Origin of the sequence: Snuella sedimenti (assembly GCF_016428595.1) — a bacterium.
In the GTDB taxonomy this organism is placed as follows: domain Bacteria; phylum Bacteroidota; class Bacteroidia; order Flavobacteriales; family Flavobacteriaceae; genus Snuella; species Snuella sedimenti.
This window is the reverse complement of the sequence record NZ_JAELVQ010000008.1, coordinates 57,672-172,087: the sequence shown is the minus strand read 5'-3', so window position 1 is coordinate 172,087 and position 114,416 is coordinate 57,672. Positions and strand designations below refer to the sequence as shown.

The 114,416-nt window shown below is 35.7% G+C and carries 100 protein-coding genes (1 of these 100 only partly in view); 49 read left to right on the top strand and 51 right to left on the bottom strand.

Annotation, left to right across the window (positions count from 1 at the left end; translation table 11 throughout):
- Nucleotides 1–102: 102 nt before the first annotated feature.
- From JF259_RS08555 to JF259_RS08525, 7 genes are all read right to left on the bottom strand, one after another.
- Complete coding sequence (locus JF259_RS08555; protein ID WP_199114901.1) at nucleotides 103–870, bottom strand: tyrosine-type recombinase/integrase; 768 nt, start codon at nucleotides 868–870, stop codon at nucleotides 103–105.
- Between the two features lie 122 nt (nucleotides 871–992).
- On the bottom strand, nucleotides 993–2,813 hold the full coding sequence (locus JF259_RS08550; RefSeq protein WP_199114900.1) for an RNA-directed DNA polymerase: 1,821 nt from the start codon (nucleotides 2,811–2,813) through the stop codon (nucleotides 993–995).
- A 151-nt stretch (nucleotides 2,814–2,964) separates the two neighbouring features.
- Nucleotides 2,965–3,771, bottom strand: a complete 807-nt coding sequence (locus JF259_RS08545) for a hypothetical protein (RefSeq protein WP_199114899.1) — start codon at nucleotides 3,769–3,771, stop codon at nucleotides 2,965–2,967.
- A 152-nt stretch (nucleotides 3,772–3,923) separates the two neighbouring features.
- Nucleotides 3,924–4,778, bottom strand: a complete 855-nt coding sequence (locus JF259_RS08540) for a hypothetical protein (protein WP_199114898.1) — start codon at nucleotides 4,776–4,778, stop codon at nucleotides 3,924–3,926.
- Between the two features lie 263 nt (nucleotides 4,779–5,041).
- A complete protein-coding gene (gene lysS / locus JF259_RS08535) occupies nucleotides 5,042–6,730 on the bottom strand; it encodes a lysine--tRNA ligase (protein WP_199114897.1) in 1,689 nt (562 codons plus the stop codon).
- Between the two features lie 119 nt (nucleotides 6,731–6,849).
- Nucleotides 6,850–7,296 (bottom strand): DUF1573 domain-containing protein, encoded by a 447-nt coding sequence (locus JF259_RS08530; RefSeq protein WP_199114896.1) that lies wholly within the window; start codon nucleotides 7,294–7,296, stop codon nucleotides 6,850–6,852.
- Nucleotides 7,297–7,404: 108 nt separating this feature from the next.
- Nucleotides 7,405–8,442: a helix-turn-helix domain-containing protein gene (locus tag JF259_RS08525; protein ID WP_233164174.1), complete on the bottom strand. Its 1,038-nt coding sequence runs from the start codon at nucleotides 8,440–8,442 to the stop codon at nucleotides 7,405–7,407.
- 392 nt (nucleotides 8,443–8,834) lie between these two features.
- On the opposite strand from JF259_RS08525, the gene JF259_RS08520 reads away from it, so the two are divergent.
- On the top strand, nucleotides 8,835–8,993 hold the full coding sequence (locus JF259_RS08520; protein ID WP_119029747.1) for a YqaE/Pmp3 family membrane protein: 159 nt from the start codon (nucleotides 8,835–8,837) through the stop codon (nucleotides 8,991–8,993).
- Nucleotides 8,994–9,023: 30 nt separating this feature from the next.
- On the top strand, nucleotides 9,024–9,743 hold the full coding sequence (gene lipB, locus JF259_RS08515) for a lipoyl(octanoyl) transferase LipB (RefSeq protein ID WP_199114894.1): 720 nt from the start codon (nucleotides 9,024–9,026) through the stop codon (nucleotides 9,741–9,743).
- Between the two features lie 4 nt (nucleotides 9,744–9,747).
- Here the strand turns inward: lipB and JF259_RS08510 are convergent, their stop codons facing one another.
- The 7 genes from JF259_RS08510 to rsfS all read right to left on the bottom strand — a co-directional run bounded on the left by JF259_RS08510 (nucleotide 9,748) and on the right by rsfS (nucleotide 16,188).
- Nucleotides 9,748–11,346: a beta-N-acetylhexosaminidase gene (locus tag JF259_RS08510; protein WP_199114893.1), complete on the bottom strand. Its 1,599-nt coding sequence runs from the start codon at nucleotides 11,344–11,346 to the stop codon at nucleotides 9,748–9,750.
- Nucleotides 11,347–11,431: 85 nt separating this feature from the next.
- On the bottom strand, nucleotides 11,432–11,698 hold the full coding sequence (locus tag JF259_RS08505; protein ID WP_199114892.1) for an acyl-CoA-binding protein: 267 nt from the start codon (nucleotides 11,696–11,698) through the stop codon (nucleotides 11,432–11,434).
- The gene (locus tag JF259_RS08500) at nucleotides 11,691–12,347 is read right to left on the bottom strand and encodes a phosphatidylserine decarboxylase family protein (protein ID WP_199114891.1); all 657 of its coding nucleotides are present in this window, start codon (nucleotides 12,345–12,347) and stop codon (nucleotides 11,691–11,693) included. Before JF259_RS08500 ends, JF259_RS08505 begins: the two co-directional genes overlap by 8 nt.
- A complete protein-coding gene (locus tag JF259_RS08495; RefSeq protein WP_199114890.1) occupies nucleotides 12,337–13,158 on the bottom strand; it encodes a phosphatidate cytidylyltransferase in 822 nt (273 codons plus the stop codon). Before JF259_RS08495 ends, JF259_RS08500 begins: the two co-directional genes overlap by 11 nt.
- A gap of 1 nt (nucleotide 13,159) precedes the next feature.
- On the bottom strand, nucleotides 13,160–13,768 hold the full coding sequence (locus JF259_RS08490) for an LUD domain-containing protein (RefSeq protein WP_199114889.1): 609 nt from the start codon (nucleotides 13,766–13,768) through the stop codon (nucleotides 13,160–13,162).
- Nucleotides 13,769–13,884: 116 nt separating this feature from the next.
- The gene (ftsH, locus tag JF259_RS08485) at nucleotides 13,885–15,810 is read right to left on the bottom strand and encodes an ATP-dependent zinc metalloprotease FtsH (RefSeq protein ID WP_199114888.1); all 1,926 of its coding nucleotides are present in this window, start codon (nucleotides 15,808–15,810) and stop codon (nucleotides 13,885–13,887) included.
- Nucleotides 15,811–15,816: 6 nt separating this feature from the next.
- Complete coding sequence (gene rsfS / locus JF259_RS08480; protein ID WP_199114887.1) at nucleotides 15,817–16,188, bottom strand: ribosome silencing factor; 372 nt, start codon at nucleotides 16,186–16,188, stop codon at nucleotides 15,817–15,819.
- Between the two features lie 92 nt (nucleotides 16,189–16,280).
- Here rsfS and JF259_RS08475 point away from each other — a divergent pair, with 92 nt between their 5' ends.
- Nucleotides 16,281–17,012, top strand: coding sequence for a biotin--[acetyl-CoA-carboxylase] ligase (locus JF259_RS08475; RefSeq protein ID WP_199114886.1), 732 nt, complete (start codon nucleotides 16,281–16,283; stop codon nucleotides 17,010–17,012).
- On the opposite strand, the gene JF259_RS08470 is transcribed toward JF259_RS08475, so the two are convergent.
- Both JF259_RS08470 and pyrE read right to left on the bottom strand, forming a co-directional pair.
- Nucleotides 17,009–17,404, bottom strand: coding sequence for an SRPBCC family protein (locus JF259_RS08470; RefSeq protein ID WP_199114885.1), 396 nt, complete (start codon nucleotides 17,402–17,404; stop codon nucleotides 17,009–17,011). The two genes, JF259_RS08475 and JF259_RS08470, sit on opposite strands and share 4 nt — an antisense overlap.
- A gap of 21 nt (nucleotides 17,405–17,425) precedes the next feature.
- Nucleotides 17,426–18,070 carry an orotate phosphoribosyltransferase gene (pyrE, locus tag JF259_RS08465; protein WP_199114884.1) on the bottom strand — a complete coding sequence of 215 codons (645 nt, stop codon included), beginning with the start codon at nucleotides 18,068–18,070 and terminating at the stop codon, nucleotides 17,426–17,428.
- A gap of 130 nt (nucleotides 18,071–18,200) precedes the next feature.
- Here pyrE and JF259_RS08460 point away from each other — a divergent pair, with 130 nt between their 5' ends.
- The 3 genes from JF259_RS08460 to JF259_RS08450 all read left to right on the top strand — a co-directional run bounded on the left by JF259_RS08460 (nucleotide 18,201) and on the right by JF259_RS08450 (nucleotide 21,139).
- Nucleotides 18,201–18,782 carry an NUDIX hydrolase gene (locus JF259_RS08460; RefSeq protein WP_199114883.1) on the top strand — a complete coding sequence of 194 codons (582 nt, stop codon included), beginning with the start codon at nucleotides 18,201–18,203 and terminating at the stop codon, nucleotides 18,780–18,782.
- Nucleotides 18,783–18,977: 195 nt separating this feature from the next.
- On the top strand, nucleotides 18,978–19,346 hold the full coding sequence (locus JF259_RS08455; RefSeq protein WP_199114882.1) for a DUF7793 family protein: 369 nt from the start codon (nucleotides 18,978–18,980) through the stop codon (nucleotides 19,344–19,346).
- A 176-nt stretch (nucleotides 19,347–19,522) separates the two neighbouring features.
- A complete protein-coding gene (locus tag JF259_RS08450) occupies nucleotides 19,523–21,139 on the top strand; it encodes a SulP family inorganic anion transporter (protein WP_199114881.1) in 1,617 nt (538 codons plus the stop codon).
- A 524-nt stretch (nucleotides 21,140–21,663) separates the two neighbouring features.
- On the opposite strand, the gene JF259_RS08445 is transcribed toward JF259_RS08450, so the two are convergent.
- The 3 genes from JF259_RS08445 to JF259_RS08435 all read right to left on the bottom strand — a co-directional run bounded on the left by JF259_RS08445 (nucleotide 21,664) and on the right by JF259_RS08435 (nucleotide 23,689).
- Nucleotides 21,664–22,074: a VOC family protein gene (locus tag JF259_RS08445; RefSeq protein ID WP_199114880.1), complete on the bottom strand. Its 411-nt coding sequence runs from the start codon at nucleotides 22,072–22,074 to the stop codon at nucleotides 21,664–21,666.
- Nucleotides 22,074–22,529, bottom strand: a complete 456-nt coding sequence (gene coaD, locus JF259_RS08440; RefSeq protein ID WP_199114879.1) for a pantetheine-phosphate adenylyltransferase — start codon at nucleotides 22,527–22,529, stop codon at nucleotides 22,074–22,076. The genes JF259_RS08445 and coaD overlap by 1 nt, the downstream gene beginning before the upstream one ends.
- A gap of 152 nt (nucleotides 22,530–22,681) precedes the next feature.
- Nucleotides 22,682–23,689 (bottom strand): D-alanine--D-alanine ligase, encoded by a 1,008-nt coding sequence (locus JF259_RS08435; protein WP_199114878.1) that lies wholly within the window; start codon nucleotides 23,687–23,689, stop codon nucleotides 22,682–22,684.
- A 222-nt stretch (nucleotides 23,690–23,911) separates the two neighbouring features.
- On the opposite strand from JF259_RS08435, the gene JF259_RS08430 reads away from it, so the two are divergent.
- The 5 genes from JF259_RS08430 to JF259_RS08410 all read left to right on the top strand — a co-directional run bounded on the left by JF259_RS08430 (nucleotide 23,912) and on the right by JF259_RS08410 (nucleotide 28,039).
- The gene (locus tag JF259_RS08430; RefSeq protein WP_199114877.1) at nucleotides 23,912–24,466 is read left to right on the top strand and encodes a PASTA domain-containing protein; all 555 of its coding nucleotides are present in this window, start codon (nucleotides 23,912–23,914) and stop codon (nucleotides 24,464–24,466) included.
- A 66-nt stretch (nucleotides 24,467–24,532) separates the two neighbouring features.
- The gene (locus JF259_RS08425; RefSeq protein WP_199114876.1) at nucleotides 24,533–25,570 is read left to right on the top strand and encodes an RluA family pseudouridine synthase; all 1,038 of its coding nucleotides are present in this window, start codon (nucleotides 24,533–24,535) and stop codon (nucleotides 25,568–25,570) included.
- 212 nt (nucleotides 25,571–25,782) lie between these two features.
- A complete protein-coding gene (locus tag JF259_RS08420) occupies nucleotides 25,783–26,436 on the top strand; it encodes a VOC family protein (RefSeq protein WP_199114875.1) in 654 nt (217 codons plus the stop codon).
- A 98-nt stretch (nucleotides 26,437–26,534) separates the two neighbouring features.
- A complete protein-coding gene (gene yaaA, locus JF259_RS08415) occupies nucleotides 26,535–27,293 on the top strand; it encodes a peroxide stress protein YaaA (protein ID WP_199114874.1) in 759 nt (252 codons plus the stop codon).
- Between the two features lie 14 nt (nucleotides 27,294–27,307).
- The gene (locus JF259_RS08410) at nucleotides 27,308–28,039 is read left to right on the top strand and encodes a hypothetical protein (RefSeq protein ID WP_199114873.1); all 732 of its coding nucleotides are present in this window, start codon (nucleotides 27,308–27,310) and stop codon (nucleotides 28,037–28,039) included.
- A gap of 232 nt (nucleotides 28,040–28,271) precedes the next feature.
- On the opposite strand, the gene JF259_RS08405 is transcribed toward JF259_RS08410, so the two are convergent.
- Nucleotides 28,272–28,406, bottom strand: coding sequence for a 30S ribosomal protein THX (locus JF259_RS08405; RefSeq protein WP_199114872.1), 135 nt, complete (start codon nucleotides 28,404–28,406; stop codon nucleotides 28,272–28,274).
- Nucleotides 28,407–28,471: 65 nt separating this feature from the next.
- Between JF259_RS08405 and JF259_RS08400 the strand changes: the two genes are divergently transcribed.
- Complete coding sequence (locus tag JF259_RS08400; RefSeq protein WP_199114871.1) at nucleotides 28,472–29,161, top strand: uracil-DNA glycosylase family protein; 690 nt, start codon at nucleotides 28,472–28,474, stop codon at nucleotides 29,159–29,161.
- Nucleotides 29,162–29,336: 175 nt separating this feature from the next.
- On the opposite strand, the gene JF259_RS08395 is transcribed toward JF259_RS08400, so the two are convergent.
- Both JF259_RS08395 and JF259_RS08390 read right to left on the bottom strand, forming a co-directional pair.
- Entirely contained in the window at nucleotides 29,337–29,765 is a 429-nt protein-coding gene (locus JF259_RS08395; RefSeq protein WP_199114870.1) for a PH domain-containing protein, read from the bottom strand.
- A gap of 25 nt (nucleotides 29,766–29,790) precedes the next feature.
- On the bottom strand, nucleotides 29,791–31,497 hold the full coding sequence (locus JF259_RS08390) for a Na/Pi cotransporter family protein (protein WP_233164173.1): 1,707 nt from the start codon (nucleotides 31,495–31,497) through the stop codon (nucleotides 29,791–29,793).
- A gap of 385 nt (nucleotides 31,498–31,882) precedes the next feature.
- Here JF259_RS08390 and JF259_RS08385 point away from each other — a divergent pair, with 385 nt between their 5' ends.
- The 3 genes from JF259_RS08385 to JF259_RS08375 are packed head-to-tail and all read left to right on the top strand — an operon-like array spanning nucleotide 31,883 to nucleotide 33,617.
- Nucleotides 31,883–33,160, top strand: a complete 1,278-nt coding sequence (locus tag JF259_RS08385) for a DEAD/DEAH box helicase (protein ID WP_199114868.1) — start codon at nucleotides 31,883–31,885, stop codon at nucleotides 33,158–33,160.
- A gap of 5 nt (nucleotides 33,161–33,165) precedes the next feature.
- Nucleotides 33,166–33,381 (top strand): DUF6500 family protein, encoded by a 216-nt coding sequence (locus JF259_RS08380; RefSeq protein WP_199114867.1) that lies wholly within the window; start codon nucleotides 33,166–33,168, stop codon nucleotides 33,379–33,381.
- Nucleotides 33,381–33,617, top strand: coding sequence for a VF530 family protein (locus JF259_RS08375; protein WP_199114866.1), 237 nt, complete (start codon nucleotides 33,381–33,383; stop codon nucleotides 33,615–33,617). The genes JF259_RS08380 and JF259_RS08375 overlap by 1 nt, the downstream gene beginning before the upstream one ends.
- Nucleotides 33,618–33,660: 43 nt before the next feature.
- Here the strand turns inward: JF259_RS08375 and JF259_RS08370 are convergent, their stop codons facing one another.
- From JF259_RS08370 to JF259_RS08315, 12 genes are all read right to left on the bottom strand, one after another.
- Nucleotides 33,661–33,966: an EF-hand domain-containing protein gene (locus JF259_RS08370; RefSeq protein ID WP_199114865.1), complete on the bottom strand. Its 306-nt coding sequence runs from the start codon at nucleotides 33,964–33,966 to the stop codon at nucleotides 33,661–33,663.
- 264 nt (nucleotides 33,967–34,230) lie between these two features.
- Nucleotides 34,231–34,692: a tRNA (cytidine(34)-2'-O)-methyltransferase gene (locus tag JF259_RS08365; RefSeq protein ID WP_199114864.1), complete on the bottom strand. Its 462-nt coding sequence runs from the start codon at nucleotides 34,690–34,692 to the stop codon at nucleotides 34,231–34,233.
- 83 nt (nucleotides 34,693–34,775) lie between these two features.
- Nucleotides 34,776–35,189: a DUF805 domain-containing protein gene (locus JF259_RS08360; protein ID WP_199114863.1), complete on the bottom strand. Its 414-nt coding sequence runs from the start codon at nucleotides 35,187–35,189 to the stop codon at nucleotides 34,776–34,778.
- 174 nt (nucleotides 35,190–35,363) lie between these two features.
- Nucleotides 35,364–36,128 carry a tryptophan synthase subunit alpha gene (trpA, locus tag JF259_RS08355; protein ID WP_199114862.1) on the bottom strand — a complete coding sequence of 255 codons (765 nt, stop codon included), beginning with the start codon at nucleotides 36,126–36,128 and terminating at the stop codon, nucleotides 35,364–35,366.
- An 84-nt stretch (nucleotides 36,129–36,212) separates the two neighbouring features.
- Entirely contained in the window at nucleotides 36,213–37,394 is a 1,182-nt protein-coding gene (gene trpB, locus JF259_RS08350; protein ID WP_199114861.1) for a tryptophan synthase subunit beta, read from the bottom strand.
- Nucleotides 37,395–37,490: 96 nt separating this feature from the next.
- Entirely contained in the window at nucleotides 37,491–38,132 is a 642-nt protein-coding gene (locus JF259_RS08345; RefSeq protein ID WP_199114860.1) for a phosphoribosylanthranilate isomerase, read from the bottom strand.
- Nucleotides 38,129–38,914, bottom strand: coding sequence for an indole-3-glycerol phosphate synthase TrpC (gene trpC / locus JF259_RS08340; RefSeq protein WP_199114859.1), 786 nt, complete (start codon nucleotides 38,912–38,914; stop codon nucleotides 38,129–38,131). The genes JF259_RS08345 and trpC overlap by 4 nt, the downstream gene beginning before the upstream one ends.
- Nucleotides 38,915–39,907 carry an anthranilate phosphoribosyltransferase gene (gene trpD / locus JF259_RS08335; protein ID WP_199114858.1) on the bottom strand — a complete coding sequence of 331 codons (993 nt, stop codon included), beginning with the start codon at nucleotides 39,905–39,907 and terminating at the stop codon, nucleotides 38,915–38,917. It abuts the gene before it with no gap.
- A 59-nt stretch (nucleotides 39,908–39,966) separates the two neighbouring features.
- Nucleotides 39,967–40,287 carry a four helix bundle protein gene (locus JF259_RS08330; protein WP_233164172.1) on the bottom strand — a complete coding sequence of 107 codons (321 nt, stop codon included), beginning with the start codon at nucleotides 40,285–40,287 and terminating at the stop codon, nucleotides 39,967–39,969.
- Between the two features lie 18 nt (nucleotides 40,288–40,305).
- Nucleotides 40,306–40,872, bottom strand: coding sequence for an anthranilate synthase component II (locus JF259_RS08325; RefSeq protein WP_199114857.1), 567 nt, complete (start codon nucleotides 40,870–40,872; stop codon nucleotides 40,306–40,308).
- A 2-nt stretch (nucleotides 40,873–40,874) separates the two neighbouring features.
- Complete coding sequence (locus JF259_RS08320; protein WP_199114856.1) at nucleotides 40,875–42,278, bottom strand: anthranilate synthase component I family protein; 1,404 nt, start codon at nucleotides 42,276–42,278, stop codon at nucleotides 40,875–40,877.
- A 368-nt stretch (nucleotides 42,279–42,646) separates the two neighbouring features.
- On the bottom strand, nucleotides 42,647–43,105 hold the full coding sequence (locus tag JF259_RS08315; protein ID WP_199114855.1) for a MarR family winged helix-turn-helix transcriptional regulator: 459 nt from the start codon (nucleotides 43,103–43,105) through the stop codon (nucleotides 42,647–42,649).
- 167 nt (nucleotides 43,106–43,272) lie between these two features.
- Between JF259_RS08315 and JF259_RS08310 the strand changes: the two genes are divergently transcribed.
- From JF259_RS08310 to JF259_RS08275, 8 genes are all read left to right on the top strand, one after another.
- The gene (locus JF259_RS08310; RefSeq protein ID WP_199114854.1) at nucleotides 43,273–43,818 is read left to right on the top strand and encodes a TlpA disulfide reductase family protein; all 546 of its coding nucleotides are present in this window, start codon (nucleotides 43,273–43,275) and stop codon (nucleotides 43,816–43,818) included.
- A 76-nt stretch (nucleotides 43,819–43,894) separates the two neighbouring features.
- On the top strand, nucleotides 43,895–44,506 hold the full coding sequence (locus JF259_RS08305; RefSeq protein ID WP_199114853.1) for a thioredoxin family protein: 612 nt from the start codon (nucleotides 43,895–43,897) through the stop codon (nucleotides 44,504–44,506).
- Nucleotides 44,507–44,865: 359 nt separating this feature from the next.
- A complete protein-coding gene (locus tag JF259_RS08300) occupies nucleotides 44,866–45,183 on the top strand; it encodes a rhodanese-like domain-containing protein (protein ID WP_199114852.1) in 318 nt (105 codons plus the stop codon).
- A gap of 7 nt (nucleotides 45,184–45,190) precedes the next feature.
- On the top strand, nucleotides 45,191–45,586 hold the full coding sequence (locus JF259_RS08295) for a rhodanese-like domain-containing protein (RefSeq protein WP_199114851.1): 396 nt from the start codon (nucleotides 45,191–45,193) through the stop codon (nucleotides 45,584–45,586).
- A gap of 248 nt (nucleotides 45,587–45,834) precedes the next feature.
- Nucleotides 45,835–46,608: a hypothetical protein gene (locus tag JF259_RS08290; RefSeq protein WP_199114850.1), complete on the top strand. Its 774-nt coding sequence runs from the start codon at nucleotides 45,835–45,837 to the stop codon at nucleotides 46,606–46,608.
- 228 nt (nucleotides 46,609–46,836) lie between these two features.
- Nucleotides 46,837–47,118, top strand: a complete 282-nt coding sequence (locus JF259_RS08285) for a hypothetical protein (protein ID WP_199114849.1) — start codon at nucleotides 46,837–46,839, stop codon at nucleotides 47,116–47,118.
- 374 nt (nucleotides 47,119–47,492) lie between these two features.
- On the top strand, nucleotides 47,493–48,725 hold the full coding sequence (locus JF259_RS08280) for a right-handed parallel beta-helix repeat-containing protein (protein WP_199114848.1): 1,233 nt from the start codon (nucleotides 47,493–47,495) through the stop codon (nucleotides 48,723–48,725).
- A 151-nt stretch (nucleotides 48,726–48,876) separates the two neighbouring features.
- The gene (locus JF259_RS08275) at nucleotides 48,877–50,775 is read left to right on the top strand and encodes a DUF4955 domain-containing protein (RefSeq protein WP_199114847.1); all 1,899 of its coding nucleotides are present in this window, start codon (nucleotides 48,877–48,879) and stop codon (nucleotides 50,773–50,775) included.
- Nucleotides 50,776–50,930: 155 nt separating this feature from the next.
- Here the strand turns inward: JF259_RS08275 and JF259_RS08270 are convergent, their stop codons facing one another.
- Genes JF259_RS08270 through kduI form a run of 3 tightly spaced genes read right to left on the bottom strand, consistent with a single transcriptional unit; the run spans nucleotide 50,931 to nucleotide 53,777 of the window.
- A complete protein-coding gene (locus JF259_RS08270; protein WP_199114846.1) occupies nucleotides 50,931–52,103 on the bottom strand; it encodes a DUF4861 family protein in 1,173 nt (390 codons plus the stop codon).
- Between the two features lie 20 nt (nucleotides 52,104–52,123).
- The gene (locus JF259_RS08265) at nucleotides 52,124–52,915 is read right to left on the bottom strand and encodes a gluconate 5-dehydrogenase (protein WP_199114845.1); all 792 of its coding nucleotides are present in this window, start codon (nucleotides 52,913–52,915) and stop codon (nucleotides 52,124–52,126) included.
- A gap of 19 nt (nucleotides 52,916–52,934) precedes the next feature.
- Entirely contained in the window at nucleotides 52,935–53,777 is an 843-nt protein-coding gene (gene kduI / locus JF259_RS08260) for a 5-dehydro-4-deoxy-D-glucuronate isomerase (RefSeq protein WP_199114844.1), read from the bottom strand.
- Between the two features lie 385 nt (nucleotides 53,778–54,162).
- Between kduI and JF259_RS08255 the strand changes: the two genes are divergently transcribed.
- From JF259_RS08255 to JF259_RS08175, 17 genes are all read left to right on the top strand, one after another.
- Complete coding sequence (locus tag JF259_RS08255; protein ID WP_199114843.1) at nucleotides 54,163–58,269, top strand: hybrid sensor histidine kinase/response regulator transcription factor; 4,107 nt, start codon at nucleotides 54,163–54,165, stop codon at nucleotides 58,267–58,269.
- Nucleotides 58,270–58,482: 213 nt separating this feature from the next.
- Complete coding sequence (locus tag JF259_RS08250; RefSeq protein WP_199114842.1) at nucleotides 58,483–61,659, top strand: SusC/RagA family TonB-linked outer membrane protein; 3,177 nt, start codon at nucleotides 58,483–58,485, stop codon at nucleotides 61,657–61,659.
- A 9-nt stretch (nucleotides 61,660–61,668) separates the two neighbouring features.
- Nucleotides 61,669–63,252, top strand: coding sequence for a RagB/SusD family nutrient uptake outer membrane protein (locus tag JF259_RS08245; protein ID WP_199114841.1), 1,584 nt, complete (start codon nucleotides 61,669–61,671; stop codon nucleotides 63,250–63,252).
- A gap of 33 nt (nucleotides 63,253–63,285) precedes the next feature.
- Nucleotides 63,286–64,227: a DUF5017 domain-containing protein gene (locus tag JF259_RS08240; protein WP_199114840.1), complete on the top strand. Its 942-nt coding sequence runs from the start codon at nucleotides 63,286–63,288 to the stop codon at nucleotides 64,225–64,227.
- 237 nt (nucleotides 64,228–64,464) lie between these two features.
- Entirely contained in the window at nucleotides 64,465–65,925 is a 1,461-nt protein-coding gene (locus JF259_RS08235; RefSeq protein WP_199114839.1) for a T9SS type A sorting domain-containing protein, read from the top strand.
- A 241-nt stretch (nucleotides 65,926–66,166) separates the two neighbouring features.
- Nucleotides 66,167–66,697 (top strand): RNA polymerase sigma factor, encoded by a 531-nt coding sequence (locus JF259_RS08230; protein WP_233164171.1) that lies wholly within the window; start codon nucleotides 66,167–66,169, stop codon nucleotides 66,695–66,697.
- A 233-nt stretch (nucleotides 66,698–66,930) separates the two neighbouring features.
- A complete protein-coding gene (locus JF259_RS08225) occupies nucleotides 66,931–67,137 on the top strand; it encodes a hypothetical protein (protein ID WP_199114837.1) in 207 nt (68 codons plus the stop codon).
- A gap of 271 nt (nucleotides 67,138–67,408) precedes the next feature.
- Nucleotides 67,409–68,572 carry a FecR family protein gene (locus JF259_RS08220; protein ID WP_199114836.1) on the top strand — a complete coding sequence of 388 codons (1,164 nt, stop codon included), beginning with the start codon at nucleotides 67,409–67,411 and terminating at the stop codon, nucleotides 68,570–68,572.
- 149 nt (nucleotides 68,573–68,721) lie between these two features.
- Complete coding sequence (locus tag JF259_RS08215) at nucleotides 68,722–72,036, top strand: SusC/RagA family TonB-linked outer membrane protein (protein ID WP_199114835.1); 3,315 nt, start codon at nucleotides 68,722–68,724, stop codon at nucleotides 72,034–72,036.
- A gap of 10 nt (nucleotides 72,037–72,046) precedes the next feature.
- Nucleotides 72,047–73,678, top strand: a complete 1,632-nt coding sequence (locus JF259_RS08210) for a RagB/SusD family nutrient uptake outer membrane protein (protein WP_199114834.1) — start codon at nucleotides 72,047–72,049, stop codon at nucleotides 73,676–73,678.
- 444 nt (nucleotides 73,679–74,122) lie between these two features.
- Complete coding sequence (locus JF259_RS08205; protein WP_199114833.1) at nucleotides 74,123–75,403, top strand: glycoside hydrolase family protein; 1,281 nt, start codon at nucleotides 74,123–74,125, stop codon at nucleotides 75,401–75,403.
- A complete protein-coding gene (locus JF259_RS08200; protein WP_199114832.1) occupies nucleotides 75,396–76,898 on the top strand; it encodes a sulfatase family protein in 1,503 nt (500 codons plus the stop codon). Before JF259_RS08205 ends, JF259_RS08200 begins: the two co-directional genes overlap by 8 nt.
- Before the next feature lie 21 nt (nucleotides 76,899–76,919).
- Complete coding sequence (locus tag JF259_RS08195; protein WP_199114831.1) at nucleotides 76,920–77,681, top strand: hypothetical protein; 762 nt, start codon at nucleotides 76,920–76,922, stop codon at nucleotides 77,679–77,681.
- Nucleotides 77,682–77,920: 239 nt separating this feature from the next.
- On the top strand, nucleotides 77,921–81,016 hold the full coding sequence (locus JF259_RS08190) for a chondroitinase family polysaccharide lyase (protein ID WP_199114830.1): 3,096 nt from the start codon (nucleotides 77,921–77,923) through the stop codon (nucleotides 81,014–81,016).
- A 236-nt stretch (nucleotides 81,017–81,252) separates the two neighbouring features.
- Nucleotides 81,253–82,836, top strand: a complete 1,584-nt coding sequence (locus JF259_RS08185; RefSeq protein WP_199114829.1) for a beta-N-acetylhexosaminidase — start codon at nucleotides 81,253–81,255, stop codon at nucleotides 82,834–82,836.
- A 53-nt stretch (nucleotides 82,837–82,889) separates the two neighbouring features.
- Nucleotides 82,890–84,467 (top strand): sulfatase family protein, encoded by a 1,578-nt coding sequence (locus tag JF259_RS08180; RefSeq protein WP_199114828.1) that lies wholly within the window; start codon nucleotides 82,890–82,892, stop codon nucleotides 84,465–84,467.
- Between the two features lie 60 nt (nucleotides 84,468–84,527).
- Nucleotides 84,528–85,223 (top strand): DUF6250 domain-containing protein, encoded by a 696-nt coding sequence (locus JF259_RS08175; protein ID WP_199114827.1) that lies wholly within the window; start codon nucleotides 84,528–84,530, stop codon nucleotides 85,221–85,223.
- A 50-nt stretch (nucleotides 85,224–85,273) separates the two neighbouring features.
- Here JF259_RS08175 and JF259_RS08170 read toward each other — a convergent pair whose 3' ends face one another.
- The 6 genes from JF259_RS08170 to JF259_RS17760 form a co-directional block, all read right to left on the bottom strand.
- Complete coding sequence (locus JF259_RS08170; protein WP_199114826.1) at nucleotides 85,274–86,926, bottom strand: alkaline phosphatase family protein; 1,653 nt, start codon at nucleotides 86,924–86,926, stop codon at nucleotides 85,274–85,276.
- A 44-nt stretch (nucleotides 86,927–86,970) separates the two neighbouring features.
- A complete protein-coding gene (locus tag JF259_RS08165) occupies nucleotides 86,971–87,633 on the bottom strand; it encodes an MORN repeat-containing protein (protein WP_199114825.1) in 663 nt (220 codons plus the stop codon).
- 216 nt (nucleotides 87,634–87,849) lie between these two features.
- On the bottom strand, nucleotides 87,850–89,571 hold the full coding sequence (locus JF259_RS08160; RefSeq protein WP_199114824.1) for a LamG domain-containing protein: 1,722 nt from the start codon (nucleotides 89,569–89,571) through the stop codon (nucleotides 87,850–87,852).
- A 23-nt stretch (nucleotides 89,572–89,594) separates the two neighbouring features.
- Nucleotides 89,595–91,112, bottom strand: a complete 1,518-nt coding sequence (locus JF259_RS08155) for a SusD/RagB family nutrient-binding outer membrane lipoprotein (RefSeq protein WP_199114823.1) — start codon at nucleotides 91,110–91,112, stop codon at nucleotides 89,595–89,597.
- 11 nt (nucleotides 91,113–91,123) lie between these two features.
- On the bottom strand, nucleotides 91,124–94,585 hold the full coding sequence (locus tag JF259_RS08150; protein ID WP_199114822.1) for a SusC/RagA family TonB-linked outer membrane protein: 3,462 nt from the start codon (nucleotides 94,583–94,585) through the stop codon (nucleotides 91,124–91,126).
- A gap of 175 nt (nucleotides 94,586–94,760) precedes the next feature.
- A complete protein-coding gene (locus tag JF259_RS17760; RefSeq protein WP_199114821.1) occupies nucleotides 94,761–95,930 on the bottom strand; it encodes a FecR family protein in 1,170 nt (389 codons plus the stop codon).
- Nucleotides 95,931–96,027: 97 nt separating this feature from the next.
- Between JF259_RS17760 and JF259_RS08140 the strand changes: the two genes are divergently transcribed.
- The gene (locus tag JF259_RS08140; RefSeq protein WP_199114820.1) at nucleotides 96,028–96,624 is read left to right on the top strand and encodes an RNA polymerase sigma factor; all 597 of its coding nucleotides are present in this window, start codon (nucleotides 96,028–96,030) and stop codon (nucleotides 96,622–96,624) included.
- Between the two features lie 131 nt (nucleotides 96,625–96,755).
- Here JF259_RS08140 and groL read toward each other — a convergent pair whose 3' ends face one another.
- The 7 genes from groL to miaB form a co-directional block, all read right to left on the bottom strand.
- The gene (gene groL, locus JF259_RS08135; protein WP_199114819.1) at nucleotides 96,756–98,390 is read right to left on the bottom strand and encodes a chaperonin GroEL; all 1,635 of its coding nucleotides are present in this window, start codon (nucleotides 98,388–98,390) and stop codon (nucleotides 96,756–96,758) included.
- A gap of 105 nt (nucleotides 98,391–98,495) precedes the next feature.
- Nucleotides 98,496–98,771: a co-chaperone GroES gene (locus tag JF259_RS08130; RefSeq protein WP_199114818.1), complete on the bottom strand. Its 276-nt coding sequence runs from the start codon at nucleotides 98,769–98,771 to the stop codon at nucleotides 98,496–98,498.
- Nucleotides 98,772–98,922: 151 nt separating this feature from the next.
- A complete protein-coding gene (gene secG, locus JF259_RS08125) occupies nucleotides 98,923–99,276 on the bottom strand; it encodes a preprotein translocase subunit SecG (protein ID WP_199114817.1) in 354 nt (117 codons plus the stop codon).
- On the bottom strand, nucleotides 99,273–100,208 hold the full coding sequence (locus JF259_RS08120; protein ID WP_199114816.1) for a hypothetical protein: 936 nt from the start codon (nucleotides 100,206–100,208) through the stop codon (nucleotides 99,273–99,275). The genes secG and JF259_RS08120 overlap by 4 nt, the downstream gene beginning before the upstream one ends.
- Nucleotides 100,209–100,294: 86 nt before the next feature.
- The gene (lptE, locus tag JF259_RS08115) at nucleotides 100,295–100,801 is read right to left on the bottom strand and encodes an LPS assembly lipoprotein LptE (protein ID WP_199114815.1); all 507 of its coding nucleotides are present in this window, start codon (nucleotides 100,799–100,801) and stop codon (nucleotides 100,295–100,297) included.
- 145 nt (nucleotides 100,802–100,946) lie between these two features.
- Nucleotides 100,947–102,215: a sigma-54 interaction domain-containing protein gene (locus JF259_RS08110; protein WP_199114814.1), complete on the bottom strand. Its 1,269-nt coding sequence runs from the start codon at nucleotides 102,213–102,215 to the stop codon at nucleotides 100,947–100,949.
- Nucleotides 102,216–102,260: 45 nt separating this feature from the next.
- Nucleotides 102,261–103,706, bottom strand: a complete 1,446-nt coding sequence (gene miaB, locus JF259_RS08105; RefSeq protein ID WP_199114813.1) for a tRNA (N6-isopentenyl adenosine(37)-C2)-methylthiotransferase MiaB — start codon at nucleotides 103,704–103,706, stop codon at nucleotides 102,261–102,263.
- A 361-nt stretch (nucleotides 103,707–104,067) separates the two neighbouring features.
- Between miaB and topA the strand changes: the two genes are divergently transcribed.
- The 7 genes from topA (at nucleotide 104,068) to JF259_RS08070 (ending at nucleotide 113,675) form a co-directional block, all read left to right on the top strand.
- A complete protein-coding gene (topA, locus tag JF259_RS08100; RefSeq protein WP_199114812.1) occupies nucleotides 104,068–106,554 on the top strand; it encodes a type I DNA topoisomerase in 2,487 nt (828 codons plus the stop codon).
- Between the two features lie 6 nt (nucleotides 106,555–106,560).
- Nucleotides 106,561–107,727 (top strand): formimidoylglutamase, encoded by a 1,167-nt coding sequence (locus JF259_RS08095; protein WP_199114811.1) that lies wholly within the window; start codon nucleotides 106,561–106,563, stop codon nucleotides 107,725–107,727.
- Nucleotides 107,728–107,888: 161 nt separating this feature from the next.
- Nucleotides 107,889–109,250 (top strand): T9SS ring complex lipoprotein PorK/GldK, encoded by a 1,362-nt coding sequence (gene porK, locus JF259_RS08090; protein WP_199114904.1) that lies wholly within the window; start codon nucleotides 107,889–107,891, stop codon nucleotides 109,248–109,250.
- A gap of 73 nt (nucleotides 109,251–109,323) precedes the next feature.
- Nucleotides 109,324–109,959, top strand: coding sequence for a type IX secretion system motor protein PorL/GldL (gene porL, locus JF259_RS08085; RefSeq protein WP_199114810.1), 636 nt, complete (start codon nucleotides 109,324–109,326; stop codon nucleotides 109,957–109,959).
- A 40-nt stretch (nucleotides 109,960–109,999) separates the two neighbouring features.
- Entirely contained in the window at nucleotides 110,000–111,559 is a 1,560-nt protein-coding gene (gene porM, locus JF259_RS08080; RefSeq protein WP_199114809.1) for a type IX secretion system motor protein PorM/GldM, read from the top strand.
- Nucleotides 111,560–111,613: 54 nt separating this feature from the next.
- A complete protein-coding gene (porN, locus tag JF259_RS08075; protein WP_199114808.1) occupies nucleotides 111,614–112,504 on the top strand; it encodes a type IX secretion system ring subunit PorN/GldN in 891 nt (296 codons plus the stop codon).
- A gap of 133 nt (nucleotides 112,505–112,637) precedes the next feature.
- The gene (locus JF259_RS08070; RefSeq protein ID WP_199114807.1) at nucleotides 112,638–113,675 is read left to right on the top strand and encodes an NAD(P)/FAD-dependent oxidoreductase; all 1,038 of its coding nucleotides are present in this window, start codon (nucleotides 112,638–112,640) and stop codon (nucleotides 113,673–113,675) included.
- 60 nt (nucleotides 113,676–113,735) lie between these two features.
- Here JF259_RS08070 and JF259_RS08065 read toward each other — a convergent pair whose 3' ends face one another.
- A complete protein-coding gene (locus JF259_RS08065) occupies nucleotides 113,736–114,122 on the bottom strand; it encodes a DUF983 domain-containing protein (protein WP_199114806.1) in 387 nt (128 codons plus the stop codon).
- Between the two features lie 85 nt (nucleotides 114,123–114,207).
- On the opposite strand from JF259_RS08065, the gene JF259_RS08060 reads away from it, so the two are divergent.
- Nucleotides 114,208–114,416, top strand: partial view of an ABC-F family ATP-binding cassette domain-containing protein gene (locus tag JF259_RS08060; protein ID WP_199114805.1) — the 5' portion only. 1,702 nt of this gene lie beyond the right edge of the window; only the first 209 of its 1,911 coding nucleotides appear in the window; its start codon is at nucleotides 114,208–114,210; the stop codon falls past the right edge of the window.

Genomic DNA, 114,416 nt, shown 5'->3' with positions numbered 1-114,416 from the left:
AGAAAAAAATTAAAAAAGAATCACTAATTTTAACACTCAAATAAAACGATTTTTGGCACTTCATTTACACTGCTCACTTTCATCCGGCACGGGTGGTTCACTTTAACCGAATTTTCCAATATAAACGGCACCTTTGGTTTTGGTCTGTGTTATTTGGATTTTCCCATCTTTGATATTGGACCATTTAAGTCGTTTAATATCCGAGAATCTTAACCCTGTGTAACATCCAAACAAGAATGAATTCTTGACCTCATCATCAAAAAAATCTGTGTTTATAATCTCTTGTACTTCTTCCTTGATTAGATAAACCATTTCGTTTTCTTCTTTCTTTAGTTTATCTATGTAATTGAATGGATTTACTAGTATTATTTTTTGCTTTACAGCTTGGTTTAAGGCCGTACTAACCTTTTGTAGATAAGTTCTAACAGAATTTTGAGAAAGGTCACTAGACAAGAGGTATTCACTGAATTTTTCCAACCAATTTTCGGTTACATCCTCAAACCTCAACTTTTTACCATGAAAGTCAATGATGTGTTTTAATGTATTATCCCAAGCAATTTTGGTATTAGGACTTTTCTTTTTTGCTTGTTCCTCAAAAAAGTTAATAAAACTAGCTTTTTTCAGTTCTCTAGATATTAATCCAGTGGACTTATTGGCTAACTCTATCTCCAAATCGGCCTTTATCTTATCTACAACCCTTTTCTTTTGTTCTCGTTGTTCTTTAGTGTCCGATGGTAAGAATTCAACATCTGAAATGGTTTCTCTAATTCTCTTACCGTTGTGATAAAAATCTAACTGGAATCTATACGAACTATTCTTTTTGGATGTCCCAGAGTTCTTTGAATACTTTTTACGAAGGTTTACTGCCATATATATTATCTTACAGATAAATATAATGGAAAATGTTGACTCTTGACAATATGGTGACTATAAACTTAGAGTAAGTTTTTAGAACATGGCTAGTGCTTTTCGTAGGATGCGTTGTTGAGCTGTTATCTTATATTATATTGTGCCTCAATCCATTTCTTTTGATAATCATCAACTATATATTCTTTTACTTTAGATTTAATAATTTCATTTGTTCTTATTTTTTCAGAATTTAATAAACTACATAAAACTAAAAACTTAGATAAAGGATACCTTTTTTGTTTGTGAGTTGGAAATAGATACAAATGAATTCTACTAGGTAAATTTTCAAAGCTTGAAAAACTGAGTAGCTGGCTTGAAAGTGAAACTATTTGAGGAATGCCTGTTGATATTTGTTGTTTTAAGATAGTCGTAACTTTTGAAGGGTTTATCATATAAGCTCGAGATAAGCTTGCTGTTACTTGTCTTCTCAAAAAAGGTTCAGATTTCCAAATATTTTCATAATCTTTAATAAATCTCAAAAGTGAATCTGGATGTTCGTATTTTGATTTAAACCAAATTAAACAATAAAAATCAAAAGGATTTTTTCTTCTTTGGCTTATAGATTTTATTTCTATTTCAAATGTTCTTAAAAACTCAAGTGAACTTTCATTGTCAGGGATGTCCCAGTCAGTAACTAACTTACAAACTTGGAATAAAGAAATGTCATCATAAACATTTAAGTTTTTAATAATATTAATAACAGTATCGGATGTTTTCTTTTTGTAACCTAATTCCGAAAGGTAAATCAGCAAATTACCTCTAATTCCAGGTCTTTCATTATATAGTAAAGCAACTTCGGATAGCAATTTTTCAGATTTAAATTTTCCAAAAGCTGTAACATACCTTTTTGTAATTTTTTCTGAGTATTTAGCTTTTGTCTCTTTTAAGTGTTTCTTAAATTCTCTTTTTAATTCACTTGTTTTTAAATTGTATTTTGAAGTTCTTGGTTTTATATTGTAATCAATAGAGTCCAAGTATTTATTCTGATCTATTTGAAAATGAAATTCAGCTTTCTCAGAGTCATAGATATCTGTTTTTGCTAAGTTTAAAGCTAAACCTCTACTTTTAAGAACATCTGAAGATGAGCTAAGCATTTCAATGGCTTCTTGTCTTGAATTTACACCTATTACTACATCATCCATCCAACGAGTAAATGAATTATTTGTTTTCTCCTTTAAAATGGCATCAAACTCAAACAAGAATGAATGAGCCAGTAATCTAATACCTTCTAGGTTTGACGTTGGTAAACCTCTTCCAGTGTATTTTAGATAATCGGGATTCCATGAAATATTTTCAATTATTTTAAATAATAAATCTAGAAGAACTTCTTTATCATCAACAATATTAGAGATTTGATTTCTTAATACTGAAATATCAATTGAATCAAAGTAGTTAGACAAATCAGTTACAACCAGTAATTCTTTGCTTTCACTAAATTGGTAAATCAATTTTTGAAGTTTCTTCCATTGTTTTTGCCAATTAACTCCATATTCAGTATCTAAATCATGAGGATACTTCATATTATGTTTGTCCTGTGAGTAAAATGAGTTCTCAGACGGCATTTTACCTATAATTTCAGAGTTTAATTGTTCAGTTAAAACCTGTAAAACTAAAGCGTCTTGAGGTTGCGGAATAACAATATGTCTGCAAATCCCAAGTTTTTTTTCTAACCGATAAATTATAGGTTTAATTACTTGGTAGTTTCCATTGAGAATTTCAGTTCTAATTGCTAATGCACGTTCATCAATGTTGTAATTAAAATCATAAAAATCGTATAAATCTTGAATGTCTAATTTTCGTAATTGGTTCTTAACTATACTTCTCCAAATATTTATAATTTCAAGTTTCCCAAAGACTTTGTCAAGTTCTGTTTTTCGTAGTTTATTAAATCTGTCTGTTAACATTAATTATTCTTTTCCTAATGTAAACCAGCGGCTCGTATATCCGTCAGTTGTCGGTTCGGTTTATTTTATTTTTTTGTTAATAATTGACCTTTATTTTGATTTTCTCTTTAGTTTAAGAATTTATTTTTTGTTGCGTTGTTGGCAACGTTTTTTAATCGATTAATTTTTCTCTATGTTTTTCTATCATATTTGCAATAGCATTATCCTCTTCTTCAATTAGTTTTAAATATTCAGGGAGATGCTTTTCGGTAATTACATCAATGTCAAAATACTTGCCACCATTATCTGTTATTGCAACTTGAAATTTTATATGATTACGATTTTTAATTTCTAATTCTTTTTTCTGTTTAACTGATAATAATTCTCCTTGTAATATTATTAAAGGGCGATAATAAAACCCTTTTATAAATTCATTCGTGTTTTTCTTGTCTTTATGTTCAGTCCTTTTAAATTGAATATATTGAAATAAGGAATTTATGCTATCGTGTTTTATGTCAGGATGCAAAGCAATCCATCCATTATTAAATTCTTTAATTAGTTTTTGAACTTTGGTAAAACTGCAATATTGAGAGGAATACACAAATGTTTTTTTAGATTTTAACTCACTTTGTGTCCAAGATAGGATACTCCAAAAATTCTCATTAAGTATAGTGAAATTAAGAGCCGCAATTCGGCTGGGTAAAGGTCTTATATTCTCAAAAAATACGATGGGTTCTTTATTATTCATACACTCGATAAGTAGAGTAGAATCAATATTATCCACTTGCGGAGAATAATAATTGAGATACTTATATCCAACAACATCGATTTCTCTTTCTATATCGGTTTTTAAATCTTTAAATCTTGAATTAGGAATTGTTGACCAATTGTTTTCTATCAAAATTTGATTAACTCTATCTTCAAGGAGGTACCCTGAATTTAAAAGAGCTTTTTTTATCTGTTCTTTTGTTATTCCCATTGAGTTTTAATGTTGATTAACGTCTCGATTGTGAGTAGTTGCTTGTTTCAGAAGTTGACTTTGTAAGTCACATCAAACTGAAAATGTACTTGGATTTTCTGAAGTTGGTAAAAGTAAGGCAATTTCTTATTGTCTTTATTGGCATAAGTTTATTATAAATTCTTTTTTATATTAAATCTTTCTCTGTTTTCAGGAAATTTATCAATCATAAAGAATATTTTACTATGTTTTTGATAATAATCATTTTTAGTAGCCAATACCCTCTTTTTAAAATCTTTCTCAAATCTTCGTTTATCGGGTCTAGAATTAAACTTTAATTTTTCATCCACCTGAACTTGTTTTACACGTTTCTTTAGACCTTCCTGTGATGTGTTCTCCTTTAAGTAGTTGGTATATACCTCTTTAAAGGTAGTTTCAGAATTGATAAACCTGTACGTTGATGGAAATTGACTATTTGCATTTTGTAATTTGTAAAATGCTTTGCTGATATTAAAAGAATCTAAAAACTCTTTGTAAAATTCGTTATATCGGATTAATATATCTTCTGAATTAATTTTATCAAATGAACCGATAAAACCCCAGAAGGGGGCTGGATTAGCTAATTTGATTAATTCCATTAAATATGCTCCTTTACATACAGCTAATGTTAAAAATAAGTTATTTCCAATAATAGAATTAATAGTGATGAGATTTTTATATAACTCAATCCATTCGATAAATTCATTTGATACTAAACTTAGTCCACTCTTATTACCATGAATTTCAAAATGAATAATAGGGTAAACACTATTGTTTTTACATTCATTTTTAATTTTTTTTAACGATTCAAAGAATTGAATTCTGTTTTTAACCTGAATTAGTTCAGCTTTAAATGGGGCTCCTAATTGTATTTCTTTCCATCTCAATAGATCATCATAAAGTTCTTTACCAGTTTCTTTCTCTTCGGTAGAATCAAGGGATTCAATTACAAATATTTTATTAAAATTTATTGAACTGATTTCTGTCATTAATTTATGTTAATTAGGGGGTACACGTAATTCTTTAATTTGTACTACATAGTTACATCCTCAAATATAAAGAAAATTCTTATTACGATTCAAAATTCCTACATTCAATTGAATAAGAAAATTAGGAGTGACCATTTCGTGACCAAAAAGTGACTATTATCTGCTACCATCTGCAAACAAAAAAGGATTCACCGTTAAGTAAATCCTTTTAATTTATAATGAGACACTGAAACAAGTTCAGTGTGACAGTTCTTTATTTGGTATTATAAAACCTCTACTAAAAGGCCTTCGTTATTTTTTAAAACCTGTGCTACCTTCTTGCTAGTCAATCCTTTAATGGTTTTGTCCCATTTCTTGTTGCTTAGTCCAGACTGTCCTTTAAGGGTGTTTAGTTCAATAGGAGAGTTGGCTTTAAGGAGGTTAAATACCGCTTTTTCGTCCTCGCTCAATTCTACTTGCTTTTTCTCTGGTCTCATTTGCGGGAAGAACAAAACTTCTTGAATGGATTGGTTGTTTGTTAAAAACATGATTAATCGATCCATTCCAATTCCCATACCAGAGGTAGGAGGCATACCGTATTCTAAGGCCCTTAAGAAGTCAAAATCTATAAATTCGGTTGCTTCGTCATCACCTTTCGCTGCTAGTTTAAGTTGGTGCTCAAAACGTTCGCGTTGGTCTATGGGGTCGTTAAGCTCGCTATAGGCATTGGCAATTTCTTTACCGCATACCATAAGTTCAAATCGCTCGGTTAACTCTGGATTGTCCCTGTGCTCTTTACAGAGGGGGCTCATCTCTTTAGGATAGTCGGTTATAAATGTAGGCTGGATGTAGTTGCCTTCACATTTTTCACCAAAGATTTCATCAATAAGCTTGCCTTTACCCATGGTGTTGTCTACTTCAATACCCATATCCTTAGCAGCTTGTCTAATTTCGTCTTCCGATTTGCCAGTAATATCAAAGCCTGTAAAATGCTTTATGGAATCGGTCATGGTTACCCGGGCGTAAGGTGCTTTAAAGTCTATTTCATTATCGCCAAAAGTAGCTTTTGTAGTTCCGTTTACTGCAATAGCACAATGCTCTAATAGCTTCTCACAAAAAGCCATCATCCAATTGTAATCTTTGTAAGCCACATATATTTCCATAGCGGTAAACTCTGGATTATGGGTGCGATCCATCCCTTCGTTTCGGAAGTTTTTAGAGAACTCGTATACACCGTCAAAACCACCAACGATTAAACGTTTTAAGTAAAGCTCGTTAGCTATTCGCATATACAAAGGAATGTCCAGCGAGTTGTGGTGTGTTATAAACGGACGAGCAGCAGCACCACCAGGAATGGGCTGTAAAACAGGGGTTTCTACTTCAAAATAGCCAGCATTGTTAAAAAAGCTGCGCATCGCGTTAAACAACTTGGTGCGCTTTACAAATACATCTTTAACATGGGGATTTACTACCAAATCGGCATAACGTTGTCTGTAACGTTGTTCTGGATCGGTAAAAGCATCGTAAACAATGCCGTCTTTTTCTTTGGGTAGGGGAAGGGGTTTTAAAGCCTTACTAAGTAAGGTAAAATCCTTAACCATAACGGTCTTTTCGCCAACCTTTGTAGTAAACAATTCGCCTTCAATACCAATAAAATCACCAAAATCGATCAGCTTTTTAAAGACGTCGTTGTATTTCGTTTTATCCTCTCCGGGACAAATTTCGTCACGGTTAAAATAAACTTGTATTTTTCCTTCGGCATCTTGTAACTGTGCAAACGACGCTTTTCCTTGCACTTTTATCATCATTAATCTACCGGCAATAACCACTTTTTTACCTTCTTCAAATCCTTCCTTAATTTGTTTTGAAGTATGGTTTACCGGGTATAAATCGGCCGGATAAGGGTTAATGCCTAATGCGCGTAGTTTTGATAACTTTTCTCTTCTTACTAATTCTTGTTCTGAAAGCTGCATGCTAATTAAATTTGAATACTGTCTTTTTTTGACAGATGTGTGCAAAATTACACTATTTTCAAAAAACCAGCATACAACTCTTTAGTAGATTTTTATTTTAAGGCAAAATCAGTTTTTAGTTAGCTTTTTGGTGCCTCTGGTTTTAAAACCTCACCTTTAATCCTTAATGTTTTACTGCTTTCGGAAGCATTGGAAATAATAGTTATCGTTTTTTTGAAAATACCAATTCGGTTGGTGGCATACTTAATTTTAATTTCACTGGAATCTCCCGGTAAAATAGGTGTTTTGGCATACGATGGTACGGTGCAGCCGCAAGAGGTTTTTACGTTGGTGATTACAATGGGTGCTTTACCTGTATTGGTGAATTTAAAGGTGCGTTCGCCATTGGCATTTTGCTGAATGGTGCCATAATCAATTTCTTCTGTTTCAAATGATAAAACCCCTGCTTTTATGTTTTTAGTAGTAGTGCTTGCTTGTTGCGAAAAGCTTGATGTGTAAACTAATAAGCAGAAAATTAATAAGAATTTGGATTGTAATGTTTTAAAATTGTACGTTGAAAAAGTCATAATGTTTCGTGTTATTGTTTATAATGAAACAAACATCATAAAAACATTAACATAAATTGAGCAATTGGAGGTTGAAATGGGTACTAGTACCTAGGTTGATTTTTCTTATTAACCATTAAACAGCGACTTTATTTCGCTTCTTGACTGTACATCCAGTTTTTTGTAGATATTATTAACATGTGTTTTTACAGTACTTAGACTAACAAAAAGGGTGTCGGCAATCTCTTTATTTGTTTTTTCTTCCAACAACAGGTTTAGGATGTTTTGTTCTTGTTTGGTTAGTTGCTTTTTCCCTGTTGTAATGTTATTGTTTTGGATTTTTTTACGGGATTGCCAAAGCCAGAAGTTAGCAGTAATAGAGGTAAACAATACAAGGTATATTAAATAGTTCCAATTAAAATAGGAAGGGTTTGCGCTGCTAATAATAAACTTATCAGAATTAAGTTCGGCATTGTATTGTTTTGTATAGGATGAATTGGGGTAGTGCCTGTTTAAATGGTCTAATAAATTATCGTAATACACATTCTTTTTAAGATCCTCCAGATAGTGCTCATGGAAGTCATTTCGCCTATCTGATAAAAACGAATAGATGTAAAGTTCAGCTAGGGGTTCGTTAAGCTGTTCGCCGTAGTCCTGTAATGTTTTAAACCATTTTTTATTGTTAAGCTTCCTGTTTGCCTCACTTCTAAACTCGCTAAAAGCAAATTTCATTTCTTCTTTAAGGGAATCTATTTTAATAAAAGCAGTCGATTTTTCGTTTGTAGATTTTATATCACAAAACATTTGTTGGTTAAAAGAAAACGGAAATTGAATGGAGTCATTGTTTTTTGCAATAAAAATAACCGCTTTGCTATTGTCGCAATGACCGTCAAAATGGTTTTGGTCTTCTTCAAAACAGTTGTCAACATGAATTCTGTAAATTCTGTTTTTAGTCTCTAATTGATCGCCGGTAAACTCAAAATAGCCAAGACTATCGGTTGTCACTTTTGCTATAATTTGCTCAAAATAGATACCCGAAACTTGTCTGTAATCTTTAATTATGGAGAGGTAAACATTATTGTGCCATTGCCTGTTGTCTACATGTCCTGAAAAGCTATATTGCGCCCTAGCGACGAATGAAATTAGTGTGAAAAATATTAAAAACAAAAATCGAATCATGTTACTAAACTACTATATTTTATTCTTTAGTAAAAGCTTAAAGTCTTGTAATTTTGGTTATTGGTTATTGGTTATTGGTTATTGGTTGTTGGTTGTTGGTTGTTGGTTGTTGGTTAATGGTTAATGGTTGTTGGTTAATGGTTGTTGGTTGGTTAATGATTAATTGTACCATGGTATAGAACTGTTAACTTTTAACAATTAACAAAAGCATGCCTGTACTGTTCGGGCGTGAAATGTCATTGCGATTCAGTGTAGTTTGGTTAAAAAATGATAGTGTCTAATATTGCAGATTATCTTTGTAACGAAAGTTGCGATTAAACGTCAAATAGCTACATCAATCATTAAACACACTGTTTTATAGTGTTGTAAAAAATCGTATTATGAGTTTTTGGAGAGTTTTATTATCCATTATTTGTCCGCCACTGGCTGTTATCGATAAGGGCTGTGGTTCTATATTTATTGTTTTTTTGTTATGGCTCTGTGGTTGGGTGCCAGGGGTTATTGCAGCACTGGTTATTCTCAACAACCCCAATAGGTAGGCTTTAAAAAAAGTCGTAATTTTGCAGTCTATGAATAAGCAAATAGCACTGCAAGATTTAGGGCTCAAAGACTATAAGGAGACTTGGGATTATCAGGAAACTTTGTTTAAGGGAATTGTTGATACCAAAATTAAGAACAGACGAGAAGAGGCCTGCTTAAAGACCAACAATTATTTTTTATTTGTAGAGCATCCGCATGTTTACACTTTGGGTAAGAGTGGCGATTTTTCCAATTTGCTTTTAAACGAAACACAGCTCACCGAAAAAGGAGCTACATTCTATAAGATTAACCGTGGAGGTGACATTACTTATCATGGCCCAGGTCAAGTTGTTGGGTATCCTATATTGGATTTAGAAAATTTTTTTACAGACATCCACAAGTACTTGCGTTTTTTAGAGGAGATGATCATTTTAACCTTGTTGGATTATGGGCTAAAAGCAGAAAGAAGTGATGGTGAGACGGGCGTATGGTTGGATGTAGGTACACCATTTGCACGTAAAATCTGTGCTATGGGTGTACGTGCCAGTCGTTGGGTTACAATGCATGGTTTTGCGCTTAACGTAAATGCCGATTTAGGGTACTTCGATAACATTATACCGTGTGGTATTAGAGGGAAAGCGGTAACCTCGTTAAATGTAGAGCTCGGTGTAAAGGAAGTTCCAGTACACGAAGTGAAGCAAAGGCTCTTAAAGCATTTCCAAACACTTTTTGAAGCTGAATTTTTTGATTATGCCGAATTAGCTAAGTAAAGGTTTATTCAGTATATAATTCTACCGGAGGTCTAAATTTAACCCCTTTACTTAATAGTTTAATAAGGTGTTTGTCCAATTTCTTTTTAAAACGTTCCCAAGACCAATTCGATTTTGTAGACCAAGCTTTTTCGGAAAGGGCCAATGCTCTAGGGTAGGTCATGTAAAAAGCGCGTTCGATATTGGGTACATATTCCCCCCAAACACAGCCTTGCACCCCTTTAATAAATTGATTGTCATTTTCTGCGAGTCCGCGAACCGGATCAAATTCGTAAGCCTTTTTTAAGTTTAATACAGACATCCATTTTACGTTTGGTATATCGCCTTTAGATTGTGGATAATCAAAGTAAGTATTGCGACCATAAGAATTAATCATTTGTAATCCCTTGGACTTAATCTCTTGCGTTTTAATATCGGGATCTTCATTACGCCATAAAAATACAGTGCTGTTTTTTGGGTAACTTTCTACATCACTTTCATACCAAAGAAGCGGGGCTTTGTTAAACTTAACGAGTATTTCGTTTATTTGGCTAAAAAAATGCGCCATTAATTTTTCTTCATTGTTTAAGTCGTTTTTTTGCATGGTAAGTTGGCAATGCGAACATTCTCTCCAGCGATCTAATGGTGCTTCATCACCTCCTAAATGTAGTTTTGAATTTGGAAAGATATTGGCAACTTCACTAATAACATCTTCATAGAATTGGTAAACTTCGGGTTTGCCCGCGCATAGTAATTCTTTTGAGACCCCAGGTATTGTGCTTACTTCAAACTTGCGAGGAAAACATGCTAAATCCGGATATGCTGAAAGAATGGACATGCCATGTCCTGGCATGTCTATTTCTGGAATAATTTCTACATGTTTGGATTTGGCGTAGGTAACTATGGCCTTTAAATCATTCTGGGTGTAAAAACCTCCGCGGGGTATGCCGTTGCCATTGGTCTCTTTTCTAACGGAACCTATTTTTGTTAATAAAGGATACTTTTTTATTTCTATGCGCCAACCATGATCGTCGGTAAGGTGTAGGTGTAAGTAATTGAACTTGTATGAAGCCATGGCATCAATATACTTTTTTATAGCTTCTACGGGTAAAAAATGACGGGCAGGATCAAGCATTAGTGCACGGTATTCGAACCTTGGACTGTCAACAATGGATAGAAAGGGTAAGTGGTTATTGGGTTTGTTTTCTATCGCAACAGGGAAAAGTTGGGCTAAGGTTTGTATGCCGTAAAATATGCCTGCCCTATTGGAGGCTTGTAAATGAATGCCTTCGTTGTTTATTTCCAGTTTATAACCTTCGCTGTTTCTTATGTTGCGATTTCGGCTAATAGTGATGCCGTTAGTTGCATTGGTTTTTGCTTTGCTAATAGAAACTTCAATATCGGTTTCTTTCTTTATTAGCTGTTTTAATAATTGTGCTTCTGGTTCTGCTTCTATAAAATTAGGATCTAAAGCGAGTGTATGGTCTTTTTGGATTATAAAATACCCATTTGTTGTTTCTAGCTGTAGTGGTTGTGGAATAATTTTAAGATCACTGGATTGTGCGTTTAATAAAGTGTAACCTAGCAAACATGCACTGTATACTAAGTATTTTAAAAGCTTCATAAGTTGTAAGATTTATTTTGTGGTTTGATGAGTAGCTAAACTATAAAATAAAATCTTATAAAATAAATATAGAGAAGAAGGAATGTTACTTTCTATATAAAAAGTAGTTGTTAACTAGCTCAATGTAGGTACGCTTAGCTTCGTCTTCGCTAATGTCTTTTACTTGAAATAAAGCATTGGTTTTAAAAGCATTAATGATTTTCTTTTTGCTACGGGGTTTACCGTAGTCGTTAGTGGCCTTTTTGTAATAGGCGTACAGTTTTAGAAGGGTATCGGCCGGAAAAGGATCCTTGTGGGCATTTACTCTGGCTACGGCTTCCTGAAATTTAATATCTAGGTCTGTATCACTCATTGGTCTCTGCAATAATACTCTCTCCACCACGAACTTTTTGGTTAAGCTGAACTTTTACATTCGTATCCAAAGGTAAAAATAAATCAACTCTCGATCCAAATTTTATAAAACCAGAATCAGTTCCTTGAATAACTTTGTCGTCCACTTTTGCATAGTTTACTATACGTTTGGCAAGTGCGCCTGCAATTTGTCGGTATAGTACTTTTCCATAGGTTTCGTTTTCTACAACAACAGTTGTCCGCTCGTTTTCTTCACTTGCTTTGGGGTGCCAGGCAACAAGATATTTGCCAGGATGGTATTTACTGAATATTACGTTGCCTCCAATGGGATAACGTGTTACATGAACATTTATAGGTGACATAAAAACGCTTATTTGAAGGCGCTTTTCATTAAAAAATTCTGATTCAAAAACTTCTTCAATAACAACAACTTTGCCGTCTACCGGTGCCATTACTTGTCGGTTGTTTATTGCGGTTTTACGCTTGGGATTTCTAAAAAACTGAAGGATAAGAACAAGAAAAACCAATAATGCGATCATTATTGTTGTTTGGAGCCATTTTATGGAAATAAAACTATCGACCAATAAAAAGGACGCTATAACAAAAATGAAAGTAATTAATATAATCTTATGGCCTTCTTTATGAAACATATTGTAGTATTCTTAAAAATAAATATATAAAAGGTGCTGCAAAGATAATGCTATCCAAACGATCCAGTAATCCGCCATGGCCAGGCATTATTACACCGCTATCTTTTACATTTGCTTGTCTTTTAAACTTCGATTCTATTAAATCGCCCAAGGTTCCAAATACACTAATAATAATACTTAAAACAAGCCAGGAAGTAAAGCTTAAAGTCTCCGTAAAGGTACTAATAAAATAGCTTGCAATACAGGAAAAAAACAAGCCTCCCAAAAAGCCTTCAACGGTTTTTTTAGGAGAGATCTTTGCAAAAAGTTTTTGCTTACCAAAGTTTTTACCAACTAAATAGGCAAAAGAGTCATTAACCCAAACTAAAACGAAAGATCCCAGTAATATATTAGGATTGTAAGTATTAGGGTAGTTTGCAATTAATATTAAAAATACAAAAGCACTTGACAGATAAAAAGTTGTTAGTAAAAAACGTTTTGAACTGAATAGTGGAATGGTTTTTTCTGAAAACAGGTCTTTTATCAAGAAAAGCTGAACAAAAATAGTCAGTACCATAAGTATTTGAGTGGCTTCATCTAACCCATTGGCCGTATTTAACACCAATTGCCAATATCCAAATACAGCATAAAGAATTATGAATATTATATAGGGAAAAAGACTTTTTAATTGGATAAGTTTTTTGAATTCGGCGATGCAAATCAGTCCGAAAACAAAAAAAAGGGCAATTAAGGCTTGTTCGTAATTAAGCGACAGTATTAATAACAAAACATATAATAGTCCTGAAATAGATCGTATAAGAATTTCTTTCATTCTATAGGTCTTCTAAAAGTAGCAGATAAAGGTTTTTAGCACTGCTTCCATAACTGAGAAAGTCTTTTTCGTCTTTCGATTTAAAATGCTTTATTGTTGTAATATTTGTGGGTATCTTTTCTTTGTTTTTAGATTTAATACCACGTAAGCCTTCTCCAATGTTTTCGACAATTTGGCTGGTAGTAGCAAATACTACAAAATTTACGGGGAGTTCGGTAAGTTTTTTTTCAAAAATCTGATTTGAGGAAATTAATAAGGATCCGTCGTTGGCAATTAGATTTTCACAGGTTGTTAAAAAAAAGACAGCCTCACTTGCCTTTTTGGTTATTTGTAAGTGCGCGTTTTTAAATTTGTCTTTTAAGTTACTGTCAATTAATAAGGCTTCCTTTTCTTCCCAGCTATTTTCGTTAAGTATGTTTTGTAAGTTTTGAAAGATTTCGTCTAAATTTTCACAATACAAAAATTTACCGCCATTAGCTTTAAAGTTTATGGTAAACCTTTCATCTATAGGTAGTTTTATTTCTGGCATGTATTTGCCCCTATCATCGGACTTTAGTTCTTCTTCTGAGCGCTCAGCTTTTGAACCGAAAATTTTTCTGAAAAGACTCATTTAATTAGCTGCTATTAACTCAATTCCCATTGGCGTTTATCAAATATAAAAAATCTTAAACTAACCAAGTGGTTAATTTAAGATTTTTACTAAAAGCTAGGCAAATATATTAAAATCTATTTATCTAGGGATTCTCTTTCTTCTTTTTCGAAAGCGCGCTTCCCAAATATCCGTTCCAGATTATCCTTGAAGATAACTTCTTTTTCAAGAAGTTCTTCTGCAAGTTCGGTGAGCTTATCTTTGTTTTCTTCCAGTAGTTTTATAGCCCTTTTATATTGCGTCTCAATAATATTAGAGATTTCCTTGTCTATTAACTCGGCTGTCTGCTCACTATAAGGTTTAGTAAAGCCATATTCACTTTGTCCGGAGTCGTAATAGGTTAGGTTTCCAATTTTATCGCTCAATCCATATATGGTAACCATAGCACGTGCTTGTTTTGTGACTTTTTCTAAGTCACTTAGGGCACCGGTAGATATCTTGTCGAAAATAACTTTTTCGGCAGCACGACCACCAAGGGCGGCACACATTTCGTCAAGCATTTGTTCCGGACGCACAATAAGGCGTTCTTCAGGCAGGTACCAAGCGGCACCTAAAGAGCGACCACGAGGCACGATAGTTACTTTTACTAGCGGCGCTGCATGTTCTAACATCCAACTAATTGTGGCATGTCCAGCTTCATGATAAGCAACTGCTTTTTTCTCGCTAGGGGTTATTATTTTATTTTTCTTTTCAAGCCCTCCAATAATTCTATCTACAGCGTCTAAGAAGTCTTGTTTGTCTACCTCTTTTTTACCGTTTCTAGCGGCAATTAGGGCTGCTTCATTACAAACATTAGCAATATCTGCTCCCGAAAAACCAGGGGTTTGTTTCGATAAGAAGTCGGTGTCTAGATCCTTAGACTTTTTAAGGGGTCTTAAATGCACTTCAAATATTTCCTTACGTTCTCTAATATCCGGTAAGTCAACATAAATCTGTCTGTCAAAACGACCGGCACGCATAAGTGCTTTGTCCAATATATCAGCTCTGTTGGTTGCAGCAAGAACAATAACATTGGCATTGGTGCCAAAACCATCCATTTCGGTTAATAACTGGTTTAAGGTGTTTTCACGTTCGTCGTTACTTCCAGACATGGCATTCTTTCCTCTCGCTCGTCCAATGGCATCAATTTCGTCTATGAAAATAATGGAAGGTGACTTTTCTTTGGCTTGTTTAAATAAATCGCGAACCCTTGAGGCACCAACGCCGACAAACATTTCCACAAAATCGGAACCTGATAAGGAGAAGAAGGGAACTTTAGCTTCGCCGGCAACAGCTCTGGCAAGCAAGGTTTTCCCCGTTCCTGGAGGACCTACCAACAAGGCGCCTTTAGGTATTTTACCTCCAAGTGTGGTGTATTTTTCAGGGAATTTAAGAAAGTCTACAATCTCTTGTACTTCTTCTTTAGCGCCTTCAAGTCCAGCTACATCCTTAAACGTAGTTTTAACTTCAGTATTTTGATCAAATAATTTTGCTTTCGATTTTCCAATATTGAATATTTGCCCTCCAGCACCTCCACCGGCTCCACCAGACATACGGCGCATAATGAAAATCCAAACACCAATTAGGAGTATAAAAGGTAATAAACCAATTAAAAAATCGCTTAACGTACTTTCTTCCCTGTCAAAGCTAAGTAGATCTTCTTTGCCTATAGCATCAAGATCATTTTCAAAATTTTGAAGATCTCCTATTTCGAAAGTGTAATTTGGTAACCTTGTAGCCGTAGGAATAAAGCTTGTTGGTTTCGATTTTTTATGAATTTCCTTTTCTTGGGCTTCACTGGTAAGATATACCTTCGCTAAATGCCTGTTTATCACAATAACTTTTTCTACATCACCGTCTTCAGCATATCTTAAAAATTCTGAAGGGGATATGGTATTGGCATCTTGATAGCTGCCACCCCCAAATAATTGAATTCCTAAGAAAAAAGCAATGAGTATACCGTAAATCCAGTATGGACTAAATTTAGGTTTCTTGTCTTTTATGTTCTTTTTGTCGTTTGCCATGTGTTTTTAGTAACTGGTTTCTATTGTTGTGGTTTTTGCATCACCCCAAAGACTTTCAATATCGTAATATTCCCTAACATGTTTTTGGAACACATGTACAACAACATTCACGTAGTCTATTAATACCCATTCGGCATTTTCCATGCCTTCGGTATGCCACGGGTTGTCCTTAAGTTCTTTGCTTACCTTTTTTTGAATTGAATTAACAATGGCGCTTACTTGCGTATTAGAAGTTCCTTCACAAATAATGAAATAGTCACAAACTGTATTGTCAATGCTTCTTAAATCTAATATGTTTATTTCTTTACCTTTTATATCTTCAATGCCACTAATAATTACAGATATTAGTGAATCTGCGTTTGTATTTTCTTTCGCCATTAAGTTTTTTTAATTTATGCAAAGTTATTATTTTTTTAGTTCTTTATACTTTAAAATAATCATAAGATTTTATACTGTTACAATAACACCATATGCATATCATCAAACTTAATGCCATCGACTCGACCAATAGCTATTTGCGGCAGCTTATTGTGACAGAGAATGTCGTGGATTTTACTGTGGTAATTGCCGAAAGTCAAACCAATGGTAGAGGGCAAATGGGAACCGTTTGGGAGTCGCAAGCAACTAAAAACCTTACTTTTAGTGTGTTTAAAGACCTAACGGGCCTGCAATTAGAGCATCCATTTTATATAAGTATTGTAACGTCGTTGGCTTTAATAAAAACGCTTAAATCGTTTTCTATTCCTAAGTTAAGCGTTAAATGGCCTAACGACATTTTGTCAGGGAATAAGAAAATTTGTGGTATTTTAATTGAAAATGTCATAAAACAAAATGTGTTATCAGCATCTGTCATCGGCATTGGATTAAATGTAAATCAAACGACATTCGATACCTTGCCTAATGCGTCATCCCTTAAAGAAATATCTGGGATTGTCTATGATCTCGATGAAGTGTCTTATGAAATTTTAAAGCATTTAAAGTATTATTTTAAAATACTAAAAAAGAAAAAATTTACAGTGTTGAAGAATGAATACGAGGCACATCTTTTTAGGAAAAATAAACCCTCAACGTTTAAAAATGCTGAGGGCTTGATGTTTTCTGGATTTATAAAGCATATTACCGATTCTGGAATGCTTCAAGTATTGTTGGAAGATGATATTGTAAAAGCCTTCGACTTAAAGGAAATTACATTAATGTATTAAATCACTTTTGGAATACCTGTAGCCAGTGTTTCGATGAACTTGGTGATGGGACCTTTTATCATCATGGCCATCATAGGGTTAAAATCGCCATTGAATTTGAGTTGCACTTCACTGGTTTTGGAATCTATTTCATTAATGGTTCCAGTAAGTGAAAAGTCTATTTTACCGCCTGCAGCACCCAATACAATTTTATTGGGAGGTATCACTTCTTTTCTCTTGAGTGTAATTTCGGGCATCCCTTTTAAGGCAAACAAAAAGGTGTCTTCACCAATAATTTCAAACTTACTAATGTTTTCGGGCATTAAGGATTCAAAATTTTTAACATCGGTTAAAAAATCAAAAACCTCTTGTGGCGATTTTGCAACGTTTACTTTTGGGGATTCTAAATTCATAATATATTTTGTAAAACAACATTAACTTATGTCCCATTCACTTGGGTTGGTATTCCACTCAGATAAAGCTTTTAATTCTTTTTCCGAAATGTAATTCGTTTCCAAAGCCTGTTCCAGCAAGTTTTCGTAATTACTTAATGTGTTTAAAATAATGTCTTCTTTTTTGAAGTTTTCGGTAGCAATATCAAAGCCATAGGTAAATATAGCTACCATGCCTTTTACATTTACGCCAGCTTCTTTTAGTGCTTTTACGGCATTAAGGCTACTTTTTCCTGTGCTAATTAAGTCTTCTACAACCACTACATTTTGTCCTTTCTCTACAAAACCTTCAATTTGGTTTTTACGACCGTGTCCTTTGGCTTCTGGTCTAACATAAATAAAAGGCAAGCCTAAGTATTCGGCAACCAACATGCCAATACCAATGGCTCCAGTAGCCACGCCGGCAATGACATCGGGTTTCCCAAATTGTTTTTCAATATGTTTACCCATGGCTTCGCGAACGTAATTGCGAATGGGAGGGAAAGACAAAATAATGCGGTTATCACAATAAATTGGGGATTTCCAGCCCGATGCCCAGGTAAAAGGATCTTTGGGGCTAAGTTTTATAGCATTAACTTGTAGTAAAACTTCAGCAGTTTTTTTGGCAGTATCTTTATTGAAAATCATAGGCGCAAAATTACATAAAAATAAATTTTTGAGCTGAACTTTCTACCAATAAAAATATTTTTTTCAAGAGTTGTCAAAATGAAGTGAAAAATGATATTTTTACCATAGCATAAATTTTGAAGTACGAAGAATGTATAAAGTTTTTGTAGGAGATAAACCCATAGTTTTGACTACTAAGGTTGAGAAAGAGTCTAATTTTAAAAACTATTTGCTCAATACGGTTAATATAGGGAAAGTGATAAAGGAACTCAATACAACGGGTTTAGAGGCTGTTAGACTTATTCATAAGAATGAAGATAAACTGCTTAAGAAATTCTTGAAAAAGTTGCCCAATGTAGTTGCAGGAGGAGGAAAGGTGTATAATGATGTTGGAGATATTTTGTTTATTTACCGTAATGATAAGTGGGATTTGCCAAAAGGGAAAGTGGAAGGCAATGAAACGATCGAAAAAACGGCCATTCGGGAAGTGACAGAAGAAACAGGGGTAGGTGGTTTGGAAATTACAAAACCCCTAGAAACAACGTATCATATTTTTAAACGTAATGGGCGTCACAAAATAAAGATTACCTATTGGTTTGAAATGAAGACCAGTTTTAAAGGCGATCTGTATGCACAAGAAGAAGAAGGCATAACGAAAGTTACCTGGTTAAATGGAAAGCAGACAGAAAAGGCTCTTGAAAATTCTTACGCTAACATAAAATTATTAGTATAAAATCTTGTGTTTTTACTTGTAAGCATAAGGTTTTTAGTGGGTTATGGTTTTGGTTGTTTTTGATGCAAAACTTATTAAAAAATACTACTTTTGATTTTGTAGTTTCACAATTACAACCAAATTGCTATACTTTAAACAACACCATGTTGTTTGTGAAAAAAATATCTCTCGCTTAATAATTTTAGATCGTTAGAAATGAAAAGTTATAAACTGTCATTTGGCTCTATTGCTATGCTTGATAATAACACGGTAGAGCTTATTATAGATGAGGGCGTTGAGGTAAATGAGGTCATGGTGGACGAATACCATGATTTTATAAGAACGTACATGGACAATCCGTGTTTTGTATTGGTAAACAAAGAGCATTCGTATAGCTTTAAGTTTGAGGCACAACGCATGATACACAACATTAAACAAATTAAGGCCATAGCCGTTTGTGTTAAAACCAGCGGAGCCTTAATGATGGTTGAAACAATAATCAATTTAAATAAGGGCAATGATTGGAATATTAAGGTGTTCCAAGATAGAACAGAGGCTATGGATTGGCTAGCCAGTCAACATTAACACTCTTCTTTACGCGATAGTCTATATCAAATATTTTTTCTTAGAGATGCCTCGTTGGATCGCTCTAATATGGTTGCTTTCTCAAACGTTTTAGTGGTTGGGTTTGCCAAATTAAGGGCATTATGGCTTGTTAATCTTTATATTAAGCTTAAATTTGCCGCTTCAAAATAAAGGGCATGACAGATTTTTTTAGAAAGCGCACAGCGAATGCAAAAAACGATATTTTAAGTGGAATAACCGTAGCATTGGCTTTGGTGCCCGAGGCTGTAGCCTTTGCATTTGTTGCAGGTGTCGATCCTTTGGTAGGGCTATACGCTGCGTTTATGATTGGTTTAATAACCTCTATCTTTGGAGGAAGACCGGGTATGATTAGTGGCGCAACCGGTGCCTTAGCCGTAGTGATGGTAAGTTTGGTGGCCGAAGGAAACGCTATGGGAGCAGGAGATGAGAATCTCGGACTTTATTACTTGTTTGCTACTGTTATTTTGATGGGGGCAATACAAATGCTGGCCGGAATCCTTAAACTTGGTAAGTTTGTACGACTGATACCCCACCCCGTAATGATGGGGTTTGTAAACGGTTTGGCAATTGTGATCTTTACTTCCCAGCTAGGGATGTTTAAAGATGTTGAAGGCAACTGGTTTACAGGATCGCAGCTTTGGATCATGGTTGCATTGGTAGGCTTAACCATGGGAATTATGTTCTTCTTGCCTAAAATAACCAAAAAACTCCCCGAAGCTTTAATCGGTATTTTGGTGGTATCGGCAATCGTTATTTTTGGGGACTTAGAAGTAGCTACCGTAGGTAGTTTTATCAGGGAACTTGGTGGTGAAGGCTTAAAAGGAGGCTTGCCCCAGTTTCAATTTGATATTTTTAATAAAGTACCGTTCAATTTACAAACCCTTAAGTTTATTTTTCCTTATGCCTTAATTTTGGCAGCTATTGGTTTGATAGAATCCTTAATGACCTTAAATTTGGTAGATGAGCTTACCGAAACCCGAGGTGATACCAACAGGGAGTGTATGGCCCAGGGTGGTGCCAATATCGTTACTGGTCTTTTTGGTGGTATGGGAGGTTGCGCCATGATAGGACAGTCGCTTATTAATATCAAATCGGGTGGACGTACACGTTTGTCGGGTATTGTTGCTGCCGTGCTATTATTGGTGTTTATTTTATTTGCATCCTCCTATATCGAGCAAATTCCTATTGCCGCTTTGGTAGGGGTTATGTTTATGGTTGTTATAGGGACTTTTGCCTGGAGTAGTTTTAGGATCCTTAATAAAATCCCTTTAAGCGATGTAGTTGTTTTGGTAGCGGTATCGGTGTTAACCGTTATTTTCGATCTGGCCATTGCTGTAATAGCAGGTGTTATTATTAGTGCTTTGGTGTTTTCTTGGGAAAATGCAAAACGCATTCGTGCCAGAAAGCGCATGCGCGAGGATGGTACTAAAGTATATGAAATTTGGGGGCCTTTGTTTTTTGGATCGATATTGGCCTTTAACGAAAAGTTTGATGTTAAGAACGACCCCGATCATGTGGAGATCGATTTTGTAGAGTCTCGTGTAAGCGATCATTCTGCCTTGGAAGCTATTTTTAATTTGGTGAACAAGTATGAAGCCGAAGGGAAATCCATTAAATTAAAGCATTTAAGCGAAGATTGTAAAGTGTTATTGTACAAGGCCAGTCCTAAATTTAGGGAGGTGGTTGTTGAGGCAGTAGACGATCCCCGATACCATTTGGCCGAAAATCCAGAAGCCTTTCCAAAGCCGCTTTCTACTTATAAGTTGTTGTAACTAACAAAAACTATTGTATATGTTTTTGTTATAAAGCATTGTGTTTAAGCACTGTTGTTGGTGCCAGGGGCGTGGTTTATCCTCCATGTTTTTCTTTAAAGTGGGGTATTTATGCTATAATCGCGCTATAACCACGCTATAACTATTGATTAAATGCCTTTTTGACCCGTCCTAAAAGTAACTATACTATGGAGTAAAGGTGAAGTATATATGAAGTAAAGGTGAAGGAGTAGCTTTTTAAAAAGTGGTTTAACCCGTTCTAAAATAAATTTACAGGTTAAATTAATATTAAGATTTTATTTTAAACAGACCTAATGAATTATAATTCTGTAGGTTTTTATAGGTATTTTGGTCTTCTTTATCTGCCAATATATGGGGAATAAATGTAATGTTGGGTTTACTTCTCATAATTGCTAAGTTAACAACTAGAAAACATTTTCTCTCAACTTTATGTCCTGTCTAAGTGTAGTAATTCCAGAGAAGTAAGTAAAGTAACCTTTTAAATGGGATATTTGTAAGGAGTATTACTTATAAAACGTATCCTCATCTACCAGGAGGGTTGTGAGCTCTACGGTATGGTTGTCGGGATCCTTTAGGTAGATGGAATGAAAGTAATGGTGGTCTTGGAATGTAAAGTCCTCACCTATAGTTTTAAAATGTTCCTGTGCTTTTTTAAAGTCGGTTTGCGATACGTTAAAAGCAAAATGATCGATCTTTACGTTTCTGGATAAAGGATTAAGCGGTTCGTGATCCAGGTTAGCTGGGAAAATGGCAAGCCCCGATTTGTTAGCCAGCATAAATACCGGATAGTCGCCCCACACTTCCAGCTGGTATTTTTTTAAACCCAGCACCTCGGAGTACCATGCCACCGACTTGTCCATGTCTTTAACACGAATAGCCACGTGATCCAGAAAATTAATATTAAAAGGTGTCATTATTTAATACGCACGCTTTTGGGGACTAACTTGGTGTAGTCGCCATGATTTCTAATAACATCACGAACAATAGACGAGGCAATATACGAGGTGTCTGCCGATGTTAATAAAAATACGGTTTCTATAGGTGCCAAATCTCGATTGGTGTGGGCAATGGCCTTTTCAAATTCAAAATCGGCCGGGTTCCTTAGTCCGCGTAATATAAAATCAACACCTATCTCTTTGCAATAGTCTACCGTTAGCCCTTGATAGGTGGCTACCTTTATTTTTGGTTCGTCCTTAAAAGCTTCTTTTATAAATCGTTTGCGCTCTTGAAGTGTAAACATGTATTTCTTATCGGAGTTCACTCCTATGGCGACAATAATTTCATCAAATAGGGTAACACCACGCTTAATAATATCGTAGTGCCCTAAGGTTAAGGGGTCAAAAGATCCTGGAAAGATGGCTCGCTTCATAGTGTTTTATTCGTTATAATAGGTTAACCCCAAAGGGTAGGGCAATGTGGGGCTTGTTTTATCGGTTATTACTGTTTAAAATTACGACTTTTATTGGTAAACTACCTCGGTACAAGCACACAAGGCATTTACAGGATATTATTTTTTGATTTCTAGGCAAGCTTCGGCGCATTCAAATTTCGATTATCGAGTAAAGCCTCTTCAATTGCATTGTTAAACAGCTCGTTTAGTGTAATGCCTGCAACGGCTGCCTGCTGGGGTAAAATGCTTTCTTTAGTTAAACCTGGAACGGTATTGATTTCAAGTAAGTGGGGCTCACCGTCCTTAAAGATGAATTCGCTTCTGGAAAAGCCTTTCATCTTTAGGATTTCATATATTTTTTTAGCCAACAAAGTAACTTTTTCTTCCTGCATTTTAGAAAGTCGGGCAGGGGTAATCTCTTTTGATTGGCCCAAGTATTTCGCTTTGTAGTCAAAAAAATCGTTGTCACTTACAATTTCGGTAATGGGTAATACTTTGGTTTCGCCTTTGTAGGTTATAACGCCAACCGATACTTCGGTGCCATCTAAAAACGATTCGATAATAATTTCATTGTCTTCCTTAAAAGCCGTGTCGACTGCTGCTTTTAGTTCTTCTTTTTTGTAGACTTTAGTTATACCAAAACTGCTTCCGGCTTTGTTAGCTTTTACAAAGCAAGGGAGGCCTACTTTGTTTACAATAGCTTCTTCATCAATTGTGTCACCAAGGTTAATATAGAACGATGTAGCCGTTTTAATGCCATAAGGTTTTAACACGCTTAGGCAGTCCCGTTTGTTAAAGGTTAAACAGGCTTGGTACATGCCACAACTGGTATGGGGTATGTTGAGCAGTTCAAAATAGCCTTGCATAAAGCCATCCTCCCCAGGTGAACCGTGTATGGCGTTGAATACACAGTGGAACGTTATTTTTTCGTTATCTAGTTGTACCGAAAAATCATCTTTATTAACAGGGTATTCCTTGTTGTTAGCATCTACGTATACCCACTTGTCCTTAAAAATATGAATACGATAGGCTTTGTACCTAGACCTGTCTAATGTTTCATAAACAACGTTTCCGCTTTTAAGGGAGATTTCATATTCGCTCGAATAGCCTCCCATGATGATGGCAATATTTTTTTTCACAGGCTTAAATTTTAATAATCACTTGATTAAACCACTTCAATTATAAAATTAAGAACGTGTTCAACCACTACGCTCTCCCATTAATACCTAATAATTAATTCCAAATTAGTCTAAAGTTTACAATAAAACGTATCTAATATTAGTTAAGCTAAAATATCATATAAATGGCAAAAGAAAAAGCAGTTCTGTTTTTATATATTTGCCTAATTGAAAATTCTATAGATGAGCATTATTAAATTTATTGTAAGCAAAACGTTCTTGAAACAAATTTTATTGGCCGTTGTTGCTGTGATCGTGTTGTGTTTCATTATGTTAAAATGGTTAAACGTATCGACAAACCATGGTAAGTTTGAAACTGTACCCGATTTAACCGGTAAGTCCATTGAGGTTGCCGAACTGGAGCTAAAGACAAATAAATTGGTAATGCAGATTCAGGATTCGGCAAATTATAATCCAGATTACCCTAAGTTTTCGGTGATAGAGCAAGAACCGATTGCCGGTACTAAAGTTAAGGAAAACCGAAAAATTTATATAACGCTTAACCCTTCTGGTTACCGTAAAGTGAAAGTCCCGAATTTATTGGAAAGTACCTTGCGCCAAGCAAGACCAACGTTAGAGGCTTTGGGCTTTAAGGTAGGGAAGCTAAGTTACGAGGACAATATAGGAAAGGATATAGTATTAAAGATGCAGCACAAGGGCAGATTAATACAGGAAGGTGATCTGTTACCAAAAACATCGGTAATCGATTTGGTACTTGGTAATGGCGTTAGGCCTTAATTTTTATAGAAACGATTACATTCTTAAAGCGGGTCGCACAAACACGTTTTTACAATTTAGCTTAACATGGAAGATAATACGCCACAATTGCCTGATGAAGATAACCTATACGAGCACCATGCATTTACTGTAGATAAAGGACAAGCCCCTTTGCGTATAGATAAGTACTTAATGAATTTTGTCGAGAACGCTACAAGAAATAAAATTCAGGCTGCGGCAAAGAACGGTAGCATTTTTGTAAATGATGTTCCCGTAAAATCAAGTTATAAAGTAAAACCTTTTGATTCTATTCGTGTGTTATTTACCCATCCGCCATACGAGAATTTGTTGGTGGGAGAGAACATAGATATTGATGTGGTTTATGAAGACGATGACTTACTTGTTGTTAACAAACCAGCAGGTATGGTTGTACATCCCGGTCATGGTAATTATTCAGGAACACTTATTAACGCGCTTATTTACAGGTTTGATAATTTGCCTAATAACTCCAGCGAACGTCCCGGACTGGTACACCGAATTGATAAGGATACTAGTGGCCTTTTGGTAATTGCGAAAACAGAACAAGCGATGACGCAATTGTCCTTGCAATTTGCAGAGAAAACAAGTGAACGGGAGTATGTGGCTATTGTTTGGGGCAACATGGAAGAGGATGAAGGAACGGTTGAAGGTAATATTGGACGTCACCCTAAAAACCGCCTTCAGAATACAGTGTTTTTAGACGATGAATCCGATAAGGGTAAGCCAGCCGTGACACACTATAAAGTATTGGAACGCTTAGGTTACGTTACCTTGGTGTCTTGTAAGTTGGAAACAGGACGTACCCACCAAATACGGGTACATATGAAGCACATAGGACATACCTTGTTTAATGACGAACGCTATGGTGGTGAAAAGATTTTAAAAGGAACTACTTTCACCAAATACAAGCAGTTTGTGGACAATTGTTTTAAAATATTACCCCGACAGGCTTTACATGCCAAAACATTGGGCTTTGTACATCCAACAACAGGAAAGTTTATGCAATTCGATACGCCTATTCCTGAGGATATGCAGCAATGTATTGAGAAATGGCGGGGCTATGCAAAGCATCAGGAAATGGAGTAGACTTAATTGGTTGTTGGTTATTGGTTGTTGGTTATTGGTAATTGGTGAAGAGTTATTAATCTGCATTCGATTGTTATTTTTTTAAAACATAGCGAGCTACGTTGTCAAAAATAGACGAAGAAATGCGGAAAAAGGGCGGAAAAGCCACTTTTGGGATTAGTGTTAAAAGGCCCTAGTTTAGCGGTTTATGTAATCTAAACTATATTTGGAGTATGTTAATAAAAGAAATCACACTTTTTACTAATAATATTCTAAGACAAAAAGAATTTTACCGGCATATTTTAGATTTCGAATTGGTCTTTGATTCTGCGGACAAAATAGCTTTCAATTCTGGGGATAGTGTATTGTCGTTCCAATACAAAGAAGCTGTAAAGCCTTCGCATTTGGCTTTCAATATTCCATCAAATAAAATTGAAGGTGCGTTACAATGGTTGCAAAGACGCGTTGAGATCTTACCTGATGGTGATAACTTGATTATAGACTTTAAGAACTGGAATGCAAAAGCTATCTATTTTTATGATGCCGATAAGAATATCATGGAGTTTATCGCTAGGAAAGACTTAGGGCTTAATAGTCGGGTTAATTTCTCGTCGGCATCTGTTTTATCTATTAGTGAAATTGGTATTGCGACAACAAATATCGAAGCAATCTATAATCAGATCAATGCCATTAAAGCCATTCCTGTTTTTGACGGTAATTTTCAACGTTTTTGCGCAGTGGGAAATGATATGGGCTTATTCATTTTAATTAACAAAACAGCTAAAAAATGGTTTCCAACACGGGAAGAAGCGTTCACATCGGAATTTATTATAAAAGGCGATTATAACTTTAGTTTTATAAACGGTGAAATAAAAGAAATATCGTAATTTAGTTTTTTTTTAATCTAAATGGAATAATGTGAGAGTGAACAGTTGCATTTGCTCTCAGATTTGAAATCGATATATTATCAACTAAAATTAAACGTGTGAAATTAGTACTGTCTCCAGCAAAATCACTTGACCTTGAAAGTAAAATACCGATAGCTTTAACCACCGAAGCTTGTTTTTTGGCCCAGGCCGAGCGTTTAAATAAACTGCTAAAAAAGAAATCGGCTAAGAGTTTATCGAAGCTCATGCATATTTCTGATGCTTTGGGGCAGTTAAATTATCAGCGTAACCAAGACTGGCATTTACCATTTACCACAGACAACGCAAGGCAAGCTGTTTATGCTTTTAGTGGTGATGTGTATAGGGGATTGGATGTTTATACCATTCCGCAAGAGAAGATAGAAATTATGCAAAATACCGTACGGATTATTTCGGGGTTATATGGTTTACTAAAGCCAACCGATCTCATCCAGCCGTACCGTCTGGAAATGGGAACCAAATTCCCAGTAGGTAAAAATAAAAACCTATACGAGTTTTGGAGAACAACCATTACAAAAGCTTTAAATGAAGAACTAGAGGATGATGAGCTGTTTTTAAATCTTGCTAGTAACGAGTATTTTAAAGCCATCGATAAGAAAGCCTTAAAAGTACCGGTTATAACTGCCAACTTTAAGGATTTTAAGAATGGTGAGTATAAAACCATTATGACCTTTGCTAAATTAGCGCGGGGGTATATGACCCGTTATGTAATTGATACCAATGCCCAGACCATTGACGATTTAAAAGGCTTTAATTACGAAGGCTATAATTTTAGTGAACCCATGTCTACAGACACCGAATTGGTTTTTATACGATAATCCAAAGCACAATTATGATCTTTTATTTGTCGGTTGCACTGCAAGCTTATTGCTTATATCACATGTACAAAAACAGGACGCCTTATTATTGGGCTTTTGTTATTTTATTTCTATCGGTCTTGGGGTGCTTAATTTATATCCTAACCCAAGTGTATAATAGGCGTGATGCAGAAAAGATCCAAGAAGGCATTATATCGGTTGTTAATCCAACCAAGCGTATAAAGGATCTGGAACATAAGCTTCAGTTTTCTGAAACCTATCAAAATAGGGTAAATCTGGCAGACGCTTATTTAGACATTCAAGACAACCAAAATGCCATTACACATTATTTGGAGGCTTTGGAGGACACCTCTCAAAACAATTTTTATGTTTATGGTAAGTTAATAGAGGCTTTTTATAACACACAAGATTACAAAAGTGTGATTGCGTATGCAGAAAAAATAAAGAACCAGCCGGAGTTCGGTAAGTCCAGAATACAGTTTTTGTATGGATTGGCACAAAGTGAATTGGGTAATTATGATGTGGCCGAAGCCAACCTGCGAGCCATCGACATACGTTATTCTTTTTATGAAGAACGATTAACGCTTGCTAAGTTTTTGTTGAACAGGCAAAAAAATGAGGATGCCAAGCTGTTGCTGGATGAGATCCATACAGAGTCACAAAATATGACGAAACCAAATAAAAAGCGTTTTAAGAGTGCCATAATTGAGGTGGAAAAGTTACTGCAAGACCTTAAATTGGTATAAAGGACGCTATTTTTTAGTTATTGGTTGTTAGGTATTGGTTATTAGTTGTTGGTTAATGGTTGTTAGTTAAAGGTTAAAGGTTAAAGGTTAATGGTTGTTGGTTAATTGTACCATGTAAGACTTATTAACTTTTAACAATTAACAAAAGCTAACCCAGTTGTCCAGGCGGTAATGTCCTTGCGTATCACAACTTATGGTTTTTCAATTCATAATGGTTTAGTTGGCTGTAGCGTTATTTAGCTTCAGCTTTACTGTCAATACTTATTTTGTTTTCAATGGATACCTTCTTTTTAATGCGTGGTCGCCTTACACCAAAAGTACCTCGGTAAATTTTGCCGCGTTTTGTTTTTTTGTCGCCTTTTCCCATAATTTAATGTATTTTGTGTTCAAACCAATAAAATACGAAAATTAGGCATTGCAGTCAAGGAAAATATGTTCTTTCATAAGCATCCATACAAACCATTTATAAACAGTGATACTACAAAATTAATTGTAGGCACATTGCCGCCACCACGTTTTAGTATGGGTGACCTTTTGGAGAAGGACGTCAATTTTTGTTATGGAAGCTATTACAATTCGTTATGGTTGTATATCGATGCCATACATGGTCTGAATTTACGTTATGATAATTCTAAAGAAGCGGTAGAACAGCGAAAACAATTTTTGTTACAGCATAAAATAGGCGTATGTGATATTGTTGAAAGCTGTAAGCGTGACAAAATAGATGCTTCCGATCTGGGTATGCAAAATATTAAGCTACGGGATGTTGTGGGCTATTTAAAACGTTATCCTAATGTCGATACCTTGTTGTTTACAGGCGGCAATAGTATAAACGGCCCAGAATACTTTTTTAGGAAGCATATTAAAGTGTATGGTATTCGATTGAAGGTAGTTTCTAATGAAATCCCGAGGATTCATCAATTTGAATTGCCTGTTATTGCTGACAGAGGGAAACAATCTGAAAGTTCTAAACGTATCATAAAAACAATATCTTTAACTTCGGCATCGGGAAGTGCCAACAGAGCCATAGGCAGTATGCCTTTATACAAGCAATTAAAAGCAAAGAACCCCAATTTTAGTACTTTCGATTTTAGGGTGATGCAGTATAGGGTGTTTTTTTAACTAGGGTCTGTTAACACTAATCCCAAAAGTGGCTTTTCCGCCCTTTTTTCCGCATTTCTTCGTCTATTTTTGACAACGTAGCCCGCTATGTTTTACAAAAATAACCTCGAAATCCGAAAAAATCATCAAAAAATCCATGCATTACGTTTAGTGTTAACAGACCCTAGAAAGTTATTTATTCGGTTATTTTAATATTACTATTAATTTCTAGTGTTTTTTCTATAAACAGCTCGTTCGTTTTAGGGCTAATGTAGATTTCGTTGTACGTATCATATTTAATAATCAAACCCTTTCGAGAAGTTGCAGGTTTTAATCCTACCCATAATGTTTTGCCTTTAATGATTTCTTTTATTCTGTCAGTGTGTATTTTACCACTAATAGGCCCACTTCTATAGGTCAGTTCGTTTTTGGACAGCTTATAATAGGTTCCGAATTGGATCCAAAATAATAATGCAACTACTGCTAGAATCAAAGTTATCCCCCAGTAATCAGTTTTTTTTATATGGTTCAAAGTCAATCTTGAAAATGCAACTCCAATAAGGAATAGGTTTAATCCTAATATCAAAGTAGTAAGCAAAGGGTCTTTTTTACTTTTAAATTTCATTTGTATGCCTTTTAATGAATGTAAATCAGTTGTCTTCTTCTAAATTTGCCAATAAAGAATCTTGTTTAATATATAGCAATTCGGCTGTTTCTATTAATTTTTTGGAGATATCGGCCACAATATCACTGTCGTTTGCTAAAGAGGTCGCCATCACACTACTTATTTTATTGTCTCTAATAAGCTTATCTAAAGTCCCATCTACCAAAGCATCATTTTTAACGGCTTTGCTTTTAAGTTTCTTTAGTTTTTTTGCATGCATTTCTGGATTGGAGTCTTGTCCGGTTATATATATTTCCCTTAGTACTTGCGATATTTTGTGTCTTAAACGGTTGTATTCTTTTCTTATATAAACGTTCTCGGAATTCATGTATTGGTTTACATTTTTTCTCAGTCCACGCACATTTTTTATGGTCTCTACAACATTGCGGTTGGCCAGTTTTATTAGGGTAAAGGCCTCCATGTTTTTGGGAGTTAACGAAAACTTACTTTGGGCCAGCGTTGCGTACTTTATTATTTTGCTGTAAATAATCTTAATTTTGTTGTAGTACTGCTCTTCTACATCAATTTCTAAACCTTCTTTTGATTTTGCCACGATCTTTTTTAATTTTTCTTGCCCTTTTATGTCTTCCCGATGTAAGTTAAGGCCATGTGAAACAATTTCGAAAGTAGCATTTTCAAACAAACGTCTGCTTTCATCCAAAAGCGCTTTGAGTGCTGTTTGCGGATAGGCTAAAATACTATCGTTAAGGTATACCGGATAGGCTATCGTGTCCTTGTTGCTTAATTTTTCAACAAAAAATCTATTTAATAGTTTAATTATAGAGGGTATGAATGGAATCATTATTAGCACCCCTAAAACATTAAAGATAGTATGAAAAATGGAAAGTTTAAAGATATAGTTAGTGTCCGATATCCCAATCAAAGCCGATATATCATCAACTAGTATGCTCAGTAAGTTGATAAAAGCCAAGGCAACGAGCCCCGTTACCAGATTGAAAATGAAATGTGCTCCGGCCAAACGTTTGCCGGAAACATTGGTACCTAAAGATCCCAGAATTGCAGTAATGGTTGTTCCTATATTTGCTCCAATAGCCAATGCTAATGAGTTGTTGTAGGTTATATGCCCAACGGCAAGTGCTGTAAGTATTAAGGCCATGGCGGCACTACTGGATTGTAAAATAAGCGTTACGAGTACGCCTATAAAAGTAAATACAATAAGCCCCCAAAACCCAGTCATGGCATAATCGGTTAAGTCAATACGATCCTGGTAAATGTCGAATCCTACTTTCATATAATCGATACCTAAGAAAAAGAATCCCAATCCAGCGAGTATATAACCAAAGCCTTTTAGATTCTTGGATTTTTGAAAAATGAACAAGACACCAAAGGCGATCATGGGTAATGCAAAGGCGGAGACCTTTATTTTTAATCCGAAAATGGATACGAGCCAAGCCGTTGCAGTAGTGCCTATATTGGCACCAAAAATAATGCCGATACCTGCATATAGTTCTATTAAACCAGCACTTAAAAAAGCAATGGTAATGACACTAATAAGCGAGCTGGACTGTAATAGTGCAGTGGTTACAAAACCTAAACCAATACTTTTGTATAGTTTGTTTGTGGCTCTTACCAGTAATTTTTGCAAAGGACCTTCCACAAAGGTGTTAAAACCTTGTTCCAACATCGTCATTCCTAAAAGTAAAATGGCTATACCCGCTGCAATATCTTTCATAGTGGGGTTTATGAATAATGCCCAAGCTAGTAGGCATAAAATAAGCGGAAAGAATAACTTTTTAAACATTTTGAGGCCTTCTGGTTAGTACCATTTCGACTTTAAATTTACACAGATAAAATGCGCCTTTTTGCACTATACATCATCACAAAAATAAACCGTAGCGACAGCTATGCTTGATTCTTCTTTTTCGTCTAGCACAAAAATCCATCATTTTCTTTTGAGCAAATTTGAATTCGAATTGGCAAAAAAGGGATTACCAATCTAATTTAGGCTATTTTTTTTATAAAGCCAAGCAGATGTCTTTAATCGAAGAAATAAGGTGTATCTTTGCATTTCAAAATAAATGACATTAGAATAGATTGTCATTTTGCAAACAATTTATATGTCATTTAATACACTAGGCCTATCTCAGGCCTTGCTAAAGGCGATTAGCAAAAAGGGATACACAACACCATCGCCGATTCAAAAAAAAGCCATACCAGTTATTTTAGAGCAAAAGGACGTTTTGGCATCAGCTCAAACCGGGACGGGAAAGACCGCTGGGTTTACTTTACCGTTATTGCAGAGGCTTGCAGAAACTCAAAAGGCAAAGTACAGGCCTATTCGGGCACTTATTTTAACGCCAACTCGTGAGTTGGCTGCACAAGTATATGCAAATGTTAGGGAATATAGTGAGTTTTTGAATTTACGAAGTACCGTAATTTTTGGAGGTGTTAATCAAAACCCACAGATAGCTACAATTAAACAAGGCGTGGATGTTTTGGTTGCAACTCCGGGGCGCTTATTAGATTTGCAAAATCAAGGTGTAATATCTTTAAAACGGGTTGAGGTTTTTGTATTGGATGAAGCTGATAGAATGTTGGATATGGGATTTTTGCGAGATATTGAGCGCATTATAAAATTAATGCCAGAACAAAGGCAGAACCTTATGTTTTCGGCAACATTCTCTCCCGATATTAAAAAATTAGCACGAGGTATTTTAACGAATCCTGTACAGGTTGAGGTGACCCCTGAAAATAGTACGGTTGATGCTATTGCCCAAAAAGTATATCGTGTGGCTAAAGGATTGAAAACCGATTTAATTATTAAATTGATTTCTGAAGGTAACTGGAAACAGGTACTTGTTTTTACCCGAACTAAACATGGGGCAAATAAGCTTTGTAAAAAAATGGTTGCTGCGGGTATTACAACTGCGGCAATACATGGCAATAAAAGCCAATCAGCTAGAACTAAAGCTTTATCGGGGTTTAAAAAAGGAAGTGTGCGCGTTTTAGTAGCAACCGATATTGCGGCAAGGGGGTTGGACATTCCGCTATTACCGCATGTAGTTAATTTTGAATTGCCAAACATTCCTGAAGATTATGTGCATAGAATAGGCAGAACTGGTAGGGCTGGAGCTAGTGGTGAAGCAATCTCTTTGGTTAGTGCGGATGAAACAACTTACTTACAAGCTATTGAAAAGCTTATTGGGATGACCTTGCCAATAGAAATAGTTGCCGGGTTTGAGCCAGACCCGAATGCTTCTACATTGCCAGAGAAAAGGCAGCAAGGACCAAGAAATTCTAATGCAAGGAGAACGCAAGGCAACAGACAAAATAATAGAAATGATAGGCGGCCTAAGCAGAATAATGCTAAACGTTCTAACAAAAGAAGTCATTGAACGCCATGAGAAGGAGTTTAAGGGATAAGATCATTGCGGTTTGCGATAAAAAAATACAGACCAAAGGTGAAGGTGTAGGGATTTCTTTCTATGCATTTTTTAAAAATAAAAATGACGACCCTGAATTGTTAATGGAAGCGGCTACTTGGTGGATTATAACCCACAAGTTGGATCATTTTGAAAAAGCTGTGAAAATTAAGGAATTAGTTGATAAAAAATAATGGAAACACAACCCAATAATCCTTTACATGGTGTAAAGCTTGAACAGATTATAAATGATTTGGTTACACACTACGGATGGGAGTATATGGGGCACATTATTAAAATAAAATGCTTTAACAGCAATCCATCAGTAAAATCAAGTTTAAAGTTTTTACGTAGAACGCCTTGGGCAAGAGCAAAAGTAGAGACAATGTATTTAAATATGTTGAAGCAAGTAGGTCAAACAAAATCATAACGCTCCAAAAAATATTTTTCAGAGCGTCTTTTTTTTGCAAAGGCTAATCTTCTTTTTTCTTTTTTTTGTTTTTGCCTCCTTGTAAACTCGCTTTGAATTCATCTATTGTAACTTTGCCGTCTGAGTTTGCGTCCATTTTAGCAAATCTTTTTTCCAATACTTCTGGCTTTATTTCATTTCGTCTCTTTTTAGCTTTAAATTCTTCTAGGTTAATAGATTTATCATTGTTAGAGTCGAATGAAGCAAACATTTTGTCAATATTGGGCTTCTTTTTTTCTTGGGCGTTAGCAAAGGAACAGATAGAGAGCCCTAAGATAAAAACACCGATTTTTAATTGTTTTGAAGTCATTATAGATATATTAAAGTTAATTAGCTCATAAGACTTTATTTTATTAAAAAGGTTTAATTGAACTCATCTTGACTTTTCCTATTTCCTAAAAAATGGCTCAAATTCGTTCATATTTCGTTACTTTTTTTATTCGTAGCGATGCTATGATTTTCAAAAAGTGCCTCATCTGAACGAATTTTTTCTCATTTTCGGTTAAAAAACAAAAAGTCAAGATGAGTTCTTGTAAAAAGAATGTATGTGGTTCTTTTTAGGGCACATTTTTATTTAGAAACTGTCTTTTAATTGCCTTAGGCCTTCATAAACAGTAATGCTTACAGCATTGGCTAGGTTGAGGCTTCTAATATGGTTGCTGTATAATGGGATTTTAAAAAGTTTATCTGTTTGTTGTTCGACGATTGTTTTGGGTAGGCCTACCGATTCTTTTCCGAAAACAAGAAATAGGTTGTCTTCAAAAGGAATCTCCCAATGTTGTTTTGTGCCGTGACTGGAAAGAAATACCATTTTTTCATTCTTGTTGCGTTTAAAGAAATCCTCACTGTTTTCGTAATATGTTATGTTTACATGTGGCCAGTAATCTAAACCAGCTCGTTTTAAACGGCTGTCGTTAATCTCAAACCCAAATGGTTTTACCAGATGTAAATTAGAACCAGAAGCTAAAGCTAATCGACCTATGTTTCCTGTATTGTTTGGTATTTCCGGTTCTATTAGAACAATGTTTAAAGGCATGTCTTTTTGTTTTGGAATGTAAAAAGCCCATTCAATTAACATGGAATAGGCTTATGTTCATTAAGTAATATTTGTACTGTTAATTAGTTTTGTATTTGAAATTTACCAATATCATTTATTTCGTCCATAGTTGGGGCTTTAGGGTCTGGACCATAACCGTTGGGACCAGTTTCGCCTTCAGTGACTAACAAAACAAAGAGCCATATGCCTCCAATAAAAGGGATAAGCCCGACTAAGTAATACCAACCACTTTTACCTATATCGTGTAATCGTCTAACGGTAACTGCTAGGCTAGGAATAATAATGCCCAGGATGTATACTAAATAAAGCAAAAAAAATAAGGGAGTATCAGTTGCTTGTCCAATAATTCCAGCTACTATTGCAGTCGCTATCATAAAGATTGCATTAAACAAAGTAAACATCCAGTATTCTTTGCGTCTTGCCCTACCTTGAAAATTTGCATAATTGTCTTTTACTACTTTTAAATACCATTTCATCTGTTTAAAATTTTATAGTTTTTTGAAAATGAAGAAACTAAAAATTTCTGCACATTCAGGAATTCGCATAAAAAATTTAATCATGTTGGTGGGTATGCAATGATGAAATTTGTTTATGCTCATTTCATAAGTTAAGTTTTGGGTGTTAATGATTTGTATTCGAAATCAAATATATTAATTTAAAATACCTTGAATAAATTTATCGATAGTGTTTACACCTTCATTGGACACATGTTTAACAAAGGCACTGCCTATAATGGCGCCCTTGGCATATTGTGTGGCTTGCGTAAACGTTTGATGGTTGCTTATACCAAAACCTACTATTTGGGGGTTTTTAAGGTTCATGTTTCCAATGCGCTCAAAATACGTTGTTTGTTCGTCTTGAAATCCTTCTTTAGCGCCTGTGGTACTGGCACTGCTAACCATATATATAAAACCGTTTGAGATGGAATCGATATACCGAATACGCTCTTCACTGGTTTGAGGTGTTATAAGGAATACGTTTATTAAACCATATTTTTCGAAAATGGCTTTGTAGTCTTCGTGATATACATCGACAGGGAGGTCGGGAATAATTAGGCCGTCAATACCAATTTCCTGGCATTGTTTGCAAAAGGCTTCTACGCCGTATTGTAATATCGGATTAAAATACCCCATAATGATTAAAGGGATATTTACTGTTTTACGAATGTCTTTTAACTGGTCGAATAAAATTTTAGTGGTCATGCCGTTTTTTAGTGCCTGTGTTGAACTGGCCTGAATGGTAGGGCCATCGGCTAATGGGTCGCTAAATGGCAAGCCTATTTCGATCATGTCTACGCCACTTTTTTCTAAATCTTGAATAATACTTACCGTATCATTTATGTTGGGATAACCAGCTGTAAAGTATATAGAGAGTAACTTCTTGTCTTCTTGCAGTTTTTGGTTTATTCTGTTCATTGTTAATGAATTGTTTTTATAGTCATTGCGAGGAATGCGTGGCAATCTGTTTAAAGAGATTCCTTCACTACGTTCGGAATGACGTTATATTTTAAAATAATCGATATAATTCTGTAAATCTTTATCACCGCGTCCAGATAAACTCAAAACGATTACGTCGTCTGGTTTAAACGTTTTATGTTCAAAAATTGCTAAGGCATGCGAACTTTCTATAGCTGGAATGATACCTTCCAGTTTACAAAGTTCTAAGCCTGCATTCATGGCATCGTTATCGGTAATAGCCATAAATTCGGCGCGACCTGTTTTACATAAATGGGCATGCATAGGACCAACTCCAGGATAATCAAGTCCAGCCGAAATAGAGTAAGGCTCTGTAATCTGACCATCTTCGGTTTGCATTAACATGGTTTTACAACCGTGGATAATACCTTCTTTGCCTAAAACTGAGGTGGCTGCACTTTCGCCAGAATCTACGCCCAAACCAGCGGCTTCAACAGCAATAATATTTACATTTTCTTCATGTAGGAAATGATAGTAGGTTCCTGCTGCGTTACTACCACCGCCAATACATGCTACTACGTAATCTGGGTTTTCTCGATCTTCGTGTTCAATTAGTTGCAATTTAATTTCTTCTGAAATAACCGATTGAAAGCGGGTTACCATATCTGGGTACGGATGTGGACCTATGGCCGAACCAATAATATAATGGGTGTTAACGGGGTTGTTTATCCAATCGCGAATGGCTTCGTTAGTGGCATCTTTTAGGGTACGGCTTCCAGACTTAGCAGGTACTACGGTAGCTCCTAGCATTTTCATTCTGGCTACGTTTGGTGCTTGGCGCGCAATATCTATTTCGCCCATATACACAATACATTCCAACCCCATTAAAGCACAAACGGTAGCCGTTGCTACACCGTGTTGTCCGGCTCCGGTTTCGGCAATGATTCGAGTTTTCCCTAAACGTTTTGCCATTAGTATTTGACCAATGGTATTGTTTATTTTGTGTGCTCCGGTATGGTTAAGGTCTTCGCGCTTTAAATAAATTTTGGTATTGTATTTGTCTGAAAGGCGCTTAGCAAAATAGAGGGGAGAAGGACGTCCCACGTAATCTTTTAAAAGCTGGTTGAACTCTTTTTTAAACTCGGGCTCTTCCATTACTTTTAGATAGTTCTGGCGTAATTCTTCTACGTTCGGATAGAGCATTTCAGGAATGAATGCACCTCCAAATTCACCATAGTAGCCTTTTTCGTTTACGTTGTAATTCATGTTATACTGATTTTGTCATGTCGCGTGAAATTATGGAAGTATTTAGAATTGAGACTTCTTTTGGACTTCTCGGCACAATTTTATTTCACAAGATCACTAGAAATGACATGATTTTTTAAATTGTTTTAATAGTTCTATATTTTTTAATCCGGGTTCTATTTCAAATTTACTGTTTACATCGATAGCATAGCAATATTTTGAAGCTTTGCTTGTCATGAAGCTTTGCAGTTTCTCTATTTCCTCTAATCCAATGCCTCCACTTAAGAAGAATGGCTTTGTTGAGGGATAGTTGTTTAACACGTTCCAATCGAAGGTGTAGCCATTACCGCCAGGTAGTTTGCCTTTGGTGTCGAATAAAAAGTAGTCGCATACGGCTTCGTAAGGTTTTAAAACTTCAAAATTGAAGTCATCTTTTATTGAAAACACTTTTATAATTTCTATTGGATGTGATGTTGAATCAAATTTGGAACGGTATAACTGTTCGCAATACTCAGGCGATTCTTTACCGTGAAGCTGTATAGCTTGCAATTGGTGTGTTTTTACGTTGTTGGTGACCACATCTAAATCAGCGTCAACAAAAACACCTGTTTTCTTAATGGTATTTGGTACTTGGGGTGAATCAGCATTAAAATACCGTGTAGACTTCTCATAAAAAATAAACCCAAGATAGTCAGGTCGCAGTGCAGCAACTTGATCGATATTATCTTGGTATTTCATTCCGCAAACTTTCAGTTTCATTGCTCTAATTTTTTAATGAACTGGGAGGCACTTTCACCTGGATTGTCAGTTTTCATAAAATTCTCTCCAATCAAAAATCCTTGATATCCGTATGGTTGTAAGGTTTTAATGGCTTCAATATTACTAATGCCACTTTCGGATACTTTAACAAAGTCATCGGGGATTAAAGCGCTTAATGTTTTACTGGTTTCCAAACTAACATCAAAAGTCTTAAGGTTTCTATTATTAACACCAAGCATGTCTAAGCTGGGCATAATCGATTTTTGTAACTCTTCTTCGTTGTGGACTTCTAATAACACATCTAAATTTAACCGTTTTGCGAATTGAGAAAGTTTCTTAATTTCATCTCGTGTTAGTATTGCGGCAATTAATAAAATAACATCGGCACCATAAGCTTTCGCTTCTAGTAGTTGGTATTCATCAATAATGAATTCTTTGCGAAGCAAAGGGAGATTGCAGCTAGCACGTGCTATTAATAGATCGTCTAGTGCACCACCAAAGTATTTGCCATCTGTTAAAACGGACATGCCACAAACGCCTGCGTTTTCGTACCCTTTGGCAACGTCTTGAACATTTAAGCTTTGGTTAATGATCGCTTTAGAGGGCGAACGTCGTTTGTGTTCGGCAATGATGCCTGATTTGCTGTTACGTAAATTGTTAGCAAGTGAAATAGTCGTTCTTTCAAATAAAACGGATTGTTCTAATTGTTTGTGTGGTATTAAACTTTTTCGAAGGTTAACCTCGTTACGTTTATCGGCAGTTATTTTATCTAATATGTTCATTTACTTACTTAACTCTATTAAGGTGTCTAAACTTGCTTTTGCTTTTCCAGATAGTAACGATTCTTTTGCAAGTTCGATTCCTTGTTTATGATCAATTTGTTTTGTCGTTGCGATAGCTAAACCTGCATTGGCACAAACCACATTATTTTGTGCTTCGGTACCTTTTCCTTGTATAACATTTATAAAAATCTTAGCGGCTTCTTCAACGGTACTACCCCCAAAAATTGCTTCTTGGTTAATTTGGGAAAGGGCTATGTCTTCAGGGGAAAACATGGTTTCAGAATTATTGGAAATCACTTTGGTTTTACCGGTCAATGATATTTCATCATAGCCATCTAAAGCATGTACAATGCTGTAGTTTTTATCTGTGTTTTGGTATAAGTAGCCGTATAGTCTTAATAATTCTAAATTGAAAACACCTACCATTTGGTTTTTAGGGAATGAAGGGTTTACCATAGGCCCCAGCATATTAAAAAAGGTTTTCACTCCTAGTTCACGGCGTATTGGGGCAACGTTTTTCATTGCTGGATGAAATAAAGGTGCATGTAAAACACAAATACCAGCTTTATCGATACAGTGTTTTAAAAAATCTTCGTCATTTGAAAATTTAATACCTAGATGTTCCATTACATTGGACGATCCGCAAGCCGAGGATACACCATAATTACCATGTTTGGCAACATTTACACCGGCTCCTGCTGTAACAAAAGAAGCCAAGGTAGAAATGTTGAAGGTATCTTTACCGTCTCCTCCTGTACCACATAGATCGATAGCATTAAAATCTTTCAGGTCAATAGCAATACAGAGTTCAAGTAAGGCATCCCTAAAGCCTCTTAACTCATCGAGCGTAATGCTGCGCATCATAAAAATAGTTAAGAATGAAGCGATCTGGCTTTGGTTGTACATCCCATTGGAGATATTAACCAATACGTGTTTGGCTTCTTCGCTGGAAATGTTTTCGTGATTTATAAGTCTGTTAAGTAGTTGTTTCATGATATAGATACTAGATGATAGCGGTTAGATGTTAGAGAATTTCTTAATTAATGTATAAGTCATTTTTTGATTTCCGTTAAATGTCCAAAAATGCCTTCTAATTCATTTTCTGAAACATAACCTATTCTAGCAGATATTTTTAATTGCGTTATTAATTCGTTTATTGAACCATTAGCTATTCCTAAAAAGTTTTTGAACTCTTTGTTTGAATTTCGTCCAGCTCCTTCAGCTATATTTGAAGGAATTGATACAACAGATTTTTGGATTTGATTTTTTAGCCCAAATTTATCTTCTTTAGGAAATGTAGAAGTTAGTTGATAAAAATTTTCAACTAAAGTCATTGATTTCTGCCAAACTTTTAATTCGCTAAAGTTGTTCATTTTATAATGTCAAAAGTCTTAATCTTCAACCCAGTTTTTGAGTATTTCCTTGCCATTTGGTGTTAACACCGATTCGGGATGGTATTGTACGCCTTTAACATCGTAAACTTTGTGTCGTAATGACATGATCTGTCCGTTCTCGTCAAACGAAGTAGCTTCTAAACTATCTGGTAAATTTGTATTGACAACCCACGAATGGTAGCGCCCAACTTCAATGGTTTTGTTTAGTCCTTTAAAGAGTGGTTCGTCATCAACACAAATAGTAACTTTGGTAGCTACCCCATGGTATACCTCATCTAGGTTTACTAAGGAACCGCCAAAAACTTCACCGATTGCTTGCTGTCCTAAGCAAACGCCCAATATACTTTTAGTTGGTGCGTATCTTTCAATAATAGGTTTTAATAAACCTGCTTCATCTGGAATACCAGGGCCGGGGGACAAAACGATTTTATGAAAAGGTTCAACATCTTCTAATGTTAACTTGTCATTTCTAACAACGGTTACATCGCAGTTTAAATCTTCCAAGTAATGTACAAGATTGTATGTAAAACTGTCGTAATTATCTATAACTAATACACGTGTCATTTTTAAATATTTTCGGCTAATTCAATAGCTTTTGTTAGTGCTCCTAATTTATTGTATACTTCCTGTAATTCGTGGTCTGGGTTCGATTTGGATACCAGTCCGGCACCAGCTTGCCAATGTAGTTTATGGTTTTTACTTAAAAAAGTTCGAATCATAATAGCGTGGTTAAAGTTGCCTTCAAAATCCATAAATCCAATGGCGCCACCATAAAACGAACGGCTTGTTTTTTCGTATTGTTCTATAAGCTGCATAGCTTTATGCTTAGGTGCGCCACTTAAAGTGCCTGCTGGAAAGGTGTCTGCTACTACTTGCATTGTAGAAGCTTCTTTATGCTTTTGTCCGGTAACCTTACTTACTAAGTGGATAACGTGCGAGAAAAATTGAACTTCACGATAGGTGTCTACGGTTACTTGGCTACCGTTGCGGCTTAGGTCGTTTCTAGCAAGATCTACCAGCATGACGTGTTCGGCATTTTCTTTATCATCTAAAGTTAGTTGTTGTGCTAGTTCGGCGTCTTTGGTGTCGTTTCCTGTACGCTTAAAAGTACCAGCAATAGGGTGTATTTCGGCCTTGCCATTACTAACTATCAGCTGTGCTTCTGGTGAGCTTCCAAAAATTTTAAAGTTACCGTAATCGAAGTAAAAAAGATAGGGTGATGGGTTTATACTTCTTAGGGCACGATATACGTTAAATTCGTCACCTTTAAACTGCTGGGAGAAGTTTTTCGATAAAACCAACTGGAACACATCGCCTCGGGCACAGTGCTTTTTGGCTAAAACAACATGTTCTTTGTATTCTTCGTCGGTTAGGTTTGAAGTAATATCACCGCTTGAAGAAAAGTTATAAGAAGCGAAATTCTTTGCGTCTATTAAGTGATTAATATCGTCGATATTGCTTTCTGAATTGTGACAGTGCGCAAATATGTAAGCTTCATTTTTAAAGTGATTAATTGCTATTATGTTTTGATAAACAGCATAGTAAATATCTGGAATTTCGACCGAATTCTTCTTTTTCGAGATAGCAATATCCTCAAAATACCTTACTGCATCGTAAGCGATATAACCAAAAATGCCATTATTTATAAATTTGAAATTTGTTTCTGAGCTTACCTCGAAACGTTTGGTAAACTGATGGATTTCTTCCGTAATATTTGTGGTTCCTGTTATTTGCTTACTGGTAGTGCTGCCATCGGGAAAGCTTTGGGTAACGATTTCGTTTTCAACTTTAATGGAGGCTATGGGATTAAAGCAAATATAAGAGAAACTATTGTCGTTTGCATGGTAGTCGCTACTTTCCAATAAGATGCTGTTTGGAAATTTATCCCTTATTTTTAGATAGATACTTACAGGTGTAATGGTATCTGCAAGGATTTTTTTGTAATGGGTATGTAAGCTGAATGTTTTCATGTTTCATTATTGGTTTTTAGTTGTTACATACAACATGCATATGAATTTTATAGGTAATTAATTTTGAATTTAAATGTTTCATCTTTCTAAATACTGTAAATGAAAAAGGCTCGTCGTGAATGACAAGCCTTTTGAATATTTTTAAATTTTAAATATACGAGGTTCTACTTCACGAAGTTAAGTTTCGAAAGCACCACCACCAAGTATTATTTAAAACTGTGTTCATTTTTAATCTATTGATGTGCCAAATATAGAAATGAAAATATAATTATACAATACTTTGGCAGGATTTTTTTAAAATAAAAGAGACTGCCTTTTTAGACAGCCTCTTTGTGACCATTAGGGTAATAAAGAGAATTAGTTTGCTATTAACCGTGTATCTTTCCTAATAGTCTAATAAATTCTTTTGTTTCGTCTTGCGACAAACTTTGTAAAATACTACTTTCTCTATTGTCAATTAATATATCAACTTGACTAAGTAACTCTAATCCCTTTTGAGTAATAACAATATTTACTTTTCTTCTATTTGTTTTATTCTTACTTTTTTCGACGTATTCTTTTTTAACTAGTTTGTCAATCAACCTAGTTGTATTGCTCATTTTGTTAATCATACGTTCTTGAACCATTTCTAAGGACATTGGATTTTTGTTTTGTCCACGTAATATCCTTAGTACATTAAACTGTTGTAAAGAGATATCATAAGGTTTAAGAGCATTGTTTAACTTTTGGCTAATATGTCCATAAGTATATAATAAATTTACAATGGCAGTTTTTGATAAGGAAAGATTTTTAGCTTTTAATATGTCTTCTATCTTTGCCAAGATCATTAACTGTTGTATATACAAATGTATAAAGAATAATTGGTAATATGCTAATTATTGGGTTATAATTTGTTAAAGGTTTATGAGTCAGACAATTATTATGTAAATTTATTGCAGTAATTGTATTTTAATAAAAAATTGTTTTTGGAAAATGTATGTTTAAAGAGCTAAAAATGAGAAAGTATGCTGTAATTGGTTTGGTAGCCGTATTAACGGCTTGTATTGGTAAAAATAGTAAAGTGCAATTTGCATCCAACGAGCTAACTGTATTGGAACAGTCGAAAACCAATTTAGATAGTATTAAGTTGGATGTTTTTGATTTTAATGGACTTAAACCTTTATTAAATAAAAAGGATGATGCCATTTATGTCATTAATTTTTGGGCTACTTGGTGTAGGCCTTGCGTAAAGGAATTGCTCTATTTTGAAAAACTTAACAGGGAGTATGCCGGTAAAAATGTTAAGGTTATTTTAGTGAGCTTGGATTTTCCGCATTTGTATGATTCAAAATTGAAACCGTTTATAAAAGATCGTAAGATTAAGTCGAAAGTGGTTGCATTGGATGATGCCGATATGAATTCATGGATACCCCAAGTGAATGAAGCTTGGTCTGGTGCCATTCCGGCAACCGTTATTTATAGAAATGATAAGCGTAAGTTTTTTGAAAAATCCTTTACTTATGAAGAATTAGAAAACGAGGTTGCCTTGTTTTTGAAATAATGAGAGTTTGGTTGCTTGAGCATGCCCTTAATTTTGTAATCAATTTAATATTAGTTAATCAATAAAATAGAAACAGATGAAAACAGCTATTAAATTAATTTTAGTAATGATACTAATTGTTTGTATGAGCTCATTTACTTACAATGTTGTTAACGAAGGCTATAAAATAGGCGATGTTGTAGACGATTTTTCGCTTAAGAATATTAATGGCGAAAAGGTGTCGTTGGCAGATTATAAGGACGCTAAGGGGTACATTGTAATTTTTACGTGCAATACGTGTCCGTATGCTGTTGCGTACGAGGATAGAATCAATCAACTCAATGAAATCTATGTAGGGAAAGGGTATCCAGTAATTGCTATTATGCCTAATAATCCTCAGATAAAACCGGGAGATAGTTTTAAGGCGATGCAAGAGAGAGCAAAGAAAAAAGGATTTACATTCCCTTATTTAATGGATGAAGGGCAAACAGTATATCCTAAGTTTGGTGCTACTAAAACACCGCATGTTTTTGTATTGCAAAAAGAAAAGAATGTACCTGTTGTAAAGTATATTGGCGCTATTGACGATAATTATAAAGATGCTAATGCCGTTAAGACAAGATACGTTGAAGATGCAGTAAATGCGCTATTAAAAGGAGCGAAGATTACGAATACTGAAACAAAGGCTATAGGTTGCACAATTAGGTAGTTTTGCTCGATAATAGAAGTTTAACCATTCCGAGAAGCGTATCTCGAAATTAGAATGTTTTCCTATCAATGTCTTATGGATATGTACAAAGGGATTTACTATTTAAAAGAAAGAAATCAATACTTAGAGACTGTTTAAATTTTATTTTTCGGTTTTGTTGTGTCCCTTTTTCCGTCACTTTTCGTTATGAAAATCTTCATTCAGCGCTGCTAAACTCTGGTTTTAATGCCTTAATAGAAAAAAATGACCTATAACTAATTTCAAAAACAAATTTTAAACAGTCTCTTATATTTTTTTCGCTTAAAATAAATTTAGATGTGTTAATTTTGTGTCGAATCCTTGATTAATTAATACAAAGTATGGAAGATTTAACACAAGAAGAATGGTTGTCACAATTAGAGAATGATGCTAATGCCGTAATATTGGATGTTCGGACAGACGACGAAGTTGCCGAAGGTATTATACCTAATGCTATTCATATAGATATATATAAAGGACAAGCTTTTATAGATGAAATAGATGCACTGGATAAAAGTAAAAACTATTATGTGTATTGTAGATCGGGCAATAGAAGTGGGCAAGCTTGCAATATTATGGAAGAGTTAGGTTTTGAAAATGCCTATAATTTATTAGGAGGTATTCTGGAATGGGAGGGAGACCTTGTAGACATGGATTAAAGTAATTATGAGAAGAGCAAAGGTGTTATTATTTGTACTGTGCATTACAGCTATAATGGGGTGTAAGGATGCTAAGGTTGAAGGTGCCCAGGTTATTTCACCTAAAGAAGCACATACGCTTTTACAAACTAATAATATTCTGCTAATAGATGTAAGAACACCCGAAGAATTTGATAGTGAGCATATTCAAAATGCCAAAAATTTTGATTTTAAATCAAATGCATTCAATGAGGCTATTAAAACCTTAGAAAAAGAAGTGCCCACAATTGTTTATTGCCGTTCTGGTAAACGCAGTACTAAAAGTATTAAAAACTTTAGGGACGCAGGTTTTACAAAGCTCTATATGTTAAAGGGTGGACTGATTAAATGGAAAGATAAAGGGTACAAGACAGTAACAGAATAATAATTAAAAGCGCCGCAACAAGGCGCTTTTTTATTAAAAACCGTTTATCTAATAAATACAGCTTTAATGTGTTAATTTTCGGATAATATATTTATTTGTGTATATTTGAGATACTCCAAATGATGAGCCTTCATCTTAAATGATTAAATTGTTTCAATCATTTATTATATAATTAAAATTCTCCTTAAACTCTGTTAATAGCAAACCATGCAAGGGCTGTGTGGATTAACTAACTAATAATTTTAATTATGATTAAAAAATTAATTTCAGCTACAATTATGGTTTCACTTATGTTTGGAGCCATTGTAACGGTTACAGCACAAGACAATTCTGAGGATTACAAAATGTGGGAAACTGTGATGCTTACCCCAGATAATTCAAAACTAAAAGTTTTGGGAGAACATATGAGAAAACATAATACTGCTTTTCATAAAGAAGGAGCATATAAGGCCACTGTATACAATATAAGTACAGGTCCTAATGCGGGAAGTATTATATGGGAAATGGGACCAATGAAGTTTTCTCATAACGACTCACGACCCGGCAAAGGTACCCATGATGATGATTGGCGTGATAATGTCATGCCATATATTAAAAAAGTACATACCATAGAATATTGGAAACAGGATGATGAGCTGTCCAATACAAGTATGTTGGATGGCGACAGTGCTAAATATCCAATTCTCTTTGTTAGGTATTCAGAAATTGCAAAAGGAGTAAGTATTTCTTCTGTAAAGGCATTTTACAAGCAAATAAGTGAAACAGTAAAAGCTATGGAAGGTATAAACCCTTGGGGGGTATACTATAATGAGTTTAGGCAAGGCGACTTAGGAAGGCATATAGCCACTGTAGGTTTTTTTAAAGAGTGGGCCGAGTTTGATGAAGACAATGATTTTAAGGAAACCTTTTTAAAAGTTCATGGAGAGGGTACTTGGGACGCTTTTTTGGATTTATCTGATCAGGTACTTACTAATTCCTGGGATGAAATATGGGTATACAACGCTTACTTAAGTGGGCGTTAAATATTTTGGTTTTTAGGCTCATTTACCTACATAATAAATTCCCCTGTCATGTTTAACATGACAGGGGAATTTATTTATTATAACGTTTATCTTCTTTTTGAGCACTTTAACTTTTTGTTTTCAAGGATATCATCTTTTTTTCTTAAATTTAAGAAGAGAACTTTATTAGTGACTGTTTTCCAAATATCGCTAAATGTTATTTGTATAATTTATTTAAAATACGGTACTATGATGAATGGATATGTTATATTGTCAATTGTAGCCTTGCTTTTTCTTAGTATGTATACATATGCTTATATTTTTGTGATTTTAGAAAAGCGAAAAGAATCTAAGCAAAAAAGAGAACAATTGCGTGATGAAGCTTTACGTAGAGAAGAAAAAGCACGAAGACAGCTTATGCGGCAAGAAAAGTTTGATAAGATTAAAGCGAGAAGCCAAGAAATTAAACAGGAGTTAATGCGTCTAAGGCAAATGAAAGAAGCGCGCTTAAACGGTCAAAATGCCAACTAATTTAGTTGGCATTTGTATTTTACAAACAGTCTATTGGTACATTCTAATATAGCTTATTATTGAATGTTATAATTTTATAATGTTCGTTTCATTTATTTAAATTTTTGTACTGACCTGTGATTAGTAATTTAATTATATGGTTGGTATTGGCCATTACTTGCCAAATGCCCATTATGGGCTTTCATAGTAGTATATTTAGAAACTTCTATTAGCTAACAAATAAAGACCCCTAATTTGTTAGTCCTTTTATATGTTCATTTTGTATTGCATTTTGGTCTGTAACCCCCTCTTATTTGATTAGTTATAGTTCCTAAGTTTTCTTTCAAAGAAAGTAAATTGAGAAATGAAATTAACTAACATAAAATCGATGTATTATGAAACATTTTAATTTTTTTGCTCCAATTGTATTTTTAGGATTTATCATGATTTGTTCCTGTGACTCTGAGCCAATGTCATTAGAGGATCAAAAACAAAAGAACCAAGAAATCATTTTAAGTAAAGGGAAACCTTCGAAGTTAAGTACACAAACCTATACAATTACTAATGGTATGACTTTTTCTGATATTAATGCTGTGCTGGATCAAACGGTTAGTGGCGATACGGTTGTTGTGGAAACAGGTACTTATATAATTAGTGGTCAGCTCCATCTAAAAGACGGTATTTTTATAAGAAAACAGAGTTCAACTACACCAATATTTGATGCGCAGGCTACTTCGTCATCACAAATGCTTCAGCAGTATTACACTTCAAATACCAGTGATATAGATATTTTTGGTATTCAGTTTCGTAACATAAGGTTTAACATCCAAAATGCCAGTAACACCAAGTTCCGTTATTGTATCTTCGACTATGGAGTGAGAAAATCTGGAACAGATAAGGGGTATACAGCAGATGCTTACCTTCAATTAAATAATTGCAGTAATATGCAGGTTAGGGGCTGCGTTTTTAAAAGAAGAAATGGTAATAGCGGAAGGGGGATATATTCGGTAGGCAATACAGGTACCGATATCTCTAATAATACATTTGGAAATGGAGGTGACACAGGGTATTTTGTTACAGCTATTAACGATAACAGTGATGGAACTACAATAAGTGGTAATACCATAATAAGGAATGTTGCGTGGGTCAATACAAGTGAAACAGATCATGGGATTTATGCGCATAGTTTTGATGGATTAAGTATTGTTGGAAATACAATTTCTGGTTGGCCTGCAAATTCATCGGGAGGAGCGATTAAAGCTCGTAATGGTCAGAACTTGACTATTACTGGAAATACCATGAACACATCAGGTGTTCTTTTATATGTATACAGTAATAACGCTGCAAATCCTTTTTTGAAGCATGTTGTTGTTGAAAATAACACCATCAATGTTGCAAGTGCAGATAATGATATATATCACGGTATTGGTTACTGGAGAAATACCAATGATCCAACATTTTACGAATATTCTATAAAAATAAATAACAACGACCTTCCTAATGGTAGGATTAAAATTGGCACTCCAGTGGATGCTTCAAATTTTAATGCCAACGGTGGAGGTGTATTTAATAATGATGTTGGTGCAATAACATTGCCTGCGGGTATTGCTAATTCAGGAAATTATTAATCTTTAGTAGGGAATAACAAGTAGTTATTGTCAATTGTTGTTGGTTTATTTCTGATTTATCCAAAATACCCCTAAGAATGGCATACTACCCCCTCCTTAAAAGTTACAAATTAGAATTAATTTGTTTCAAGTAATAAAAAGTGTCAATAATATGAAGCGTTTGTTTTTTTACTTGGTTGTTTTACTTGGGTTTTGGTCTATAGCTCAGAACCCAAGTACATTGTATCAAAATTGGGTTGATGCCCAAGTTAATAATACCGAGCCCATTTTACCAACGTTTAGCTATGTGGGATACCATAATGGAGAAGTTGAACTGCCTACATCATTTTCCCAACAAGTTTATGATGTGACAGATGCGCTCTACGGAGCTGTAGCCAATGATGGCAATTCAGATAAAGATGCAATAATGGCAGCTATAGCTGCTGCAGAAGCAAATCCAAATGGTGGTGTTGTATTTTTTCCACCGGGACGTTTTGTGGTAAATGATGCTAGTGTAGATGATCCAACGCAGGTGATACGTGTTTCAAAAAGTAACATTGTAATAAAGGGTAGCGGTTCTGGTTCTGGAGGTACTGAACTCTACCAAAAAGACAATACCACACATCCCGATATGGCAACCAAAGATTGGTTGTGCCCTTACCTATTTTTGTTTTGGAATGGTGAGGACTCTGCAAATAACTATATCACGGACGTCATAGGAAATGCCGATAGGGAATCTTTCTCGGTTGAGGTAGCAAACGCCTCTGGGATTTCTGAGGGGCAATGGGTAGAATTGTATATTAAAGACACATCATCAGCTTTATTAACAGAAGAACTTTCACCATATACAACAGCCGATCTTTACGCGCCTCAAAACCTCAAAATAGTAAACGATGGCGTTCAAGTTAGAGAGGTTCATAAAGTTGTTGGTAAAAATGGCAATGTTATTACATTTAAAGAGCCCATTCACAGGGCAATAGATGCTACTTATAATTGGAAAATCAATAATTTCAAGGTTCTTGAAGAAGTAGGGATTCAGGATTTAAAATATACAGGTGGTTTTATCTGGAACCATTTACACCATCAAGCACCTCAAGAATTGTATTCTGGAGAAGCTAAAAGTGGCCCTCACGCCTATTTAAGTTCATCTGGTTGGAGCGGTATTATGTTCAATCATGTTGTAAATGGTTGGATATCTAATGTGGAATTTTCAGATATGTCGCAGGTGGCGCAGTTCAAGTTTTCTGCCTATTGTACAGCGTTGAACAATACATACACGGGCAATCCGGGGCATAATTTTGTAACTACAAATTCGGCAACTGGTTGTTTTATAGGGAAGAATGTAGACCATACATCTGGCGTTTGGCATGGATGTGGTGTCAATGCGTTGTCTATAGGAAATGTGCTTTGGAGGAATGAGCACCCACAGAATGGCAATTCTGGTATGGAGATTCACGCCAGTCAACCCAGAGCAAATTTGTTTGATGTTTGTAAAGGTGGTTTCTTTTTTAATCAGGGTGGTTCAACAGGTGCATTACCCAATCATTTAAGGCATATGGTGCTTTGGAATTTTGAAGGTGTATCCTATCAAAGTTCGGATGTGAAATCATGGCGGCCTAATTCGGAGACTAAGTATGCCAAGTTTTTAATGCCTATAATTTCTGGTTTAAAAGGCTTTGCCATGTCTGCAGATGTTAATCAATATCAAGAGAATGAATCGCCAGGAACGCATGTGGATGAAGAATCGCTGTATGAGGCGCAATTAGCCTATCGCTTTGGGGAACTTCCAAGTTGGCTTAACGAAGTTTTAAGCACCACCAATAATGATTTTGAAGTAAAAAAAACAAAAGTCTATCCAAATCCGTTTTCATTAGAAATTAGGATTGATAATTTAGAGGGACAATTTAATAAGCTGTTACTTTTTGATATCGCAGGTAGGGAAATACTAACACAGCCTTTAAACGGATTAAGTAGTATTAAAATGCAACCTAGTTGTAACGCACCTGGGGTATATGTCCTTAAATTGATTGGAGACAATACTATTGAAACATATAAATTGATAAAAAAATAGTTTTCACCTCTTTCAATGTATTCGATAGGGTATGGAAGGTTTTAGCATTATAACACATTACGGATATAGAAAACAGTTTAAACGAGTTTCATTACAAAAAAAATGAAGCCCTCCTTAAAGAACTTCATTTAATGGTAATTGACTTAAATTAGGTTTTAACGGAGGCTAACTTCCAAAGGGGTGTTTATTCGTTTAGAAAAATCATTTAAATACGTTTCCCACTCTTGCTTGTTGTTAAACTGACCGCTTTTTTTCCATCCAAAACCAGCGTAATAAACTACTTGGTTGTTTTCTACCTTAAGATGGGCGTAAGCGTTACTTAAATCTTTTGTAACTGTATCGTACTTTTCAAATTCAAGAAAAGTGTTTTTAGGAGCTACAATGGCTGTTCCAAGCTCGGAATCACCATGAGGCTGCCAATAGCTAACCCAACCATTAGTGGTGTTGCCTGTTACTTCACCATCTTTTTCGTGTAAAGTTAAACCAGCGGCTATTTGATTTACCCCTTCAATAGTTGTCGTGAATTTTGATAGATTTGAACCCAAATCCAAACTTATTATTTTAGATTCTTTTACCGTATTGCCAGCAGCATCCCAATTGTCGTATTCTAAATAAAAACTGGTTCTAATTGGTCCAGTGGTAATGGTACGCCATTTAGCATAGTTTTTGGAATAATAATAAGTCGTATCAACTTTAGTTGCAATACCACCTACACCACGACTCACTCCAACATGGAAATTGTCTAAGCCTTCACCGTTGTCTTCATGGTAAGAGCCTTCAGTTTCTAATTCCTTTTTATACCATTTATTTATGATGGGATACTCCACTTTTTTTAACCAAGCATCCACACCACTAGATAGTGTACCGCCTGGAACACTATCTTCCACCATTTTCTGTGCTTTAGGTCCAAAAACACGAAAAGCAACTTTGTTGTTCTCCCAGGTATAATCATCGGTACGTTCTGGAACAAACCTAGAATAGCATAGTTCTGGGGCTTTGGGTTTTTCGGAGGCTGTTATCTTAACAATATTATAGGTTTTCTCAGAATTTGCAGCTAGTTGTGGTTGAAATAATATGTCATCCATAATACCATCACCATCGTTATCAACGGTTTGCGTAACCTGTAATTGTCCGGTTTCTACATCACGAATACCAATAACAGACAAATCATCAATATTTAAAAACTGTTTTGTTAACTCTACAGTCTCAAACGTTCGTGCAACATCCAGTGTGTTTTTTATTAAAATGGAAGGCTCCTTTGCTTTTTGTGAGCAAGAAAAGATTGTTATTAGGCCTAATAGATAAAAAGAATGTTTAACAGTATTCATAATGCTAAAGGTTAAAGATTTTAATTTTCGTTAGAAGGCTTTCCTATTGTAGCCAAGATACCACCATCAACATAAACTACGTGGCCATTAACAAAATCACTTGCTTTTGAACTTAAAAATATGGCTGCGCCCTGTAAATCTTCTGGATTTCCCCAACGTGCTGCTGGTGTTCTGCCAATAATGAATTCATTAAAAGGATGGCCATCTACTCTAATGGGAGCTGTTTGACTTGTGGCAAAGTATCCAGGGCCAATGCCATTGGTTTGGATATTGTATTTAGCCCACTCGGTAGCCATACTGCGTGTTAACATTTTTAAACCACCCTTGGCAGCAGCATAGGCACTAACAGAATCCCTACCAAGCTCACTCATCATTGAACAAATATTGATGATCTTTCCACCACCTCGTTTAATCATATTTTTGGCAACATATTTTGATACTATGAAAGGGCCAACCAAATCAACTTTTACTACCAATTCAAAATCTTTGGTTTCCATTTCAACAATTGGTGTTCTCTTAATAATACCTGCATTGTTTACTAGAATGTCGATAGGTCCCACTTCGGCTTCAATTTTAGCAATGGCTTCTTCAACCGCAGTATCATCAGTGACATCAAAAACATAACCATGGGCATGAAGGTCCTCAGCTTTATATTCTTCTAATGCTTTTTCTAAGGTATCACTTGTGTTATTGTTTATTACAAGTGTGGCTCCTGCATTACCCAATCCTTTAGCCATAGCCATTCCCAATCCGTGAACGCCACCAGTTACTAAAGCTATTTTTCCTGTTAAATCAAATAAGTTAACTGACATAATTTATTTATTTTATTAATTATTTTAATTCGTTTATTTTACAATGATCCATATCGCCATAATCTAAGTTTTCACCTGCCATACCCCAAATAAAAGTATAGCTACTGGTTCCAGATCCAGAATGGATGGACCAAGGAGGAGAAATAACAGCTTGTTTGTTGTTAATCCAAATATGTCTTGTTTCTTGGGGTTGCCCCATAAAATGACAAACGGCTTGGTCTTCTGGTACTTCAAAGTAGAAATAGACCTCCATACGCCTGTCATGTACATGTGCAGGCATGGTGTTCCATGAACTACCTGACTTTAAAGTGGTCATTCCCATTTGCAATTGGCACACGTCAACAACACTATTAACAATATATTTTCTTAACGTTCTTGCATTGGCTGTTTCTGGAGCCCCTAGTTCTATAACTTCAACATCGTTAGTGCCAATTTTTTTGTTAGGATAGGTTTTATGGGCCGGTGTTGAGTTTAAGTAAAACTGAGCCGGTGTGCTGCTTGATTTACTAGAAAAGATAATGTCCCGGTTTCCTTTCCCAATATAAAGAGCCTCTTTGTGTTCTAAAACAAAGGAAGAACCATCTACTGTTACCGTCCCTGTTGCTCCAATATTTATTATTCCCAGTTCTCTTCTTTCAAGAAAATAATCTGCCTTTAAAGGATCTATAGTGTCTAATTTTATTGAAGATTGTACAGGTACAATACCACCTGCAATAAATCTATCGTAATGAGAGTATACTAAGTTCACTGCGTCTGGCTCCAGTAAATCTTGTATTAAAAATTCATCTCTCAGTCTTGTTGTATCGTATGTTTTTACATCTTGGGGCGATGCTGCATATCTTACTTGGTATTTACTTTTCATTGTAATGAATTTATTGTGTTATTAGTTGAATATTAATGGTATAAGTCTAAAATTATGGGGTAAAGTTAATAAAAAAAAACAAAATACAATCGATTGTATTTTGTTTTTTTGATTACCTTTGTATACAAACCTTAAAAAAAGAGGCTTATAACCTTGTGATTAGTACTGACTTGGTTGTTTCGAAATTTTAAGGGATTGACGTTATTCTTGAAAGATAAACTGAGATCAATAAACATGTTTTTTGTAATTTAATGTATTTATAAATTGAATAAACAGGGAAGCTGTCTAGAGTAGTTTTTTAAGTATATAAAAAGAAGAATGTGTATCTTATTGAACAAACAGTTACATTGAATTAAAAAATAATACCACAGAATTCATCAAATTAATGAGTTTAAGAAAATACATAGTAAGGTTGTTTTTGTTTTTAGTAACCAGTTCTGTTTTTAGTCAGGGGCAGGAAAGTAACAATAAGAACATAAAATTTAAACATATTTCGTTAAATAAGGGGCTGTCGCAGAGCTCTGTGCTTTGCATTCTACAGGACAGTAAAGGGTTTCTGTGGTTTGGTACTAGAGATGGCTTAAATAAGTTTGATGGTAATGGGTTTACAATATTTAGGCATAATTCTCAAGACACGACCAGTTTAAGTCATAGTTTGATAAAAACGATATATGAAGATGAAAAAGGCGATTTATGGATAGGGACCATTGATGGATTAAACAAATACATTCCTGAATCCAATACATTTCAAAGATATTATTTTACTGAAGAAGATGTTTCCGGAAATAATGAGATTTGGAGCATCGTTGAGGCAGATGATACGCATTTATGGATAGGAACAAGCTCAGGCTTAAAAAAAATGAATATTAAAGAAGGCCATTTTGTACCCTATAATTATACAGATACTGATGCGTTATTATTTACTAACCCTACCAGAGCATTATTAAAAACTAATGACAATACATTATGGATTAAAACAACAGAAAATATTGGTGTGTACAATACCCATACGAATACTGTTAAGCACTACCTTTACCCCGAAAATTCACCAGTAGAACTTAATAAGAATAACGTTTCTACACTTTATCAAGATAAAGAGAAAAATATTTGGCTTGGATTTAAAAATGGTTTAGCGATCTTAAATACAGAAAGGGATGTTTTTGAGTTTTTTAGAATAAAATCTAAAGATGAAAATAAAATAGCCGTAGATGTTCGGAGCATTTGTGAAGATTATTTAGGGAATTTATGGGTAGGAACTTATAAAGGACTTTATATTATAAACCCATCAAAAAGTGCTGTTTCGTATTTTACTCATGATGAAAATAACCCTTATAGTTTAAGTCAGAATTCAATTTATAATGTTACAGAAGATACTAAAGGGGATATATGGATTGGAACCTATGCGGGGGGAGTAAATTACTATGATAGAAATTATGATTTATTCAAACATTTCTCTGCAGGGATAAATGATACTAAATTAAATTATAAGGTGGTAAGTTCCATTATTGAAGATACTAACGATAATTTATGGATAGGGACCGAAGGAGGAGGTATTAATTTGTATAATAAAAGAAAAGGTAGGTTTAAATACATTACCAATAGTGATTCCCCAAGTAGCTTAAGTACTAATAATGTAAAAGCTATGATAAAAGACCATGAGGGAAATTTTTGGATCGGAACACACGATGGAGGTCTTAATTTTTTAAATCCCCAAAAACAACCTTTTGCGTTTAAAAGATATGTCAATAACCCTAAGGATAGCAATAGTATTAGCGACAATAGGGTTATTGCGCTCTTAGAGGATAACCAGAATAACATATGGATTGGAACGTCTGGCGGCGGGATTAATATTTTAGATTATAAAACGAAGTCGATTGCTAGAGTCCAGGATAGTTTAGAAATTACAGGTAAGATTATTTATACCATTTCAAAAACATCCGATAATGACGTGCTGTTAATAGGAGGAAACAAAGGCTTAGCTAAAATTAATATCCATACTAAAAAGTTATCTTCAATTGATTATCTAGGAGATAATACGACCTCACATGCATCTAGGGCAGTCCTTTGTACTTATGAAGATAAAGATAACAATATATGGATAGGAACCGAGGGTGGTGGTCTGTATCATTATAATACGACCACAATGAAGGCTGTTAACTATGGAACATCACAAGGCTTGCCAAATAATATTGTGTATGGAATAGTGCCAGATGACGATAACAATATTTGGTTGAGTACCAACCATGGGTTAAGCAGAATTAATTTACAATCCTTTCAAATTAAGAATTTTAATGAACTTGATGGTTTACAAAGCAAGGAGTTTAATTATGGAGCCTATTTAAAAAATAAGAAAGGAGAACTATTATTTGGAGGGACTAATGGGTTTAATGTTTTTAATCCAAAGGCTATTAACGAAAATACCTTTGTTCCACCAGTTTCTATTACTTCCATTCAGGTAAATAATAAACCTTATCTTAACATTACAGATGCCATAGAAGAAGTGGTGCTAAAACACAATCAAGATGTTTTTAATTTTGATTTTGTAGCGTTAAGTTATTCGCAACCAAGTAAAAATCAATATGCTTATAAACTGGAGGGATTTGATGCAGACTGGAATTACATTGGAAATAAAACATCGGCAACCTATACAAACTTAGATGATGGCACATACCTTTTTAAAGTCAAGGCCTCTAACAATGATGGGCTTTGGAATGAAAAAGGAGATGCTATTAAGGTGACGATACTTCCTGCACCTTGGAGAACATGGTGGGCATATTTAATCTATACCTTAATAATTACAGGGATTATTCTGCAAATACGAAAATATAGTTTATTAAGGATAAAAGAGCGGAATGAATTAAAGCAAGAACGCCTTGAAAAAGAGCGTATTGAAGAAGTAAACAAGATGAAGCTTCAACTGTTTACCAATGTTTCACACGATTTTAGAACGCCACTAACACTTATTATTGGGCCTTTGGAGCGTTTGTTGAAAATGGAAAGTAAAAACGCTTTTGTTCGTAAACAGCATGAAATTATGTACAGAAACGCCAGTACATTGATGGAGTTAATTAATCAATTATTGGATTTTAGAAAAAACGAATCAGGGAAACTACAACTATCTGCTTCAAAAAATAATATTGTCCCGTTTGTAAACAATATAAAAATAGCATTTGATGAGCTAGCAAATACCAAGGATATTAATTTTACGTTTAGTGCTTCCAGCGAGGATATTAAGGTTTGGTTTGATAGTACTAAACTCAAGAAAGTTATCTTTAACTTATTATCTAACGCTTTCAAGTTTACCCCAAATAATGGGGAAATTTCATTAAAAATAACAACCTATAAGGATACGGCAGGAAAAGGATATGTTAAATTAAAAGTAAAAGACAATGGGAAAGGCATCCCTAAAAAAAATGTCAAATTTATATTTGATAGGTTCTATCAATTAGGTGAGCGTTCTGGAACAGGAATAGGCCTTGCTTTAACTAAAAGTTTGGTCGAATTGCATCAAGGTATCATTAATGTTAAAAGCAAAGAGAAAAAAGGAACAAGCTTTACGGTTCTATTACCTCTTGGAAATGCACACTTGAGCAAAGATCAAATGGTTGAAAATGATGTGAATGCCGTTGAAGATAGTTTGTTCAATCTTGAAAAATCTGTTTATGTCGATAAAGAGATCATCCAGTTAAAAGAAGAAGCCCTAGTAAACAATAATTTATTTGATGCATCACTTGCCTCTATATTGATTGTAGAAGATAATGATGAGGTAAGGGCATTTATTAAAAATATCTTTTTAAACACCTATAATATTTTTGAAGCTGCCAATGGTAAGAATGCTCTTGAAATAGCTAAGACGCACGATATAGATTTGATAATTAGTGATGTTATGATGCCAGTAATGGACGGCATGGAATTGTGCAACGAAATTAAAACGACTATCAATACAAGTCATATCCCAGTTATTCTATTAACTGCGAAAACATCTAAGGAATCACAGCATTCAGGATATCATCTTGGAGCCGATGCCTATGTTACAAAACCATTTGATTCTAATATTTTGGAGGTTAGGGTCGCTAATTTGTTGGCCTCCAGAAAACGTCTTATAGAAAAGTTTAAAAAAGACCTTATTCTGCAGCCAAAAGAGGTAACCGTTACATCGGCAGACGAACTATTCTTAAAAAAGGCAATCGATACCGTAGAGCAAAATTTGTCAAATTCAGAATTTACAATAGCAGAGTTTATTGATGAAATGGGAATGAGCCGTTCTGTATTGTACAGAAAACTTAAAGCATTAACAGGTCAGTCTATTTCAGAATTTATAAGGACCATAAAATTGAAACGCGCTGCCCAATTGATGAAGCAAACCCAAATGACCATTTCCGAAATTGCTTTTGATTTAGGGTTTAATGATTTAAAAAACTTTAGGAAATCGTTTCAAAAACTATTTAATGTACTTCCTTCCGAATATCGAAATACTGGATCACTTCAATAATTTTCCAGTAAAAGAGAGTATAAAAAAACGCTTCAGTTCATCTAATTCTAACCTAATTATACTTTCATCGCTTATATATAGTGTGTTATGGGGAGAATGAACAGTAACCCTCTGTCAATTGGACACTATACCCCCTTATGTAGAGAAATAGGGATCGTACATTTACCCTATGAATTAATTCAATAAAAAACTTAACTAAATAAAATTACCAAGATGAAAAATCAGTTGAAGCTGTTTTCAGCAAAATCTAAAGGTGGTAAATCCATTATTATAGCATTATTATTTATGATGTTATGTGGTTTGTCTACCAGTGCACAGGTTAAAACTGTGAAGGGGACCATAACGGATGAGATAGGGATGCCGCTTCCAGGAGCAAACATCCTTGAGAAAGGGACGCAAAATGGGGTCACTACCGATTTCGATGGTCAATATACAATCCAGGTTACTCCAAGTTCTATAATAGTGATTAGCTATTTAGGGTACAAACCCCAAGAAGTAGTGGTAGGAACGCAAACGAACATTGATGTAAGTTTAACGCCCGATCTTCAGCAGTTAGAAGAAACAGTTGTGATAGGATATGGTTCGGTAAGGAGAAAAGACCTTACGGGCTCGGTAGCATCCGTAAAAATGGATAAATTAATTGAGGCTCCAGTAGCCAATTTCGATCAAGCATTGGCGGGACGCGTTACAGGAGTGCAAGTTGGCTCTGGTAGTGGTGAACCGGGAGCAGGAATGGAATTAACTATTCGAGGAGGTAATACAATTAATGGAGATAATTCACCGCTTTATGTAATTGATGGGTTCATTGTAGAAGACTTTAACCCTGGAATCTTAAATTCTTCAGATATTCAAAGTATTGATATTTTAAAAGATGCATCGGCAACTGCTATTTATGGAGCTCGAGGTGCTAATGGCGTTTTCCTTATTACAACCAGACAATCAAAAATTGGAAAAACAAAAGTTACTTACGAAACGCGTGTAGATGTTAAAAATGTGGCTAATACTTTGGAGGTGCTATCTGCATATGAGGCTGTAAAACTTGCTAACGATATAAACCCCAATTCAGCAGCAACAAAGTTTTTTGTTAATGACGACGGCGCAGTTGTAGGTACTGTTGAAGATTATAGAAACTCGCCTTCAGCTAATTGGCAAGACGATGCGTTTAGGACTGCTTTTACTAAATCACATACGCTTAAAATTGGTAGTGGAAGTGACGTGACTAAACTTAATGCATCACTTAACCTTTTAGATGATCAGGGAACTTTACTTAGATCGGAATACAAAAAAATAAATGGTAGACTAAACTTAAGGCATAAGATTAACGATAAAATTGAAGCAACACTTAACATAATTTATGCCAATACCGAATTACAAGGGTTAGATACAAAAGGGAATGTTGCCTATTCCTTTATGAGAAACCTAATAACATACCCAAATGTAGTAAACAAATTTAAAGATTATGGAGATGCAAATCCTTTATTTGGGATTAATATAGAAGAGTTTGATATAAATAACATCTTTAACTGGCACCCTATATTATCTTTAAAGAACGAATACAGAAATCGTGAAACAAATCAATTTATCTCTAACTTGGCTTTACGGTATAAAGTTACACCAAATTTAACTTTTGAAACCAAGGGAAGCTACAATGGTGATTTTAGAAAAACAGGAATTTTTAATAATAGTAATACGGTCTATGGACGATTAATCAATCCTATTAATGGAATTAATGGTAGTATGGATTATCAAAATTTTAAAACGATATCCAACATTAATACCTTAACATACAACAAGTCATTTGATAAGCATAGTTTAAACGTATTGATTGGGCATTCGGTTAATTCCAAAGAGATAACAAGAACGCTTGTACGAGCTATGGAAATTCCGCAATATGCCGAAAGTCAAGGGATCAATTCATTAGACGAAGGAGTACTTTCTACTACTCAAGATATTAATGGGAGCGAGAAAGAAAGAATCGAATCCTTTTGGGGAAGATTTAATTATAGCTTTAACGATAAATATTTGTTAACAGCATCTATAAGACGTGATGGTTCTTCCAAATTTGCACCAGGGCATAATATAGGGTATTTCCCATCATTGGCAGCATCATGGAAAGCCGAAGAAGAAAAGTTTATTAAGGATTTAGGATTTGTTTCCCAATTAAAATTTAAAGCAGGCTATGGTAAAACAGGAAATGATAGAATCCCTGGAGAAGCTAGATTCGATTTGTTTACTTCCGACCTGGCATCGTATTTTATTAATGGAGTAGAAGTGCTTGGTCAAAGACCAACCTCGGCAGGAGCTAACCCCGATGTTGAATGGGAAACGACAGAACAATATAATGCAGGGGTTGATCTGGGCTTGTTTAATGGACGTATATCTGCTTCTGCAGAAGTCTACGAGAAGACAACAAGAGATTTGCTTATAAATGCCGATACACCACCGTCCCTAGGGATTAGTACTGTATGGAAAAACAGTGGAACGGTACGAAACAGAGGTCTGGAGTTTTCGTTAAGTACAATTAATGTAGATAGCAAAAATTTTAAATGGACGACTGATTTTAATATCTCGTTCAACCAAAATAAGGTTATGTCACTTCCAGAAGGTAAGCCAATATTTGGAAATCCAAGATATTACCAAAGATATAATTCTAATCAGTTTATAGTAGAAGAAGGCCAGCCTTTGGGGAATATGTATGGTTACCTTTCAGATGGAGTCTACCAACCAGAAGATTTTGTTGATTATAACCCTGATGATGCAACCCACACTTTAAATCCGGGACAGCCCGACTACGATGGTGGATCGCCTGTTCGTCAACCTGGAGACGAAAAGTATAAAGATTTAAATGGTGATGGTGTCATTACTGCAGACGATAAAACTGTTATTGGAAATGGGTTGCCAGAACATTTTGGAGGTTTTGGAAATACATTTACCTATAAAGGTTTTGAACTAAGTGCCTTTTTTCAGTGGTCCTATGGTAACGATATTTTAAATGCTAACAGATTGATCTTTGAAGAAATGGCATATTATGCACAAAACCAGTATGCTACAGTAACTAACAGATGGACACCAACCAATCAGAATACAACCATGTTTAGAGCGGGAGGACGCGGGTTCGAAGATGTCTCTTCCAGAGTTGTTGAAGATGGCTCTTATATCCGTTTAAAAACAATAAACCTATCATATAATTTATCTAAGGAGGTTGTTGAGAAATTAAATTTAAACTCGGTGTCTGTTTATTTTGCAGCTCAAAATTTAATTACGTGGACGAACTACAGTGGTTTCGATCCTGATGTGTCAGTTAATAGATCCCCTATTATGCCGGGAGTTGATTACTCTTCTTACCCAATAAATAAGACCTTTAGTTTTGGTTTAAATGTAACATTTTAAAAAAAGAATATGAAATCAAGAATTTTAATATTAATCATAATCAGTTTGTCACTTATTCAAAGTTGTGATGATAAACTGGATATTTTGCCACAAGATGGCATTGGATCTGCAACCCTATATCAAAATGAAGCTGGAGCTGTAGCTGGACTTATGGGGGTGTACAGTCGTATAGTACGTGCTTATAGAGAATCTCGTTTTAATGCTATGTACCCAAGCTCAGGAACCGATGAGGGTTTTGAAAACAGAAGCGTGATCAGGTTTTATTTGGAAAATAGCTTTTCAAGTAACAATGCTCAGATTTTAGATGAGTGGACATTACTGTACGAAGGCGTAAATGCTGCTAATATCATGTTGGTTGAAGTGGCAAATTCTGACGGGCTTACTGAGGCTCAAAAAGCTGTTTTTACAGCCGAAGCTCGTTTTTTAAGAGCCTATTTGTTTTTTGATTTACAAAGAGCCTTTGGTGGTCTTGACGGCATACCCATGCCAACAGAAGAAACGTTAAAGCAATTGTTGCCAAGAACAAAGGGGATAGATGTGTATGCGCAAATTATTGCAGACTTAGAATTTGCCGAACAAAACCTACCTGCTATTCAAGAAACAGTTCCAGGAAGAGCTAGTAAGTCGGCAGCACAGGCATTATTGGCAAGAGTATGCCTGCAAAGGGCAGGAGCTCCTTTTACCAATGATGGTGATTATTATACCAAAGCAAGGAATTGGGCGAAAAAGGTAATCGATAATGGGTATCATGGGTTAAATCCGAGTTATGAAGATGTGTTTAATAAATTGGCACAGGAAGAATACGATACCAAAGAAGTATTGTTCCAAATAGGTTACTTTTTCGGAAATTCAGATCAACAACAATCTGGTAAAATAGGATCCACAATGGGATTTCGGGTTGATGATGGATCATGTAACAATCGTGGTTTTGGCCTCATTTCAGCAACAATAACTTTAACTAATGCTTATAGGAACGATCCGACAGACGAACGAGGGCTTTGGAATGTTTCGCCTTTTTATGTTCCAACCAATAACAGTTGCGAATTTAGAACCTCGTTTAACCAAATGGTATATGCAGCTTCTAAATACAGAAGGTTTTTAGAAAGTGGAGGAACGGGTAGCTATGGGCCACACCATTGGCCAGTATTACGTTATTCAGACGTGTTGTTAATGTATGCTGAAGCTGAAAATGAGTTAAATCCAGGGTCTACAGCAGCATTAGATGCCGTAAATCAAGTAAGGAGCAGAGCTAAAGCAACACCTTTGGCAGGGCCTATTACTGCAGAATTAATTCAGGAAGAACGTCGTTTGGAACTGTGTTTTGAAGGTCTTCGTAAATACGATTTAATTCGTTGGGGCAAGCTACAAGAAAAAATTGATGAAACAGTTACAGCGATGCAAGCAGCAGATGGGGCTGAAAATACAGATTGGGCAATTTACGGAACAGGAACACCTGCTACAAGAACAAACACCTTGTTGGCATATTACTTAGATGGTTATACCAATTATGATAACAATAAACACCAATTACTTCCAATACCGGAACAAGAAATTGGAGGTAATGATTTGGTAACACAAAACCCTAATTGGTAACTAGGTTTAACATAATAAAATAAACTTAAAAGTATGAAAAGCATTAAATATATTTTAACTGTAATAAGCCTCTCAGTAGTAGTTTTACAGAGCTGTGAGGATTACGAAACGGTAGATCAACCAGACTTCGAGGTAACAGTTGTTACCCAAACGGCTAAAGTCGGAGAACCAGTGGAATTTGTGGTAAACAATGCACCTAATTTCTTGAATTTCTATTCAGGAGAATTTGAACATCAATACAAACATAGAAATAGAACCAACGCAGAGGGTACAGTAACAATGTCTTTTTTGAATTCCCAAAAATGGGGGGTAGGAGCAAATGCAACAGGAACATTATCAGTATGGTATTCTAAGGACTATGATGGAACTGGTACGCCTGAAGCTGTTAACAATGCCAATTGGACCGAAATCACAGACAGGTTTAATATCTCAACACTATATGATTTTACATTACAGGAATCCGGTGTTGTTGATATAACTGATTTAGCCGATGGAAACCCTATCTATTTTGGATTTAAGTATTTCTGCGATAATATAGCAGAGCGACCAGCAGAATGGTATTTAGACGATTTAAGTATCAAAATGGATGTAGCAGATGCGCCAGCACCACTTACAGTGGCTACAGAAAGTAATCCTGGCTTTACACCTGCCGATGTACAAGGGGTTGTAAGTGGTTGGAATGCAAATAAATGGTATTGGGATAGTGATAAAGGGTTATGGAGAATGAGAGGACAAGTTAAAGTAGACGGATTGTGGGTAATTAATGAAGATTGGTTAATTACCAACGCCATTAATTTAACAGCAGTTAATCCCGATGAAGGAAAAACTATAAAAACCTACTCAACCAAGTTAGACTCATTTACCCATATTTACGAAAACCCAGGAACTTATACAGTAACTTTTGTGGGCAATAATACAACCGTTTATGGTAGTGAAGAAAAAGTTGAAGAATTTACAATTACAGTAAGCGAGTAAATCATAATTAATAGCGATAAAAATCCCAACAAGAATACATGTTCTGTTGGGATTTTTTATGTTCTATAGTTAAAAAAAAGCCACGATAATTAGAAACTGAAACCAATATGAAGTTCTAAAATTGAACAAGTATCCCCTTTCTAAAGAATAGGTGCCCCCTCTTCAAATAATCGGGTGACCTGTAAATTTACTTGTGTAAAAATTAATTGATTATCTAATCTTTAAAACAATTCTCTCATGAAAAAAATTACATTATTATTGTTGTTTAACCTAATTGTGATTTCATCGTTTTCACAAACTATTTATTACGAAGATTTTAGATACGAAAACGAAGATAGGGGCTTTACAGTTCAGAAAGTTGCTCTGGGTGGGCAAGATGCAACTGAAATAGGTAAAAGGGTAAGCGATATTGTTGATGCAGGTGATTCAAGCCCAATATTTGATGAAAGCTCTAGACCAGGAACCAGAGTGCCTAATGGAACAACTAGGGATCAAAAAACAATTTCATTTAAAAATGTGTCCGAACCTGTTGCAGATACTTTTTTGAATCATGAAATAGAAGCTTGGGCATTAATGACTAGCCAAAATCTTTCTTCGGCAAATGTGCCAACTGTTTCATTTTGGACCCAACAACGATTTGTAATTGGAGGTGGAGCAACACTTACGATTTGGGTTTCTGAAGATTATGTTCACGGAAACCTTCCTAGTACGGCCACATGGACCAATGAAACAGGGAACATTACAGGGAGTATTGCAACATCAGATATATCAGATCAAGTTTATGTACATGGTCAATTGGATTTGTCTGATTATACCGGTTCATCTGTTACTGTTGCATTTAAAGTTGTTACCGATGGTTCGGCTTATAATGCAGGGGTTAGCCAACATGGAACATTTTATATTTCAGACGTGAGGTTTGACGCAACACCTCAAGACGTTGCCAATGGCGCATTTTCCGCTTTAAATACAAGCGCATCTGGGCAGCCCAATATATTCAACACGCCAAGCGCTTCTATTTCAGAATCTAATTTTTCCAATACAAGTAAATGGGCAGATGTTTTAACGACAACAACATCGGTTCCTAGGCTGGCAAGCGGCGCGTTAATCCCTGTCGAAGAAGGTTACAAGTTTGAAGTGTCCGAAATATACAATCCGATATTGGTTACTGAAGTAAGGTTTAAACTGGTAAATGGGCATAGTACAAAAGGGGCGCCAGATGATTCTACTTGGAAAGTCCAGGCAAGTAACAACGACAGTAATTGGGTAGATGTAAGCGCACCAATTGTCGCGCAAAGTTCAGTTCATGGCGTAGAGACGGCTGTTTCTTTAACAGCATCGGAACCATATAGATATTACCGTTTTGTTTTAGCGGGATCTTGGACACCCAACCAGGCCTATACAGCATTACAGCAACTGGATTTTACTGTGGATGATTCCTCATTGTCTATTGAGGATAATGTTTTAAATAAAAGTATTGCTGTATACCCAAATCCAGCAAATAGTATTTTGAACATAAATAAATTAGATGCCAGTATCAATGTTAAAAGTGTAAGTTTTGTAAGTGTTGTAGGAAAGGTTGTTTATAGCAATACTTCCATAAAACCTATAAACGTAAGTGCTTTTTCAAAAGGCTTATACCTTTTAAGAATTGAATCCCAAAAAGGAGGTGTTACTACTAGAAAAGTTATTGTAAACTAAAAGTATAGTAGCAAAATAAAATAGATTTTTACTTGCTTTAGAGGAGGCTGTCTGAAATGTGCTATAGGAAGACAAGACAAATTACTTTTCAAACAACCTCTTTTAAGTCTTGAAGCTCATAACCAGGGTTTTATAAAAAAAAGAGTTTAAATAACAGAGATGTAAATTTTAAATTTTTAGAAAAATATTCATTTATTAGTGTATTTTGAACTATACCAATAACTATTATTTAGCGGAGCAAATGAAAATAGGTAACCCCAAGGCCTATGATTATTTAATGCATTCTTTTTATCAAAAGTTATGTGCTTATGCTTATACTCTATCTCATGACCATGGCACTGCAGAAGATATTGTTCAGAATGTATTTGTAGAGGTATGGTTAAATAAAAAAAATATCAACCCTGTTTTTTCCATTAAAAACTATTTGTACAAATCTGTTTATAACGAATTTATAAATCAGTATAGAAAAAGCAAACCTGTTTATTGTTTGGAGAAAAAGTATTTGGAGGCTGTAGATATAGAAGTAGAGAACACTTACGATAATTTGGATGAGCTCGTTAAACTGGTTAATAAAGAAATTAACTGCCTGCCACCCAAATGCAGACAGATTTTTTTGCTTAATAAAAAAGAGGGCTTATCACATATTGAAATAGCTGAATATCTAGATGTTTCCATGAAAACCATTGAAGGACACATGACTAGGGGCTTTAAGATTTTAAGAGATAGATTGGATGACAAAATGAAAACGGTTTTTTTTATCCTATTTGGTTAAACCTCAATAACAAAAAGTTTGGCTCATTAACCATAATATACATGCATTATAACTTTGTGAAAATTTAGTGCTCCGACAGCTATAACAGAGCTGTCTAGAAGTGTGTTTCTGCTAGAATATTTTTCCGCCTGTTATATACTAGTAGACAGGTCTCGTTTCAAAAACACGTTTATTACTTTATAGCGTTGCTTGTTAGGAAGCTATTTTAACGTGAATAATGTTTAAGAGTCCTAGTGTCTCTTCGAGGCGGATTGGTAGCAATTAAAGCTGTTGCTCGAAAACTTGCAGAACTTTACTGGAAACTAAATGTAAAGGGACTTGAATTTGTTGAAAAAGGAATTGAGGCATACAAGGCCAAAATGCTACAAAACAAAGAACGCATCTTAATAAAAATGGCAAAAGAATTAGGGTATTCAGTCAATTCAATATCAAGTGTTTAAAAATTACGTCAATGGTAGAGTGAAATTCTGGAAGAATTTAGTACTTCGACAAAGCCCGTATCGAGTTTGTCGAGATGCTCAGTAGAGCTATCGAGAAGTGCTTTTGGTGGGAAATTTATTTGTTTTCGATACACCAAATCACAGATTTGGCACTCAAACTGACATAAATCCCTTATCTATTATTCACGTTATTTTAACAAAACATAAAATATTTTGCTAAAAATAGAGGGGTGTAATTAAATTATACGTAATAAGATATATAAGCTACAGAATGAAGAAGTCCGAAATACAAAAAATAATTGTCAAGTTTATAAATCAAGAAGCTAATAGTAGTGAATTAGAGTCACTAAACAGTTGGTTAAAAAAGGAGAATAACCAATTGTTTTTTAGCCAATTTGTTAAGATCGAATATTTAACGGCCCTTAATATGGGAAACTATAATGTGGATAAAGCAAAAATAACTATAAATGAAAAGTTAAAGAACAGTAAAAGAAAACAGAGAAGTACTTTTTTTAAACGAGTTTCGATTGTGGCTTCGGTTGTAACATTGTTGGGTTTTTCTGTTTTTCATTATATCAATTTTAATAGAGCAAATAATAGTGTGCAAGACCGTACTGCGATTTCAGACATCGATGTAGGGTCGAGTAAGGCTATACTAACTTTAAATAATGGAGAGGAAGTTAGCCTAGGAAAAGACAAAAATTACACTTCAGATAAAGTTAAAAGTAATGGCGAAAAGCTTTTGTATCACCAAGATGATAAACTACGTAACGAACTGTCTTATAATTACCTTACAGTACCTAGAGGAGGAGAGTTTTTTGTTCAATTGGCAGACGGAACAAAGGTTTGGTTAAATTCAGATTCAAAATTAAAATATCCCGAACGATTTAACAGTGGAGAACCAAGAGAAGTAGAATTGGTTTATGGAGAAGCTTATTTTGAAGTATCACCAAGTACAAAGCATGACGGTGATGCGTTTAATGTGATAACTAAAAATCAAGAAGTTAATGTGTTGGGAACGCATTTTAATATTAAGGCTTATAATGAAGATAACAAAATAGCAACGACGCTGGTAGAAGGTAGAGTAAATGTTAAAAATGGAGAGGTAATAAAATTACTGAAACCTAATCAACAGTCTTTAATAAATGCCAATTCCAATGCGATAGAAGTTATAGAAGTAGATGTAATGCGGGAAATAGCTTGGGTGAAAGGGATGTTCTCTTTTAATGAAGAGTCATTGGAAGAGATGATGAAAGTGTTGTCTAGGTGGTACAATGTTGACGTTATTTTTGAATCAACAAAAAGCAAGAACTATCAATTTACCGGTGTTTTGGAAAGAACAAGAACCATTCAAGATTTCTTAGGACTAATTGAAGCGACCAGTGAAGGAGAAGTCCATTTTGAAATAACTGAAAAAAAAGTAATTATAAAATAAAAACAGGAAAAGGCCTCACCTTGGACAGTAACAGCCTTTCTCCTTATGAATTTAATTAAAACGATGTTTAACTAAACCAATGCAAATTTATGAATTTTAAATTTATTAAAAAGAAGAGTCATTCTAGTAATGTGCTCTTAAAATTAATTATGAGATCTTTTGTATTCTTTTTTTGTACACTAACCTTTGCTTTTAATACCAAGAAGGGGTTCTCACAAGATGCAGATATTGTAATTTACAATGACAGGACAGTAAGTGTAAAAAAAGTATTTAAGCTTATCAATGAACAAACAGATTATAAGTTTGTTTACAGACATGATTTGATGAAAGATGCTCCAAAACTATATTTAAAGAAAGGCATTATTAAGGCCAGTACTTTATTGGAAAAATGCTTGTCTCTAGGTAACTTTACTTATGAGTTTACTAATAATAAAACCATAATTGTTAAAAAAAATGTTCCGTCTATCGAAGATGAACTGGATGAACAGACCTTAAAGGTACAGTTTAAAGTTAGCGGAGTAGTAACAGGTAATAATGGAGAGCCACTTCCTGGGGCTAGTATTGTTGAAAAGGGAACAGCTAATGGGACAAGCACCGATTTTGATGGTAAATATACCTTAAGTGTTTCAGGGGAGAACGCAATACTTGTTATCTCTTATATTGGCTATACTACAAAGGAAGTGCCTGTTCAAGGGAATAATGAAATTAATATCCAATTGCAAGAAGATGCTTCGCAATTAGACGAAGTGGTAGTGGTTGGATATGGAACCCAACGTAAGATTGATGTTACGGGGTCGGTATCCAGCATAAAAACAGAAGAGTTAAACAGAGCGCCAGCGCCCAATCTAGCGAACTCTTTGGCAGGTAAGTTAACTGGGGTTGTTACTACCCAAGTAAGTGGGCAACCAGGGTTTGATAATCCCACATTTTTAATTAGAGGGCAGAGTACATTTGGAAACAATTCTCCGTTGGTTATTATAGATGGTATTGTGCGTGGTGGTTCACTTAGCAGAATTAATCCTAATGAAATAGAAAGTATAACCATTCTTAAGGATGCCGCTTCTACTGCTGTATATGGAGCAAGGGCAGCAAATGGAGTGGTATTAATAACCACTAAAAGAGGGGGCGCTGGTAAGGCCAGCTTTGAGTATACAAGTAGCTATAGCTTTGAGAAACCTACTGTAAGACCTAGGTTTATGAATGCTGGAGAATATGCCGAAAATATTAATATAGCGCGTGCTAACGATGGCAACACAGAGCCTAAATATACCGAAGCCGAAGTAGCAGCTTTTAAAAGTGGAACACAGCCCAGTACCGACTGGTGGAATGAAACGACTCAAAAACATGCCATAACCGAAAGGCATGACCTCTCTGCCAGCGGTGGTAGTGAGAAAACAAAGTATTTCTTTTCTGTGGGCTATTTAAACCAGGATGGGTTGCTTAAATCCTCAGGTTATACCTCATACAGTGTACGTTCTAATTTTGATACCCAATTAACGGATAATTTAAAGTTATCGGTAAACTTGGCCGGAAGAAAACAAACCATAAAGCAAACCGGTGCAGGGAATAATAATGGAGCGGCTGTGGTCTTCAACAGGATTGACCAATCTTTACCGACTTATCCGGCGTATATTTTTGGTATAGAACCAGAACGGGTTTTAGGTTTTAATGGTTTAGGTGGTAACCCTATTGGGGACGCTAATTACTCAGGAACCGATAAAAGGTTGGCCCATATTTTTCAAAGTACTTTTGAATTAAACTATCAGGTTAAACAAATAGAGGGACTTTCCTTGACTGCTAGATATGCTTACGATTATGCATTAAATGCCCAAAGCAAGTTTGCTACCACATATAGGTTTTACAATATGGAAACCAATAGCTTTATTGTAGATGATATAAATAGAAACTTGACTGAAGTAAGAAGACAAAGCATGCAAGAAGTCGCTTCGTTTCAAGTGAATTATGCTAAAGCGTTTGGAGACCATAAGTTGTCTGTTTTGGCTGTTGTGGAAAAGGCAAATAACTATGATGACAACTTAAATGGTTTTAGAGATGGATTTGCAACATCAGTACTTCAACAATTGGGAGCTGGAGCTACAGATAATTTAAATAATGGTGGTTCTGCTAGTCAATCGGGACGTCTTGGCTATGTTGGAAGGGTAGACTATAGTTTTGCAGATAAATATTTGTTACAGGCCAATGCCCGTTACGATGGATCGTATAATTTTCACCCAGATCGTCGTTGGGGCTTTTTCCCTGCGTTTTCTGCTGGTTGGGTCATTTCCAAAGAGGGTTTTCTTAATGATTCAAACTTTGTAAACCTTTTAAAGTTAAGAGGGTCTTGGGGGCAAGTTGGTAACGATAGAATTCCAACCTACGAATATTTGGCTACCTATAAGTATAATAATGGCTATGTTATAAACGGAGAGTATCAAGTAGGATTGTTTGATCAAAAAACGGCAAATGAGGACGTGACATGGGAAACGGCAACATCATACAATGTTGGTTTGGAGTTTGACTTCCTTAACCATGCCCTATATGGTGAGGTAGATTATTTTCATAAAAGAACCGAGGATATATTATTGCCAAATGAAGCGGAAGTGCCAGATTCGTTTGGATCAGATTTACCAAATGAAAACTTCGGGATAGTAGAGAACCATGGTGTAGAGTTTTCAATAGGCCATAAAAATACGCTTGGAGATTTTTCATATAATATAGATTTAAATGGAACTTTTGCTAAAAGTGAAATAATTGATATGCGAGAACCTGAAGGCGTGTTGCCTTGGCAAAGACAAACAGGACGATCATTTGGTCAACATAGAGGATTTACCGCATTAGGGATCTTTCAAACACAAGAGGAAATAGACAATTGGTCCGTAGATCAAGATGGCCAGGCTAACGCCACGTTACAGCCAGGAGATCTTAAATATAAGGATCTAGATGATGATGGTTTGCTTAACGATAATGATAGAGGGGTTATTGGCAAAGGTTGGATACCAGAATTTATTTATGGAGCTAATTTAGGAGCCCGTTATAAGAACTTTGAATTGAATGTATTCTTCCAAGGTGCAACAAATATAGAACGAAATGTTAAAAATATACCGTTCGAGTTGGAAACCAATAGTGAAAGTGTATTGATTGATTCCTGGTCACCAACCAATACTGATGCGATCTATCCAAGATTATCAGTGGGATCAGATGCCAACAACCATAAAGATTCTACATTTTGGCTTAAAGATGCCACATATCTTAGATTGAAAAACATTGAATTGGCCTATACCTTATCAGGACTTGAAGGCTTAGATCAATTAGGAGTAGACCACGTAAGAATCTTTGTTTCTGGCAGTAATTTACTAACCTGGAGTAAGATAGATAATAGAGATCCAGAAGGTCCTTCAGGGATCAGAGGCGCATTCTATCCGCAAATGAAGAGCGTATTGTTTGGTTTGAATGTTAAATTTTAAAAAAAAGAAAATGAAAAAGTATTTAATTTTATTCTCGTTAGCTTTTATAGCCTTAATTGGTTGTAGTGAAGATTTTTTAAACGAGAGAGGATCCTTAACAGACCTTAACTCAGATTTAGTATTTCAAGACGAAGCACTTACTTTAGCCGTTTTATATAGGGCTTACGATTTTTTACCACAGGGCTATGGCGATGTTTCTCCTGGTTATGGCTGGCGTTTTATGTTGGCTTCTATTACCGATGAGGCCAGATCGAAAAGTGGATGGATAGAGTCTAACAAAGTTATAGCAAAAGGACTTATAACGCCCGATAGAAACCCCTTGAATAACTGGGGGCATCTTTACAAAGGTGTAAGAAGAGCAAACAATATCATAGAGGGTATGGCCGAAGCTCCTTTACGGCAAGAGTTTAGAGAAAGGGTTAACGCAGAAGCCAGATATTTAAGAGCTTGGTTTTATTTTGATTTAGCCAGACGCTATGGCGGTGTGCCTTTAATTTTAAAGGCTCAAACAGGAAATGACGATTTGTTGCTGTCCAGAACACCTAGGGCAGAGATATATAAGTTTATAGATGAAGAGTTGGATGCAATAGCAACCATACTGCCAACACATGCCGATGTTGATGCCGCAGGCGAAAGAGGAAGAGTAAACAGGGAAACTGTGTGGGCCTTGAGTAGCCGTATGAACCTATACGCTAAAAACTATGCTAAGGCAGCCGAATCGGCAAAAAAAGTAATGGATGCTGGTTTTAATTTGCAACAGGGAGATTACGATCTATTGTTCCAATCTTATGGAGGTAATCCTGAAGTTATTTTTGAAGTAGAAAATAAAATCCCTCAAAAAGGGCATAATTTCGACTTATTAAATTTACCTTTTAGCCTAAGAGCAGATTGGGGATCACAAACCAACCCAACACAAGAAATGGTAGATGCCTACGAAATGGCGGCCACCGGGTTACCTATAACAGACCCAGCATCTGGTTACGATCCAAACAACCCTTATGAGGGGAGGGACAAAAGGTTTTATGCTACTATTGCATACCATGGTTCGTTCTTAAAAGGAAAAACTTTAGACTTGTTGTACCCTGGAGGTGAAGATGCACCATTAAAAACGGGGTTGCATACCCAATCTGGGTATTACCTTAAAAAGTTTATTGATGAAAGTGCAACCGATATTGATGGGAAGACCTATTTACAAAGTAGAACAAGTTGGAAGGAATTTAGATTGGGTGAGATTTTATTGAATTATGCCGAAGCTCAAAATGAAGCTGTTGGACCAGATGCATCAGTTTACGATGCTATTGATCAGCTTAGAAATAGAGCAGGATTACCTGGCTTACCATCAGGGTTGTCACAAAGCGATATGAGAGATCGTATTCGTCATGAGAGACGCATAGAGCTGGCTTTTGAAAATCATAGGTATTTCGACATGATTAGATGGGGCATAGCAAAAGATGTTATGGATGGCAATAAGTTTCATGGTATGTTAGTGAAGGATGTTAACGAAGATGGAATACTTGAATACGAAATTTTTCAAATTAATAGACCGCAACACGTGTTCCAAGATAAAAACTATTTATTGCCTATTCCACAAGACGAAATAACTAAGAATCCAAATTTAAAGCCTCAAAATCCTGGTTTTTAACCATTGTTTTGTTTAGATAACTTAGTATAGTTTTTGAGTTGTTTTAACTTGATTTTTCATGACACCTTGAGTTTAATAAATGCTCAAGGTGTTTTTAATCTCAATTCCAATGTCTGGTTTGTTCTATTACGTTGTGTCTTATTACAGGATACAGTTTGGGTGAAATTTCTCCTTAGAAAATGTAAAAAACATATTATTATATTCTTGAAGTACAAGCCTAATATTTTAAATAATGGAAGAGGGTTTAAAAACTTAGTTAATAAGGTTTCTTATAGAACTACAGCCAAATAATTTGGTTAAAATGACTTGATATATTAGGAGAAGACCAGAATACACCCTTCAAAAGACCTTGTATACCTCTTAGTTTAGGAAGGAGCTTTGGTAATTTTGGTCAGAGCTTTTATGCATGCTTAAACTATTAAAAATTTAACAACAAATAATGTGATGAAGTATAATACCACACGCTGTCTAATCAAAAACGATAACTATTTTAAGAACCTTCTTTTTGGGTTTCTTTTAGTGTGCTTGTTTGGTTGTAATAATTCTGAAAAAAAGGGAATCGCAACAGTAGTTCCTAAAAATAAAGCCGGATTAATTTTAAATACAGGAATTAAGACTTGTGAATCACAGTTGGAAATTGCGGTGCCTAAATTAACCGACCTTACCAAACATCCAAGGCTTATAGCAACCAATGAAACCGAATGGAAAGAAGTACCCAATGACCGCTTGGTATGGACATCTGGTTTTTATCCAGGTATTTTATGGTACATGTACGATCTTACCCAAAATAAAAAATGGGAAGCCGAAGCTATAAAGCGTACAGAGGTTTTTGAAGATTTTAAAACCATCACAGAGCATCATGATATTGGATTTATGATGTTTCCTGCTTACGGTAATGGTTATATTATAGGGAAAAAGGAAGCATATAAAGATATACTATTAACATCGGCCGCTTCATTGGCAAGTCGTTTTAATCCTAATGTGGGCACTATTAAGTCTTGGTCAAATAAAATGCACCCAAGGTGGCAACAGCATATTACCATAATAGATAATATGCTTAACTTAGAGTTGTTGTTTTGGGCTGCTAAAAATGGAGGCGATCAAGAATTTTATAATATAGCGGTAAAGCATGCCGAAACTACTATGAAAAATCATTTTAGGGACGATTATACGTCTTGGCATGTTTTGGAGTACGATTCCATAACAGGTGATGTGATTAATAAACATACAAAACAAGGTTATGCAGATAATAGTAGGTGGTCTAGGGGACAAGCCTGGGGAATTTATGGTTATACCTTGGTGTATAGGGAAACGAAGGATACGAAGTTTTTGGATTTTGCAAAAAAAATAACGGATAAGTACCTGTCTTTGTTACCCGAAGATTATGTGCCTTGTTGGGATTTCGACGTTCAAGACGACCCCAAGGAGGAAAAAGATGCCTCGGCAGCAGCAGTTGTAGCCTCTGCTTTGTTGGAGCTAAGTACCTATATGGATAACCAAACCGATAAAGAGCGTTACTACAATGCTGCTATAAAAATGTTGGAGTCTTTAAATTCTGAAGCCTATACGGGAGTTGGTAAGGCAGATTCGTTTTTATTGCATTCAACAGGAGCAAAATCCTTAGGGCATGAAATTGACGTGGCATTGATTTACGCAGACTATTATTATATTGAAGCATTATCGAGATTAAAGCAAATCATGGCAAACAATTTAGCAGATGAATAATATTAAGGTTTTATATTGCTTATGTATAGTTGTTGCTTTTGTTTCATGCCAATCAACATCCAAAGAAATCAAAAGTAAGCAACCTAATCTCCTGTTTATCTTTCCAGATCAGTTAAGGAATGCAGGAATTGGTATTAATAATCAAGATCCGGTTTATACACCAAATATGGATCAATTAGCAAGGGAAGGTATGATTTTATCTAATGCTGTTAGTAATTATCCCTTGTGTAGCCCTTATCGTGGGATGCTAATGACAGGTAAATTACCTTATAATAACTCAGTATTAAGCAATAGTAATTCTAATAGATATAAGTTTAATAACTCTTGGCAAAAGGAGGATGTTAGTTTTTCCGATGTTTTGGTTAAGAACGGATACGATGCTGGTTATGTGGGAAAGTTACACCTAACATCGCCCTCACCAATACCTGGTAAGGATTCGGTACTTTGGGATGCTTATACACCGAAGGAGTTTCGACATGGTTTTAACTTTTGGTACTCCTATGGGACATTCGACCAACATAACACGCCGCATTATTGGATTAATGATGCCAAAGAAAATGAAGTAACTTATATTGAAGAATGGTCGGCAAAACACGAGGCCGATGTTATAATCGATTATATAAAGAATCCTTCAGAAAAGACTAGAAGTAAAGATAAGCCATTTGCCCTTTTTTGGTCTGTAAACCCACCACACCCACCATACCAATATGTGCCGGAAAAATATGCAGCTTCTTATAAAGACAAAACTTTGGAAGCATTATTGGTAAGGGATAACGTCGATTTGGAAACAAAAGCCGAAGCGCTTGCTTTTCATAATGGGGCAACTCGAAATCGTACCCATTTGGCCAAAGAACACGTCATGAATTATTTTGCCATGATCACTGGAGTAGATGAGCAAATAGGTCGTGTTTTAAAGGCTTTAAAAGAACAGGGCTTAGATGAAAACACGATTGTTGTAATAACTTCAGATCATGGAGAAATGATGGGTAGCCATGGTTTGATGTCAAAAAATATTTGGTACGATGAAGCCATGAATGTACCCTTTATAGTGAGATGGCCAAAAAAAATAAGGGGAGGACAAAAAAGTGACCTACTTTTAAGTGTACCCGATGTCATGCCCACCTTATTGAATATGATGGGTACAACAGAAGGGATTCCAACAGATTTAGATGGAAATGATTTATCATCTGTGATACTTGAAGGCAAAGGAGAAAAGCCCGAAGCAGCATTGTATTACTATATAAAAGAAGGGCGTCCAGAATCGGGGCATCGGGGCATAAAAACCCTTACCCATACCTATGTTATAACCATTGATGATAACAACCAAATACGTAAGCTTCTCTATAACAATGTAGAAGATCCTTATCAGCAAACCAATATTATAGGAGAGGCTTTGGACATGGAAGAGGCATTACATGCAAAGCTTATTAAGTTGCTAACAGAAAAGCAGGACCCTTGGCTCACATATTTTACAGGGTTACAAGAGAAAGAGTAATTACGTATTGGCGATTACAGTATGAGAGTAAAGAATAATAGATGTTTTATTAAAGCCTTTTGCTACGGTTTTTGTGTTTTGCTTATCCTTTTTAGTTGTCAGTCAAAAGCAGATAATGAAGCAATCTTTAAAAGCCATTTTAAGAGTAATGATGGAAACGTTACTTCGATAGGGGCTCAATATTGGTCAAATTCTTTGCAAGATTGGTACATATCGGATAATCGGTTGGAATGTTTAGTAAGTGATGATTACAGAAATATTTATTTGTTATCAAGAAGATTAAACAAGCAGGAAGGCTATTTGGAAATGAAAGTACGCCTAGGCTTTTTTAATAAAGACGTTTCCTATCTTAATAATAATTGGGCTGGTTTTAGTATTGGTTCAAAACGGAAGCTTAATGATGATAACGATAATACTACTTTGAGTGATGGTATTAATTTGGGAGTGTGTACTAATGGAACTTTATTCATAGGAGAACCAAGTCCGAATCATAAAAATCAAGATGTTTTGCAAGTATTGGATAAAGGGGTGGATTTAAAAGTTAATATAAGCTTTGTTGAAGGTAGTTATATTATAGATCTCTCCCTAAGCAATATAGAAACAGGTAAAATATTGGCTAACATTTCTAAGAAGAATGTTTCCCAAAAATTATTATCGGAGGGAAGTTTGGTTTTAGTAAGCAATTTTGAAAACACAGAAAGAAATAAGGTAAACCGAACCAAGAGCGTTTGGTTTAAAGATTGGGAAATAAAAGGCACCAAACTTACTAGGGTAGAAAAATAGTTGTCTTTAATGCCAATTTGGTATTGGTCTTTTGACTTTTATTAATATAAAGAATTTCTCGAGGCGCTGCGTCGGGGTTTCCGTTGAAATTATCATTCCCGTGAAATCGAAGATTGATGAATACAAAAATTTGAAAATATGTATATATGAATAAAATGGGAGATGTGAAAATATAAAATAATGAATATTCATTTCCCTTTTTTAGAACAGCTATTCGACTATATTTAAGAATTTAAAATATGAGAAAATTATCGATTTATTTGGATACAGAGCAAGCCTCCTTGGTTAATATTAAAAGTGGGATGGTAATGTTAGTTTTCTTGGTTGTTTTTACAATGCAAGCCCAGAAAACGGTAAAGCCGGCAGTAGAGTCATTCGAATCTGAAACAGTGTTGGAGAACTACGATAAAGCTGAAGCTAGCCATTTGTCTATAAGTGATGCCCATCAAAGGTTTGGAAAAACATCGTTGCAATGGGATTGGAATGGAGACAGCTTTTTTGGAACATCAAATTTTAAAATTTTATCACGTCCAGAAAGTCCTTTGTCATACGGAGACCACTTTCCGGCAAGTCCAACGCTCCACATGTCTATATATAGTGAGATGCCGCAGGAAGGAAAAATAACAATCTCTTTTGAAAAAGAAGGCAGTCAACAAGTGTGGTTTGATATAGATCTTTCATTTAAGGGGTGGCGGCGTATATGGGTACCGTTTTATGAAATGAAAGGCAATGCACCCCAAAAAGGAGAGGCTGTAGATTATGATTATTTTAGAATTACAACATCAGCTTCCAGTGGAAAATTATTTTTCGATGATATAATTTTTTCGCAATTTCAAGACGATAGACATCAATATCCGGATCTTATAGTGCCATTCATTAAGGAAGGGCAACAACCGGAAAAGGATCATTGGATGCCAATGATTCAACATTACGACAGGATTCAAAATTTAAAGCCAGAGCCAATTTCTATGGCAATTAGAATGGACTTAAAAAAGTTTGAAAAACTGATAGATGATGACCTTACGATCGATAAAAAGTATAAAGTATATATAAATACGTTAAGGGAACTATTTCAAAACCTTAAGATAAAAGATCAAGGAACTTCCGTTACCGGACCACCACTAACATTTCAATTAAAACAGGAATACATAGATAAAAAGCAACAAGGAACGAAGTTTAATAAAGTTCAAGATCTTGGAAAGGTATTAAAAAAACTGGCTAATTTTCACGATAGGGCCAACCCTGAAGAAAAAAAGGAAATTGAAACAATGTTTTTAACAGGGACTAGGTATTATTTAGATCAAGGTTGGCAGGCGGGAACTTCCGGAGGGACTAGGCATCATATAGGATATAGTGTTAGGGACATTACCGAAGCCTTCTTTACGATGCGACAGTTGCTATTTAAGGAAGGTTTGCTAAACGATGTAGGAGCAAGTCTACATTGGTTGTTTAACCTAGGAATGGTGCTAGGAGATGAAAAAGAATTTCATGTAAATATTGATTACTTAAACACACAATCCTACTACCACTTAATGTTGATTTTTTTGTTTGATAGTCAAGAAAAACAAGCCGCATTACTAAAAGCCTATTCCAACTATATATCGGTTGTTTTAGCGCAACAAAATGAAGAATGGGGATTTAAAGTAGATGGGACGTCTTGGCATCACAACGGGCATTATCCAGCCTATGGCATAGGTGCTTTCCGATCGGTTCCTAAAATTATTAGAACGCTATCGGGAACCAGATTTCGTATCAAAACAGAAGGGCACAGAAATTTTAAAAATGCATTTTTAAAGACACGTGTGTATTGTCAATTGTACAATTGGGGATTTGGTAATGCGGGCAGACATCCTTTGGAAAATAACGGTATAAAGGACTTAAAGGAGCAATATTTGTTAATGGCTCATTCAGGAAACCCTAAAGGGACTTCAAAAATTGATAAAGAGGTTGCAGCTGCCTATTTAAGGCTTTGGGGAAAGGACGATATGCTTAACAGTGCACTTTTCACCAACGTTAATGGTATACAAAAAGAGCGCTTGTCTGGATATTATACATTACCCTATGCGGCAACGTCTATACACAGGAGGTCTAATTGGGCAGCTATTATTAAAGGCTATAGCAAGTATGTTTGGGCATCCGAAATTTATGTGGATGAGAACAGGTATGGCAGGTATCCGGCAAACGGAACCATACAATTATTAAACAGTAAAGGAGAAGAAGGAAGTGGTTTTCGCCAGGAGGGATGGGATTGGAATCGCTATCCGGGAGGAACTATTATTTACTTACCCTTTGAACAATTGGAAACCGAAATGCCTCTTATCATGTTTAGGTCTGATGAGACTTTTGCCGGAGCTGTCGAACTGGATGAGAATGGTGTTTTTGGAATGATCCTTAACGAAGGAAAAGGATCGAATGCAGATGGACCAGAAACTAAAGTTGGTTTTCCAGGAAAATTAAAGGCAAAGAAATCGGTGTTCTCTTATGGAAGTAAATTAATTTGTATTGGAACGGATATTTCTAGTATTGATACCGAGAACCCTACGCAAACAACTTTATTTCAATCGTTTTTAGAAAATACGAAAGCGCCTGTCTATACATCATCAGGAACGATTACAAAGTTTCCTTATAAAACAGAATTAATACCAAATGTTAAATCAGGACAGTGGCTAATAGATCCATATAGAAATGGGTATTTTGTCTTGTCCAATACCCTAGTACAAATTAAAAAAGAGGAGCAGTATTCCTATCATAATAAATACTCTCTCCGTACGGGAAAAATGAATCCTAAGGGCAAAGGCGTTAAAGGGACAAAAGGAGACTATGCAGCTGCCTGGATAGATCATGGTAAGTCGCCGCAACAGGCAAATTACCAATATGTTATTTATCCGAGTTTGAACGAAGATGATTTGAAACACTTTGGGAAAACAGCGTTAAATGATAATTCATATACTATTTTAAGAGCAGATAGTATAGCTCATATTGTCTTGGATAATGAAACAAATACTACAGGATATGTGGTCTTTGAAGCAAATAAAAGTTTGCAAAATGATTTGTTAAAAGAAGTATCGGAGCCTTCTTTGGTTATGATCCGTAGGGGTACCTCGGATAATTTAACCATCAGCGCAGTACAGCCCGATTTGAATTTCCCAGTTAACGAAAAAGGTAAGTATAAAAATTATAGCACACCTGTACTGCTTACCATAACATTGGAAGGCAAATGGAATGCGATTGACAAGGAGGCAACAATGGTTATAGATAATTCTGGTGATAGTACACGCATTACTTTAGAGTGTGTAAACGGTTTTTCTAAAAAATTAAAGTTGGAGAAGCTATAGTTATGGGGCAGAGTCAAATAATTTCATTTTTTCTTTTTGCTATTGGTTTAATTTCATGTAAGCAAAGTGAAATCTACAATTTTGGACTTTGCGAGATTTCCTGTTCTTAATGGTTTATTAGGAAAAAGTATTAAACCACTCATTGATGGTAAAAATGACTCTGAGCATAATTTTAAATAATAGATTTTAAGCGTAATAATAGAAACTCAAGTTTATAATAAAATCACGAATATTTTATGAAATTAAAAGCAATTTACCTCATCACCCTTTCTTTATGTTGTCTAAACACATCTTTAGCCCAGACTATTTTACCAACACCAATGGGGATAAAGCCCTTGGGTTCAAGATTTGAATTTAAAGCTTCCCTGAAGTTGGCATATGATGGCAATTGTTTACAATCTGCCTTATGGTTGGAGGAAAAGTTAGGTAAATATGTTCACATAGAAAAAGAGCAATCAAATATAGGAGACATCGTATTGAAGTGTAAAGGAGACATAGAGCGTTTTGGGGAAGAAGGCTATGGGCTACAAGTGGATAAAGCTGGTATAAGCATATCTTCTAGTACTGATGCTGGAATCTTTTACGGGATACAAAGCTTCTTCCAATTATTGCCAGTGGAAGTGCAGACCGGAAAAGCCTTTAACTTAAAAGACTTTACAATTGATGGAACTGAAATTATCGACCAGCCAAAATACAGTTGGAGAAGCTTTATGATCGATTCGGGCAGGCAATACCAAACACCGCAGTTCATCAAGCGTTATTTAGATTATATGGCCATGATGAAGATAAACGTGTTCCATTGGCATCTTACAGAGGGTCAAGGATGGCGTATTGAAATCAAAAAATACCCAAAACTTGCTGAAGTAGGATCGAAAGTGGCAACAGGCAAAGAGCAACAAGGTTATTATACCCAAGACGAGATACGCGATATTGTTGCCTATGCCAAAAAACTACATATCATGGTCGTTCCCGAAATAGATGTGCCTGGCCATTCTGAAGCGGCTTTGATAGCCTATCCAGAAATGACATGCTTTGGCAAAGCTCCGGAAACCGTTATGGGCTTTTCTCCAAATTTATTCTGTGGAGGAAAAGAAAGCACTTATGCCTTTATTGAAGATATACTCGATGAGGTTAGCGAATTATTCCCCTCTAAATACATCCACCTAGGTGGTGACGAAGCCCCAAAAGCAAATTGGGACAAATGTCCAAACTGTTTAAAAAAGATAGAAGAAGAACATTTAAACGATTCACACGATCTTCAGCTTTATTTTTCATCCCGTTTGGCTAATTATATGAAAACAAAAGGGAAAAAAGTTATTTTTTGGGGTGATGTGGTTTATAATGAAGGCACTATACTACCTGATAATGTAGTTATTCAATGGTGGAATTCCAGAGGGCATGGAGACTTAGCTTTAAAGAATGCTATTAAAAGAGGGCATCCCGTAATTTGTAACACCAATCAGTATACCTACCTTAATTTTCCCTTGGTGCCTTGGTCTAGATATAAAGAGAATAGAACATTCGATATAAAAAAGACCTATGAAGATAACACTAGCGATTTAGAAAACCCAGATGAATTGGTATTAGGTATGGGCGCTTGCATTTGGACAGATTGGTATGTCTTGGAACATATGATAGATCAACGTGTGTTTCCTCGATTATTTTCATTGGCAGAGCAAATGTGGCATAAAGGAGCAAGGTTGGATTTTGAAACATTTTATGGTAAAGTCAAACAAAAATATCCGTTGTTAACAGCATTGGGTATAGATTATGGACCAGCACTATTAGAAGAAGTACCTGAGGGTTATAAATGGGATTAATCTTTTATATAGCTGCAATTATCACATAAAATAATATATTAAAAACGATAAAAATGATTAGAAGTTACTCAATAGTACTCCCTTTTTTAATATTAACGGTTATAGGATGTAAAAATACATCCTCCGAAAAAGAGAAACTTTCAAAAGCACTAAAGAAGCCTAATATTGTCATGATTTATGCCGACGATCTTGGTTATGGAGATGTAAGTGCCTATGGTGCAACAGCCATTCAAACCCCGGCAATCGATGCGCTTGCTAAAGAAGGTATTACCTTTAGCAATGCCTATGCCACGGCGGCAACTTGTACGCCATCACGATATTCTTTATTAACGGGTGTTTATGCATGGAGACAAAAAGGCAACAGCATTGCGTCTGGTGATCAACCGCTTTTATTTGATACATCAAAACCTACGTTAGCTTCCATATTGCAGTCTGTAGGTTATAAAACAGGCGTTGTAGGGAAATGGCATTTGGGCCTAGGAGGTAAGGAAGGTCCCGATTGGAATGGTGATATTAAACCAGGACCACTAGAGATAGGTTTTGATTATTCGTTCCTCATTCCAGCAACGGGTGATAGGGTGCCCTGTGTTTATGTAGAAAACCACAATATTGTAAATCTGGACCCTTCCGACCCTATTCAAGTAAACTACAAAGAAAAGATAGGAAACTGGCCAACAGGTTCTGAAAACCCTGAATTATTAAAAGTAAAACCGTCACAAGGCCATGCTAATACTATTGTAAATGGCATTAGTCGTATAGGGTTTATGGAAGGTGGAAAAGCGGCACTTTGGGACGATGAGACCATAGCCCAGGAATTAGTGAAAAAATCGGTTGATTTTATAAATACCAACAAAGAGGCGCCTTTCTTTCTTTTCCTTTCAACACATGACATACATGTACCGCGAGTAGCAAATGCTATGTTCCAAGGGAAAAGTGGCATGGGGCCAAGAGGCGATGTTATTTTACAATTAGATTGGACCGTAAAGCAAATTGTTTCCCAATTAAAATCACAAAACCTATTGGGAAAAACTGTTATCATTTTTTCGAGTGATAATGGTCCAGTAGTGGATGATGGTTATCATGACCAAGCGCGTGAACTTCTTGGAGGGCATAAACCAGCTGGAAATTTACGAGGTGGTAAATACAGTGCTCTTGAAGGTGGTTCCAAAATACCGTTGATCGTTAAATGGCCAGATGGAAAAGCAAAAGGAATGGTTTCCAAAGCCATGTTTAGTCAAATCGATTTTTTTAAATCGCTGGGCAAACTTGCAGGTGTAGATATTTCGGGGTATAAGAATATAGATAGTCAAGATCAGTTGGCTACTTTAAGGGGAGATGATAAGAAAGGTAGAGAAACCTTGATTCAAGAAAGTTTTGCAGGGCCATTGTCTTACATAAAAGGACATTGGAAATATATTGAACCCTTGGAGGGGCCTAAGCTGGTTCCCTGGGGACCAATTATTGAAACTGGCTTTGAAGTTGCTCCGCAGTTGTACAATTTGGAGGAGGATCCTGAAGAGCAAAATAATATCGCAAAAGATTACCCCGAAAAAACAGAAGCATTGCGGGCGGCATTAATGGAGGCTAGAAAAGGTTTAAGTTTTACTATGTTTAAACCTAAAGTTGAATAACAATAAGTTTTTTGTTAAATCATGAAAGGAGAGATAAAGATTAAATTAAATTTCAGAAAAATGCTTCTTAAAATAAAGTTTTGTTTAGTACTAACTTTCTTTATCACATTTTCTTTAGTATTAAATTATGGCTATGCACAAGAGCGCATAACGTATGAAAATGTTTTACAGGAAGATAATTGGATTATAGAGCAACAACCCGGAGGGAAAGTAATCTTCAATGGTGATTTTATGGAAATTATCGATGCCAAGGGATGTACTGTATGGTTTAAAAACAAATTAGAAACCAGTATTAAAATTACTTATGATGTTACCGTTATTGACAATGGAGGCCCATGTGATAGGGTGTCAGATTTGAATTGCTTTTGGATGGCTAACGACCCTAAGCATCCGGACAATTTTTTTAAAGAATCAAAACAGCGTGCAGGTCATTTTCCTAATTATCATCATTTGAAGTTATACTATGTTGGATATGGTGGACATAATAACAGCAAAACAAGGTTTAGAAGGTATAATGGGAATGTAAATCGACCCTTATTGTCCGAACATGATTTGTCCGATAAAAAATATATGATCACGGCCAATAAAAAAATGCATATCGAAATTTTAATTGATGGTTACCATACAATCTACAAAAGGGATGGTACAATTATTTTTGAAATAAATGACCCAAACCCCTATTTAAAGGGGTATTTTGGATTCAGAACGGTTAACAATCATATGAAAATAGAGAATTTCAGGGTATCTCAATTATAAATTACTTGGGCTCGACCTTAAATCAGAAAATTGAATAAACATTACATTTATTAGTCACAATTTGAATCGATAATCGTGCTTCCTTCTAAACCCCATTCGAGTATAATAGGAATACACAAGTGACTTAAAGCTGTTACGGCAACATCGACCGTTCTGGGAGTATTATCATAATTGTAAGTATCTATAATTTCGCTTACAGTTGCGTCTTTCCAAATACCTCCGGTTAATGTACCATGAGCTAAGTTGGGACTAACATCACTAATTAAGGTACCTGTACCTTCTGTTAACTTCCAATGCCCTTGTAAATTAGCGTATTTGGCATGGGTGTTATCTAAAACTTTACATTTCCAATTATCAATGTCATCAGCACTTAAAAGTGTATTGAAAATCCTAACTTCGGAAATATAACCAGTATATCCGTAGGCTCCGTTTCCATCGGTACCTATGGTAAATGGTAGTGTGTTGTCTATATTGTTAATATTAGAGATAGAAGCACTGTTTTTTAAAGCGCCATCCACATATACATGAAGCATACCGTCGCGGTCGAATGTAGCACTTATTGTGTGCCATTTGTTGTCTGTTATCTCTTCAGTTTCAACATCTACTCTATTAGTGCCATCGCCTATATTTACTTTAAACTTTCTGGAGCTTGGTTTAAATGAAAATACATAACCAGGGAATAAGCCGCTATCCCAATCTTTTTTTGCAAGAATGCTTACATCATTAGGGGCATTCGATCTAAAGCGACATTCAATTGAAAAATCTTGAGAATTTCCAAAACTATGTGCGGTGTTATTTGGTATTGTAATATTTGAGCTGCCATCAAACCAAAGTTCTGTTGTGCTTTCTAAACAGTTTTCGGCAGGGGGGATTGTTGATTGTGTTGTCGTTTTAACAATTTCTTTTTGAGGTATGGCATCGCCGCTTGCAATTACAAATATGGTACGTTCTTCTTCACTGTTTCCGCCGTGGCTGGTTCCTATCCCGCCATGATCGGTACTTACAAGTATGAGCCAATCTTCTTTACTGTAATTAGAACGTGTTTTTAAAGCCGATATAACACTTCCTATGGCATTATCTACGGTTTCTATCGCATTTAAATAATTAGGGTTTGTAGGACTGAATCCAGTGCTGTGACCTGCGTGATCTACATCGTCAAAATGAACAAATAAAGCTGTTAAGTCGTCTGATGCCAGTTCGGCAATGGCTTTGTTTTTTACGTCCGAAGTTAAGTCTTGTGTATTAATAGTAACATCTGCATGGTTAAGTACAATGTTATTGTTTATAGGGTGCCATTGCGAAATGGATACGGTTCGGTTGGCCGTGTTGTTTTCTTCTATGTATTTAAAGAAGTGTGGGTAATTAGAAAAATTGGCACCATTAAAGGAATTATCGGTTACGCCATGTTTGCCTTCCCATACTCCTGTTAGCATAGCAGACCAACCAGGCCCACTTGAGGTGGTCTTTGTATTCCTGGCATCTAATGAAAAGGTGCCATTAGCCATTAAGGCATCTAGGTTGGGGGTGCTTGCTTCTGTTAGCGCATCTGGTCTGCAACCGTCAATGCCAATTAACAAGACTTTCTTTTGTGTTTTTGATTCGGGCGGATCTACAGGAACACCTGTATCGTCACTACTAGCCTTGCTACAGTTTATAACAGTTAGTACTAGTAGCACTAGTTTTAAATTAATCCATTTCTTCATCTCAATTTGTTTATTTTTTAATTGATATTTTTACCTAAACTACTTTAAATTGTAATCTCTACAATCCAATTTCCTTTTTTATAGACATCTAACATGATCCGACAGGAATAGCTTTCATGGTTAAAGGATATTTCAATTTTTTTGCAAGGGTACATTACATTTTGCATGACGCCATTACTGTAATTGGTACCATTTTCATCGGTTACCATAATGTGAGGTGTTACATTTATACCGCCACTTTTAACTTTAATAGTAATGCGATATAAATCGCCATGTAGTTTGCTTGGATCTTCTTGGAGAACAACGCTTCTTATTTCCCTTTTAGACCTTACTAGATAGGGATATTTATATAAGCCGATGTATTCGTTATTTTTAAAATAACCTTTTTTTAGCTCTTCGGAGCCATCAGTTTTTTTAATGGTCAATGCACCTTGTCCGTCCATTTTACCTTTATTAAACTGGCCTTTATAGGTATTTCCATTTCCCCAATTGTAATTGCCCAGACCATGGGGAAAGCCTTTTTTAAAGGCTCCAGAATAGCTGTCTTCTTTCCCTTTGGCCACTCCTATACCGTGGGCGTAGCCATTTTTACAATCGCCAGTATAGTCAGAGCTTATTGCTTCTAATTTAATTTTACAACCAGATTGGGAAAAAACAAGAGATGACCCAAATAAAAAAAATGATATTATAAAAAAAGCATGTTTCATCTGTTTATATTTATTGATTTTCATGGGGCAGATGTAATTATTCACATCGTTAATAATCGTTTTTCAAAGGTGTTCGTGAATCTTCGATTTCGGTTGGGTTTGCAACTTTTTGTTAATGGGTATTTCATAACACAAAATTTGTGACACCAAAAAAATAAGAGGAGTATAATAACTCAATACACTCCTCTTAAAACTAACTCAAACTCAACGTATTTATTAATTTATTAGTTTTTTGATATCATCCTCTGCTAAAACATAATCGTAAATCACAACATCAGCTATCTTACCAATCCAATCGGTATAGCTACCAGTACCTTCATTTCCAATACGCCAAGGCATTCCAGTTGTAAGGTCGTCTACGGTAGATATATTAACAGTTCCTTCAGATTTACCATCAATATATATTGTTGCTACACCATCTCTGTCTAAGGTAACTGCAACCAAATGCCATGCATCATCGTTAGCCGCATTTGTTGATAAAGCGTCAGATCGCGTTGAAGAATCACTCCCGGCTGTATTTAACCCAACTTTACCACTACCATAGTATACACAAAATCCGGGGTTTCCTCCACTTCCCCAATCTTTATTCCCCATAAAACAAGGATCACTAGACATATCGGTATACTTTGTCCAAAATGAAAAACTAAAGTCATCACTAGCCACAAAATCAAGAGGATCTAATATGGTTACATTTGTTCCGCCTTCAAATTCATAGGTAAACCTGTTCTCCTCAAAGGTTTCTGTTGCTCCAGAGTTGGTAACGTTTACATTCTTTATTACACCATCCTGTGTTTTTAACTGAACTCCAGTTAATGGAGTGGAAATACCTGCTACTTGATCGGCAGTCAATGCGTAGTCATAAATATAAACATTGCCTATTTTTCCTTCAAAATACTGTCCGTAGTTACCTGTGCCGTCTTGTCCAATAAACAAGTTAGCACCGCTATCAGCTCCACCAACAGTTGACATATCTGCGCTTGCTACTGAAACACCATCTTGATACATGGTCATGCTACCATCTCTGTCAAAAGTTACCATCAAAAAGTGCCAATCACCATCATTATACGCTCCAGTATGATTAATATCGGCTCTATTAGTGCCATCAGCTCTGGCTACACGCCAATTATCTCCACGATGGGCAATGGTTAGACCGGGATTATAAGAACTACCCCAATCCTGATCGCCTACCATTACGGGATCACTATCCGTAGAAGTGGTATTCACATAGAAACCTATAGAATAATCACTATCATGTCTAAAAGCAATAGCTGCATTATCGGTAACCTCCACTTTATTTGAAGCACCATCAAATTCTACAATATTTCCATATTGTGCATTAGGTGTTCTAGATGTTACATTTTCGTCGATTCGAAGTGGTATGGTTTCTCCTGTGCTCTTTTTTAAGTATACGAATGTATCTATAATAGCATTAGGGTCGAAAAACTTAACGCGTTTAATTCTAAAATCTACCGCTCCTATAGAACCATCGGTGAATTCAATCCTAACTGCAAGGGTTGTTTTGTCTCCTATTTCTAGTAGTCCTAAATTCTCTAAACTTGAAGAAAAATTTTCTGATTTATACCATTCCCCATCTTGAGAAAAACTTGTTAAACTAGAAATCTCCGAGAAATCGGTTCCTAAAAGGATTTTAACCGACGATGGCATTTTCTTAGATACTAAGGTTAGCTCTACGGGTTGTCCTTCGGCATATTCTTCATATTCCCTTGGGTCGTAAGTTTTTGCTGCTAACTCTTCTTCGGTATATGCCACTCCTGTTAAAGGATTTGTATGGTCTATATAATATTCAAAATTAGTTAAATATCTATCGTCCGTAAACCCTTGCTCATCCTCATTACACCCACTTATAACAAGGAGTAGTGCTCCAAACAATAAGAATGCTATATTTTTAATATGCTTTAATAAATATATGTTTTTCATTATAACGTTTGTTTTAATTAAAATTAATCTTGCAACAACCAAATTACTTGGTCTACATCATTGTTTTCTGAACCAAATTGGGAAATTAAAGCCGCATTATAATTCGAAAAATTATTATCACGCTCTGATGAAGGATAAGATCCACGTACCGGGTACTTTTCACCTAAGCTAGGGTCTAAACCATTAAAACTTGAAAATATAAAATTGGGGACTCCCGTTCTGCGATAGGTAAAAAGAGATTCTTTGCCTGAATTTTCGGCAAAGGCAATGTATTTTTGTTCTAATAATCGTGTTAACCCAGCATCACCAGTAATATAAGGCTGCCTATTGGCAATGTAATCTGCAATCTTATCAGATTCAACCCCATACCATTCCATAGAAGCTGTAATGGCATTATTATAATGATCGGCAGCATTTGCAGAGATCCAACCCCGATGGGCTGCTTCCGCAATACAGAACTCTTGTTCCCAATAGCTCATCCAAATTCCAGGTTGCCCAACAAAATTCCAATACTTATCTTCGTTTGGAAACGAAAAATCGCCGTCTAGTTTTCTTGAAGAGCTCTCTGACCCTGCAGCAGAAATATCTGCACCTTCATAAGAATCAAAATCAGCCCTAACCGTAGCCTCATCGGCTCCTTCATCTAAGGCATCTTTTGTAGGGTCTGCAACCACCATTAAACGAGGGTCTTCTTTACCTTTTAATAAATCTATGTATGTACTGGCATAAACCACAGCATCCTTATAAACCGCCTGTTCGGGCTGGTAACTTTGTTTAAAGCCTTCTTCACCACTATACTCAAACATAGCGTTATCTGAAAGCCCTGTCATTAATGGATACTTACTAGGGTTTCCAATTATAGCCGCAAAACGTCCTTGCACATTAACGTCACTATCATTGGCTTTTTTGCTTAAAGAGACTAATATTCTAAGTGTATATACGTTAATTAGCTTTTGCCATTGTTTTAAATTGCCATTAAAATACAAATCACCATCTAAGGTCGCAGCAGGATTGGTAGCTATAAAGTCTCCCAACTCTGTATTTGCTTCGTCTAGCCATTTTAAACATTGGATATATACTGATTTTTGAGAATCATATTTTGGTTGTGGATTATCTACACCTTTTAAAGATTCAGAAAATGGTATATCTCCCATGCGCCGGGTCATTTCTAAGTAAAATCGAGCCCGATAAAACTTAGCCAATATAATATACTCTTGGCTATTCGTTTTTTCGGCTTCTTCAACCATTTTGTCTACATTTCTTAAACTCGCATAGTTTCCAAAGTCTCCACCAATAACGTTGGTAAAACCAGGAACACTGGTGTTATCAGTAGCAATCCATGTATGGTATTGCATGTCCTCATAAGTTCCAGTAAAAGATGGTGTAGGTTGGGGTGTTAAGTTTGTGAAAATTAAACTTGCTGGTACCGATCTTGGTGCGTTGGGGTTCTCTCTCAATTCATCAAAATCATCCAAGCAACTAAGCATTGTTCCAAATAAACAAAAACAAACGGCTATTTTTAATATTGTTTTTTTCTTCATGACTACTAGTTTTAAAATGTGAAGTTTAAATTAAATCCAAAAGATCTTGGTGTTGGCAGTTGCAGATCAACATCTCTATCACTGTCATAGGTCCATGCGTCAAAATCGATGTAAGATTTATCTTTAGACCAATACCACAAATCCCTTCCAATAATCGATATTGAAGCCGTTTTCATGAATGTTTTATCTAATATGGATTTTGGGAAATTATAACTTATAGATACTTCCCTTAATTTTAAGAACGTTCTTTCTTTAATTAGGTTTTGCCATGCGCCTGCATAGCGAGATGCCCAAGTTTGGTAATCTAGTTTGTATGTACTGGGCTCAAATACCCTTGTGTCTTCTAAAATATTACCAAAATCATCATAGGTTACATCTCCAGAAACAATAGCCACACCTGGTATTTGCATGGTTCTGGGATCTGTACCGTTTACATAAGCGATATTAGAGAGTTCCCTTTCTGGATGTACAGCATCTGGATGAGAGCCCGTTCTCCATAAATCATAATCATATTCGTCTTGTGTAATACCGCCAAAACGTCCAGCTAATAAAAAGTTTAGTGTAAAGTTTTTATAAGTAAATGTGTTATTTATACTGGCTTCAAAATCAGGGTTTTCAGCTCCAGTGTCTACATTGTATGGTGTTATGCGAGCTCTTCCGTCTGCATTTATAATATGCTGTCCAGCATACTCTCCGTCGGGAACACGTTCCCATACAGGGTACCAGTAATGGCCTAGCTCATCACCAACTTTAGTATTACCCTCATTTAGAACAGGTGTACCGTCTGGTAATGGGGGGAGTTTGGTTAGATAGTCTTTAAACTTTGCGAAGTTAAACATACTGGTCCATTTAAAATCAGCTGTTTGTATAGGCGTACCTGTTATAGAAAAATCCATTCCCCTACGCTGGGTTTCCCTACCATTAAATCGGATACCATTCCAGCCCGATGCCAGAGAAAAATCTTGACTATATATAGCAGGACCGTTAGTGTTTTCAAAATATGAAAAATCAATTCCAAAACGACCATTAAACAGTTTCATTTCGACACCTACTTCCATTGCTGTATTGAATGAAGGCTCTAAAAGTGGGTTTTCTAAAAGCCCTGGAAAATTAGCAGTAGGAACATTTCTTGTTCTACCTCTACCATACGAATTAAAAGCCTCATAGGTGTTGCTGATGTTGCCACCAAATAAGTAATCATCCCCAACTTTCGACCAAGAACTTCTAAGCTTTAAAAAGCTAATCACTTCTGGAAGATCGAATAATTCACTAGCCACAAAACTGGTGTATACCGATGGGTAAAAGAAACTGTCGTTACCAGGAACTAAAGTAGATGAGTTGTCAATTCTACCTGTAAAACCAAAATATAACCAATCTTGATATGCTAAATCTACCGATGTATAAGCACTATACACCCCTTTTTCATATTTAGAACTATTAGGTGTTACCTGATCTACAGAATTGCTTAACGTAAACACTTCTGGAATAATCAATTGTGTTGTAGAAGCGCTCTCAAACTCATCCCTGCCAAAACGTTGGTTACCCCCTATGTTAGCTGTAACTTCAAATTCATCTCCAAAAAACTTGTTATTGTAAGTAATTAAAAAATCGGTGTTGTTTTCGAAAAAGCGTCTGTTACTATATCTAAATCTTCCATTTCTGTCAGGAATTGAATAATCGTAAATTCCTTTAGAAATCTCTTCGTTATCAACCAGGTTGTAAGAGTTTAAAGTGGTACGCACATAAGCACTTAAATGATCTGAAATTTTAAAGTTTACTTTAGCAAATGTTAAAATGTCATTTTTTGTCCATGGGCGTTTCCATGCGTAAGCCAGTGCATAGGGGTTATTATATCGCCAGTTTTCCACGAAGTCTTGCTCTATCCCTTCTTTACCTGGTTTCCAAACATGCTTAAAATCCCTAACATCAAAATGTGCTCCACCCCAAAGTGATAATAAATAGATAGGAGAGCTTGGTCCGTAGTTTGGTCTGATTCTATTATCGGCATATTGATAGTTATATTGTAAAGAGGCTTCTACAGACACTGCGTCAGACACATTTAAATTGCCAGATAATCGTAAGGTGTTGATGTCTAGACGTTGCCCAGGAATTTGTCCTTCTGCATATTTGTAAGTATTGGAAACGACAAAACTTCCTTTATCTGACCCCGAAGTTATAGTTAAGTTATTCGATGTAATTAATCCAGTTTCTATAAAGTTTCTTAAATTATCTTCACCTCTGGATACCCAAGGTGTAGGAATACGATAACCCGTTACAGGGTCGATTGGTGAATCGTACTGTTCTATTAACTGCCCGTTAAATTTTGGTCCCCAAATGGAATAATCGAAGTCATTGACTGGTCCTCCTTCTGTTAAGCCGTCACCGCCAGCAAGTCCGCCTCCAAATCTGTAGCGCCCCGTATTACCTGGGCCATATTGTGTTTGTGCTTTTGGAATACTGAGAAAACCAGCCTGAAACGTTGTTGAACTGTTAAACGAAATTGTTGTTCCTTGTTGTCCTTTACCAGATTTCATAGTGATTTGTATCGCTCCATTCTTACCCAAAGCTCCGTATAGCGCAGATGCTGCACCACCCTTTAGCACATTGATATTCTCTATATCGTCTGAACTTAAGTTCCAAAAATCACTTTGAGGTTGCGGTACTCCATTTACTACTATTAACGGTCTTTCTCCTCTCAAAAACACTTTAGGGTCACCAAAAAAGTTCCCACTATTATTAACTATGGTAACTCCTGCTACTTTACCTGCTAAAGATTCTACTACATTGGCAGTCTGTACTTTTTGTAAGGCCTCTCCCTTAACTTCTTGAGTAGCATACCCAATACGTTTTTTTTCTTTTTTAATACCAAGAGCCGTTACTACAACTTCTTCTAGTTTAGCGGCATCCTCTTTAAGGATTACATTAATTTGGTCATCATCACCTACGGTAATCCGTAGGGTTTTCATGCCTACATACGAAAACTCAAGAACATCTCCTGCATTAGCCTGAATAGAATAATTACCATCAAAATCGGTTTGCGTACCTATAGATGTTCCTGCCTTAATGATATTAACGCCAGGCAAGGGCATACCGCTATTGTCGGTAACGGTACCCGTAATGTTATTTTGTTGCTCTTCTTCATTATTCGCGACAGGCTCTAGTTTTTTCTCTTTTAATACAATAGTATTGCTATCGGTAAATTTAAAATCGAATACTTTGTCAACGAGGCTTTTTTGTAAAAGCTGATTTGCGCCAATAACGCCCTTTTTTAAAGGTACTTTTGGGAAATCCTTGAACATGTCTTCTTGATAAATGAAGTTAAAGCTGGTTTGGTCCATTATAAGCTCAAAAACTTCGTCTACCGTCAAGACTTTATCTGCTTCAATTATAATTTTTGTGTTTTGAGATAAAATATTGTTTGGAGTAAAGCTAAATAGCATACTACAGAATAGGAATATTAATGATCTCATCATGATTAACAGGAGTTTCTTTTTAAAATTAAAAAGAACGTTAGTTGATTTAATTTCCATAAATTTGCATGTTATTAGTTGGTTAATACTAGTTTATTAATTGGTTAATAATTCTAAAAAGGGGGATAAAGTGTTTTTACCTTGGACAGTCGAAAACTTTGCTCCCTTTTACTTTCCGTTATTTTATAAGTATTGTATTTTCTTTTATTTCATAGGCATTTATAAAGTTTGTGTTTTTAATAATTGATAAAATTTCTTCTAATTCTTGGTCTTTGTTTAAAGCCCCTATATATTTTATTGTTTCAAGTTTTGGGTTTAAGAACGTAAAATCCACATCGTACCACCGCGATAGAACTTTCATGATGTCTTTTAAAGGTTTACTCTTAAAACTAAATATGCCATCCTTCCATGAGACTTCGTAATTAACATCTACTTCCTTAATTACAGTGTTCTTGGTTTCTTTATTTAAAACCAACTGTTGATTGGGGTTTAGGAATTCCTTTTGGATTTTATTATCTAAAAGAACTTTGCCTTCAACCAGAGTAGTATAGATAAAAGTTTCGTCTTGGTAAGCTTTAATGTTAAACTCTGTGCCTAAGACTTCTACTTCCTGTTCATTCGTGTGTACTTTAAATATAGCACCCTGATGCTCTGTGCTTGGAGAAACATCAAAATAAGCTTCGCCGTATATTAATTCAACTTCACGAGGTTTTCCAGTTAAAAAAACGGTTGGGTATTTTAACTGCGATTCGGAATTTAGCCAAACTAAAGTGCCGTCTTCTAGTTCTATAAAAAATTGACCGCCCCTGGGTACTGTTAAATAATTATAACTAACCTTAGTTGTGTTTCCCTTGTCGCTGCCGGTAGATTTGTAAGTAACTTTTTCACCGTTACTCTTAATATTATCTGTTGTGTAGTTTTTTCCTTTTTCCAAAACAATGGAAGAGCCATCTTCCAATGTTAATGTAGCTTTGTCGCTACCAATAAGTATGTTCTTGTTGATATCCGGATTTGTAGGAGTTACTATTGCTGGAGGTGGTGTTTTATCTGTTAAAAAAGTTGCTGCAACTAATAATACGACAGAGGCAGCTGCTATGTAGCGCCAATAGTGCAGACTTTTTACTTTTGGTCTAGGATTGTTTATGACAGATGTTATGTTTTGCCATAATGAGGGATTACCTCTATGTTTTTCGTTTTTTGTACTTTCAATTGAAAAATTTAAATCTGTATAGGCGTCGAATTTTTCACGATTTCCATTTTCAATCCACTCTACGAGCTCTTTTGCTTCCTCATCCGTAAGGTGCTCGTCAAAATGCTTGAAGATTAAATGTTCTATTCTTTTTTTCACAAAAGTTTACTTTATATTATCTATTACGATCGCATTTTAAATAATGCCTACTATTTTTTTTCTTTTTTTTTTACATACATTTACCGCAAACAAATTAATGGGGGCTAAAAAAGAAATAACTGATCTTGTTAAGGCTGTTAAAAATGGGGATGAAAAGGCCTTTAGAGCGCTATATGAACTACAAGTTGAAGGCCTGAAAATTTTTATTAATGGCTTTACAAAAGATAGCTCTCAAACAGACGATATTCTTCAGGACACGTTTATAAAATTATGGGATTCAAGAAAAAAGATTGATCCCCGATATTCCATAAAGGGATATTTATATACTGCTGCATATAATACTTATATTGATAAATACCGTAAAATGAAACGGGAACAAGTTGTATTGGAAGAATGGCGGTATAAGCGAATTTTAGAAACAATTCAAGAGGATGATGCGGTTAATAGAGAACGTGTTAAGCAAGTTAAGGTTGCTATTGAGAAGTTGCCTCCAAAGTGCAAAAAAATATTTAATATGTGCAAGTACGATAACATGAAATATGTTGAAATTGCAGAAAGTCTCAATATCTCTACAAAGACGGTTCATGCCCAAATGTGTAAGGCCTATTCGATAATTAAGAAAGATGTTAAGTTCAATAAAACCAATTTGTTGCTATTTGTTAATTTTTTTAAGGGTATCAGGGAGTCATTTTAAACAGAAGAAAAATGTTGTTCCAAATATTTTTATAAATAGTTTGGAATGTTATAGAGTAATATTTAGCGTGTAAAAAAAAGCGCTTCAATCGTCAAGATTGAAGCGCCTTTTAATTTATTTAAGGTTTGGTATTACATCATGCCTGGCATACCGCCACCGCCACCCATTGGAGGCATAGCTGGTGCATCTTCCTTAATGTCTACTAAGGCACACTCTGTTGTAAGGATCATACCAGCAACAGAAGCTGCATTTTCTAAAGCGATACGTGTTACCTTTTTAGGGTCGATAATACCTGCTTTTAGCATATCTACATAAGTTTCGGATTTAGCATCGTAACCAAAAGAACCTTCACCTTCCATTACTTTAGCAACTACCACACTGCCTTCGCCACCTGCATTTTCTACGATAGTACGTAAAGGAGACTCAATTGCACGTGCCACAATTTGAATGCCAGTTACTTCGTCTATATTTTCGGTAGTTATATTTTCTAATACCGATTTTGCTCTTACTAAAGCAACACCTCCACCAGAAACTATACCTTCTTCTACGGCAGCTCTTGTAGCGTGAAGCGCATCATCAACACGGTCTTTCTTTTCTTTCATCTCCACTTCACTTGCAGCTCCTACATAAAGTACGGCTACACCTCCAGCTAATTTAGCTAAACGTTCTTGAAGTTTTTCTTTATCGTAATCAGACGTAGTGGTTTCAATTTGGGATTTAATTTGGTTTACGCGACTTTTGATAGCTTCAGCATCACCAGAACCATTAACAATAGTTGTGTTATCTTTATCTATAGTTACTGTTTCTGCAGTACCTAACATGCTTAAATCAGCATTTTCTAAAGTAAATCCTCTTTCTTCAGAAATTACAGTACCACCTGTTAAAATAGCAATGTCCTCTAGCATAGCTTTACGTCTGTCGCCAAAACCAGGAGCTTTTACAGCTGCTATCTTAAGACCACCGCGTAATTTGTTAACTACTAGAGTAGCCAGTGCTTGACCATCAACATCTTCGGCAATTATCAATAACGGACGACCAGACTGTGCTACTGGCTCTAAAATAGGAAGGATCTCTTGTAGGTTTGAGATTTTTTTATCGAACAATAAAATGTATGGATTTTCCAAATCGGCAATCATTTTATCTGCATCGGTAACAAAGTAAGGTGATAAATACCCTCTGTCAAATTGCATACCTTCAACTACATCTACATAGGTGTCCATGCCTTTTGCCTCTTCAACAGTAATAACACCTTCTTTGCCTACTTTTCCAAAAGCTTGGGCAATTAATTCTCCAATTGTATCGTCATTATTTGCAGAAATAGCAGCTACTTGCTTGATTTTCTCTGAAGAGTTGCCTACTTCTTGCGATTGCTTTTCAAGGTCATTGGTAATGGCTTCTACCGCTTTATCAATTCCACGTTTTAAATCCATTGGGTTAGCTCCCGCAGCAACGTTTTTTAAACCTTCTTTTACAATTGCTTGGGCTAGAACTGTTGCGGTAGTAGTACCATCACCAGCTAAATCATTGGTTTTAGAAGCAACTTCTTTTACCATTTGTGCTCCCATATTTTCTAGTTCGTTCTCTAGCTCGATTTCTTTAGCTACAGAAACACCATCTTTAGTTACTTGAGGTGCACCAAAGCTTTTTCCAATAATAACGTTACGTCCTTTAGGCCCCAAGGTTACTTTTACCGCATTTGCTAATGCGTCTACACCACGTTTTAAGCCGTCGCGGGCTTCTATGTCAAATTTAATGTCTTTTGCCATTTTTATATGTTTTGCTTTTTGCCTTTAGCGTGTAGCTATTGGCTAAATGTTAATAATTAATTTTAGTTGGAGCTAAAAGCCTGGGGCTTATAGCTTTTAGCAATGTTATACGATTGCTAATATGTCGCTTTCGCGCATGATTAAATAATCTTTACCCTCAAGTTTAAGCTCTGTTCCTGCATATTTACCATATAAAACAGTATCACCAACCTGTACAGTTATAGGCTCATCTTTTGTGCCTTTTCCGGCAGCTACAACGGTGCCTTTTTGTGGTTTTTCTTTAGCGTTATCTGGAATGATAATTCCCGATGCTGTTTTTGTTTCAGCGGCAGCAGGTTCGATAAGAACTCTATCTGCTAATGGTTTAATGTTTAAGCTCATTTGTTATGATATTTAAATTAATTAAATTTTATGTTTAATGCCTTTGCATTATTCTAAAAGTGTGCCAATAGTTGGGAACTGACAAACTTGCAGAAACAAAAAATGCCAACTTAAGTAAGTTGGCATTTTTTGTTATTTTTTTGACACTTTTTTATTGAACTGTATCATTAACTGTTGCAGCATCATTTGCCGATTGGGCAGGAGTATTTGGTAAAGGTTGTGCAGTCGTTGCATCTTGGTCTAATGCTTTCGAATCGCCATTTTCACCACCTCTGTTAATAGCAACATTCGATAAAAGAATTAGTACTAGCAAAAGTGTTGCTAATGTCCATGTGCTTTTATCTAAAAAGTCTGTTGTCTTTTTTACACCACCTAACTGTTGGGTGCCTCCACCGCCGAAAGAAGATGATAATCCACCACCTTTAGGGTTTTGAACCATTATTACTACAATTAGTAAAAATGCTACGACAACAATTAATGCTAAAAATATTGTAAACGTACTCATTGTTCTTTATTATTTTGTTCTTGTAATTGTTCTACTGCTTTAATTTGGATTGCAAAGAAACTACTTTTTTCTGGATATTTCAAACTTAATATTTTATAAGATTGAATTGCCTTTTTATAGTTTTTTTGTTCTAAATAAATACGAGCCAATGTCTCGGTCATTAGTGCCTCTGGCTGTATCATTTGTGCCTTTGCCAGATTACCTTTTGGCGGACTGGTTTTAGTCGGGTTTATTTTAGGGTTCTTACTGATAAATTTATCTATTAACTCAAACTTTTTAGCTTTTTCCAATTGACTCGAAGGTGTTTGGTTAACAGTTTTATTGGAATTTTCCTCAGATCTTTGTATGGGCTTGTACCGGGTTAGTTTTAACCATTCATTAAATGAATGGGACTCATTTTTATTAAACTGTAAGGGACTTCCAAGTTTAAGAACTTTTGACGCGGTAGCGTCTTGAGAAGGAGTGTTCTCCGAAGTAGGTTCAACAGAGGGGGAGATGTCTTCTAACAATGTAGGACGGGGAACTTTTGGTTGAAAAAGTGCAGGATCCAATACGCCCGTGGTTTCTTTTATTTGCTGTCTTAAGGTGTCGTCTAGGCTAACCTTTTTGTCGACAGAAATGTCTTCGACGTCAACATCAATATCTTTTATGCGCTCTACACCTTGTTTTATGAAATTTGAAACTTCATTTTGAATAAATATTTCAGAAGTTATAAAGTCAAATAAAATACTTCTATCCGTTGTGTAGGCGGCGGTTGTTTTTAATTCTTGATTGTATTTAAAACTTTCAGTGTTTTTTAAACATTTAAGGTAAATGGCTCTGGCTGATTGAAAATAAGGAAACTCGTCAATGATCGATTTCAATGCTTCGGTTTGCTGCTCGGCTGCAGTCTGTGGTTGTTGGAGTAGGTATGTGAAATCGGTATTGTTCATTGGCTATGCCAAATTAATTATTTTGTTAGTGTTTTAAAAATACAACCAGATTGTCCTTAGTATAAAATAACATTATTTCCTTTAATTTACCATTTTGCGAGTGTAGCATTAAAAACATCTTGAGTGATGCGCTCAAAAATCTCTTCAATGGCTGTTGTTTTTTGTGCTCCTATAAGCTGAGAGCTTCCGGGATAGTCGTAAAAGAATGAAAACGTTTGTTCCAAATCGTCTTCCTCATTCTTTCTATTGAAAAAACGAATTTTAACAGCTATGGTTAACCTATTCTGGGCAGCAGTATTTTGAGATGTTGCTGTGGTTGGTGATATTCTATAATCCGTAATTTCACCTTCATATACTAAATCGCCATTGGAAGGTACCAAATTTAAATTGGTTTGGTTTTGCAATAAGTCTTCTAGTGCTAGTTTAAAATCACGTTCTAAACCTGGTTCTACCAATAAGGCATTATTTTCAAAACGATTTACCTGAAAGGTTTCCGTCCCGGGAGGGATTGATGCCCCTGTAAATGAATAAAAACCACAACCGCTTACGGTTGCTAAGGTAAAGAGTAAAAGAAAGTGTTTTATATGTTTCAAAGGTTTCAAGTTTAGTTAATTAATTTAGGATAGCGCCTAATCTTTTGATTTATACTTCTACAGTACTTTAGTGGTATGACCTTTTAACGATTGTGCTTTTATATTGTTGTGGTTTCACTGTTAAAGAATACTGTCCTACAATTTGTTAAAGATCATATTGTTTAATTTTTCTATATAAGGTGCGTTCACTAATTCCTAGTTCAGCGGCAGCTAATTTACGTTTTCCGTTGTGGCGCTCTAAAGATTTTTTTATTAATTCCAATTCTTTGTCTTGTAAAGATAGCGTTTCTTCCTCTTCAATTTCTTCTGCAAAATGATATTTGTCTAGAGTATTTGCAAGAGCTTCGGGAACTGACGTGTGTTCTGGGATGGATAAAACTTCGGTGTCTTCGGTAGAATCCTCAAAAGTATCGTCATCATCGTCGTCATTACCATAAATTTTTTGGATTAAACCTTCATGGCTTTTTTCAACATCTTTAACGCTGCCACTTTTCATAAGTTCCATTGTGAGCTTTTTTAAGTCGTTCAGATCGTTTTTCATATCGAACAGTACTTTGTATAAAATTTCACGCTCACTACTAAAATCACTTTCCGATTTGGACGTTTTAATTACTGCCGGTAAATTACTTCCTGCTGTTGGTAAGTAACCTCTTAGTACTTGGGAAGTAATGGTCCTGTTTTGTTCTAATACAGAAACTTGTTCGGCAACGTTACGTAACTGTCGGATGTTACCGCTCCATCTATGCTTTAAAAGAATATCAACAGCATTGTCTGTTAATTTAATCGTTGGCATTTTATACTTTAAAGCAAAGTCACTTGCAAATTTTCTGAAAAGTAAATGGATGTCTTCTTGGCGTTCCCGTAAAGGAGGCAAGTGGATGTCTACGGTGCTGAGGCGATAATAGAGGTCTTCACGAAATTTTTCTTTATTGATGGCTTCGTACATGTTTGCATTGGTGGCAGCAACAATACGTACATTGGTTTTTTGAACTTTACTGGATCCTACTTTTATAAACTCCCCATTTTCAAGAACACGTAATAATCGTACTTGGGTAGTTAATGGTAATTCACCTACTTCGTCTAAAAAGATAGTGCCCCCATCAGCCACTTCAAAATAGCCTTGCCGTGTTTGTGTTGCTCCTGTAAAAGCTCCTTTTTCGTGCCCGAAAAGTTCACTGTCGATAGTGCCTTCGGGAATAGCACCACAGTTAACTGCAATGTATTTATTGTGTTTTCTGTGGGATAATTGATGTATTATTTTTGGAATACTTTCTTTACCAACACCACTTTCGCCGGTTACCAGTACCGAAATATCGGTAGGTGCTACCTGAATGGCTTTTTCCAAGGCCCTGTTAAGCACTGGCGAATTACCAATAATACCAAAACGTTGTTTAATAGTTTGAACAGATTCCATATCGTTATTCACCACAAAAGCAGTGATTGTATTGTTATTTTGTTATTAATTGTTTTCTGAATACCCTACAGCTTTCCCAATAAGTGTTGCACTGGTACAGTCGGTTATTTTAACGTTTACAAAATCACCTACTTTGTAGTTTTCTTTAGGAAAAACGACTACGGTGTTTTGGCTGTTGCGTCCAGACCAATGCACATCCGATTTTTTTGAAGCTTTCTCAATAAGTACTTCTTCAACTTTTCCAAGATGCTGTTGGGTGCGGTATAAACTATGTTTTTGTTGCAATTGAATGATCTCGTTTAGGCGACGCTTTTTAGTGTCTTCAGGAATATCGTCTTCCATTTTACGTTCGGCTAGTGTGCCCGGTCTTTCGGAATAAGCAAACATAAAGCCAAAGTCGTATTTAACATGTTCCATAAGGCTTAAAGTGTCTTGGTGGTCGGCTTCCGTTTCGGTAGGGAATCCAGCAATCATATCCTGACTAATAGCGCAGTCCGGTATAAGGCGCTTGATGTTGTCGATCAACTCGAAATACTCCTCTCTGGTGTGTTGACGATTCATCGCTTTGAGTATTTGGTTGCTACCACTTTGAACCGGTAAATGAATATAATTACAAATGTTATTGAACTTAGCCATGGTTTCTATAACGTCCATAGTCATGTCCTGAGGATTGGATGTAGAGAAACGAAAACGCATTTTAGGATGTGCTTGGGCACATAGTTCTAAAAGTTTGGCAAAATTAGTGGCCGTAGCTTTCTGTATATCACTGGCTTTTTCGAAATCTTTTTTCAATCCACCACCATACCATAAATAACTATCGACATTTTGGCCTAGTAAGGTAACTTCTTTGAACCCTTTGCTCCATAAATCGTTTATTTCCTCTAAAATACTTTGCGGGTCGCGACTGCGTTCACGCCCTCTGGTAAAGGGAACTACACAAAAGGTGCACATGTTGTCACATCCACGGGTGATTGATACAAAAGCGGTAACACCATTGCTGTTTAAGCGTACAGGTGAAACATCGCCATAGGTTTCTTCTTTAGATAATATAACATTTATGGCGTTTCTGCCTTCTTCAACTTCCGATAGTAAATTAGGAAGATCTTTATAAGCATCTGGACCTACTACTAGGTCTACAATTTTTTCTTCTTCCAAGAATTTGTTTTTCAGGCGTTCTGCCATACAGCCTAAGACACCTACTTTCATGGAAGGATTTATTTTTTTTACAGCATTGTATTTTTCAAGTCGCTTTCTTACGGTCTGTTCGGCTTTATCTCTAATAGAGCAGGTATTTACCAGAACCAAATCGGCTTCTTCTAAATGCTGTGTTGTATTGAATCCTTCTTTAGCCAGAATAGATGCTACAATTTCACTGTCGCTAAAATTCATTTGGCAGCCATAGCTTTCAATAAAAAGCTTGCGCGTATTCCCTTCTTGTTGGTCAAGGATAAGTGATTGACCTTGTTTTTCTTCTTCTATAATCTTTTCCATAATGTATTGAACGGATAGCAGTCAATAAGTATGCAAAGATACAATTAATTTGTACTTTGTGACAAAGTGTCATATTTAAAATTGTAAATTTAATAAAGCTTTAAGAGAATAGGGTTTGTCCTATCAAATTTAGTCTTTCTTATATGCTTATGTGTTAAGTTTGGTGGAGAAGAATTAAACAGAATTAATCATAAGGATGGAGAAAAGTCAAGAAGCGTTCTTATGATTAAAATTTAAACACAAAAGCTTACATTTTAAATGTTAAGTATGACTTTTTTTGTTGAAAAATTTAACAGATAATCCTTAAAATGCAGCAGATAAACTTTTTTTCATATACATTTGTAGCTCCAAAAATTGAAGTATGGCGAAGAATTTAGTGATTGTTGAGTCACCTGCTAAGGCAAAAACTATTGAGAAATTTTTAGGAAAAGAGTATACGGTAGCGTCTAGTTTTGGGCACATATCCGATTTACCATCCAAAGAATTAGGAGTTGATGTAGAAGGTGACTTTAAACCAAAGTATGAAGTTTCGAAAGATAAGAAAGCGGTTGTTAAAAAATTAAAAGACTTAGCTAAGAAAGCCGAAATGGTTTGGTTAGCAAGTGATGAGGACCGAGAGGGAGAGGCTATTGCTTGGCATTTAGCAGAAGCCTTGAAATTGGATAAGGAGAAGACCAAACGGATTGTTTTTCATGAAATTACTAAAACGGCCATTCAAAGAGCTATAGAGAATCCAAGAGGTATTGATTACGATTTAGTAGATGCCCAACAAGCACGCCGTGTTTTAGATAGAATTGTGGGGTACGAATTGTCACCGGTATTATGGAGAAAAGTGAAAGGAGGCTTGTCTGCAGGAAGGGTGCAATCGGTCTCAGTAAGGCTTATAGTAGAACGTGAACGCGAAATACAGAGTTTTACGCCAGAGGCTTCTTATCGTATCGATGCAGAGTTCTCTAACGAAGCAGGGCAAACATTTAAAGCTAAATTACCAAAGAACTTTGCTACAAAAGAAGAAGCTCAAAGCTTCTTGGAGAAGAATGGGGTAGCAACCTTTAAAGTTTCTAATTTAGAGAAAAAGCCAGCTAAGAAATCGCCAGCAGCTCCTTTTACGACATCTACGTTACAACAGGAAGCTTCTCGTAAATTATATTTTTCGGTAAGTAAAACCATGACCGTTGCACAACGTTTGTATGAAGCTGGTCTAATTACTTATATGAGGACAGATAGTGTAAATTTATCTGATGAAGCACGAAAAGGGGCGCAGTTAGAAATAGAAAGCACATATGGGGCAGAGTATAGCAAACCAAGAAATTATACAGGGAAAGCTAAAGGGGCACAAGAGGCCCACGAAGCTATACGTCCTACAGATTTCTCATTAAGTTCAATAAGTATAGATAGGGATCAGGCGCGTTTGTACGATTTAATATGGAAACGAGCCATTGCATCGCAAATGAGTGATGCAAAATTGGAACGTACTAATGTTAAAATTAGTGCATCCTCGCATAAGGAGACGTTCACGGCAAATGGAGAAGTTATAACTTTTGATGGATTTTTAAAAGTCTATTTAGAAGGTACTGATGACGAAAACGAAGAACAGGAAGGCATGCTTCCCGCAATGTCGGTTAATGAGGCGCTTATTAATAACTATATTACAGCAACAGAGCGATATACAAGACCGCCAGCTAGATTCACTGAAGCCTCTTTGGTTAAGAAGTTGGAAGAACTTGGTATCGGTCGTCCATCAACTTATGCGCCCACAATTTCTACCATTCAAAATAGAAACTATATAGAAAAAGGAACCGTTGAAGGTGTTGAACGAAAGTATGCTCAGTTAACATTAAAGAATGGTGAGGTAAAAGATAGATTGTTAACCGAAAAAGTTGGATCGGATAAGGGAAAACTTGTGCCTACAGATATCGGAATGATTGTAACCGACTTTTTGGTAAATCATTTTGAACATATTTTAGATTATAACTTTACAGCTAAGGTAGAAGCAGATTTTGATGATATTGCTGAAGGTAAAGTAGACTGGTCTAATATGATGGAAGAATTTTATAAAGAGTTCCATCCGCAAGTAGAGCATGTTCAAGAAAATGCCGATAGGGAATCCGGTGAGCGTATTTTAGGGGTAGATCCTAAGACGGGTAGGCAAGTGAGTGTGCGTTTGGGTAAATTTGGACCGATGGTACAAATAGGTACAGTAGATGATGAAGAAAAACCACAGTTCGCTAGTTTAAGTCCCGATCAGCAATTAAATACCATTACTTTCGAAGAAGCCATGGATTTATTTCAACTTCCAAAAGACCTAGGGTCATACGAAGGAGAGGTAATTGAGGTTAACAATGGGCGTTTTGGACCTTACGTTAAATATGGTAATGCGTTTGTTTCACTTCCTAAAGGGGTTGATCCGTTGAGTGTAGAACTTGATGAAGCGATCAATTTAATTAAGGAAAAGCAAAAAGCCGATGCGCCTATATATATGTATAAGGATTTGCCTGTTCAAAAAGGAAAAGGACGTTTTGGGCCATTTATAAAATGGAACAATATGTTCATTAATGTCAATAAAAAATACGATTGGGATAATTTGTCGGAGGACGATATAATTGAATTGATAGAGACAAAAATCCAAAAGGAAATCGATAAAGTTGTGCATAATTGGGAAGAAGAAGGTATACGTATTGAGAAGGCAAGATGGGGAAGGCATAATGTTATTAAAGGAAAAGTGAAGGTCGAGTTACCAAAAACAGTTGATGTCTCTGCAATGACATTGGAAGAGGCCCAAGCTATAATAGAAGCAAATCAACCTAAGAAGAAAACAAGAAAAAAAGCAGCAGCGAAAAAGAAATAATAGTATATGGATTTTAATTTTCTGTCTCCTGTTTCAGATTTAGTGTTGGCCCATAACGCTTTGTTGTCTTCACAAGCGTTAGGGAGCAAGCTGAGAATTCATTCGAAAAATCAAGGCATTCCAGATTTAGATGCAGTTGGTATTGCTATTATAGGTGTGTTAGAGAATAGGAATGATGTTAATTATATAGGAGAAGAATTTAACCTAAATGAAATCCGAAAATCGTTCTACGGCCTGTTTCCTGGAAGTTGGAGCTCGGTTGTTGCAGATTTAGGCGATATTGAAAAGGGAGAACGTGTTGAAGATACTTATTTTGCCTTAAAAAGTATAGTCTCGGCTTTATTAAAGCTTAATATTATACCAGTTATTATTGGAGGGACACAAGACCTTACCTATGCTACGTACCGTGCTTATGACGATGTAATCCCAATGGTTAATATTGTAAATGTAGATTGTAAGTTTGATATGGGGGATTCTTCAAAACCAATGAAAAACAATAGCTTCGTGGGTAAGATTATTTTAGATGAACCTTACAACTTGTTTAATTATGCAACTATTGGCTATCAAACCTATTTCAATTCGCAAGAAGAGATAGATTTAATGGATCAGTTGTATTTCGAATCGTATCGGTTAGGGGAGGTGTCTAATGATATTTCGCTGGTAGAACCGGCTGTTCGTGATGCCAATATTGTAAGTATTGATTTGAACTCGGTAAAGGGATCAGAAGTTAGTTTAAATCAAAAATTCTCGCCCAATGGCTTAGATGGAAAAGAAATATGTGCCATAGCACGTTATGCAGGTATAAGCAATAAAGTGACTTCTTTGGGGATTTACGAATATAAGCCTTCCAAGGACGATGAGATGACCGCTATGCTTGTTTCGCAAATGCTTTGGTATTTTATTGAAGGTGTTAACCTTAGGGTAAGGGACGATGACTTTGCCGATGAAAATAGCTATCAAAAATTTATTACCTTAGTAGACTCCCAAGAATTGATATTTTATAAAAGTAATAAAACAGGAAGATGGTGGATAGAAATACCATTTTTAGCCGATGTCAATAATAAATTAAAGAGACATACGTTATTATCTTGCACACATCAAGATTATATAGATGCTTGTAGCAATATAATCCCAGAGCGGTGGTATAAGGCATTTCGGAAGAATAGCGTCTAAATAAGATTACAGGTTTAAGTGCTTATTTTATCGGTGAAATGCTGTTTTTTCACGATGAAATGTAAATTTTTCAGGTAAAAAGTTGTTTTTTAAAAAATATATAGATATGTTTACGCTCTCAAATGAAGCTTAAAATAAATTAACCTCGAGTTTTTATGGATATGAAGAAGTTTTTAGTATTAACCACAGTATTGACATTGCTAGCTAGTTGTGGCTCTAAAGATAGAGGTGAACTAGTGGGTGTTAAAGGGAAAAAATGGCATCCGGAAAAGCCTTATGGTATGGAGCTTGTGCCAGGGGGTGCGTTTATTATGGGTAAAGCCGATGATGATTTAGCAGGTGTTCATGATGCTCCAGCCAAAACAGTGACTGTTCGTGCTTTTTATATGGATGAAACAGAAATAACAAACAGTGAATACAGACAATTTGTTAACTGGGTTCGGGATTCTATAGTAAGAACAAAGTTAGCTATTTTAGCAGATGAAGTTGGGATGACTCCCGATGATGGCGGTATTGGCGAGTATGCATTTAAAGATGCCGATACAGCCAATATGACTGTATATGAAAAATACATGTTCGAAAATTATAGTGGTCTAGGTCCTACCGGATATGAAGGTAGAAAGCTTAATAAGGACATCGATTTGGTTTTCGATATTAATGACTATCCAGATGAGTATTATGCCGAGGTTATGGATACCATGTACTTGCCAATTGAAGAGTCTTATAATGGACAACGCACTTGGGATGTTAAAAAGTTCAAGTTCCAATATACTTATATGGATATACAAAAAGCAGCCCATAACCGTTCTTTAGCACGTAAGGATGTGTTAATTAAAGAAGAGATTGAAGTGTATCCAGATACTACAACATGGATTCGGGATTTTGCTTATTCATATAACGAACCCATGCACAATGATTATTTTTGGCATGATGCCTATGGGGAGTATCCTGTAGTAGGCGTTACTTGGAAGCAAGCAAAGGCATTTTGTCAATGGCGAACTTTATGGAAGAATGCCTATCAAAAATCCAAAGGAACAGCTTTTGTAAACTCATTCAGATTACCATCTGAGGCAGAATGGGAATATGCAGCTAGAGGTGGTTTGCAAGCAGCAACATTCCCTTGGGGAGGACCTTATGCTAGAAACGATAGAGGTTGTTTTATGGCAAATTTTAAGCCCGTTCGAGGTGATTACGCTGCCGACCAAGCCTTGTATACAGTTGAGGCTAAATCTTACGAACCAAATGATTATAATCTCTACAATATGGCAGGAAACGTTTCAGAATGGGTGAATGCATCATACGATCCATCATCTTACGAATTCGTTTCAACTGTCAATCCAAGTGTAAACGATAATAACAATCAGCGTAAAGTAGTTAGGGGAGGATCTTGGAAAGATGTTGCTTACTTTTTACAGGTAAGCTCCCGAGATTACGAATATGCAGACTCAGCAAGAAGTTACATAGGTTTTAGAACGGTACAGGATTACATGGGGACAAAAGTAACCGACAATTCTAAAAAGTAACAATAAATCTAAAATAAATACTATTAATTAACCTACTTAAGTATTCATACTTAAAAATTAAAAACCGAGAATTATGGCACAGTCAAGAGCAAGTAAGAAGTTTATGAATTTAGCTTATGGATTAGGCGCTTCAATCGTAATCGTTGGAGCACTATTTAAGATTATTCATTTTGAAATTGGACCTTTAACAGGTAATGTAATGCTAACTATTGGATTGGTAACAGAAGCAATAATTTTTGCGATCTCAGCATTCGAACCGGTAGATGATGATTTGGATTGGTCGTTAGTATACCCTGAATTGGCAGGAGGAGATGCAGCTAGTAAAGAGCCCAAAGATGCTCAAGGCATGCTGTCTAAAAAACTAGACGAATTATTAAAAGACGCTAAAATAGATGGAGAATTAATGGCTAGCTTAGGCGATAGCATTAAAAACTTTGAAGGAGCGGCAAAAAATATTTCCCCAACAGTAGAGTCGTTAGAAGCAACTAGAAAGTATGGAGAAGAATTATCTTTAGCTGCTGCTCAAATGGAGTCTCTAAACAGTTTGTATAAAGTACAGTTGGAGAGTATCAACCGTCAGGCATCTATTAACGAAGAGTCTGTAGAAAATGCTGCTAAATTAAAAGAGCAAATGCAATCATTGGCGTCAAACCTATCTTCATTAAATGGTGTGTACGGTGGTATGCTGTCTGCTATGAATAAAAAATAATTAGGGGTTATCCCAAAAATTAACCAAAACCTAATTAGACATGGCAGCAGGAAATTTATCACCAAGACAGAAAATGATCAACCTGATGTATTTAATATTTATAGCGATGCTAGCATTAAATATGTCAAAGGAAGTGCTTTCGGCATTTGGATTAATGAATGAAAAGTTAACCGAATCGAACGTAGCAGCTTCAGAACGTAATACGGCTTTCATGGCAGGTTTGGAACAACAAGCTATCGATCAGCCGGCCAAATACGAGCCCTTAAAAGATAAAGCAAGTCAAATACATACCCTAGCTACAACTTTCGATAGTTATTTGGAAGACTTAAAAGGGAAGATGACAGCAAAGATCGACGATCCAACAGATTATGAAATCATGGATAAAGGTGACTATTTAGATGAGCACTTTTTTAAAGGCGATAAACTTAAACCAGATGGCGAAGAGTTTATGAACCAACTTGCGGCATTTAGAGATGGCGTAGCTGAGATTTTAGCTAATAATCCAGGAATGGAAACTGTGGTGGCAGATGTGCAAAAGAAGTTTAAAACAGATCCAGTAAAGCGTGGAGCTGGAACAGTAGATTGGTTAGAGCACCACTACAAAGGATTTCCTTTAGTAGCCTCACTTACTAAAATGACACAACTTCAAGCCGATATTAAAACAACGGAGTCTGAAGTATTGTCAAACATGTTAAAAGGGACCCTTACAAGTGAAGTATCTATGACAAATTATACGACCTTGATGGAAACTTCAAAATCAGCTTATTTTAACGGCGAAGAGTTTGATGGTGAGATCGTATTAGGACGTAAAGATGCTACTACAAAGCCTAACCGCGTTGAATTAACATTAGATGGTAGAAAGCTTACCGAAAATCAATATACTATTGAAGACGGTAAGGTGAAACTAAAAGTAAATGCTGGGGCAGCTGGAGAGCATAAAATTGAAGGTAAATTAATCTTTGCACAAGATGGTAAAGATATTGAAGTGCCCGTATCGCAATCATTTGCTACCGTTCCAAAACCAAATGCGGCGACCATATCAGCCGATAAAATGAATGTGGTTTACCGTGGCGTTAAAAACCCAATGACTATTTCATTTGCAGGTGTATCCGATAATAAAATTAGTGCTAGTGCCCAAGGCTTAACAAAAGTTGGAACGAGCAAGTATATAATGGATGCTACTAGAATACAAGGTAGAGAAGTTACCATTAATGTTACAGGTACGTTGCCTGATGGCCAAAAAGTGAGCGATAGAGCAAGCTTTAGAATTAAAGATTTGCCGAAACCTACAGGAACATTAAGGGGCGAAGATGGCGCGTTAAAAATGCAACGTCAAAGCCTTGAAATATCTACCATTGGAGCTAAGTTCGATGATTTCGATTTTGAATTGCCATTACGTGTTACCGGGTTTAAATTTAAAGTGCCTGGACAACCTACCATTGATGTAAATGGTAATAAATTAGATAGTAGAGCTAAATCGGCTTTACGCAAGGCAAAGCGAGGTTCAGGCGTTCAAATATTTGATATTGAAGCTAAGGCGAGCGGTGTAAGTGTTATACTTAAAAAAGTATCGCCCGTATTTATAGAACTTACAAATTAAGATTTAAGATTTGCAATAAGGGTCTTTAATCCTAATAATTAAAAATTAAAAGAGATGAAGTTGAAACGTTTTTTATTAACAGCCACTACTGTTTTTGCAGTATCAGGTATGTTTGCGCAGGCAAATTTGCTTAACGCTAAAAGCCCTGAAGAAATTGGAGTAAGAACAAAGTCACAAAAAGCGATCGATAACGATAAACCTTTGGAATATGGCTATGTGGACGATAGGGATGTTCTTTTTTCTAAAATAGTTTGGGAGAAAGTAGTCCTTGATGAGCGTGCTAATTTCCCGTTGTATTATCCTATAGATACAAATAACATAGGAAGCAATAGGAGGTCTTTGTACGATGTATTAATGAAGAACATCAAGAACGGGAGAATAGAAAACATTTACGACGATTCTTATTTTAGAACTAAACGTACGCTAGATGATATTCAAGCGGCTTTAGTAAAAGTTGATACCACAGAAATGGGTATTGAACAATTAAATGCAGGTGAAGAATTATCTGCCGAATATATCGATAGAAGAGAGTTAACCGCCGCCGATATAGCTGAGTACCGTGTTAAAGGCGTGTGGTATTTCGATAAGCGTCAAGCAGAACTGAAATACCGTTTGTTGGGTATTGCGCCCGTAGCGCCCGATGTTAATTTTATTGACGAAGAGCAACCTGATTTGGTAGAGTTATTCTGGATATTTTTCCCAGATGTCAGGGAAGTGCTGCATGAAGCAAAAGCGTTTAACAACGAAAATAGTTCCATGCCCTATTCATTCGATCATATCCTAAACTCCAGACGCTTTAATGGGTATATTTATGCCGAAGAAAACGTACAGGGAGATAGAAAAGTAAATGAGTATATTACTCAAAATGCCTTGATGCAATTGTTAGAGTCCGATAGGATTAAAACTAAAATTCGAGATTTCGAATTGGATATGTGGACTTATTAAACTTTGCATGCCTTAAAAATATAAAACGCTCACCATCGGTGGGCGTTTTTTTTGATTACAAGACATATAGAAACCCATTTTCTGTGGATAAATTTAAAGTAGAAATGGGTATTATCAGTATCTTCGCGCTGTTATGACAGTAGATTATATAGTAGTAGGAGTAGGTCTGGCGGGTATTAGTTTTTGTGAGCAGTTAAGAAAACATGATAAGAGCTTTGTTGTGTTTGATAACAGTTCGCAACAGTCTTCTATTGTAGCAGGAGGACTATACAATCCTGTAGTGCTAAAACGGTTTACGCCTGTTTGGAAAAGTGATGAGCAGTTGCAAAAAGCATTACCAATGTACCATGGTATTGAAGAAAATTTAAAAGTTAAATTGGATTATAAAATACCGGTTTATCGAAAATTTACTTCGCTGGAAGAGCAGAACAATTGGTTTGCGGCTTCCGATAACCCTTTGCTGAGTCGTTATCTTTCATTAAATATCATTAAGAATAATAATAAAGCTATTGAAGCACCCTTTGGTTATGGAGAGGTGCTTCACACGGGGCGCATTAATGTTAAACAGTTGGTAGAAGCATATAAGGAGGATTTAAAGGAGAAAGGAATGCTTTTCAATAATGTATTCAACCATGATGACCTAGAAGTAAAAGAGGGAGGTATACAATACGAAACAGTAAAAGCAAAACACATTGTGTTTGCAGAAGGCTATGGGCTTGCTCGTAATCCGTTTTTTAATCAGCTGCCTTTAATGGCTACAAAAGGCGAATTGTTGGTTATCCATGCACCAGATCTAGAGATAGATTATGTGTTAAAGAGTAGTGTGTTTTTAATTCCGTTAGGAAAGGATATGTATATTGTAGGAGCGACTTATGAGTGGAGTGACAAGACCAATACTGTTACCAATAAGGCAAAAGAAGAACTCTTATCTAAATTGGAAAAAGTAATAAGTTGCTCCTATAACGTTGTAAATCAAGTAGCAGGGATACGACCCACGGTAATTGATCGGCGTCCGTTAGTAGGTGTACACCCTAAGCACAAAAATTTATTTGTTTTAAATGGTTTGGGTACACGAGGGGTTATGATTGCGCCCTATGTAGCCGAACAGCTTTTTAATTTTATTGAACACGGAAAACCATTGGAAAAAGATATTGATATTACCCGTTTCTAAGGCTAAGAACTGTTCAGGTTTAAAAGAGCATAAAGATGAACACCGTATTATAATATATCCTTAAGGCTTTTTAGCAAGCGATTGGTCGTAATGCATAAAAAAGTTGATCCATATATTTCTTGAAAGCCTCAAAATAACCGGCATAAAAATTATTAATGTGCCTACTATTGAAGCAAAAACAACGCTTAGCGAAGCCTTAAAAACAAAAAAGGAAATAACGAATGCGGCCGTTGCAAAAGCAATGCCTACTGGGTAGCTTACATACATAGAGCCGTAAAAGAAAGAAGGTTCTATTTTGTATTTAGTACCACAGTTAGAACATGTTTCATTCATGCTTAAAGCCTCCGAAAGAATATAAGGATTCTTGTTTTTAAACATCGATTCTTCATGGCACTTTGGGCAAGTTCCAGTTAATATGCTATATAATTTGCTTCCTTTTTTAAACATAATAATTGTGTATTTTTGCAAGCGCAATTACAGGGCAAAAATAAGATATTAATAATTAAAGTTCTGTATTATAAGTTACATTTCTATGATGAACATTCATAATTTATCGATTTCATTTCAAGGCGAATATTTGTTCGAGGATATAACATTCAAGTTAGGTAATGGAGATAGAGTTGGCCTTATTGGAAAGAATGGAGCTGGTAAATCGACAATGCTCAAAATTCTAGCGAAAGAAATGGAACCCGATACTGGTCAGATTGCAGGTGATAAAGAGCTTAATATAGGGTTTTTAAA

Bases quoted from the DNA above. Each gene is read 5' to 3' on its own strand.
- JF259_RS08065 (WP_199114806.1), bottom strand. From the start codon at position 114,122: ATGTTTAAAAAAGGAAGCAAATTATATAGCATATTAACTGGAACTTGC.
- JF259_RS08210 (WP_199114834.1), top strand. From the start codon at position 72,047: ATGAAAAAGTATTTAATTTTATTCTCGTTAGCTTTTATAGCCTTAATT.
- JF259_RS08360 (WP_199114863.1), bottom strand. From the start codon at position 35,189: ATGAAATGGTATTTAAAAGTAGTAAAAGACAATTATGCAAATTTTCAA.
- JF259_RS08520 (WP_119029747.1), top strand. From the start codon at position 8,835: ATGAGTTTTTGGAGAGTTTTATTATCCATTATTTGTCCGCCACTGGCT.
- JF259_RS08495 (WP_199114890.1), bottom strand. From the start codon at position 13,158: ATGAAAGAAATTCTTATACGATCTATTTCAGGACTATTATATGTTTTG.
- JF259_RS08320 (WP_199114856.1), bottom strand. From the start codon at position 42,278: ATGAAAACATTCAGCTTACATACCCATTACAAAAAAATCCTTGCAGAT.
- JF259_RS08325 (WP_199114857.1), bottom strand. From the start codon at position 40,872: ATGACACGTGTATTAGTTATAGATAATTACGACAGTTTTACATACAAT.
- JF259_RS08155 (WP_199114823.1), bottom strand. From the start codon at position 91,112: ATGAAGAAAAAAACAATATTAAAAATAGCCGTTTGTTTTTGTTTATTT.
- ftsH (WP_199114888.1), bottom strand. From the start codon at position 15,810: ATGGCAAACGACAAAAAGAACATAAAAGACAAGAAACCTAAATTTAGT.
- JF259_RS08295 (WP_199114851.1), top strand. From the start codon at position 45,191: ATGAGAAGAGCAAAGGTGTTATTATTTGTACTGTGCATTACAGCTATA.
- JF259_RS08235 (WP_199114839.1), top strand. From the start codon at position 64,465: ATGAAAAAAATTACATTATTATTGTTGTTTAACCTAATTGTGATTTCA.
- JF259_RS08275 (WP_199114847.1), top strand. From the start codon at position 48,877: ATGAAGCGTTTGTTTTTTTACTTGGTTGTTTTACTTGGGTTTTGGTCT.
- JF259_RS08420 (WP_199114875.1), top strand. From the start codon at position 25,783: ATGTTAATAAAAGAAATCACACTTTTTACTAATAATATTCTAAGACAA.
- JF259_RS08285 (WP_199114849.1), top strand. From the start codon at position 46,837: ATGATGAATGGATATGTTATATTGTCAATTGTAGCCTTGCTTTTTCTT.
- JF259_RS08345 (WP_199114860.1), bottom strand. From the start codon at position 38,132: ATGAAACTGAAAGTTTGCGGAATGAAATACCAAGATAATATCGATCAA.
- JF259_RS08230 (WP_233164171.1), top strand. From the start codon at position 66,167: ATGAAAATAGGTAACCCCAAGGCCTATGATTATTTAATGCATTCTTTT.
- trpC (WP_199114859.1), bottom strand. From the start codon at position 38,914: ATGAACATATTAGATAAAATAACTGCCGATAAACGTAACGAGGTTAAC.
- JF259_RS08180 (WP_199114828.1), top strand. From the start codon at position 82,890: ATGATTAGAAGTTACTCAATAGTACTCCCTTTTTTAATATTAACGGTT.
- JF259_RS08195 (WP_199114831.1), top strand. From the start codon at position 76,920: ATGAGAGTAAAGAATAATAGATGTTTTATTAAAGCCTTTTGCTACGGT.
- JF259_RS08220 (WP_199114836.1), top strand. From the start codon at position 67,409: ATGAAGAAGTCCGAAATACAAAAAATAATTGTCAAGTTTATAAATCAA.
- JF259_RS08395 (WP_199114870.1), bottom strand. From the start codon at position 29,765: ATGAAATTTAAAAGTAAAAAAGACCCTTTGCTTACTACTTTGATATTA.
- JF259_RS08110 (WP_199114814.1), bottom strand. From the start codon at position 102,215: ATGGAATCTGTTCAAACTATTAAACAACGTTTTGGTATTATTGGTAAT.
- JF259_RS08390 (WP_233164173.1), bottom strand. From the start codon at position 31,497: ATGAAAGATATTGCAGCGGGTATAGCCATTTTACTTTTAGGAATGACG.
- JF259_RS08545 (WP_199114899.1), bottom strand. From the start codon at position 3,771: ATGGGAATAACAAAAGAACAGATAAAAAAAGCTCTTTTAAATTCAGGG.
- JF259_RS08190 (WP_199114830.1), top strand. From the start codon at position 77,921: ATGAGAAAATTATCGATTTATTTGGATACAGAGCAAGCCTCCTTGGTT.
- trpD (WP_199114858.1), bottom strand. From the start codon at position 39,907: ATGAAACAACTACTTAACAGACTTATAAATCACGAAAACATTTCCAGC.
- JF259_RS08330 (WP_233164172.1), bottom strand. From the start codon at position 40,287: ATGAACAACTTTAGCGAATTAAAAGTTTGGCAGAAATCAATGACTTTA.
- lysS (WP_199114897.1), bottom strand. From the start codon at position 6,730: ATGCAGCTTTCAGAACAAGAATTAGTAAGAAGAGAAAAGTTATCAAAA.
- trpA (WP_199114862.1), bottom strand. From the start codon at position 36,128: ATGAACAGAATAAACCAAAAACTGCAAGAAGACAAGAAGTTACTCTCT.
- JF259_RS08170 (WP_199114826.1), bottom strand. From the start codon at position 86,926: ATGAAGAAATGGATTAATTTAAAACTAGTGCTACTAGTACTAACTGTT.
- rsfS (WP_199114887.1), bottom strand. From the start codon at position 16,188: ATGGCGAAAGAAAATACAAACGCAGATTCACTAATATCTGTAATTATT.
- JF259_RS08305 (WP_199114853.1), top strand. From the start codon at position 43,895: ATGAAAACAGCTATTAAATTAATTTTAGTAATGATACTAATTGTTTGT.
- JF259_RS08470 (WP_199114885.1), bottom strand. From the start codon at position 17,404: ATGAATTTAGAATCCCCAAAAGTAAACGTTGCAAAATCGCCACAAGAG.
- JF259_RS08380 (WP_199114867.1), top strand. From the start codon at position 33,166: ATGAGAAGGAGTTTAAGGGATAAGATCATTGCGGTTTGCGATAAAAAA.
- pyrE (WP_199114884.1), bottom strand. From the start codon at position 18,070: ATGATTTTCAATAAAGATACTGCCAAAAAAACTGCTGAAGTTTTACTA.
- trpB (WP_199114861.1), bottom strand. From the start codon at position 37,394: ATGAATTACAACGTAAACGAAAAAGGCTACTATGGTGAATTTGGAGGT.
- miaB (WP_199114813.1), bottom strand. From the start codon at position 103,706: ATGGAAAAGATTATAGAAGAAGAAAAACAAGGTCAATCACTTATCCTT.
- JF259_RS08540 (WP_199114898.1), bottom strand. From the start codon at position 4,778: ATGACAGAAATCAGTTCAATAAATTTTAATAAAATATTTGTAATTGAA.
- topA (WP_199114812.1), top strand. From the start codon at position 104,068: ATGGCGAAGAATTTAGTGATTGTTGAGTCACCTGCTAAGGCAAAAACT.
- JF259_RS08175 (WP_199114827.1), top strand. From the start codon at position 84,528: ATGCTTCTTAAAATAAAGTTTTGTTTAGTACTAACTTTCTTTATCACA.
- JF259_RS08120 (WP_199114816.1), bottom strand. From the start codon at position 100,208: ATGAACAATACCGATTTCACATACCTACTCCAACAACCACAGACTGCA.
- JF259_RS08430 (WP_199114877.1), top strand. From the start codon at position 23,912: ATGAGCATTATTAAATTTATTGTAAGCAAAACGTTCTTGAAACAAATT.
- JF259_RS08280 (WP_199114848.1), top strand. From the start codon at position 47,493: ATGAAACATTTTAATTTTTTTGCTCCAATTGTATTTTTAGGATTTATC.
- porK (WP_199114904.1), top strand. From the start codon at position 107,889: ATGAAGAAGTTTTTAGTATTAACCACAGTATTGACATTGCTAGCTAGT.
- groL (WP_199114819.1), bottom strand. From the start codon at position 98,390: ATGGCAAAAGACATTAAATTTGACATAGAAGCCCGCGACGGCTTAAAA.
- porM (WP_199114809.1), top strand. From the start codon at position 110,000: ATGGCAGCAGGAAATTTATCACCAAGACAGAAAATGATCAACCTGATG.
- JF259_RS08490 (WP_199114889.1), bottom strand. From the start codon at position 13,768: ATGAGTCTTTTCAGAAAAATTTTCGGTTCAAAAGCTGAGCGCTCAGAA.
- JF259_RS08245 (WP_199114841.1), top strand. From the start codon at position 61,669: ATGAAATCAAGAATTTTAATATTAATCATAATCAGTTTGTCACTTATT.
- JF259_RS08130 (WP_199114818.1), bottom strand. From the start codon at position 98,771: ATGAGCTTAAACATTAAACCATTAGCAGATAGAGTTCTTATCGAACCT.
- JF259_RS08445 (WP_199114880.1), bottom strand. From the start codon at position 22,074: ATGACACCTTTTAATATTAATTTTCTGGATCACGTGGCTATTCGTGTT.
- JF259_RS08185 (WP_199114829.1), top strand. From the start codon at position 81,253: ATGAAATTAAAAGCAATTTACCTCATCACCCTTTCTTTATGTTGTCTA.
- JF259_RS08425 (WP_199114876.1), top strand. From the start codon at position 24,533: ATGGAAGATAATACGCCACAATTGCCTGATGAAGATAACCTATACGAG.
- JF259_RS08400 (WP_199114871.1), top strand. From the start codon at position 28,472: ATGTTCTTTCATAAGCATCCATACAAACCATTTATAAACAGTGATACT.
- JF259_RS08215 (WP_199114835.1), top strand. From the start codon at position 68,722: ATGAGATCTTTTGTATTCTTTTTTTGTACACTAACCTTTGCTTTTAAT.
- JF259_RS08500 (WP_199114891.1), bottom strand. From the start codon at position 12,347: ATGTTTCATAAAGAAGGCCATAAGATTATATTAATTACTTTCATTTTT.
- JF259_RS08550 (WP_199114900.1), bottom strand. From the start codon at position 2,813: ATGTTAACAGACAGATTTAATAAACTACGAAAAACAGAACTTGACAAA.
- JF259_RS08255 (WP_199114843.1), top strand. From the start codon at position 54,163: ATGAGTTTAAGAAAATACATAGTAAGGTTGTTTTTGTTTTTAGTAACC.
- JF259_RS08240 (WP_199114840.1), top strand. From the start codon at position 63,286: ATGAAAAGCATTAAATATATTTTAACTGTAATAAGCCTCTCAGTAGTA.
- JF259_RS08365 (WP_199114864.1), bottom strand. From the start codon at position 34,692: ATGCCTTTAAACATTGTTCTAATAGAACCGGAAATACCAAACAATACA.
- lipB (WP_199114894.1), top strand. From the start codon at position 9,024: ATGAATAAGCAAATAGCACTGCAAGATTTAGGGCTCAAAGACTATAAG.
- JF259_RS08140 (WP_199114820.1), top strand. From the start codon at position 96,028: ATGGGGGCTAAAAAAGAAATAACTGATCTTGTTAAGGCTGTTAAAAAT.
- kduI (WP_199114844.1), bottom strand. From the start codon at position 53,777: ATGAAAAGTAAATACCAAGTAAGATATGCAGCATCGCCCCAAGATGTA.
- JF259_RS08150 (WP_199114822.1), bottom strand. From the start codon at position 94,585: ATGATGAGATCATTAATATTCCTATTCTGTAGTATGCTATTTAGCTTT.
- JF259_RS08300 (WP_199114852.1), top strand. From the start codon at position 44,866: ATGGAAGATTTAACACAAGAAGAATGGTTGTCACAATTAGAGAATGAT.
- JF259_RS08450 (WP_199114881.1), top strand. From the start codon at position 19,523: ATGACAGATTTTTTTAGAAAGCGCACAGCGAATGCAAAAAACGATATT.
- porN (WP_199114808.1), top strand. From the start codon at position 111,614: ATGAAGTTGAAACGTTTTTTATTAACAGCCACTACTGTTTTTGCAGTA.
- JF259_RS08405 (WP_199114872.1), bottom strand. From the start codon at position 28,406: ATGGGAAAAGGCGACAAAAAAACAAAACGCGGCAAAATTTACCGAGGT.
- JF259_RS08505 (WP_199114892.1), bottom strand. From the start codon at position 11,698: ATGAGTGATACAGACCTAGATATTAAATTTCAGGAAGCCGTAGCCAGA.
- JF259_RS08200 (WP_199114832.1), top strand. From the start codon at position 75,396: ATGAATAATATTAAGGTTTTATATTGCTTATGTATAGTTGTTGCTTTT.
- JF259_RS08095 (WP_199114811.1), top strand. From the start codon at position 106,561: ATGGATTTTAATTTTCTGTCTCCTGTTTCAGATTTAGTGTTGGCCCAT.
- JF259_RS08555 (WP_199114901.1), bottom strand. From the start codon at position 870: ATGGCAGTAAACCTTCGTAAAAAGTATTCAAAGAACTCTGGGACATCC.
- porL (WP_199114810.1), top strand. From the start codon at position 109,324: ATGGCACAGTCAAGAGCAAGTAAGAAGTTTATGAATTTAGCTTATGGA.
- JF259_RS08205 (WP_199114833.1), top strand. From the start codon at position 74,123: ATGAAGTATAATACCACACGCTGTCTAATCAAAAACGATAACTATTTT.
- JF259_RS08475 (WP_199114886.1), top strand. From the start codon at position 16,281: ATGCATATCATCAAACTTAATGCCATCGACTCGACCAATAGCTATTTG.
- JF259_RS08510 (WP_199114893.1), bottom strand. From the start codon at position 11,346: ATGAAGCTTTTAAAATACTTAGTATACAGTGCATGTTTGCTAGGTTAC.
- JF259_RS08460 (WP_199114883.1), top strand. From the start codon at position 18,201: ATGTATAAAGTTTTTGTAGGAGATAAACCCATAGTTTTGACTACTAAG.
- JF259_RS08315 (WP_199114855.1), bottom strand. From the start codon at position 43,105: ATGATCTTGGCAAAGATAGAAGACATATTAAAAGCTAAAAATCTTTCC.
- secG (WP_199114817.1), bottom strand. From the start codon at position 99,276: ATGAGTACGTTTACAATATTTTTAGCATTAATTGTTGTCGTAGCATTT.
- JF259_RS08250 (WP_199114842.1), top strand. From the start codon at position 58,483: ATGAAAAATCAGTTGAAGCTGTTTTCAGCAAAATCTAAAGGTGGTAAA.
- JF259_RS08375 (WP_199114866.1), top strand. From the start codon at position 33,381: ATGGAAACACAACCCAATAATCCTTTACATGGTGTAAAGCTTGAACAG.
- JF259_RS08530 (WP_199114896.1), bottom strand. From the start codon at position 7,296: ATGACTTTTTCAACGTACAATTTTAAAACATTACAATCCAAATTCTTA.
- coaD (WP_199114879.1), bottom strand. From the start codon at position 22,529: ATGAAGCGAGCCATCTTTCCAGGATCTTTTGACCCCTTAACCTTAGGG.
- JF259_RS08165 (WP_199114825.1), bottom strand. From the start codon at position 87,633: ATGAAACATGCTTTTTTTATAATATCATTTTTTTTATTTGGGTCATCT.
- JF259_RS08385 (WP_199114868.1), top strand. From the start codon at position 31,883: ATGTCATTTAATACACTAGGCCTATCTCAGGCCTTGCTAAAGGCGATT.
- JF259_RS08410 (WP_199114873.1), top strand. From the start codon at position 27,308: ATGATCTTTTATTTGTCGGTTGCACTGCAAGCTTATTGCTTATATCAC.
- JF259_RS08270 (WP_199114846.1), bottom strand. From the start codon at position 52,103: ATGAATACTGTTAAACATTCTTTTTATCTATTAGGCCTAATAACAATC.
- JF259_RS08070 (WP_199114807.1), top strand. From the start codon at position 112,638: ATGACAGTAGATTATATAGTAGTAGGAGTAGGTCTGGCGGGTATTAGT.
- JF259_RS08160 (WP_199114824.1), bottom strand. From the start codon at position 89,571: ATGAAAAACATATATTTATTAAAGCATATTAAAAATATAGCATTCTTA.
- JF259_RS08290 (WP_199114850.1), top strand. From the start codon at position 45,835: ATGATTAAAAAATTAATTTCAGCTACAATTATGGTTTCACTTATGTTT.
- JF259_RS08310 (WP_199114854.1), top strand. From the start codon at position 43,273: ATGAGAAAGTATGCTGTAATTGGTTTGGTAGCCGTATTAACGGCTTGT.
- JF259_RS08370 (WP_199114865.1), bottom strand. From the start codon at position 33,966: ATGACTTCAAAACAATTAAAAATCGGTGTTTTTATCTTAGGGCTCTCT.
- JF259_RS08455 (WP_199114882.1), top strand. From the start codon at position 18,978: ATGAAAAGTTATAAACTGTCATTTGGCTCTATTGCTATGCTTGATAAT.
- JF259_RS08265 (WP_199114845.1), bottom strand. From the start codon at position 52,915: ATGTCAGTTAACTTATTTGATTTAACAGGAAAAATAGCTTTAGTAACT.